Source organism: Acinetobacter sp. MYb10 (assembly GCF_002980175.2).
Lineage (GTDB): Bacteria > Pseudomonadota > Gammaproteobacteria > Pseudomonadales > Moraxellaceae > Acinetobacter > Acinetobacter guillouiae.
The window spans coordinates 1,556,156-1,671,498 of sequence record NZ_CP058272.1; the positions used below are offsets into that span (position 1 = coordinate 1,556,156).

General features: G+C 39.7%; 97 protein-coding genes, 1 other RNA gene and 4 pseudogenes (2 of these 102 running past the window's edge). 26 read left to right on the forward strand and 76 right to left on the reverse strand.

Translation table 11 applies throughout. The features are described 5' to 3' along the window. From CQZ96_RS07255 to CQZ96_RS07270, 4 genes are all read left to right on the forward strand, one after another. Positions 1 to 439, forward strand: the final stretch of a protein-coding gene (locus tag CQZ96_RS07255; protein ID WP_105714530.1) for an MFS transporter. It extends 725 nt beyond the left edge of the window; 439 of the gene's 1,164 nt are visible here — the last part of the coding sequence; the start codon falls outside the window, past its left edge; its stop codon occupies positions 437 to 439. Between the two features lie 187 nt (positions 440 to 626). Further along, positions 627 to 2,414 carry an amidohydrolase gene (locus tag CQZ96_RS07260; protein ID WP_105714531.1) on the forward strand — a complete coding sequence of 596 codons (1,788 nt, stop codon included), beginning with the start codon at positions 627 to 629 and terminating at the stop codon, positions 2,412 to 2,414. A gap of 28 nt (positions 2,415 to 2,442) precedes the next feature. Beyond that, a complete protein-coding gene (locus tag CQZ96_RS07265) occupies positions 2,443 to 3,213 on the forward strand; it encodes a DUF4850 domain-containing protein (protein WP_105714532.1) in 771 nt (256 codons plus the stop codon). Positions 3,214 to 3,330: 117 nt separating this feature from the next. Beyond that, positions 3,331 to 3,777, forward strand: coding sequence for a DUF962 domain-containing protein (locus CQZ96_RS07270; protein ID WP_105714533.1), 447 nt, complete (start codon positions 3,331 to 3,333; stop codon positions 3,775 to 3,777). Between the two features lie 50 nt (positions 3,778 to 3,827). Here CQZ96_RS07270 and CQZ96_RS07275 read toward each other — a convergent pair whose 3' ends face one another. From CQZ96_RS07275 to rpsB, 6 genes are all read right to left on the reverse strand, one after another. Further along, a complete protein-coding gene (locus CQZ96_RS07275; RefSeq protein WP_056516140.1) occupies positions 3,828 to 4,142 on the reverse strand; it encodes an AzlD domain-containing protein in 315 nt (104 codons plus the stop codon). Further along, entirely contained in the window at positions 4,139 to 4,885 is a 747-nt protein-coding gene (locus CQZ96_RS07280; protein ID WP_105714534.1) for an AzlC family ABC transporter permease, read from the reverse strand. The genes CQZ96_RS07275 and CQZ96_RS07280 overlap by 4 nt, the downstream gene beginning before the upstream one ends. Positions 4,886 to 5,006: 121 nt before the next feature. Beyond that, entirely contained in the window at positions 5,007 to 5,828 is an 822-nt protein-coding gene (locus CQZ96_RS07285) for an AraC family transcriptional regulator (RefSeq protein ID WP_004722023.1), read from the reverse strand. Positions 5,829 to 5,957: 129 nt separating this feature from the next. After that, positions 5,958 to 6,518 (reverse strand): DUF3465 domain-containing protein, encoded by a 561-nt coding sequence (locus tag CQZ96_RS07290; protein WP_105714535.1) that lies wholly within the window; start codon positions 6,516 to 6,518, stop codon positions 5,958 to 5,960. A gap of 158 nt (positions 6,519 to 6,676) precedes the next feature. Next, positions 6,677 to 7,552, reverse strand: a complete 876-nt coding sequence (tsf, locus tag CQZ96_RS07295) for a translation elongation factor Ts (RefSeq protein WP_004722025.1) — start codon at positions 7,550 to 7,552, stop codon at positions 6,677 to 6,679. Positions 7,553 to 7,691: 139 nt separating this feature from the next. After that, a complete protein-coding gene (gene rpsB / locus CQZ96_RS07300; protein WP_004722027.1) occupies positions 7,692 to 8,444 on the reverse strand; it encodes a 30S ribosomal protein S2 in 753 nt (250 codons plus the stop codon). Between the two features lie 219 nt (positions 8,445 to 8,663). Between rpsB and map the strand changes: the two genes are divergently transcribed. The 3 genes from map (at position 8,664) to CQZ96_RS07315 (ending at position 12,226) form a co-directional block, all read left to right on the forward strand. After that, the gene (gene map / locus CQZ96_RS07305; RefSeq protein ID WP_004722029.1) at positions 8,664 to 9,491 is read left to right on the forward strand and encodes a type I methionyl aminopeptidase; all 828 of its coding nucleotides are present in this window, start codon (positions 8,664 to 8,666) and stop codon (positions 9,489 to 9,491) included. Positions 9,492 to 9,820: 329 nt separating this feature from the next. Continuing rightward, on the forward strand, positions 9,821 to 10,870 hold the full coding sequence (locus CQZ96_RS07310) for an OmpW family outer membrane protein (RefSeq protein WP_004722031.1): 1,050 nt from the start codon (positions 9,821 to 9,823) through the stop codon (positions 10,868 to 10,870). A 129-nt stretch (positions 10,871 to 10,999) separates the two neighbouring features. Next, on the forward strand, positions 11,000 to 12,226 hold the full coding sequence (locus CQZ96_RS07315) for an MFS transporter (RefSeq protein WP_105714536.1): 1,227 nt from the start codon (positions 11,000 to 11,002) through the stop codon (positions 12,224 to 12,226). Positions 12,227 to 12,558: 332 nt separating this feature from the next. Here CQZ96_RS07315 and CQZ96_RS07320 read toward each other — a convergent pair whose 3' ends face one another. From CQZ96_RS07320 to CQZ96_RS07345, 6 genes are all read right to left on the reverse strand, one after another. After that, positions 12,559 to 13,803: an NADH:flavin oxidoreductase/NADH oxidase family protein gene (locus CQZ96_RS07320; RefSeq protein ID WP_034614284.1), complete on the reverse strand. Its 1,245-nt coding sequence runs from the start codon at positions 13,801 to 13,803 to the stop codon at positions 12,559 to 12,561. A gap of 132 nt (positions 13,804 to 13,935) precedes the next feature. Next, positions 13,936 to 15,531, reverse strand: a complete 1,596-nt coding sequence (locus CQZ96_RS07325; protein ID WP_105714537.1) for a dipeptide ABC transporter ATP-binding protein — start codon at positions 15,529 to 15,531, stop codon at positions 13,936 to 13,938. Next, positions 15,503 to 16,519 carry an ABC transporter permease gene (locus CQZ96_RS07330; RefSeq protein WP_105714538.1) on the reverse strand — a complete coding sequence of 339 codons (1,017 nt, stop codon included), beginning with the start codon at positions 16,517 to 16,519 and terminating at the stop codon, positions 15,503 to 15,505. Before CQZ96_RS07330 ends, CQZ96_RS07325 begins: the two co-directional genes overlap by 29 nt. Then, the gene (locus tag CQZ96_RS07335) at positions 16,519 to 17,589 is read right to left on the reverse strand and encodes a microcin C ABC transporter permease YejB (protein ID WP_105714539.1); all 1,071 of its coding nucleotides are present in this window, start codon (positions 17,587 to 17,589) and stop codon (positions 16,519 to 16,521) included. The genes CQZ96_RS07330 and CQZ96_RS07335 overlap by 1 nt, the downstream gene beginning before the upstream one ends. Before the next feature lie 105 nt (positions 17,590 to 17,694). Beyond that, the gene (locus CQZ96_RS07340) at positions 17,695 to 19,545 is read right to left on the reverse strand and encodes an extracellular solute-binding protein (protein ID WP_105714540.1); all 1,851 of its coding nucleotides are present in this window, start codon (positions 19,543 to 19,545) and stop codon (positions 17,695 to 17,697) included. A 72-nt stretch (positions 19,546 to 19,617) separates the two neighbouring features. Continuing rightward, the gene (locus tag CQZ96_RS07345; RefSeq protein WP_105714541.1) at positions 19,618 to 22,896 is read right to left on the reverse strand and encodes a LysM peptidoglycan-binding domain-containing protein; all 3,279 of its coding nucleotides are present in this window, start codon (positions 22,894 to 22,896) and stop codon (positions 19,618 to 19,620) included. Positions 22,897 to 23,111: 215 nt separating this feature from the next. Here CQZ96_RS07345 and dnaQ point away from each other — a divergent pair, with 215 nt between their 5' ends. From dnaQ to nudC, 3 genes are all read left to right on the forward strand, one after another. Further along, complete coding sequence (gene dnaQ / locus CQZ96_RS07350) at positions 23,112 to 24,533, forward strand: DNA polymerase III subunit epsilon (RefSeq protein WP_105714542.1); 1,422 nt, start codon at positions 23,112 to 23,114, stop codon at positions 24,531 to 24,533. Between the two features lie 127 nt (positions 24,534 to 24,660). Beyond that, positions 24,661 to 26,304 carry a chemotaxis protein gene (locus tag CQZ96_RS07355; protein WP_105714543.1) on the forward strand — a complete coding sequence of 548 codons (1,644 nt, stop codon included), beginning with the start codon at positions 24,661 to 24,663 and terminating at the stop codon, positions 26,302 to 26,304. Continuing rightward, entirely contained in the window at positions 26,304 to 27,062 is a 759-nt protein-coding gene (gene nudC, locus CQZ96_RS07360) for an NAD(+) diphosphatase (protein ID WP_105714544.1), read from the forward strand. Before CQZ96_RS07355 ends, nudC begins: the two co-directional genes overlap by 1 nt. A 42-nt stretch (positions 27,063 to 27,104) precedes the next feature. Here nudC and CQZ96_RS07365 read toward each other — a convergent pair whose 3' ends face one another. From CQZ96_RS07365 to CQZ96_RS07380, 4 genes are all read right to left on the reverse strand, one after another. Then, positions 27,105 to 28,007: an alpha/beta hydrolase gene (locus tag CQZ96_RS07365; RefSeq protein ID WP_004722054.1), complete on the reverse strand. Its 903-nt coding sequence runs from the start codon at positions 28,005 to 28,007 to the stop codon at positions 27,105 to 27,107. Beyond that, positions 27,991 to 28,698, reverse strand: a complete 708-nt coding sequence (locus CQZ96_RS07370; protein ID WP_004722055.1) for a BON domain-containing protein — start codon at positions 28,696 to 28,698, stop codon at positions 27,991 to 27,993. Before CQZ96_RS07370 ends, CQZ96_RS07365 begins: the two co-directional genes overlap by 17 nt. 105 nt (positions 28,699 to 28,803) lie before the next feature. Continuing rightward, positions 28,804 to 29,220, reverse strand: a complete 417-nt coding sequence (locus CQZ96_RS07375; RefSeq protein ID WP_004722057.1) for a YraN family protein — start codon at positions 29,218 to 29,220, stop codon at positions 28,804 to 28,806. Between the two features lie 13 nt (positions 29,221 to 29,233). Further along, positions 29,234 to 30,184 carry a penicillin-binding protein activator gene (locus tag CQZ96_RS07380; RefSeq protein WP_105714545.1) on the reverse strand — a complete coding sequence of 317 codons (951 nt, stop codon included), beginning with the start codon at positions 30,182 to 30,184 and terminating at the stop codon, positions 29,234 to 29,236. 10 nt (positions 30,185 to 30,194) lie between these two features. Here CQZ96_RS07380 and rsmI point away from each other — a divergent pair, with 10 nt between their 5' ends. Beyond that, positions 30,195 to 31,040 carry a 16S rRNA (cytidine(1402)-2'-O)-methyltransferase gene (rsmI, locus tag CQZ96_RS07385; RefSeq protein ID WP_004722064.1) on the forward strand — a complete coding sequence of 282 codons (846 nt, stop codon included), beginning with the start codon at positions 30,195 to 30,197 and terminating at the stop codon, positions 31,038 to 31,040. A gap of 379 nt (positions 31,041 to 31,419) precedes the next feature. Here the strand turns inward: rsmI and CQZ96_RS07390 are convergent, their stop codons facing one another. From CQZ96_RS07390 to CQZ96_RS07415, 6 genes and pseudogenes are all read right to left on the reverse strand, one after another. Then, positions 31,420 to 31,671, reverse strand: a complete 252-nt coding sequence (locus tag CQZ96_RS07390) for a hypothetical protein (RefSeq protein ID WP_004722066.1) — start codon at positions 31,669 to 31,671, stop codon at positions 31,420 to 31,422. A 175-nt stretch (positions 31,672 to 31,846) separates the two neighbouring features. After that, entirely contained in the window at positions 31,847 to 33,085 is a 1,239-nt protein-coding gene (locus tag CQZ96_RS07395) for an FAD-dependent monooxygenase (RefSeq protein WP_004722068.1), read from the reverse strand. After that, complete coding sequence (ubiH, locus tag CQZ96_RS07400; RefSeq protein ID WP_105714546.1) at positions 33,082 to 34,293, reverse strand: 2-octaprenyl-6-methoxyphenyl hydroxylase; 1,212 nt, start codon at positions 34,291 to 34,293, stop codon at positions 33,082 to 33,084. Before ubiH ends, CQZ96_RS07395 begins: the two co-directional genes overlap by 4 nt. Before the next feature lie 307 nt (positions 34,294 to 34,600). After that, positions 34,601 to 35,154: pseudogene (locus CQZ96_RS21895) on the reverse strand (GNAT family N-acetyltransferase). A gap of 26 nt (positions 35,155 to 35,180) precedes the next feature. Further along, a complete protein-coding gene (gene pepP / locus CQZ96_RS07410; protein WP_105714547.1) occupies positions 35,181 to 36,503 on the reverse strand; it encodes a Xaa-Pro aminopeptidase in 1,323 nt (440 codons plus the stop codon). Between the two features lie 320 nt (positions 36,504 to 36,823). Further along, positions 36,824 to 37,456, reverse strand: a complete 633-nt coding sequence (locus CQZ96_RS07415) for a UPF0149 family protein (RefSeq protein WP_004722079.1) — start codon at positions 37,454 to 37,456, stop codon at positions 36,824 to 36,826. A 64-nt stretch (positions 37,457 to 37,520) separates the two neighbouring features. On the opposite strand from CQZ96_RS07415, the gene CQZ96_RS07420 reads away from it, so the two are divergent. The 3 genes from CQZ96_RS07420 (at position 37,521) to ssrS (ending at position 38,641) form a co-directional block, all read left to right on the forward strand. Beyond that, positions 37,521 to 38,072 (forward strand): hypothetical protein, encoded by a 552-nt coding sequence (locus tag CQZ96_RS07420; protein ID WP_004722081.1) that lies wholly within the window; start codon positions 37,521 to 37,523, stop codon positions 38,070 to 38,072. Positions 38,073 to 38,074: 2 nt separating this feature from the next. After that, complete coding sequence (locus CQZ96_RS07425) at positions 38,075 to 38,359, forward strand: cell division protein ZapA (protein ID WP_105714548.1); 285 nt, start codon at positions 38,075 to 38,077, stop codon at positions 38,357 to 38,359. A 100-nt stretch (positions 38,360 to 38,459) separates the two neighbouring features. Further along, a non-coding RNA gene (gene ssrS / locus CQZ96_RS07430) (6S RNA) lies at positions 38,460 to 38,641 on the forward strand. Positions 38,642 to 38,776: 135 nt separating this feature from the next. Here the strand turns inward: ssrS and CQZ96_RS07435 are convergent. From CQZ96_RS07435 to CQZ96_RS07450, 4 genes are all read right to left on the reverse strand, one after another. After that, complete coding sequence (locus CQZ96_RS07435; protein WP_105714549.1) at positions 38,777 to 39,103, reverse strand: hypothetical protein; 327 nt, start codon at positions 39,101 to 39,103, stop codon at positions 38,777 to 38,779. A gap of 602 nt (positions 39,104 to 39,705) precedes the next feature. After that, positions 39,706 to 40,170, reverse strand: coding sequence for a hypothetical protein (locus CQZ96_RS07440; protein ID WP_228722781.1), 465 nt, complete (start codon positions 40,168 to 40,170; stop codon positions 39,706 to 39,708). Positions 40,171 to 40,401: 231 nt separating this feature from the next. Then, positions 40,402 to 40,617 carry a hypothetical protein gene (locus tag CQZ96_RS07445; RefSeq protein WP_105714551.1) on the reverse strand — a complete coding sequence of 72 codons (216 nt, stop codon included), beginning with the start codon at positions 40,615 to 40,617 and terminating at the stop codon, positions 40,402 to 40,404. Between the two features lie 331 nt (positions 40,618 to 40,948). After that, a complete protein-coding gene (locus tag CQZ96_RS07450; RefSeq protein WP_105714552.1) occupies positions 40,949 to 41,857 on the reverse strand; it encodes a LysR family transcriptional regulator in 909 nt (302 codons plus the stop codon). A 97-nt stretch (positions 41,858 to 41,954) separates the two neighbouring features. On the opposite strand from CQZ96_RS07450, the gene CQZ96_RS07455 reads away from it, so the two are divergent. Then, entirely contained in the window at positions 41,955 to 42,932 is a 978-nt protein-coding gene (locus tag CQZ96_RS07455) for an alpha/beta hydrolase (RefSeq protein WP_105714553.1), read from the forward strand. A gap of 266 nt (positions 42,933 to 43,198) precedes the next feature. Here CQZ96_RS07455 and CQZ96_RS07460 read toward each other — a convergent pair whose 3' ends face one another. Then, complete coding sequence (locus tag CQZ96_RS07460) at positions 43,199 to 43,351, reverse strand: hypothetical protein (RefSeq protein ID WP_004722095.1); 153 nt, start codon at positions 43,349 to 43,351, stop codon at positions 43,199 to 43,201. A gap of 367 nt (positions 43,352 to 43,718) precedes the next feature. Continuing rightward, positions 43,719 to 43,940, reverse strand: a complete 222-nt coding sequence (locus tag CQZ96_RS07465; protein ID WP_004722098.1) for a hypothetical protein — start codon at positions 43,938 to 43,940, stop codon at positions 43,719 to 43,721. Positions 43,941 to 44,446: 506 nt separating this feature from the next. On the opposite strand from CQZ96_RS07465, the gene CQZ96_RS07470 reads away from it, so the two are divergent. Next, positions 44,447 to 44,617: a hypothetical protein gene (locus CQZ96_RS07470; RefSeq protein WP_004722100.1), complete on the forward strand. Its 171-nt coding sequence runs from the start codon at positions 44,447 to 44,449 to the stop codon at positions 44,615 to 44,617. A 638-nt stretch (positions 44,618 to 45,255) separates the two neighbouring features. On the opposite strand, the gene CQZ96_RS07475 is transcribed toward CQZ96_RS07470, so the two are convergent. The 5 genes from CQZ96_RS07475 to kdpA form a co-directional block, all read right to left on the reverse strand. Next, a complete protein-coding gene (locus tag CQZ96_RS07475; protein ID WP_004722101.1) occupies positions 45,256 to 45,963 on the reverse strand; it encodes a response regulator in 708 nt (235 codons plus the stop codon). 27 nt (positions 45,964 to 45,990) lie between these two features. Continuing rightward, on the reverse strand, positions 45,991 to 48,633 hold the full coding sequence (locus CQZ96_RS07480; RefSeq protein WP_105714554.1) for a sensor histidine kinase: 2,643 nt from the start codon (positions 48,631 to 48,633) through the stop codon (positions 45,991 to 45,993). Between the two features lie 235 nt (positions 48,634 to 48,868). After that, the gene (gene kdpC / locus CQZ96_RS07485) at positions 48,869 to 49,474 is read right to left on the reverse strand and encodes a potassium-transporting ATPase subunit KdpC (RefSeq protein WP_105714555.1); all 606 of its coding nucleotides are present in this window, start codon (positions 49,472 to 49,474) and stop codon (positions 48,869 to 48,871) included. A gap of 20 nt (positions 49,475 to 49,494) precedes the next feature. Then, positions 49,495 to 51,525 carry a potassium-transporting ATPase subunit KdpB gene (gene kdpB, locus CQZ96_RS07490; protein WP_105714556.1) on the reverse strand — a complete coding sequence of 677 codons (2,031 nt, stop codon included), beginning with the start codon at positions 51,523 to 51,525 and terminating at the stop codon, positions 49,495 to 49,497. A gap of 10 nt (positions 51,526 to 51,535) precedes the next feature. After that, complete coding sequence (gene kdpA, locus CQZ96_RS07495; protein WP_105714557.1) at positions 51,536 to 53,260, reverse strand: potassium-transporting ATPase subunit KdpA; 1,725 nt, start codon at positions 53,258 to 53,260, stop codon at positions 51,536 to 51,538. Between the two features lie 306 nt (positions 53,261 to 53,566). Between kdpA and CQZ96_RS07500 the strand changes: the two genes are divergently transcribed. Beyond that, the gene (locus tag CQZ96_RS07500; RefSeq protein ID WP_105714558.1) at positions 53,567 to 54,367 is read left to right on the forward strand and encodes an undecaprenyl-diphosphate phosphatase; all 801 of its coding nucleotides are present in this window, start codon (positions 53,567 to 53,569) and stop codon (positions 54,365 to 54,367) included. A 693-nt stretch (positions 54,368 to 55,060) separates the two neighbouring features. On the opposite strand, the gene hfq is transcribed toward CQZ96_RS07500, so the two are convergent. Both hfq and CQZ96_RS07510 read right to left on the reverse strand, forming a co-directional pair. Next, complete coding sequence (hfq, locus tag CQZ96_RS07505) at positions 55,061 to 55,438, reverse strand: RNA chaperone Hfq (RefSeq protein ID WP_004819926.1); 378 nt, start codon at positions 55,436 to 55,438, stop codon at positions 55,061 to 55,063. Between the two features lie 160 nt (positions 55,439 to 55,598). Next, the gene (locus tag CQZ96_RS07510) at positions 55,599 to 55,922 is read right to left on the reverse strand and encodes a hypothetical protein (protein ID WP_105714560.1); all 324 of its coding nucleotides are present in this window, start codon (positions 55,920 to 55,922) and stop codon (positions 55,599 to 55,601) included. 149 nt (positions 55,923 to 56,071) lie between these two features. Between CQZ96_RS07510 and CQZ96_RS07515 the strand changes: the two genes are divergently transcribed. From CQZ96_RS07515 to cueR, 6 genes are all read left to right on the forward strand, one after another. After that, positions 56,072 to 56,755, forward strand: coding sequence for a heavy metal response regulator transcription factor (locus CQZ96_RS07515; RefSeq protein ID WP_004722117.1), 684 nt, complete (start codon positions 56,072 to 56,074; stop codon positions 56,753 to 56,755). Further along, complete coding sequence (locus tag CQZ96_RS07520; protein WP_105714561.1) at positions 56,745 to 58,136, forward strand: heavy metal sensor histidine kinase; 1,392 nt, start codon at positions 56,745 to 56,747, stop codon at positions 58,134 to 58,136. Before CQZ96_RS07515 ends, CQZ96_RS07520 begins: the two co-directional genes overlap by 11 nt. 265 nt (positions 58,137 to 58,401) lie before the next feature. Continuing rightward, complete coding sequence (locus CQZ96_RS07525; RefSeq protein WP_105714562.1) at positions 58,402 to 58,773, forward strand: copper resistance CopC family protein; 372 nt, start codon at positions 58,402 to 58,404, stop codon at positions 58,771 to 58,773. A gap of 142 nt (positions 58,774 to 58,915) precedes the next feature. Continuing rightward, positions 58,916 to 59,794, forward strand: coding sequence for a CopD family protein (locus CQZ96_RS07530; RefSeq protein WP_105714563.1), 879 nt, complete (start codon positions 58,916 to 58,918; stop codon positions 59,792 to 59,794). A gap of 403 nt (positions 59,795 to 60,197) precedes the next feature. Then, positions 60,198 to 62,681, forward strand: a complete 2,484-nt coding sequence (locus tag CQZ96_RS07535) for a heavy metal translocating P-type ATPase (protein ID WP_105714564.1) — start codon at positions 60,198 to 60,200, stop codon at positions 62,679 to 62,681. Positions 62,682 to 62,702: 21 nt separating this feature from the next. Continuing rightward, a complete protein-coding gene (gene cueR / locus CQZ96_RS07540; RefSeq protein WP_004722127.1) occupies positions 62,703 to 63,167 on the forward strand; it encodes a Cu(I)-responsive transcriptional regulator in 465 nt (154 codons plus the stop codon). A 1,115-nt stretch (positions 63,168 to 64,282) separates the two neighbouring features. Here the strand turns inward: cueR and CQZ96_RS07545 are convergent. The 13 genes from CQZ96_RS07545 to CQZ96_RS07605 all read right to left on the reverse strand — a co-directional run bounded on the left by CQZ96_RS07545 (position 64,283) and on the right by CQZ96_RS07605 (position 78,724). Next, positions 64,283 to 66,706 (reverse strand): glucose/quinate/shikimate family membrane-bound PQQ-dependent dehydrogenase, encoded by a 2,424-nt coding sequence (locus CQZ96_RS07545; protein WP_105714565.1) that lies wholly within the window; start codon positions 66,704 to 66,706, stop codon positions 64,283 to 64,285. Positions 66,707 to 66,722: 16 nt separating this feature from the next. Beyond that, the gene (locus tag CQZ96_RS07550; protein WP_105714566.1) at positions 66,723 to 68,048 is read right to left on the reverse strand and encodes a carbohydrate porin; all 1,326 of its coding nucleotides are present in this window, start codon (positions 68,046 to 68,048) and stop codon (positions 66,723 to 66,725) included. 17 nt (positions 68,049 to 68,065) lie between these two features. Continuing rightward, positions 68,066 to 69,526: a right-handed parallel beta-helix repeat-containing protein gene (locus CQZ96_RS07555; protein ID WP_105714567.1), complete on the reverse strand. Its 1,461-nt coding sequence runs from the start codon at positions 69,524 to 69,526 to the stop codon at positions 68,066 to 68,068. Between the two features lie 20 nt (positions 69,527 to 69,546). Further along, entirely contained in the window at positions 69,547 to 70,386 is an 840-nt protein-coding gene (aroD, locus tag CQZ96_RS07560) for a type I 3-dehydroquinate dehydratase (protein ID WP_105714568.1), read from the reverse strand. Positions 70,387 to 70,663: 277 nt separating this feature from the next. Beyond that, positions 70,664 to 71,293 carry a protocatechuate 3,4-dioxygenase subunit alpha gene (pcaG, locus tag CQZ96_RS07565; RefSeq protein WP_034617756.1) on the reverse strand — a complete coding sequence of 210 codons (630 nt, stop codon included), beginning with the start codon at positions 71,291 to 71,293 and terminating at the stop codon, positions 70,664 to 70,666. A 12-nt stretch (positions 71,294 to 71,305) separates the two neighbouring features. Continuing rightward, entirely contained in the window at positions 71,306 to 72,031 is a 726-nt protein-coding gene (pcaH, locus tag CQZ96_RS07570; RefSeq protein ID WP_004722139.1) for a protocatechuate 3,4-dioxygenase subunit beta, read from the reverse strand. Between the two features lie 10 nt (positions 72,032 to 72,041). After that, positions 72,042 to 72,455, reverse strand: coding sequence for a 4-carboxymuconolactone decarboxylase (gene pcaC / locus CQZ96_RS07575; protein ID WP_004722141.1), 414 nt, complete (start codon positions 72,453 to 72,455; stop codon positions 72,042 to 72,044). A 44-nt stretch (positions 72,456 to 72,499) separates the two neighbouring features. Further along, positions 72,500 to 73,852: an MFS transporter gene (locus CQZ96_RS07580; protein WP_105714569.1), complete on the reverse strand. Its 1,353-nt coding sequence runs from the start codon at positions 73,850 to 73,852 to the stop codon at positions 72,500 to 72,502. 42 nt (positions 73,853 to 73,894) lie between these two features. After that, positions 73,895 to 74,680, reverse strand: coding sequence for a 3-oxoadipate enol-lactonase (gene pcaD / locus CQZ96_RS07585; protein WP_105714573.1), 786 nt, complete (start codon positions 74,678 to 74,680; stop codon positions 73,895 to 73,897). 5 nt (positions 74,681 to 74,685) lie between these two features. Further along, on the reverse strand, positions 74,686 to 76,041 hold the full coding sequence (pcaB, locus tag CQZ96_RS07590) for a 3-carboxy-cis,cis-muconate cycloisomerase (protein ID WP_105714570.1): 1,356 nt from the start codon (positions 76,039 to 76,041) through the stop codon (positions 74,686 to 74,688). A gap of 8 nt (positions 76,042 to 76,049) precedes the next feature. Beyond that, entirely contained in the window at positions 76,050 to 77,258 is a 1,209-nt protein-coding gene (pcaF, locus tag CQZ96_RS07595; RefSeq protein WP_105714571.1) for a 3-oxoadipyl-CoA thiolase, read from the reverse strand. A 123-nt stretch (positions 77,259 to 77,381) separates the two neighbouring features. Beyond that, positions 77,382 to 78,038 (reverse strand): 3-oxoacid CoA-transferase subunit B, encoded by a 657-nt coding sequence (locus CQZ96_RS07600; protein ID WP_178283369.1) that lies wholly within the window; start codon positions 78,036 to 78,038, stop codon positions 77,382 to 77,384. 2 nt (positions 78,039 to 78,040) lie between these two features. After that, positions 78,041 to 78,724, reverse strand: a complete 684-nt coding sequence (locus CQZ96_RS07605) for a 3-oxoacid CoA-transferase subunit A (protein ID WP_178283371.1) — start codon at positions 78,722 to 78,724, stop codon at positions 78,041 to 78,043. A gap of 251 nt (positions 78,725 to 78,975) precedes the next feature. Here CQZ96_RS07605 and pcaU point away from each other — a divergent pair, with 251 nt between their 5' ends. Continuing rightward, entirely contained in the window at positions 78,976 to 79,800 is an 825-nt protein-coding gene (gene pcaU / locus CQZ96_RS07610) for an IclR family transcriptional regulator PcaU (RefSeq protein ID WP_056516298.1), read from the forward strand. A gap of 131 nt (positions 79,801 to 79,931) precedes the next feature. Here pcaU and CQZ96_RS07615 read toward each other — a convergent pair whose 3' ends face one another. The 10 genes and pseudogenes from CQZ96_RS07615 to CQZ96_RS07660 form a co-directional block, all read right to left on the reverse strand. Further along, positions 79,932 to 80,990, reverse strand: coding sequence for a carboxymuconolactone decarboxylase family protein (locus CQZ96_RS07615; protein WP_228722782.1), 1,059 nt, complete (start codon positions 80,988 to 80,990; stop codon positions 79,932 to 79,934). A 641-nt stretch (positions 80,991 to 81,631) separates the two neighbouring features. Further along, entirely contained in the window at positions 81,632 to 82,555 is a 924-nt protein-coding gene (gene moaCB / locus CQZ96_RS07620) for a bifunctional molybdenum cofactor biosynthesis protein MoaC/MoaB (protein ID WP_105713024.1), read from the reverse strand. 388 nt (positions 82,556 to 82,943) lie between these two features. Then, positions 82,944 to 83,397, reverse strand: a pseudogene (locus CQZ96_RS21640) (molybdenum cofactor biosynthesis protein MoaE); the annotation flags it as partial. Position 83,398: 1 nt separating this feature from the next. Next, complete coding sequence (locus CQZ96_RS07630; protein WP_166783592.1) at positions 83,399 to 83,641, reverse strand: MoaD/ThiS family protein; 243 nt, start codon at positions 83,639 to 83,641, stop codon at positions 83,399 to 83,401. Positions 83,642 to 83,720: 79 nt separating this feature from the next. After that, a complete protein-coding gene (moaA, locus tag CQZ96_RS07635) occupies positions 83,721 to 84,830 on the reverse strand; it encodes a GTP 3',8-cyclase MoaA (RefSeq protein WP_105713027.1) in 1,110 nt (369 codons plus the stop codon). 184 nt (positions 84,831 to 85,014) lie between these two features. Next, positions 85,015 to 85,650: a molybdenum cofactor guanylyltransferase gene (mobA, locus tag CQZ96_RS07640; RefSeq protein ID WP_105713028.1), complete on the reverse strand. Its 636-nt coding sequence runs from the start codon at positions 85,648 to 85,650 to the stop codon at positions 85,015 to 85,017. Further along, positions 85,647 to 88,442: a nitrate reductase gene (locus CQZ96_RS07645; protein WP_105713029.1), complete on the reverse strand. Its 2,796-nt coding sequence runs from the start codon at positions 88,440 to 88,442 to the stop codon at positions 85,647 to 85,649. The genes mobA and CQZ96_RS07645 overlap by 4 nt, the downstream gene beginning before the upstream one ends. A gap of 97 nt (positions 88,443 to 88,539) precedes the next feature. Further along, positions 88,540 to 90,165 carry a nitrite reductase small subunit NirD gene (gene nirD, locus CQZ96_RS07650; protein ID WP_105713030.1) on the reverse strand — a complete coding sequence of 542 codons (1,626 nt, stop codon included), beginning with the start codon at positions 90,163 to 90,165 and terminating at the stop codon, positions 88,540 to 88,542. A 91-nt stretch (positions 90,166 to 90,256) separates the two neighbouring features. After that, positions 90,257 to 92,803 carry a nitrite reductase large subunit NirB gene (gene nirB / locus CQZ96_RS07655; RefSeq protein WP_105713031.1) on the reverse strand — a complete coding sequence of 849 codons (2,547 nt, stop codon included), beginning with the start codon at positions 92,801 to 92,803 and terminating at the stop codon, positions 90,257 to 90,259. A 38-nt stretch (positions 92,804 to 92,841) separates the two neighbouring features. Further along, positions 92,842 to 94,218: an MFS transporter gene (locus CQZ96_RS07660; protein ID WP_105713032.1), complete on the reverse strand. Its 1,377-nt coding sequence runs from the start codon at positions 94,216 to 94,218 to the stop codon at positions 92,842 to 92,844. A gap of 431 nt (positions 94,219 to 94,649) precedes the next feature. Between CQZ96_RS07660 and CQZ96_RS07665 the strand changes: the two genes are divergently transcribed. Together CQZ96_RS07665 and CQZ96_RS07670 are read left to right on the forward strand one after the other, a co-directional pair. Beyond that, positions 94,650 to 95,237, forward strand: a complete 588-nt coding sequence (locus CQZ96_RS07665; RefSeq protein ID WP_004722169.1) for an ANTAR domain-containing response regulator — start codon at positions 94,650 to 94,652, stop codon at positions 95,235 to 95,237. A 3-nt stretch (positions 95,238 to 95,240) separates the two neighbouring features. Beyond that, positions 95,241 to 96,233 (forward strand): ABC transporter substrate-binding protein, encoded by a 993-nt coding sequence (locus tag CQZ96_RS07670; protein ID WP_105713033.1) that lies wholly within the window; start codon positions 95,241 to 95,243, stop codon positions 96,231 to 96,233. Positions 96,234 to 96,418: 185 nt separating this feature from the next. On the opposite strand, the pseudogene CQZ96_RS21900 reads toward CQZ96_RS07670, so the two are convergent. From CQZ96_RS21900 to CQZ96_RS07750, 18 genes and pseudogenes are all read right to left on the reverse strand, one after another. Beyond that, positions 96,419 to 96,572 (reverse strand): annotated as a pseudogene (locus CQZ96_RS21900) (transposase); the annotation flags it as partial. A gap of 320 nt (positions 96,573 to 96,892) precedes the next feature. Next, positions 96,893 to 98,152 (reverse strand): DUF2931 family protein, encoded by a 1,260-nt coding sequence (locus CQZ96_RS07675; protein ID WP_228722783.1) that lies wholly within the window; start codon positions 98,150 to 98,152, stop codon positions 96,893 to 96,895. Between the two features lie 85 nt (positions 98,153 to 98,237). Continuing rightward, positions 98,238 to 99,638 carry a phospholipase effector Tle1 domain-containing protein gene (locus tag CQZ96_RS07680; protein WP_105713035.1) on the reverse strand — a complete coding sequence of 467 codons (1,401 nt, stop codon included), beginning with the start codon at positions 99,636 to 99,638 and terminating at the stop codon, positions 98,238 to 98,240. A gap of 25 nt (positions 99,639 to 99,663) precedes the next feature. Then, positions 99,664 to 102,276 carry a type VI secretion system Vgr family protein gene (locus CQZ96_RS07685; RefSeq protein WP_267313593.1) on the reverse strand — a complete coding sequence of 871 codons (2,613 nt, stop codon included), beginning with the start codon at positions 102,274 to 102,276 and terminating at the stop codon, positions 99,664 to 99,666. Positions 102,277 to 102,549: 273 nt separating this feature from the next. Beyond that, a pseudogene (locus CQZ96_RS21645) lies at positions 102,550 to 102,670 on the reverse strand (transposase); the annotation flags it as partial. A 293-nt stretch (positions 102,671 to 102,963) separates the two neighbouring features. Continuing rightward, positions 102,964 to 103,398, reverse strand: a complete 435-nt coding sequence (locus CQZ96_RS07690; RefSeq protein ID WP_105713037.1) for an excinuclease — start codon at positions 103,396 to 103,398, stop codon at positions 102,964 to 102,966. 15 nt (positions 103,399 to 103,413) lie between these two features. Next, entirely contained in the window at positions 103,414 to 104,634 is a 1,221-nt protein-coding gene (locus CQZ96_RS07695) for a beta-ketoacyl-ACP synthase (RefSeq protein ID WP_105713038.1), read from the reverse strand. Next, positions 104,634 to 105,359, reverse strand: a complete 726-nt coding sequence (locus CQZ96_RS07700; RefSeq protein WP_004722179.1) for a 3-ketoacyl-ACP reductase FabG2 — start codon at positions 105,357 to 105,359, stop codon at positions 104,634 to 104,636. The genes CQZ96_RS07695 and CQZ96_RS07700 overlap by 1 nt, the downstream gene beginning before the upstream one ends. A 13-nt stretch (positions 105,360 to 105,372) precedes the next feature. Continuing rightward, positions 105,373 to 105,798 (reverse strand): 3-hydroxylacyl-ACP dehydratase, encoded by a 426-nt coding sequence (locus tag CQZ96_RS07705; RefSeq protein ID WP_105713039.1) that lies wholly within the window; start codon positions 105,796 to 105,798, stop codon positions 105,373 to 105,375. Then, a complete protein-coding gene (locus CQZ96_RS07710; protein WP_105713040.1) occupies positions 105,795 to 107,009 on the reverse strand; it encodes a beta-ketoacyl-[acyl-carrier-protein] synthase family protein in 1,215 nt (404 codons plus the stop codon). Before CQZ96_RS07710 ends, CQZ96_RS07705 begins: the two co-directional genes overlap by 4 nt. After that, on the reverse strand, positions 106,993 to 107,589 hold the full coding sequence (locus CQZ96_RS07715; protein WP_105713041.1) for a DUF3261 domain-containing protein: 597 nt from the start codon (positions 107,587 to 107,589) through the stop codon (positions 106,993 to 106,995). Before CQZ96_RS07715 ends, CQZ96_RS07710 begins: the two co-directional genes overlap by 17 nt. After that, positions 107,589 to 108,893, reverse strand: a complete 1,305-nt coding sequence (locus CQZ96_RS07720) for an NAD(P)/FAD-dependent oxidoreductase (RefSeq protein ID WP_056516350.1) — start codon at positions 108,891 to 108,893, stop codon at positions 107,589 to 107,591. Before CQZ96_RS07720 ends, CQZ96_RS07715 begins: the two co-directional genes overlap by 1 nt. A 9-nt stretch (positions 108,894 to 108,902) precedes the next feature. Then, positions 108,903 to 111,233, reverse strand: a complete 2,331-nt coding sequence (locus tag CQZ96_RS07725) for an MMPL family transporter (RefSeq protein ID WP_171287890.1) — start codon at positions 111,231 to 111,233, stop codon at positions 108,903 to 108,905. Beyond that, positions 111,208 to 111,807, reverse strand: coding sequence for a LolA family protein (locus CQZ96_RS07730; protein ID WP_228722807.1), 600 nt, complete (start codon positions 111,805 to 111,807; stop codon positions 111,208 to 111,210). Before CQZ96_RS07730 ends, CQZ96_RS07725 begins: the two co-directional genes overlap by 26 nt. A 57-nt stretch (positions 111,808 to 111,864) precedes the next feature. After that, positions 111,865 to 112,284, reverse strand: coding sequence for an acyl-CoA thioesterase (locus CQZ96_RS07735; RefSeq protein ID WP_105713043.1), 420 nt, complete (start codon positions 112,282 to 112,284; stop codon positions 111,865 to 111,867). Beyond that, a complete protein-coding gene (locus CQZ96_RS07740; RefSeq protein ID WP_105713044.1) occupies positions 112,274 to 113,833 on the reverse strand; it encodes an HAL/PAL/TAL family ammonia-lyase in 1,560 nt (519 codons plus the stop codon). The genes CQZ96_RS07735 and CQZ96_RS07740 overlap by 11 nt, the downstream gene beginning before the upstream one ends. 2 nt (positions 113,834 to 113,835) lie before the next feature. Next, positions 113,836 to 114,762, reverse strand: a complete 927-nt coding sequence (locus CQZ96_RS07745; RefSeq protein WP_105713045.1) for an acyltransferase — start codon at positions 114,760 to 114,762, stop codon at positions 113,836 to 113,838. Beyond that, positions 114,755 to 115,343, reverse strand: partial view of a glycosyltransferase family 2 protein gene (locus tag CQZ96_RS07750; RefSeq protein ID WP_105713046.1) — the 3' portion only. The gene runs 167 nt beyond the window's last position; the window shows 589 of its 756 coding nt (coding positions 168–756); its start codon lies beyond the right edge, outside the window; the stop codon is at positions 114,755 to 114,757. Before CQZ96_RS07750 ends, CQZ96_RS07745 begins: the two co-directional genes overlap by 8 nt.

Sequence of the window (115,343 nt, forward strand, 5' to 3'; positions counted from 1 at the left end):
TTTAGCAAGCTCAGCCACAGTCGCACCATTGGGTTATGCCGCTTACCAAATGGGTATTTTACTCACACGTTTAAGTCTAGATTATCTTTTAAAATTTAAAAGCGCTGCATGGGTTGCATTCATCACAACGCTGATTGGTGCAACAGGCTGTGCCATAGCTGGCTTAGGGCATTCATTGGCGATTGTCATTGCTGGTTTTGCACTGGCTGGTGTTGCGGTAGGCGCATTAGTCCCGCTGACATTTTCAGCAGCAGGTCGTCTAGATGAAAATCGACGCGATGAAATTATCGCACGGGTGAATATTTTTAATTATGGTGGGGCTGTAGCAGGAGCTGTGATTGTTGGCTTACTTGCTGCTCCTATCGGTTATGGTCCCTCATTTATTGGTTTAGCACTGGCACTGTTATCTGTGATTTATTTTAGAAAAAGATTTATTTAGGCTGTATATAAATAAAAAATCGTTTAGGATGAATCAAGATCATTGCTCAAATGCAAAAACACTTATCATTTTTTAAACACATATCAAACCTATACGCAGATCAAAATCTTTGCTAGGTTGAATAAAATAAACAATTCAATTCATCTGTTTTGAGCAATATTTAATAAAACAAAATTGGGGATTATTCATGTTTCAAATCAGTAGCCCATCAAAACTTGTCCGTGCAATTGTACCCATCATTTGCGTAATTGGTATCGGCTCGCTTACTGGCTGTACCACAGTATCTCCAACAAACACGAATACCCCTGCTGATCTTGCAACATTGACACAAACAAATACGCTATTTTACGGTGGCTCAATTTTAACCATGCAAGGCATGTCACCTCATTATGTCGAAGCGCTAGTGGTCAAGGATGGAAGAATTGTCTTTGCAGGTGATTTAAAACAAGCGCAAAAATTAAAACAAAAAAATACCCAAGAGGTTAACTTAAACAGTCATACCCTGCTGCCTGGTTTTATTGATGCACATAGCCATTTAAATAGTGTAGGTCTACAGCAAACTGTGGCAAATCTCTACCCTACGCCCGATGGTAATGTTTCAGATATTGCATCATTGATTCATGAACTTTCACTATGGCAACAAAACAATCCAGACTTTATCAAAGCAACCTCAGGCTGGATTATTGGAAATGGTTATGATGACGCCCAAATTAAAGAAAAACGACATCCTACAGCAGATGATTTAGATTTGGTTTCCACCAATCACCCAATTATTGTTTTACATCAGTCAGGACACTTAGCCTCTGTAAATCATAAGGCTCTTGAACTTTTAAACATCAATAAAAATACCCCAAATCCAACTGGCGGTATTATTCGCCGTAAAGCAAATTCTCAAGAGCCAAATGGTGTACTTGAAGAAGCTGCTGTTTTTTCAGCAATGGCAACTGCATTTAGTAAAGTTCCACCTGAAATCATGCAAAATATGGCAAAAACAGCACTGAATACCTATATCAAAAATGGCTATACCACTGTACAAGAAGGTCGTGCTGATCATGGTACAGCTGAATTATGGCGAAGTTTTGCGGCCATCAATCAATTGAATATTGATGTCGTGGTTTATCCAGATATCATCAATGAAAAAGAATACATGCTGAAAAATGGCAGTAGTCTCAATTATCAAAATCATTTTAGAATTGGTGGCGTTAAAATCAGTCTAGATGGCTCCCCACAAGGCAAAACCGCATGGCTAACGCAGCCTTACTTCATCCCACCAGAGGGAAAACCTAAAGACTATCGTGGTTATCCAGCCTACCCAGATACAAAAATGGTTCAAGATGCAATTAATCTGGCTTATAAGAACCATTGGCAAATTCTTGCACATGCCAATGGTGATGCTGCAATTGACCAATATCTCGCAACTATTGAAACAGCCAATGCACAATATGGCCAAGCAGATCGCCGCAATGTGATTATTCATGCGCAAACCATGCGTGAGGATCAATTAGATCAAGCCAAGAAATTAGGGCTTATTCCTTCGTTCTTCTCATTACATACTTATTACTGGGGCGATTGGCATAAACACGAAACACTCGGTGCAGAACGTGCCAACCGAATTTCTCCAACAGGTTCAGCATTAAGAAAAAATATGATTTTTACTGAACACCATGATGCTCCAGTCATCCCTCCTAAAAATATGATGGTGATTGATGCAACCGTCAATCGTACCACCCGTTCTGGAGATGTATTAGGTGAGGATCAAAAAGTCAGTCCTTATATTGCATTAAAATCAGTCACAGATTGGGCTGCATACCAATACTTTGAAGAAAAAGACAAAGGCACCTTAGAAAAAGGCAAATTAGCGGATCTTGTGGTGATAGATCAAGACCCATTAAAAGTGCCCACTCAAAAGATTAAAGACATCAAAATATTGGCAACTTATAAAGAAGGTCAATTGATTTATCAAAGTCCCCAATAAGGATCAGTAAGGGATGTAGAGATAGAACATGCTCAATTCGAAATTTTTAATCATACTATTGGGCCTAAGTGGTTTTGCTTATGGAGATATCGCTATTTTCAAAGCCACTTTTCCTGATCTAAAAACCAACCAAGCACCTCACCCACAACACCAACTTGAAAAACTTCCCGCAGCTACACTCATCAATAATGTAACAGTGGATACCTATATTGCTGCAATTCCCAATCCTTTTAACGATACAGGATTCTACAAAGATGATGCCGTCTGTAAGATCAACAATACCCAGCAAGTGAAATGTCAGTTCAGTTATACATTATCTGCGACTCAAGCAAAAAACTTTAAAATCATCTTACTGCCGGGTATTGGTCCTGTACTTGTCCCCCTATCATGGCAAGTGATCAGCACGGATATGGGACCTTCTGGCGTTGCGTATGCTGTGCTGGCAAGCCGTAAAAAAGATGAAGTCATCACCATTTATAATTCTTCCGCTTGTGTTGGCTGTGCCACGCATAACGCAAGTTTATATTTCCCCAATGTCAAAAAACTCAGTTTAGACAATGAATTTGGTGCCATTGAAGATAAAAATCGTCTGCTAAAGATCGTCAAAGCCAATAAAAATAAAGTGTATTTTAGCTATCAAATTCCCAACTATCCCAACAAAACACATGGGATCGCCTATTATGCCGATGAAAGTGATGGCAACGATGTCACCAATTTTCAGGAAATCAAAGTTACAGTTAAACAAGAACACCAAAGCTGGGCACGTGATATTTTAAATTTCTATCAGGCCACACATTGAAATCCCCCTGACCAGCACTGGGTTTTATTTAAAGCCGGTATTTTGACCAAAACATTATTCTGATTTATATTGTTTTCAGCAAAATAAATATAGCCAACCACATGCATGGAGCGCCAAATGAAAACAATCACCGAATGGTTTGATGAATATAGCGAAAGTCATCAAAACAAAACCAATAAAGCCATCCATTGGGCTTGTGTTCCCGCGATTTTATTTGCCATCATTGGGATTCTTGCACATTTTAGTGCTTTGCTTACCGCACTACTTCTGGTTCTTACCTTGGTTTTCTATGCCCGTTTGGATATTGTTCTTGCTGTAGCAATGAGCGCATTAATTGCAGTCATGGCATGGATCATTTACTTACTTCCTGTTGGTGTTGGTTTCTATATTGGGGTGTTTATTTTGGCTTGGATTGGTCAATTTTATGGTCACAAAGTCGAGGGTAAAAAGCCTTCTTTCTTTAAAGACCTTCAATTCCTCCTCATTGGCCCTGTATGGTGTATGGATGCCTATCTTGGTAAAGTACTACCCAAATGGAAAACACGCCAGAAACTGGCTTTTTAGCGCAAATAAAACAGAGGGAAAATCCAATTCGGCTTTTTCCTCCATTTTTTTCAATTTAACAGATAAAATAACCCGTAAAAGCACAATAAACTTAAAGCTAAATTGACTAGAATTTTCTTAGAAATAAGTGCTAAAACAACACAGATCATTGCTGTCAAAAAATAGGCATCCAAAGGCAATGCACGGAATTGGTCTCCATTAAAAAATACAATTGGTGCACAAATTGCAGTCAGCAAACATGGTGCTGAATACTGCAACATATTTCCAATCACACGAGGTAATTTCAGGGCGATTTTAGGTTCCAAGAAAAAGTAACGGTTAATCAATACAATGCCTGCCAAAGTTAACAATAAAGTCCATGTCATTTTGCTACGCCTATATTTTTTACTCCGACGATCTTTGCCGTACACATCGCACTAAACATCCCCAAAATCCCGGATAGCACAATGTCCCCTTCAAATTGAAAATATTTAAAAATACAGGCAGATAGTAAGGTACACATAACGCCTACCAAAGTTGCGCTATTTTTCACCATCGGCACAATAATCAAAATAAATACCGCAACAATTGAAAAATCTAAATGTAAGCTTTCTAAATTTGGAATTGATTTAGCCAGTACAATACCCAACACACTAAATAGGCACCAAGCCAAATAAAAACACAGCCCAGCACCAAACAAATAAGCAAAGCTGCGCTGTTTATCTTTGCCAATGCCGACAGCAAACAGTTCATCTGTCAGCAAGAAGCCAATTAATATACGTTGCTTAAACGGAAAACGACTGACATCTTGACGAAAATTAAGCGCATAAATTAAATGCTGACTGGTTAAGAAAAATACCGTAATCATAATCGTCAAGGCAGATGCATGTGACATGACTAAACCTAAACTTACCAACTGTGCTGCACCTGCAAATACAACAGCGGACATTGAGAATGCTTGTGCAAAGCTTAATCCAGCATTGATTGCCATTGAGCCAGCCAGAATACCCCAAGGCAGTACGGCGATAGATAAAGGTAAAATATCGACCACACCTTGGAAAAAAGCCTTTTTATTTTGCTTAGACTTCGGCGCAATCTCAGCAGTATAAGATTCAAATTGATCACTCATTTGCAAAATCCAAATCTAAGAATTTAATCAGTATCTTATAAATGCTCAGTGATCGCTTGGATGAAATTGCTATTTAGTGAGGGGTTGTGAGCGTTTAAATGGTTATTTCCGAATACATTTATTAAATATTTAAGGTACTTAAATATTGAGAAGGCGTAACCCCGACTGCTTTTTTAAAATGTCGATTAAAATGACTTTGATCTGAAAAACCACTATTTTGGGCAGTCATTGCAATACTCTGACCTTGTTTTAATAATTGGCGCGCTTTCTGTAAACGGACCTGAACCAACCAACTATGCGGTGGTAAGCCCGTATATTTTTTAAATTCACGTAAAAAATGCCAAGGGCTTAATCCTACATATGTCGCCAAATCAGTGAGCGAATAATCATGCTCAGGGAAGCTGCTTAATAAATCTTTAACTATTTCAACTTTCCGTTGTGCTTCTGGTAATTCAGCAGGTGTTAATTTGGCACGACCATAGCGACTGATTAAGCGAGCTAAAGTGGATAAATACATACTCTCTTTCAGTAAAGTATTTTCTTTTTGTTCTAATAAATCAAAAAGTAAACAGAGTTGCTGTGCCAATCCAACATCTTGCACAACTGCTTGTGGGAACCACGGTACGCTATTTTTAACACTAAAAAAATCTTGCCCTGCATCTAACAACATTTCTGGCGTTGGATAAATTGCACGATATTTCCAGCCTGACTCGACAGCAGATGAACCTGTATGAATTTCATCAGCATTGACTAATATAATGTCACCCTTCGGTGCTGTATGTAACTGCCCAGTCCGATAAAAACTCTGTGCACCATCTTCAATCACACCAATACAATAACCTTCATGCACATGCTTTGAAAATTGCTTATGGTGATACTGTGCTTTTAACAATTCTAATCCACCCAATTCTTTTAGGTGAAAGTAGCTTGCCCACTCCTGCATTTTTTCTATTCAGACTTTTGATAATAATTTAAAAATAGCATGTTTATAAAAAGCGTATAGAACAAAATTGCTATCTATACGTTTAAACAAGACCTAATCTTTTGTGCACCTAAGAAAATAACCAATAGATTACTGATAGGTTTTTCCATTATGTTTTAGCCAACCATCTTGATGACGACGGTTTGGATCATGGTGTGTCCAATGCATTACACCACCTTGATTACTATATTCATACTCGCCAAAAAATTCGACAGTATCACCTTTACGTAAATTATCTATGCGTGGTGCTAAATCAATATTATGCGCAACCAGTACAGTTAAGCCATTATCCAGTGCAAGAATAAATTTTTGATGACGTGAACCTTCATTATCATCACGCAACACAGCTTTTACTCGACCTATGGACTGTACTTGAACATTACTGAGTTTTGCATCATAGGCTTTTCGAATAACCTCAAGACCATTTTGATTTTGACTATTGGCAGACGGCTTATCGTTAAATTGGTTATCTTTACTTTGCTCATTCACATGCTGTGTATTGTCTTGTGAATGATTGTTTTGCTGATCGATCGATTCAACTTTAGAGGATTCAGTTGCTTGATTTTTTTGTTGATTAAGATCAACACCTAGATAAGCTGCGACGATCACTGCGATTACAGCACCAATACCAAGTTGAGTTTTATTTGCCATAAAGTTTGAGTCTAATCAATGTTCATTGTGGAATTATAAAAGAATAATCTTTTAGATATGTATGAATTAATTCTTCTGAATCTACTTCAATTAAATTACAGACAAAAAAAAACCCCTCTAAGGAGGGGTTTTCAATAATTATACTCAGTGAGTAAAAATTATTTAGCAGCCGCTTGAGCAGCCGCAACTTCTTCTGCAAAGCTCATTTCAGCTTTCTTCTCAATACCTTCACCCACTTCGAAGCGAACGAATTGAGCTACAGTTGTTGCAGTCGCTTTCAATACTTCAGCAACTTTTTTGTCGTTGTCGATTACGTATTGTTGACGCTCAAGAACAACTTCGTTCAAGTATTTTTCAACTGAACCAGTCACCATTTTTTCAACGATGTTTGCTGGCTTACCAGATTCAATCGCTTTAGCTTCAGCAATTTCTTTCTCTTTCGCGATAAGATCAGCAGAAACATCTTCAGCAGTTACAGCAACTGGGTTGAACGCAGCAACGTGCATTGCAATACCTTTACCAGTTTCAGCAGAACCTGTGTAAGAAACAACAACACCGATTTTTAAACCGTGTTTGTAAACTGCAAGGTTTTCACCTTCAACAATTGCAGCACGACGAACTTGGATGTTTTCACCGATTTTTTGAACAAGCGCAATACGAGCTTCTTCAACAGTTGAACCATCTTCAAGTTTCAATTCAGCAATTTGAGCAGCATCAGTTACACCAGCAGCAAGTGCAGCAGCAGCAACTTTCGCAGAGAAACCAGCAAAGTTTTCGTCTTTCGCAACGAAGTCAGTTTGACAGTTTACTTCTAAAAGAATTGCTTTATTACCTTCTTGAGCAATTGTGATCGCGCCATCAGCAGCAATGTTACCAGCTTTTTTAGCTGCTTTTGCTTGACCTGATTTACGAAGATTATCAATCGCTAATTCGATGTCACCGTCTGCTTCTGTTAATGCTTTTTTGCATTCCATCATTGCAAGACCAGTACGGTCACGTAATTCTTTTACCATGCTCGCAGTAACTGCAGTCATGTTGTTCTCCTAAATACGGTAGAATATGAATCTGTTCAACAAAAACGGCCCAAAGGTTCCTCTGGGCCGCTTTGCTTTCTCGACGCTCAATTTGTCATCATTTTAAATCACAAAAATGACAAGCTTGCGTCAAAACGCATTAAGCCTCAGGAGCTTCTTTCGCAGCTTCTTCGCCTTTAGCTTGAGCATTCGCTTGAGTTTGAGCGTATTCTTTACCAGCAAGAATTGCATCAGCCATTGCAGAAGCATAAAGTGTAACAGCACGGATCGCATCGTCATTACCAGGAATAACGAAATCTACGTTATCTGGGTTAGAGTTTGTATCAACGATACCGATTACTGGAATACCAAGGTTTTTAGCTTCTTTAATCGCGATTGCTTCGTGATCAACGTCGATGATGAACAATGCGTCAGGTAAACCACCCATGTTCTTAACACCGCCTAAAGAGCGTTCAAGTTTTTCCATTTCACGAGCGCGTTCTAATGCTTCACGTTTAGTAAGTTTAGCAAAAGTACCATCTTGTGATTGAGTTTGAAGATCTTTCAAACGGTTGATTGACTGACGAAGAGTTTTCCAGTTAGTCAACATACCACCCAACCAACGGTGATCAACATAAGGCTGACCAGCGCGTTGAGCTTGTTCACGAATGATGTTAGAAGCAGCACGTTTTGTACCAACGAACAATACTTTGTTCTTTTTGCTTGCTAGATTGTTAACAAAATTCAAAGCATCATTTAACGCAGGAACAGTATGTTCAAGGTTGATGATGTGAATACGGTTACGCGCACCAAAAATGTATTGACGCATTTTTGGGTTCCAGAAGCGAGTTTGGTGACCAAAGTGCGCGCCAGCTTGAAGAAGGTCGCGCATGCTTACGTTGTAATCTGCCATTTTCTTTACCTTAAAAGTTTGGGTTAGGCCTCCATATGTCCGCATTCTCCACCCTTTCAGGCACCCAGAGTAATGTGACGACATATGTGCGGATTTTTAAATTACCCTTATCAATATTTCCATAAACCATTCACAAAGAAAGTCACAGAAAGCATTTGATAAATTGGGCGGCTATTTATACCATAGTCACATACAAATTTCCAAAAGTTTTTAAAGATCATGAACAGTACTTACGAAGCACCACGTCGATTAATCAAAACCGCAGATGAAATTGAAAAGATGCGTGTTGCAGGTCGATTGGCTGCAGAAGTTTTGGATATGATCAAACCGCATATCAAACCAGGTGTTAGTACACTTGAATTGGATACGATTTGTCATGACTATATTGTCAACAAACAAGACGCTATACCTGCATGTTTAGGTTATGGTGCTGCGCCTGGTCGCCCTGCATTCCAACATGTGATTTGTACTTCTGTAAATCATGTGGTATGTCACGGCATTCCATCTGCGAGTAAAATTTTAAAGAAAGGCGATATTCTCAATATTGATGTCACTGTGATTAAAGATGGTTATCACGGCGATACCAATATGATGTATGTGGTTGGTGGTGAAACATCGATTATTGCTGAACGTTTATGTAAAGTTGCTCAAGAAGCAATGTACCGTGGTATGGAAACGGTGAAACCGGGCTCAACCATTGGTGATATCGGCGCAGCGATTCAAAAATATGTTGAATCAGAACGCTTTAGTGTAGTGCGTGAATACTGTGGTCATGGTATTGGTACGGTATTCCATGATGAGCCTCAAGTCCTTCACTATGGTCAACCTAATTCAGGCATGGTTTTGGAAGAAGGCATGACCTTTACCATTGAGCCGATGGTCAACGCTGGTGTTTGGCAAACACGTTTAATGGGTGATAAATGGACGGTGGTGACCAAAGACCATAGTCTTTCAGCTCAATATGAACATACCCTGCTGGTGACCAAAGACGGTGTAGAAGTTTTAACCGCACGCCCTGAAGAAGATCTATCTCGTTTTCAAAAATAACGAAAGTCATTGACTAAAATGACTTATGCTGCTTAACAAAAGGTCATATTTATATGGCCTTTTTTTATGGCTTGAGTTTTCCCTTGTCTGCCAAGTCAATGTTTTATCATTATTTTTAACCGAGACCATGACCTATTTTTAGCATGTAATATCATGACAACATGATTACAGTTGTATTACATTTATAAACTTATGATAAATAAAACATTAAAAAAAGAACATTCACTTAAAAAAAGCCTTTGTAAAGACTACATTAATTAACAGCAAAAACTTCTAATAATAAAAACGCATAAAAATTAGTATCAATTACGGACATGGAGTCCAAACCTATGAAAAAATCATTACTTTGCATCATGACCTCATGCATGACTTTACCCATGATGGCGCATGCAGATTCACCTTATTTTAGTCTGAAAGATGGTGATGGATTTAAACGCTTTTCTGTTTCAGCAGGTTGGCTACATGCAATGCCACAGGGTAACGCTAATCCTATCAAAGTGAATACTGCCGTTGCAGAAGGAACACAATCTAAAGTAGGTGATATTTCTAAAAAAGCAGTTTTAGACGCAGCAGTTAAAGAATCCAATCCTTTTCTTTATGGCGCAATCGGCCTTTTGGGTGACACGATTCCTGGCGCTTTAACGGGCACAGCCACAGTCAATGGTCTATCCAGTTGGACCTCTGAAGGCACTGGTCTAACAGCAAAAGATGTTGATACTTTTGGTCTGATGGGAAATTACTACTTCACTGATAATCTTTCATTAGAGTTTAAAGCAGGTGTTCCGCCTAAAGTTGAGATAGAAGGCAAAGGCCAAATCTATGCACCATTGACCGGTAAAGATTCTACACCACTTGGCAGTATTGACTTGAAAAAAGATATTGCAATTACTGATTTAACAAAACATTCAAAAGCAGCATCTGCAACTGCTTGGTTGCCAGCGGCAGAACTACATTATCAATTTGGTAAATCTGGTGTAAATAAACTTCGGCCTTATGTTGGTGTAGGTGTCATGTATGCACATTTTACTCACCTAAAAGTCGATAATGGCGTAAAAGACGATCTGATTGCAGCAGGTCACATGATCCAGAACGTATTAGATGGACAGGCTGGAGCAGCACTAGATGGCAAAAAATCATCTGCAAATCCTGTAGTTAAAGTAGAAGCAGATGATGCTTGGGCACCAATGGCAACACTGGGTGCAACCTATGATTTTAATGATCGCTGGTTTGGAGTAGGCTCTGTCACTTATGCACCAATGAGTAGTGATGCGACCATTACCATTTCAGACTCAAATACCAACAAACAACTTGTCACAGCCAAAACCAAAATTGATATTGATCCTCTGATTACTTATGTTGGTGTGGGTTATCGCTTCTAAAAGCTAAATTTATTTTCATTAAATTGTGCTGACTGATCACTAAAATTTATCGATTGATAAATTTTTATTCTATCGCTAAGTCCCATTGAATCATCTACAATTCTCATATGATGATTCAATGGATAGCTTATGTCAGTACAACAGGACGACACGCGTTTCTCTAAACCACTCATTTATATGCTTATTGGAAGTGCTTTTATTCTGGCACTCTCTTTAGGTGTACGTCACGGTTTTGGGCTTTATCTTGTACCCATGAGCCATGAGTTTGGTTGGAGTCATCAGGTTTTTAGTTTAGCCATTGCCATACAAAATCTATTCTGGGGCGCAGTACAACCTTTTACTGGTGCGCTTGCAGATAGGTATGGAAGTAAGAAGATTGTTGCGATAGGCGGGGTGCTCTACACCATTGGCCTATTGTTAATGTCTATCAGTTCAAATGTGCTGTTACTGGATATCAGTGTTGGCTTAATTATCGGCTTAGCTCTCTCTGCAACATCATTCTCGGTATTACTTTCAGCCGTAGGACGAGCAGCGCATCCAAGCAAGCGTAGTATGGCAATGGGTATTGCCAGTGCAGCAGGTTCATTTGGGCAATTCATTATGTTGCCAACCACCCTGCTTCTCATTAAAAACTTCGGCTGGTCATCTGCGCTGGTCATTACAGCAATCCTCATCGTGTTGATTGTTCCATTGGCATGGATGCTTAAAGCTCCTATGTATGTACCGCCAAATGCAATTAAACAAGCGATAAAACCCAATTTAAGCTTTAAACAGATTCTTAAAATTGCCTTTCAGCATAAACCCTTTTTATGGTTGGCCTTTGGTTTCTCAGTGTGTGGGTTCCAAGTGGTTTTTTTAGGCATTCACCTGCCGGGTTATTTGATTGATCATGGTTTTGATGCCTCCACAGGAACGATCTTTCTCGCATTGGTTGGTCTATTTAATATTATCGGAACCTATACCGCTGGTTGGCTTGGTGGTAAGTATTCCAAACCGCATCTGCTTATGGGTTTATATGGTTTACGTGGCATTGCGATTGTTGCCTTTCTCATGCTGCCTTTAAGTATTTGGACTGTTTACGCCTTTGGTATCGTTATGGGGATCTTATGGCTTTCGACTGTACCCCTAACCAATGGTATTGTGGCCAATATGTTTGGTGTGAAATACTTAACCATGCTAAGCGGTCTGGTGTTTTTCACTCACCAAATCGGTTCTTTTTTTGGTGGATGGCTAGGCGGTTTAAATCATGATATAACGGGTAACTACAACATCATTTGGGGATGCTCAATTGCCTTGTGTATAGTCGGTGTTATTGTGCATTTCTTTGTTAATGAAGAGGCTGTGGTTAATGACTAACTCATTCTCGTGGTTCAAGCTCAGTATCTGGTTGGTTATTGTTATTCTGTTCGGGCTGTCAAGTATGCTGTGGTTGAACACGCCTGAATTATTTGAATATTTTAATATGGCTTTTTGTGCGCATTAATTTGAACTGAATTTCACGACCTAAACGTTTGAGCTGATTCTCAGTGCTATTGATTCAAAAACGGTCAATAAAAGCTGTCAGACAATCGTGCTTATGGCAGCTTTTTAAAATTCACTATTCAGTCTTTATCTTTTTAAATAAAAAAGTTCACACATTAAAAAGACCATTTCACAATGGTCTTTTTAATGATCAATACTCGATGACCTTAAGCTGATTTGCGTGAGTTCACTCGTCCTTGAATCACCGCTTTGATATTATTTTTTGCATAATTAAAGAAAACCTTGAGTGGAGAAAGCTTAGGATTTGGCTTCTTCCCTTCACCAATTGCTTTAAACTGAGCGGCATACCACAGGATTTCCATGATCGCCATTTTATCAACAAAAGGAATACCCGTTTTGATCTGCTCTACTGCATATCGAACGTCCTGACCTGCAATCAAGTTGTTGCTGACTTCAGGTTCTACCGCAAGAGGACGTGCAATCCCAATAAATTCACACGCACCACTGTCTAAAGCCGCATTCATACCTTGTGCTGTACGGAAACCACCTGTCACCATAAGATGACATTTGACTTCTTTACGAATTTTTTCTGCAAAATCTAAGAAATATGCTTCACGTGCAATCGTACTTTGCTTACGTTTATCCGCTTTTGCGCCTGCCATTGCTGGTGCTTCATAGGTACCACCAGAAATTTCGATCAAATCGATCCCTGCTGTATCAATGGCTTTAAATACTTGAACCACTTCTTCTTCTGTGATTCCACCACGCTGGAAATCTGCAGAGTTCAGTTTGACTGAAATAATAAAGTTTTCTGAGGTTTTAGCACGCACTGCAGCATAAATTTCTAATAAGAAACGCATACGGTTTTCAATTGAACCGCCCCATTGATCTTGACGTTTATTGGTCAATGGTGAAAGAAATTGACTGATTAAATAACCATGTGCACCATGTAACTGTACACCTTCAAAACCTGCTTTTTCACAGATCCGTGCAGCTTCAGCAAATCGTTGAATAATATCTAAAATTTCTGCTTCATTAAGTGCACGTGGCGTACCAAATGTCGTTGCCAACATTGGACTAAAAGGCACTGCTGAAGGCGCGACAGTTTCTTTATTGAGTCCTTTTGGACACTGGCGACCTGGATGTGATAACTGAATCAATTGTACCATCCCGTGCTTTTTACCCACATTTGCCCATTCAGTCAGTTTGGCAAGATCACGTTCAGTTTCAACTACAACAACACCTGGCTCATTCTTCGCACGGAAATCAACCATCACATTCCCCGTAATGGCACAACCCAAGCCGCCTTTCCCCCAAGCATCATATAAACCTAAATGCAATTGGTTCGGTTGCCCTGCATGGTTGGCCAATGCTTCACTCATCGCACCTTTAATGATTCGGTTTTTAAATCGCGTGTTTTTTATTTCTAATGCTTGTGCAAGATGGCTCATGGTCAAATCTCTTTAGTGATTAGAGCTTTTACTCTAATTTAAATTTATAATAGTTCAAGCGTAAATCTGACAATGCATTTTGTCAACTTTGTTAATGTGAATATTTTTTGAACCAGAGTCATCAATACAGCGTTAATACTGACTCGCTGCAATTAATCGCTTGGTATAGTCATTTAAAGGTTTATCAAATAAGGCTTGAGTGTCTTGAAACTCGATAACTTTAGCATCTTTTAATACCAAAACTTTCTGACAAAGTGCTTTTACAACCTGCAAATCATGACTAATAAACAAATAACTCATTTGATAATCCTGTTGCAACTGACGCAGTAATTTTACAATCGCACGTTGTGTGGTCCGGTCAAGTGCTGAGGTTGGTTCATCGAGAATCAGTAATTTAGGGCGTAATACCACAGCACGTGCTAAAGCCACACGTTGCCGTTGACCGCCAGACAATTCATGCGGATAACGCTGTTTAACTGTTATCGGGAGATCTACTTTGTCTAAAATTTCATTGATACGAATCAACATTTCAGCTTCTTTTAGGTGTTTTAGTGCCAAGCCCTCTCGAATAATCTGATCTACAGTCATACGTGGATTTAAACTGCTTAACGGATCTTGAAATACAATTTGAAAATTGGATCGCAGTGGGCGTAATTTACGCTGGCTTAATCGGTTCAAGTCCTGATTGAGTAGGAAAACATTGCCTGAGCACTGTATAAGTCGTGCGATTGCCAGTGCCAAAGAAGTTTTACCAGAACCGCTTTCTCCAACAATCCCGATGGACTCAGCGCGATCTAAACGTAAATTGATCGGTTGAACAGCAACAAAATAATCTTTAACTCGATTAAATATGCCCTTTCTTATTGGAAATTTCACCCCAACACGATGTAGAGATAAAACTAAATTACGTTTATGCGGTAAAGCATTGGCTTCACCAAAATCATGATCCAATAAATATTGGGTATAGCTGGCTTTAGGGTTTTGAAAAATATTTCGAACTGTGCCTTTTTCTTCAACCTGCCCCTGATTCATCACAATCACTTGATTGGCATATTTACGCACCAAATTCAAGTCATGACTAACCAAAATCATGGCCATTTTATGGTTTAGAATAAGCAGTTGTAATAAGTTTAAAACTTGCGATTGTAATGTGACATCTAAGGCTGTTGTCGGCTCATCCGCGATAATAATTTCAGGCTTTTGTGCCAAAACTGATGCAATCAAAACACGTTGTCGTTGACCACCTGATAACTCATGTGGATAACGATTCAACTTATCCTCAGGTTCGTCCATTCCGACATCACACAATAAGTCATAGACACGTTTTCTGACTTTTTCCTTAGACATTCCATCTAAAAGTAAAGTCTCACCAATAATCCGCTCAACCTTGTGTAACGGGTTGAGTGCAGTCATCGGTTCTTGAAAAATCATGGCAATTTTTTTACCACGGATCGCCAAATGCGCATTTTGATTAAGAGACAATAGGTTTTGCTCATCATATAACGCTTGTCCAGTCACAGTTAAATTTTCAGGAAGTAAGCCAAGTAGTGCCAAACCACTGATTGATTTGCCTGAACCACTCTCCCCGACAATCGCAACAGTTTCCCCGACATGTAGGTCAAAGTTAAGATTATTGACCAGCACCTCTTTACGCTGATTTTCAATATGCAGATGTTGGACAGACAACAACAAAGATGGATCATTTTTGACGTCTTGGATCGAATGCATCGCGTGTCGCCTCCCCAATATAAATCAATAAAGATAGCACCAAGGCCAAAGTAAAAAATCCAGATAAAGCCAGCCACGGCGCATTTAAATTATTTTTACCTTGTAATAACAATTCACCGAGGGAGGCTGCATCTGGTGGTAGCCCATAACCTAAAAAATCCAATGCAGTAAGTGCAGTGATATTTGCAGTCAGCATAAATGGTAGTTGAGATAAACTTGAACTGATCACATTGGGCAAGATATGCCTGAACATAATCACCAAATCACTCACCCCTAAGGCACGTGCTGCTTGAACATAATCTAAATAACGGGCGCGAAGAAATTCAGCACGGACTATACCGACCAACTCTGTCCAGCCAAAAATCAACATAATCAAAAATAGCCAATAGACACTCGGGGTAAATATACTGACCAAGATGATCACCATAAATAACGTCGGTAAACCACCCCAAACTTCAAGCAGACGTTGCCCAATTAAATCCACCCATCCACCATAATAACCCTGTATCGCCCCAACAATAATTCCAATAAATGCAGCAAATAGTGTCAATGCCAAACCAAACAACAGTGATATGCGTAGACCATAAAGAATACGGGCAAATACATCACGCCCTTGATCATCTGTACCTAACCAGTTTTGTGCGGTGGGTGGTGAAGGAACAGGAACGGCTAAATCTAAATTGGGTGTTTGGTAGGAATAACGAACCAGTGGCCAAATCGACCAACCTTTTTCATCAATCAACTGCTGAACCACAGGATCACGATAATCGGCTTCTGTTTCAAAGACCCCACCAAAATGTGTTTCAGGATAAGCCTTTAAAACTGGCAGGTAATAATGCTGATCGTATTTGACCAATAAGGGCTTATCATTGGCAATAAATTCGGCAGAAATTGAAAGAATAAATAAAACAATAAATACGATGAAACAGACAAAACCCAAGCGATTTTTCTTAAATTTCTGTATTCGTGCTTGCATGATCGGTGACATTATTTTGCACCTCTCGATTCAAAATCAATTCGCGGATCAATCACACGATAAACCACATCACAGATTAAACGTAAAATCAGCCCAAATAAGGTCAGAAAGAACAAAGCACCAAAAATCACCGGATAATCACGTTGTTGCACGGCTTCAAAACCTAGCAAGCCGAGTCCATCCAAATTAAAAATAATTTCAATCAGTAGATTTCCAACAAAGAACACCCCAACCAATACTTCAGGCAAGCCGGCAACAATCACCAACAATGCATTGCGAAATACGTGTTTATATAACACATCATTTTCAGTTAAGCCTTTTGCTCGTGCTGCCAGCACATACTGCTTATTGAGCTCTTCCATAAATGAATATTTTGTCAGATAGGTTAAACTTGCAAATCCACCCAACACCATGGCCAGCAAAGGTAAAGCCATGTGCCAAAAATAATCTGCTATTTTTTCAAATAGATTGAGACTGTGAAAGTTGTCTGAAACAAAGCCTTGTAACGGAAACCATTGTAAATAAGAACCACCAGCAAAAAACACGATCAACAATATTGCAAATACAAAAGCGGGAACGGCATAGCCCACAGCCAAAAGTAATGAAGTTGATTTATCAAAAAATAAGCCATGCTGCTTGGCTTTTTTAATCCCTAAAGGAATTGAGATTAAATAAATCAAGAAAGTGCTCCATGCACCCAAGGAAATGGTGACTGGCATTTTTTCCCATAACAGCTCAGTCACCGGCTTATCTTTAAAAAAACTCGTGCCAAAATCTAAAGCTAAATAGTTTTTTAACATCAACCAGAATCGTTCATGTGCAGGTCGATCAAAGCCATATTGCTGTTTGATTTTATTGACCATATCTTCGCTTAAGCCCTGTGCACCACGATACTCATGGTTATTGACCGAAGAGGATAGCCCCCCAGCAGTCATGTTGACCCCTTGGAAGTTTTCCGCTTGTTGAATGGCTTGTTCAACAGGCCCGCCAGGTGCAATTTGAACCACAACAAAATTGATCAAGAGAACAAAGAACAATGTCGGGATGATCAGTAATAGCCTTTTGAGTATATATGTGCCCATTGAAACGATGTTCCTTATGACCTCATGAGGGTAGATATGTCAATTTAAACATCACTCACGTTGAGCCACTGATGTTTTAACCATGAAGATTTGAAATTATGCTTTTTAAAATGCTCGATTTTTTAAATATTGCTCTACTTTTTTCGCTTGATCTGCATCTGCCCACCAATACTCTAAACCGAGGGATAATTTTGGTTTAACTTTGGGTTGCTGATACATATTCCAATAAGCATACCAGTTTTTATCATTGCCATAAGTCAGAATTTGATAATAGCCTGCACGTAATACCCGATCCAGTGCTCGGGTACGAAGCACCAATTGTTCACGGTTCGGTGCATAAATAATCTGTTGAATCAGCTGATCGACTACTGGGCTTTTAACACCTGCATAATTGTAATTGCCCACTTCGTCGGCAGCCTTACTGCCCCACATCTGTGCCTGTTCAGCGCCCGGTGTTAATGATTGCGGCATATCAATAGCGGTCATCTGAAAATCTAAACGGCGCATACGCTCTGTATATTGCGGTAAATCGACTTGACGAATATTTGCCTGAATCCCAAGTTTTTTTAAGTTACGAATATATGGCAGCAAAGTCCGTAGCACGCCATCTTGATGAATCAGAAATTCAATTTGAATGGGACGACCTTGTCTATCCACCAATTGTCCATTGTGAAAACGATAACCCGCCTTTAATAGCATCGAACGTGCAATCAATAAATTCTGTCGGTTAAAACCACTGGCATCTGAAACTGGGTATTTCCAATCTGCCAATACACCTTGGCGTTGTAATGCGGGCAATTGCTTTAAATAAGGCGTTAAAATTGCAAGTTCTTTCGCGCTTGGTTTTCCAGTCGCAGCAAGCTCACTGTTTTGAAAGTGGCTTTGCAAGCGAATATTTTGACCATATAACAATGCTTTATTGATCCATTCAAAATCATAAGCATAGGTTAATGCTTGGCGAAAATTGAGATCATTGAATGGCGCCTTTCGGGTATTAAAAACCAAACTTTGCGTGAGCGCTGGTGTTTCAATCTTAGAAATATACTTTTTCACCAAACCTTGTTTTACCGCAGGAAAATTATATTCAGTGACCCAGTTACGGGCATTTTTTTCTTGATAAAAGCGATATTGTCCAGATTTAAACCCTTCAAAAGCGATTTCAGGGCTTCGATAATAAACATATTTCATGTGATCAAAGTTATAACGACCACGATTGATGGCTAAGTCCTTTGCCCAATAATTTGGATTGCGCTTATAGCTAATACTGCGCCCAGAATCAATACGTTCAATCAGATAAGGCCCCGATCCTAAAATCGGCTGCAAGGTCACTTTGCTATAGTCTTTATTTTTCCAATCTGCTTTTGAATAAATCGCAATTTTTGCCAAAATAAAGGGCATGTCTGCATTGTGGTCTGATTTAAATGTCATTTTCACTTGGTATTTAGACAATACCTCAGTCTTGGCTAAATCAGACAGATACATTTGAAAGCCTAAATTGGCTTTGCTCTGAATGGTATCAAAACTAAATTTAACATCCTCAGCCGTGACGGGTGAACCATCACTAAAACGAGCTTTAGGATTTAAATGGAAAATAACAAATTTGGTTTTAACAGGATCATAAGTGACTTTTTCAGCGAGAAGCGGATATAACACACCCGGCTCATCCAGTGAGCTATCCATTAAACTATCAAATAGATAATTAATCCCTTCAGTTGAACTGCCTTTGCCATTCATACTGTTGAGATTATCAAAGGTGCCTATACTCGCTGTACTGATATAGCCACCTTTGGGTGCATTGCTATTGGCATAAGGCATCGCCTGAGCTTTGTCATACTGTGGAGAATTATGTACAGCAATATAAGCTGTTGTCTGTAGAGCAGCATCAACATTTAAACTTGCAACACATAACCCCAATGCCAGCCCGATCGGGCTGACATATGCAAAACTTAGGCGCATTCCCCTATTTTCCTTTATTCAAAAAAGTTTTTGAAATGTTATGCTTTAAACGTTGCTCCAATAAAATAGCGCTTAAAGATTCGGAACTTTAATAATGCTGCCAATGCGTAATGACGCGTTTGGTTTTATTTCATTCATCTCAGCAAGTGCACTGGTATCAATCCCAAACTTGCTGGCTAAACGAATCAATGAATCACCGCTTTTCACTTTGTATTCAGTCACTGTTTTAGGAATACGAATAGATTGTCCACGTTGTAAACCCGCACGTGGGCTCAGATCATTCAATTCAGCCAGTTCTTGAACTGACATGCCAACACGATTTGCAATCGCATTTAACGACTCACCAGACTTCACCGCATAGCTTTCAGTATTCTTACTCGAAGCTTTAGCTGTTGCTTTCGCAGTCGCCTTTAGGTCTTCTTTTTCTTTAGATAGCGTGGATTTACTGGGTAATTCCCCATCAAGCTTTAAGCGTTGTCCAATATCCAAAGCCTGATTACGCGATAAACCATTTAATTCACTTAAATAAGACAATTGCAGTTTATATTTTTTTGCAACGCTTGCCAGTGTTTCACCTGATTTGACCACATGGATATCTTTACTAGCGCCTTCTGATTTCGACTCATTTCTCGCTTGTGCTTGCTCTTTACTGCTAGTTTCAGGCGTGCCAGTCAACTTCAATTTCTGCCCAACAAACAAACCAGATGTACTTTTTAAACCATTTAAATCGGCAATTTGGTTAACTTGCAAATTATACTTATTTGCCAGCGCAATTAGGCTATCCCCAGATTGCACAGTATAGGTTTCTGGTGTTGTTGTTCCAGCAGGGATCTTAATGATTTGACCCACAAGCAAGTTTTTAGATGTCGAAATTTTGTTTAACTCAGCTAATTCTGCCAAACTTAATTTAGACTGAACCGCAATACTGGATAAACTATCGCCACTTTGAACTTTATAGTTCTCAGTTTTATAGGTTGTTTCAGCTTTTACATTCTTAAACTTACTTTGATCAATCACTTTAGAGTCAAGTTTAGCTTCTGGCTCATTGACTTCACTGAGTGGCACATTGATCTTTTGCCCCACAAATAAGCTACTTGAGGTATCTAGACCTGGAGTCAAATCAGCGAGTTCATGTACAGATAAAGCATAACGATCGGCAATCACTTTAAGATATTCGCCACGTTTAACTGCATAAGCCTTGGTCTTGATTTTTGCAACAGGCTTAGAGGTATCCGCACGAACCACTGCTTTATTGATTTCAGATAATTTATCATCTGAAGCATCTTTAAGCTTTAATTTCTGACCGACAAATAAATTACTGTTGGTATTCAGATTATTATAATTTGCCAATTGTGAAACAGATAAATCAAACTGATTTGCCACACTGGTTAAACTGTCATTTGGTTTAACCACATAATTGGCTGGAGCTGAATCCGTGGTTTTGCGAGAAACCACAGGGGTATCAATTTGTGGTTTGGCATCATATAAATACAAAGTCGCCCCAACAAATAAAGTTCCGTTTGGATCAACTTGGTTCCATTTGGCAATATCGCGCCAATTTACGCCATTCTTTAAAGCAATCGTTGCTAAAGTATCCCCTGCCAAAACGGTATAAGTACTGCGTTTACCTCTTGGTGGTTCAACCACAACTTCAGTTTCGGTTTTCTTAAAGTTCTTATCCTGATTCAGTTTGGCTTCTTCCGAGTTTGCAGGTGTGGTATCTGCTAAACCTTTAGGATATGAGAATCCAACCGTATTTTCTTTACCTTGAACTTCTGCAACAGATTGACTGGTTTGAATTGCAGTCAGCTTAATTTTACCATCATACGGGTCAAGCACTTCTGTCCCTTGTGGTGCAATCGCCTTAATCTCTTTAACCACTTCTTCTTTTTCAGCTTGAGTGGCTTGAGGTTCTAAAACTTGTTTAACCGTTTCCTTTTCGCCTTCAGCTTTTACTGCGGCAAGAATTTGTGCTTTTTCACGTGCAGAAATTGGCGGCTCTGCGGCAACAGGTTTCACATTGGCTGCATTGGTCACAGCAACAGGAATACGTGGCGCACTTGGAATATCAGCATTAGCAGCAAATTGCGCTAATGCATCTGAGCCTTGTGGTGTATTTCTGAGCGTACTCAATGAACCTGTGGTTGTCGTGGTGGTTTTTGCTGTTGTTAAAGCAGGTGGCGTCGCTTTACTTGGAGTAATCGATTGAGTCACTGTCGAGGTGACCGCTGTAGGCGTTAAAGTCCGTGTAGCTGTGGTTGGCGCAGTATTGCTTGCCCATAAACCGCTATCAGAACCCGGTTTTAACGCTCTTAATTTTGCATCGATGGTCGGACTAAGATCCGCAGGAATCAAAATACGTAAAGTACTCGAAGGGTCAACAAATTCACCACGATGACCAGGGTTTAAAGCATATAATTCAGCACGACTTAAATTGGTAATTGAAGCAATTTGATTGAGTTGTACGCCCGGTGGAACTGCAACTTCTCTAAAGTGCGGACGATTGGCAATCGGCGGTAAACTCACCCCATATTTAGATGGGCTTTTAATAATCTGTGCCACGGCTAAAAAGCGTGGTACATAGTTCATGGTTTCTTGCGGTAAACGCAATGACCAATAGTCTGTTGGTAAGCCCGCAGCTTGGTTACGGTTAATTGCTTGCTGAATACGCCCTGGGCCTGCGTTATAGGCAGCCAAAGCCAACTCCCAAGAACCGAATTGATTATATAAACTACCTAAAAACTCATAAGCGGCACGTGTTGATTCAACCACATCACGACGCCCGTCGTATAAACTGGTTTGTCTTAAACCATAAATTTTCCCTGTACTTGGGATAAATTGCCACATCCCAGCTGCGGCGGCACTACTGGTTGCTGCTGGGTCATAAGAACTTTCAATAATCGGCAACAGTGCTAATTCAGTAGGTAAACCACGACGTTCAGCTTCTTTCACGGTATGGTAAAGATAGCGTGATGCACGAGCACTTAGACGGTCAATATAAGGTTGGCGTGAAACAAACCAGCTCCGTTGCGCATCAATACGAGGATCCCAATGGTTTTCATCCATTTTAAAACCGACTGACATCCGCTTCCATACGTCACCATGTTTTAAAATCAATAGGCGATCGCCCTCTACCGCGCGTATATCAGTTGCAGAAAGTAGATCTTCTAGAGAATCCAGACTGCTGGCATCTAACATGCCTGCTGACTTTGATGTTTGAACTTTTGATGTTGTCGACGTCGAAGAACACCCTGCAGTCAACCCTAATGCTGCGAATGCAGATGTTAATAAGGATAATTTAAAGAAAACAGTCGCAGTAGGTTGCCACAGCATTGTGGTAGGTTTAAACATAAGAGTTCCGAACAACATTTAGTAAATTATTTTATCATTGCCATTTTAGTAGAGCTAAACGCGCTTACAAGGCAAATTTTGAATGCGAATTGCATACAAATGTTACAAGAAATTAAAAAAATCTCAGTTCATGCGTAGAAAACGCCGATTTGCGTATACAATAAATTCTTAAACCACGATGTTCAACTCTTAATTCACTTTCATTGGTTATTACTATGTCACAAACAATCACACTTTATGTCGATGGTGCTTGTAAAGGCAACCCAGGTCCTGGTGGCTGGGGCGCTTATATCATCACTGAAACAGAAGAACATAAGTTGTGTGGTGGTGAACTGGATACAACCAATAACCGCATGGAACTTACCGCAGCCATTGAAGGGATCGCATTTTGCCCAACCGCAGCAAAATTAGTGCTTTGGACCGATTCCAACTATGTAAAACGTGGCATTACCGAATGGATTGAAGGGTGGAAAAAGAAAAACTGGAAAGATGTAAAAAACCCAGATCTTTGGAAAAAACTCGATCAAACCTGCCAAGGTCGCGAAATTGAATGGAACTGGATTAAAGGTCATGCTGGACATGCAGGCAATGAAATGGCAGATCAATTGGCGAATTTAGGTACTCAGCAAATACTCGACGCAAAAAAAAACACCACTGCGCCAACCAAATTGACTGAACCCTTGGCAGTGGCTGATGATAAAAAAAAACATGAAAAAGACTGGCTGCTTGACGATCCCTTTGGATTTGACCTGATTGAATCAGATGAAATGATAGAATCAGAAATTAGCCCTCAGCAGGATGTCATGCCAGCTCATGAAATTGAGATGGAAGAACCATCTAACCAAGATATCAATGAAAATGATGAGCCAGCAATGAGCCAACCCGCAATGCGAGATATTCATCCACAAATTGTGATTACACCTGCGACGGTCCAGTTACATGGCCCTAAACAGTTTATTCTGGATACCGAGACCACTGGTTTCTATTATCAGGACAGTGACCGAATTGTTGAAGTTGGCGCAATTGAAATGGTCAATCGTAAACTGACTGGCAGTTCGATTCATATCTATATTAATCCAGAAAAACCAGTTGGCGATTCAGAAGCCATCCATGGTATTACCGATGAGTTTTTAAAAGATAAGCCAAAATATAACGAAATTGCGCAAGTTTTATTTGACTACTTAAAAGGCAGTGAAATTATTGCGCATAATGCAAGCTTCGATATGAACTTCTTAGATATGGAGTTCAAGCGCAGTGGTCTACAGGCACTCTCAGAAGTATGTGAAGTAACTGATACTTTGGCAATGGCGAAAAGCAAACATCCTGGGCAAAAGAACTCTTTGGATGCCTTAGTTCGCCGTTATGAAATTCCGCAACGAGATCGTACTTTCCATGGTGCCTTACTCGATGCTGAAATTTTATCTGACGTTTATCTCGCCATGACAGGCGGTCAAGTATCCTTTGACATGGATGCTCTTTCTGCACATACTGATCAGGCGCAAAGAAATACAACTCGGAAAAAAATTGAAATCAATGCCCCAATCATTTTACCTTCAGATGAAGAATTAGAAGCGCATGAGAACTGGGTCAAACAATTTCAAGAAAAACATGGGGAAGCCTGCATTTTTGCAAAATAAAATTTGAAATTGATGGCTATTTTTTCTGTAAAGATGGTCTTCTTCGGCTATATTAAAACTTAGAAAATTAGCCTCATTTTGAGGCTATGAAATAAAACATTCAGATACCCAGGATAGGTGCAGATCAATGTCTTACCAAACCTCTATACATTTTGATCCGACAGCATTACTTATTATTAAAAAAGAAGTCGATAATTCAATTTTACAGGTAGAATCTGCTGTCAGTAGTTTAGTTGAAGACCAAACTTTACCCTTCGGTATTGATGATGCTTTGCTTCAATTTGAACAATGTGTAAATGTGCTGATGCTCATCGATATGCCGCATGTTGCTAAAATTGCGCAACTCTCTGCGGCGGTGATGCGTAAAGTGATGCAAAACCCGCGTGAGATCAATACCCAAGAAGTGATCGCTTTGAGTGAAGGCACCACCATGCTCAAACGCTATATTGAGTTTATTTGCCTTCGTGAAGTCAGAGCGCCACAATTCTTACATGACACCTTAAATCGCTTAGAACTTTCTTTAGGTCTAGAGCTGACACCAGAAGGCCAAGCAATTATTCCTCTGCTTGACTGTGTAACACCGAATTTTAACTTGCCACAATCACCTGAGTTAGAGCATTCAGTGTATGTACATAAACTTTATAAATTATGCCTACATAAACTGCTCAAACAGCAAGAAACAGATTTAGATTTACAAGGTATCAAGCTGGTTGGGTCTTATTTGGCAAATGCAGCCAAAGGCCAAGCAAGTGAACAATATTGGGCTTTGGCTGCAGTTGCTTTAAATCACATTGAAAACATCATTCTCAATGACACACGCCTCAGAACGTTAATCAGTATTGAAACCAATATGTCTTTATTCTTTAAAGATCTAAGCGGATTCAAGCCATCTTTATTAGATACTGCCAATATCCTAAGTATTTGTATCAGCCAAGAAGATGAAATATCACAACACATCCGTGAACAGATCAATGTTGGCGAAGATATTCTGACTGACACGCAATTACAAATATTTAGCCGCCATTTATATGGCCCTGATTTTGAAACCATTCATAGTGTGAGCCAACTGATTACGGATGAAATGTCGCAAATCCGTAATGATATTGAGTTTAACTACAAAAATATGAGTGATGAAAAAACGCAAGAATTGAAAAGCAAACTGACTGATCTTGCGCATGTATTTAAAGTCTTGAATCTCAATGAAGCCTATAGCGGACTGAAACAACAGGCTGATCTACTGTCTCAAGACAACATGCTCAAAGATGAAAATTACGCACAACAGTTGATGAACAGTATTTTATCAGCGATGAATTCGATTGGTATCTTAGAGCGTAATTACACATCGAGTCGTTTACAGTTAAAAGTGAATAACTTGCAGATTTCATTAGATCGTCTAGATGAAGCACATGCAGCATTATTGACTGAGACCAAAGCGCTGGTTGATTTAAGCTCACAAACATTGGTGCAATATTTACAAGATCCTCCAAGCACAAGTTTAGACCAACTTCCATCACAATTAAGTGAAATTGGTGGTGCACTGTTGTTCCTTGCGGCAAAAGATGGTCAAAAAGCATTGTTACTCTCTGCGGAGTTTATTCAAACGGGTCTTAACAAAGAGCACGTGTTTAACCTTGCACAAGTCAATAAACTGCTTGATGTTTTAGCCAGTGCAGACATGATGATTGAAAATCTACAAAACAAACAACCTGTTTTACAAGCCATGTTTGATGTAGCATTAACAAGTAGTCAAAATTTAAAATCGGTAGCCTAATGTCAGAATTATCACTTGCATATATCTTTCACCATCAACAACTTTTAGTGGATGAAAATTTACAACTACCTAAAGTTGAAAAGTTAGCAAGTGATATCAGCTTTAACTCGGGTGATCAGATTATTGCCCGAGATCTTTTTATCGAAGATCAAATTCCAGAGGGATATCAACTGATCCCGATTCGTCAATTGATTTCACAATGGACCAAATCTGAGTTTGAACAAGCCAGTCGTGCAGTACAGTTGCTAGAGTGGCGAAGAAACCATAAGTTTTGTAGCCACTGTGGTCACGAAACCGAGGTTCATCCCACTGAATATGCTATGGTCTGCCCTAGCTGTCGTTATCACCAATACCCGCGTGTACAACCGTGTATTATCACCGTGATTACTCGTGGCGATAACGAAATTCTATTGGCAAAAAATGCCAAGAATAAAAGCAAGATGTATGGCCTTATTGCGGGTTTTGTTGAAGTCGGTGAAACACTGGAAGAAGCAGTCAAAAGAGAAACGTTGGAAGAAGTTGGCCTACATGTCAAAAATGTCCAATATTTATCCAGCCAACCTTGGCCTTTTCCAAGTAATCTTATGCTGGCCTTTAAGGCAGAATATGAATCTGGTGAAATCGTCTTGCAAGAAGAAGAAATTAGTGAGGCTCAGTTCTTTAAGTTTGATCAGTTACCCGAAACGCCTTTTAGTGGCAGTATCGCCCATGCCATGATTGAACATGTAATTCACAATAAACCGATGCATAAAGACTGATCTTGATTAAAACATGTTCAAATCAAAAATGCCTAGCGATTGCTAGGCATTTTTCATTGCTTCATTTAAAACCTTAATAATTTCAGGCCGGGTTTTATAGAATCGACTAAATAAACTTGAAACACTGCCCATAATTGAAATATGACCAGTTTTAGGTATCGTGTAAATTTCACAATGATTGCCTTGTTCAAGTAATTGCTGTTTAAAATCTAAAGAGTTTTTAGCTTTAACGATTTGATCATTTTCTGCCAAGAACAAATAATGCTTTACCTCATTTTTTTCAACAAAATAATACGGCATTACTTGTTGATAAGGAATGCTTTGATCAAACGCATTCTCGGCTAAAGCATCGCCTTTATAATCGAAATGATAAGGTCCAGCGATTCCAATCAAAGCTTTGATATTTTGTTTGATGGCCAGTTGGTAGTGCTTTGGATGATAAAGCAAAGACGCAATATTAAATGCGCCTGCTGAATGCCCCATCAAGGCAATTTTATCCATTGAAATACCAAAACGTGCTTGTTGTTGCTCCAAATAATTCAATGCAACAGCAAGATCATCAATATAGCTTGGAAATTTATGCTCAGGTGCCAAATGATAGTTCAGCACTGCCACGTTATAGCCAAAACGGCTAAACGCCTCGCCTACAAATTTATAAGCACTTTTATCCCCATGACTCCATGCCCCACCATGAACAAAAAGAATCAACGCATTCTGTTGCTTTTTATTAGAAATATATAAATCTAAACGTTGTCTCGCCTTTAAGCCATAGGCAATATTATGCTGAATGGAATAGCCCTTTTTAGGGGTCAAGCCATTAATGGTAATACTGCCTAAATCGTATAAACGAAAATCTTGATAGTGCGATTTAAATTGAGATTTTAGTTGTTCAAACTGCTTTCCAAATCTAACTTTTAAAAACTTTAACCTATTGTTGAATAACATTATTGTTTGGCTCTGTAGCATTAGGATCAATCGCAACAGGTGTCTGTACATCAGGTTGTTGTTGTACATTATTTACCACAGGTGCTGTGAAAGATGAAGGTTGGACTGAATTATTCGCTTGTTCGACATTATCAATCAAGGTCACAATTTTAGTCACATTTCCAACTTTTTGTAAAACATCATTTAAATCTGCAATTTCAGCATTGTTTAAACGACCTAAAACATACAACACTCCGTCTTCTGTATGAATCAAGACTTTATTGTCTGAAACCACAGGCGCTTTCATCACTAAACCACGGGTATTCACAGTGACCGATGCATCTTGCATGATAGTACTATAACCGATTTGATTGCCTACAGTCAGGTAATTATGGACTGCTTTTACATCGCTCATCGCTCGTAGATTATCTTCTGCCAACTGCTTTAAATGCGCATCTGGCACTTGCCCTGTCAATAAGACATTGCTGTGAAAACTGTTAATATTGACACGAGATTGCTTAAATCGAGCGTCCAGCTTGTACAAGTTGATTTTCGCAGTCCGCTCAATAGAAGAATCAATAAACACTTGCCCTAAAGATCGAACACCACTATCTGTTCCCACTGGTGAAGAACCAGTACCACCTGAGATAAAACTCGCGCAACCAGACAAACTTGCTACACACATCATGGTGATGACAATACGTTTTAACACTCAGCAAGACTCCTATTAATTTTAGCCTGCTAAACAACCCATTTAAACGTCGTTAACATGCTGGAAAATATATTTATTTTTGAAATAACCGTACATAAATTTCAGTCACAGATTAATCAAGTCTGCATCTAAAGTAAATGCATTTTCAATCCAAGATTGATCATAAGAGATTTTACTGAGGTCTTGCTGTACGTTTTTTGCAATTTTATGATGTAAATCAAAACCAATCACATCGAAACGGCAATAATATTGTTCATATTGTGGATATTCTTGTAAAAACTTAAACGCTGTTTTAATCATTTTTTGTTGTTTTGATTGATTTACAGCTTCAAAAGCATGCCCCATCTGTGTCGGTGTTCTTGCTTTCACCTCAACAAAAATTAACTCTTGTTTAGACTGCGCAATAATATCTATTTCACCAAAGCGCGAGAAATAATTCAATTTTATGATGTCATAGCCATGTTGAAGCAGTAATTTCACTGCTTCTTGCTCAGCCCATTGTCCTAAATTATTTTTTGCCATCAGAAACCTATCATCACAAAGGCACTAAATTATTTTTTGAGCGTTCAAAACATTGCGGAATACGCTCAACACGATTTCCATCAATTTTAATTTTTCCCGTGCGACCATTAAAGGTTAAGCTTTTTACATTCGGATCCAAAACAAATTGTTCAGCAATATGCCAAGCATCTCCACCAAAGGCATATAAACGCTGATACGGTAACGAGGTCGGTTTATCTTTATAAGCTTTGACGACATCATCCCATTCGGCAATGTATAAGGCTGGAACATCACAGAATTTCATCCCTTTAGGCAAGGCCTTTTTTTCATCGACAGCAATGGCTTGGGTATAAATTTTTTTCTTCTGCAATTTGGGAAAACTGGTCAACCATTGGTTTGAACCTAACAGCAAAATACCTTCTCGATCTGTAATCGATTTTGGCATGACCTCTACAGGATCGACTTCTCCCATATAATTGGCAAATAATGCATTTAAAAAGCTAATAGATTCCGCTTCCGTTCCTTTTTCACGCACCACATAGAGTTTGCTGACTTTATCATGCTGGATATAATCAAGCAGCGCCAATGCATCGTCATTTTTAGAAAGGCTATATTGCCAAACACTTTTATCGCTAGGATAAACTTCATTGAGTGCCAACACAGGTACTTTAGGCTTCAAATTAATTAAAGCCTCAACATCAGGACGAGCCAAAGGCCCAATAATCATTTTAGTCTTTTTATTGACGTGCTGTTTTAACAGGGCTTTGATGGTCTTTTGATCTGAATCGACAAATTTTAATGGTATTTCATTCTTTGAGGCCTGCGCGGCACTTAATATTCCTTGTTTAATACTCAAACCCGCTCGCGACATAGGGCCTGTTTCAGGTAATATAACCAGAATTTCTGCGTGAACTTGGATTGTAAATCCAACCATTCCCAACACAACCACTCTTTTAATACTGTTCAACACTAACTTATTCTTCATGGAGACCTTTATGAGTGCTCAATTATTCGTCGTAGCGACCCCAATTGGGCACTTAGATGATATGACTTTTCGTTCTATTGAAGTTTTAAAGTCTGTTTCTGTTATTGCGGCAGAAGATACACGTCAATCTGCTCAATTATTAAAGCACTATAATATCTCAACTCCGCTCACAGCGTGTCATGATCACAATGAAAGTAACAAAATTGATATACTTATCGAAAAATTAAAAAGCGGTCAGAATATTGCTCTGGTCAGTGATGCTGGTACGCCATTAATTAGTGACCCTGGTTTTAAATTAGTACGTGCCGCTCAGGAAAATGGTATCCGCGTCATTCCTGTACCGGGTGCATGTGCTGCTATTGCTGCGCTAAGTGCGGTGGGTTTACCAAGTGATCGTTTTAGCTTTGAAGGCTTTTTATCGTCAAAACAATCGCAACGATTGATTCAATTAGAAAAATTAAAACATGAATCACAAACCATGATTATCTATGAAGCGCCTCATCGTATTTTAGATAGTGTCAAAGATATGGCTGATGTTTTTGGCGCAGATCGCCCTGTTGGTTTTGCACGTGAAATTACCAAAACATTTGAAACGATTAAAAAAATGACTTTGAGCGAGTTGGTGACATTTATTGAAAATGATCGCAATCAGCAAAAAGGTGAAATTGTTTTAGTTATTGGTGGTGCACCAGATGCCAAAGATCAAGATGTTGAACAAGAGAAGTTAGATCAACTTTTAAATCGCTTATTACAAGATTTATCGGTTAAAGCAGCATCACAACTGGCTGCGGATCTAACAGGCATCAAAAAGAAAATCGCTTATCAACGTGCTTTAGAGCTGACTAATCAACAATAATTTTATTTCTTGAGTTGAGAAATGCCTGTATAAGCTTTTCTCAACCTGCTTTTCTACAAGTGATTGGTTGCTCTGGTCGCTTTTACCACCAAGCCTTAATCTCTATACAATAAATTTTAATCCCTCACTGATCAATCTGGCACTTATAAAAGCTGATGCAGAAAAAACAATCAAAAGCACAACATTACTGATGATTTACTCCGCCATGCTTTTAAAGTGATTGACAAAAATCAATAAAAATAAAATGATTATTTGATTCAAAATTCAAGAGAAAAATCACAAATAATGATCAATTCAAAATTTAGATTTAATCATCTAAAAGAGAAAATAGACATCATCCCAACTCAATTTAAAAAAGCACCTTTCGGTGCTTTTAAAATCAATCTTTAGCAGATTCATCTGGTGGAACTTCGGTAATTCTCCCACCACGCGCTAAAAATGCAGCGACTTCATCTTCCAACGCTTCACGCTGTCTTTTTTTCGCTGTCACAGTGAGTGTTTCAGCTTCAGCTAAATCTGTATCTGAAACTGTCGAATCACTTGCCGCAGCACCTTTTTCAGCCGCTTTAGCTTCATCATCGTCTACTGCATGATCTTCTGAATTATCATCATAATCATTTGTATCTGTCATCTTTAACTCCCCATCAATGACGTCAATGTACCATCCGAAAAATGGTGATGTTTTACAGAGAAATGTATCAAGCTCTTCGCCATTCGACTAGTATCTAGATACACAAAATCGTGTTTTTTTTCATCAAATTCGTAATGTTGTTTAAATGATTGGTTAAAAAATATCAGAAATCCAATTAAATGGCATATTGCGTGCTTTTTAAAGTTGCCAGCCCATTGGCTTGTGCCATAAATTGATCTTTTAAAAATGGCATATTTTCAACTTGTTTTAAGCCAAAGTTACGCGCCCAAACCAATGGAAATATTTCCGCAGTTTCTACAAAACCAATCATCGACATGCTATGCATCATGGCATCATTTTGCCCTTTACGTTGGTGTTCATAACGCTTTAAGGTTTGTTCATGTGCCCATACGCCACGCTGTTTATCTTTAAGTAATACATCACACAGAATAGCAGCATCTAAACACCCGATGTTTACGCCTTGCCCAGCTAAAGGATGAATTACATGCGCTGCATCGCCAATCAAGGCGAGCCCATCTTTTACATAACGTTGTGCCGCACGCGCCTTAAGTGGAAATTGAGCCCGTGGTGTCGCTTCAACGATCTTGCCCAACATATGATGACTTTCACGTGTCAGTAATTCACAAAAATCAACATCATCTAAGCGCGAATATTCTTCTGCATAATCATCAGGTAAGGTCCAAACGATTGAAATCCAGTGTTCAGCTTGTTCTGGCTTTAAACTCGCCATCGGTAAAAATGCCAATGGGCCTGTCGGATGGAAAATTTGACGAGCCACATATTGGTGTGGTTGTGTGGTACGAATCGCACAGGTCAAACCGGCTTGTTGATAATCTAAAACATCAAGATCGATAAATGCTTGATCACGAACAAATGAATTTGCACCATCTGCACCAATCACTAACTTGGTCTTTAGCTCAGTCCCATCTGCAAGTTTAATGATCCAGCAGCCTACCCCCTGCTCTACTCGCACAACTTTAACTTGAGTACGATAATCTTGCAGTTGCTCCAACATTTGCTGTTGGATGGCAAGGTTTAATAAACTTGGTTCAACCATTGAACCTAAGCTTTGCTCAGCTGTGGGAAAGTTTTCTGAGGCTTGCCCAAAATTAATTTCGCCATAGCCATTTTTATTCCAGACTTGCATGCCTGTATAAGGCATTTGGCGAGCGATTTTTTCCCACACATTCACCGTTTTTAACAAGTGAATCGTGGCTTGACTCAGCGCTAAAACCCGTGGATTAGCAACAGCTAAAGTCTTTTCAGCATCTAAAATAGGGGCTGCATCTAAAACTGTGGCTTGCACACCGCCCTGTGCTAAAAGTAATGCGGTTAAGCCACCCACCAGACCACCACCAACAATCACCACATCTAACATATCTTGCTGTGTCATGCTTTTAATCCCATCGCATAATTGGCAACTAAAGGTTTAATCCCCGGAATCACATCAAAAGCCACCAAGCCAGTATTACGCAATAATTTTAAAACTGGATTTTGATTACTAAATCCACGTACTACAGAATCACAGAATTTAATCACACGTTGCTGATCAGTTAAGCGAGATTGTTCATAGGCCTTTAACATCTCAGGTTGACCAATATCATCAGATTGCGCAATTTGCGTTGTAATATAACGCATTAGGACATCTGCGTCACGCATACACAAGTTAAAACCTTGTCCAGCAACAGGATGAATCGTATGTGCAGCATTGCCCATCAAAATCACCCGACCCACCGCTTGTTTTTCAGCAAGCACTTGTGCCAATGGGAAGCTAAAACGTTTGCCTGTTTTTTGGAATTTTCCTGCACGATCACCATAAGTTTGCTGTAAAGCATCAAGGAAATGTTGGTCATTTTCATCACCTAACCATTCATCTTCTGTGCCTTTTTTCACTGGCCAAACCACTGAACGACGACATTCCCCAGGCAGTGGAAGCAATGCCAATGGACCTAAATGGCTAAAGCGTTCAAAGCCCACTTGATGATGTGGTTTAGAGGTTTGTACTGTTGTGACAATTGCCACCTGATCATAATCATGTACATCCACCCCAACACCTAAAGCTTGGCGACAGAAAGAATCACGACCGTCTGCAGCAATCAACAGTTTGGCTTTAAGTGAATGGGTATATTCTTCACCACGATTGGCTTCAACATATACATAGTCACCCTCTTGTTTTAGTGAGGTGACTTGTACACCATCAATCAATTCAATTAAAGCTTGCTGGCGAACTTGAGTCAGTAGTACACGGCCTAGCCATGCATTTTCAATCACTTGCCCAAAACTTTCGACTTTTTCTTGATCTGCGACTAAGCGTGCTTTACCAAAACTGCCTTGTTCAGTGATATGCACTTCGAGGATAGGAGTTGCATGTTCTTGCAAGGCCTCCCAAAGACCAAGTTTTTGATAAATTTGTACGGTACGACGTGATAGCGCGGTATTCCGTGCATCAAAACTGGAATGATAGGGTGCAAGATTGGCATCATCATAATTTGGATATTTCACAGCCTCTAAAAGCTTTACCGCAATATTGGCTTTTGCCAACATTAGAGCCAAGCTCAGCCCAACCATTCCACCGCCGACGATGATGACTTCTTGTTGCATGCTTTTATCCTTTCTATATGTGATTCAGCGTACTGAATACTTATAATCTTGATTGATTTCATATTACATCAAGCAAAGTCATTTTTATATTGAAATAGGAAATTGTTGGCTGTATTTGTACTGAATCAATACGCTATTTTTAACATAAGTATGAAAATTAAAAATTCTAGCCAAGAATTAAGCATGTTATTTAGCTCGACCGATATGGCACTTTAAAGGTATTGTTTAAATATGCAACATCAATAAAAGTGCTGAATCATTACTTGAGTATTGTTATTTATGAACTTACTTGACTAACATCTATTTTTTAATTTATTTCAATCATAAAACCTAGACAATCTCTCTTATTATCTCCCAAAGCTGGAAATATAGCCCAATGCTTTAACAAGGTTGTTTCAGTAAATCCTGTTTCAATCAGAACGTTTCGTGATTTCACATTTTCTGCATCACAAAAAGTCTCAATTCTTTTAAGCCTACTGTTAGTTTTTAAATAGACAATGACAGCAGTGATTGCCTCTCTCATAAAGCCTTGCCCTTGAAATTTACTTCCAAGCCCAAAATGAATTTCACCGTGATCTCTTTGTGAATAAACATCACAAGCCCCATGGCTAAATTAGTTTTGCGCTCGCCAATAATCCAAGCAAAATCTTTATCATTATTTTCCCATTTTGTACCACTCCAATTTTCAAACATACACTTGGTTTGCTCAATATTGGCATGTGGTCGCCTTTGTAAGTATTTCGAAGACTCCCTGTCTCCGCAATACTCATGAAAAAGTGAAATTTCATCACCTTCAACAAACTTGCGTAGAATCAAACGATTTGTTTCTACTGGCTTAGCTAAAACGGTGTAAGTATCCATACATACTCACCTTTCAAATTAAAAACTTATACTGACTTTGCCATCAACGCTTCAATATCTTCAATCGATTTCACCACATTTTTGGTCAAGACCAATGGCCCCTGTTCAGTAGCAACCACATCATCTTCAATCCGAATACCGATACCACGCCATTTTGCATCCACTGTCTCATCATCAGGTGCAATATATAAACCTGGTTCTACGGTAACAACCATACCCTGCTCATAGCTACGCCATTGACCATTTTCATCTTTATATGCGCCAACATCATGCACATCCATACCAAGCCAATGCCCTGTACCATGCATATAAAACTGACGATAGCGTTCAGATTCAATAATTTGCTCAACATCACCTTGCATAATGCCAAGGTTGACCAAACCTTCTACCATAATCCGTACTGCAACATTATGCGGTTCTTTATAAGAATGACCGATTTGAATTGCATCTATCGCAGCAATTTGTGCATCTAAAATAATTTGATATAGCGCTTTTTGTTCAGGGCTAAACTTACCATTTACAGGAAAAGTACGGGTGATGTCTGAGGCATAGCATTCATACTCAGCAGCCGCATCGATCAACACCAAATCACCATCTTTTAAGGGTTGGTTGTTCTCAACATAATGTAAAATACAGCCATTTTTCCCACCACCCACAATACTGTTATAGGCAGGTACACAACCATTCTGACCAAAGATATAATTCAGCTCAGCTTCTAAAGCATATTCCATCATGTCTGGATGAACTTTTTTCATGGCACGCGTATGAGCATCTGCACTGATATTTGAGGCGATTTGCATCAATTCAATTTCTTGAACCGACTTATGCAAACGCATTTCATCTAAGATTTGATCAAGTTGAATCAACTGCGCTGGAACGCCAAAACCACGTCCAGATTCATTGGCTTTGGTAATCCAAGTACTGACCTTGGCATCAAAATCTGCACGTTGACCAATACGATAGAATAATTTTTCTTTATTTAAAATTTTAGCAATAATTTCTTCGTCAAGCAGATCAATCGCATAAGCTTCATCTGCTTCATAATCATCAACCGCACCATCAATTCCGGCACGGTAACCATTCCAGATTTCCATCTCACGATTACGTTCACGACAGAACAAGCTATAGATATATTCCTCACCAGTTTCATCTGTCTCTATGACTGCAACTGCTTGTGGCTCTGCGAAACCGGTTAAATAGAAAAAGCTACTGTCCGCACGAAACTTATAATCAGCATCTCGGTTACGCATGACTTCTGGACTGGTTGAGATAATTGCAATGCTATTGGGACCCATTTGTTCAGCGAGGCGGTCACGACGTTCCTGAAAATCTGCTTGAGTTAATTTCATTCTCTATTCAGCTTGTATTTCAGATGATTAATTTGGAAGAAGCTTTAACTTACAATTACGCTTAGATGAATGCAAATACTGATGACTCAATATTTGCATATTTTAAAATAATTTTATTATTTCTCTTGTTCTACGCTAAATCACGACAATAGAACAAGCAAATCATTCCAAACTAAAAATTTAACCATTTACATCACTACTTTATTCAACTTCGATGTTTTCAAAGCGAATAAAAAGCACGGTAAAGGGAGCTGTAAAACCGACTACTCATCAAACATAGATGTTCTAAAGTTTAAGTTTCTTAGCTTTTTTTCTTAGTTTTAGCTTGGGCGATGTGGAGTAAACATCTCTACAACATTGTTACTTTCGGAAGCATCAATTGCCTGTTTCATTTTGCTATGAAAATTTTGCAATAGAGGGCTTTCTGACACTGGAACCTTTTTTCGTCCCATTGATAATGACACAGGGATCAAGCGTACAAATTCATACAATTCAAGATAGCTTGCTTCACCTTCATCATCGTCATCTGATTCATCAAACTCAACAGATGCGACATCTTGTAAACTTTCAATGAGCTCTTGCTCATCTGCGCGAATATGACCAGAAGCCAATCCAAAGCCAAGCACAACCCCTGCACACCAATCTGCCAGTGATTGTACACGCTCAGCCAATGTATGCTCGTCATCTGGGAGCATTGGAAGATAGTCTAAATCATCATCTGAAAGTGCATGTGATACATCCTCTGCTTCCTCTGACAATAGCGCAAGCGCTTCATCGTCTAATTTTGGAACATCAAGCGTAGATAAAATTTGTAACCATTCATCTCGAGTCGGAACTTCAGTAACACAAACTATACCTGTCAGTAAGCCATGTAACTCACTCGGGCTTGAAATTTCCTCAATCCCCTCAAAATTTTGATTCCAATCTGACCAACCTGAAATATCGTCTTGCATTCGTTTATCCAATCTCTATACTTCTGTATATATTACCTTTGATTGCAAATCTGTGCGACCCGTTATGTTAGAACAATTACAGCGTCTACAGACGCATATTGGTGTTTTAAAAACACGAATTGAAACTGTTGAGAAAGAAAATGCATCGCTGTTAAAAGAAAAGGATAACAGCGAAGAGCAATCTCATGCTCAAATTAGCCATAAAAATAGCATTATCACCCAAAAACAAGATGAAATTGATACGCTCACTGAGCAACTCTCTCAGTTACAAAATCAGTTTCAACAGCTCAATACAGATGCCACATCTTTAGCAGAGCGTTATGGGCGTTTGGAAAAAAGCTGTACCGATTTAAAAAATCGTTTTCAGGAAATTTTGGCTGAACGTAATGAATTACGTGTGGTTAAAGAAAAAATGGCAAATGAACAACGCCATCACTTACAAGACATCAAAGGTCTTCAAGATGAGCGTGAACGTTTAATTCAAAAAAATGAACATGCCAAAACAAAAGTGGAAGCCATTATTCAACGTCTTTCGATTTTAGGAACTGAACAAGATCACCATGCGCAAGAAATTCAACAGCTTGCTCATCCATCAGAGTCTAATGAGGAAGTATGAGTATGTCTGAACATGTGACTGTAGAATTACGCTTAATCGAACAAAGTTTCCGTTTAGGCACCACAACAGATAAGCAACCAGAACTCGAACGTGCTGGTCGACTTTTAAATGAAAAGTTTCAAGAATTCCGTCGTAAAGCACCCAATGTTGAACATAATAAATTGGTGATCATGGTGGCTTTAGAACTGATGCAAGAAGTTTTAGCCATGAATAAATCGTTACAAGAATATGCACAATGCGAACGTTTATTAGAGACCATGTTAGAAGATGTTGAAAAAGCGGGATAAACCGCTTTTTTTTCGTGCAATTGATTGGTTTTTTTGCGCTGTATTTATAAATTATGAGCATTGGTGATTTGCCACAATCCCCAAATTATGTATACTTAATACAACTCTAGGGTGTTCGCCAGTACGTCTATTCCCCTGCCGATACTTAAACTTATGGATGTGTTCTGTATATTTTGAGTGTATGCCCACCTTGAGTGGGAAACCCATTAAGTGTACGTCACGTCCACCTTGAACTCATCGGGTTCAGGGTAACGACCATGCAGCGGCATCTCTGGAGTGTTTTATTTTTAAATCCTTATAAAATAAAAATTATAAATATATATTGTAATATACCTTTAATTCCATTTCCAAAAATATACCCCTGATAGATCATCGTGAAACAACAATCTATTCTCTTTGACCCACTCTATAAGCTGATCAAGTCGGATCTACAGCATCATTCAAAAACTCAACTGACTCCAAACATAACTTTTCCCATTCACCTGAAAATTCATCTTCCGCTTTTTGTTTACCTAAATTTGTAGCATATACAGGTTTTGATTCTGCATCAGCAATGATGACTTCTAAATTTTTTGCATTATTACTTAGTTCGCCTTTTAAATTAAATGCTGTATTCAAATCAACACCAAACTGTCTTAACTGCATGATCATTCCAGCGCTTTCTGCAATAAGTTTGCAATGATCTACTTGATTTGCATCAACTACTTGGCTAAACAATAAAAGGAATAAAATTCTCAATTTCATTTTTATAATCCTTAGAATTTTCTAATCACATTGATTATATGCATAGATATCGTCTAGAGCCATGCTTTCAAGAGATCTACTAAAATCTCGAACATCATCGTTTATGCACGATATAAATTAGATATTTATTTTTAGATAGTATGCTTATCCATATTGATCATTTCATTCTATATGGATTTATTTTTATTGATGAGCATAATTTCTTTTCATTATTTCACTCAAATGCATAAATCTACATCACCAGCATTTCCCGTTCACTAGAGCTAAAATATATAGCTATGCCCTATACAAGATACAAGCTCGATACTTTAAACTTATGTTACTACCTCTAAATTGCTATAAGTCATCTAAGCTTAAGAAAAATATAGAAACAACACAAATCCAAGAATGATCAAAGATATGATTAGCCATACATTTATACAATTAAAACTTTTAATGAAATCCCACATTTTGCTATCCCTTAGAAATGGCTAAGGAATTCTACTTATTGGGGTTTAATTTAAAAATTATAAATTAGTCTGAGTTCCCAAAAAGACTACTAAAAAACAACCATTTAAGCACATAGAAATTAAACTAAAATATTGATATTAAAATTATAAAATCTACAAGCATTCTTTATAGTTCATTGTAAAACTTTTCAAAAACTCACCTTTAGCATTATTTAATTGATAAACAATATTGCCTCGAGTTGTTTTTTTAAATACTTCAGACTCAAGTAAATCACTTTTACTACAGATGTTGTTTTTGGTCAGATTTTTATATTTGTTTTCATCAAATTTCTCGCTTAGATCTTCTGTAGACACAATCCCCTTTAAATCTGATACAAGCAACAATCCATTGCTAGTTAACCTAATTCTAGAAATGTTTGTTAAATCATCTGATTGATTGGGCTTAATGTTCGAAAAATTGTGATTAATCACTTTGACTAAGCCATTGTACAGTTCGAGATTAATGATATTGAATTGATCATCAACTGCACCAACTTGCAAAAAAGGTTCGTCTAATGGGCTCTGCGCTTTCAATTCAGCACACAGTAAAAAACTAAGTATAAACAATAAATATCGCAACTTGGTTCTCCTCATCAACAATCCAGTCATTAAAGTAAAACACTGCAAATACAAGTTTAAGCGAGTGCATAACGATAACTAGACTCGCTATACAACCACAAAGTTGTCGGTACTTACTGTCTATATCCCTCCTTTATTCATTAAAAGAAAAAGTGAGATAACTGCATAGGTTCAAAATTAATCCGTTCATACACTAAAAAGCCCACCTTTCGATGAGCTTAGATTTAAAAATTATGAATTGTTCCACTCACTAGATTGAACCCCCAACTCATCATCACCAGTGATCAGAACTGCTGTTAAAATTGGAACTGCTAAAATAACTGGGAAAAGCACAATCCATAGATCAATGGATAGCTGATTCGAAAAAACAAAATGAATCATGATTGCGATTAAAGCCAGTATTCCAAACAAAATACTTGCGAATCGAGTGGCAAATTTTAAAAGCATTTTTTATTCCCCTAGTAATTAAAAATTTTTACTCTATTTACTCTCATAGTTATGTCCTATTTTTAGAAATTAAGCAAAGCCCTTTGAGATAAAATAACCTCTCTTTTGAGGTATATTTACAAAAACCATAAAAAATATATGGATTTCTATAAAACTTAGCACTTTTCGTAGTTTTTATTTTTTCCTTATGTCTGTTGTGAATGAAAAGTCCACTTTTATATGATTAGATTTTTCTCCTTAGATAGCTTGATATAGGCAAATAAGTTGAATTCTAAAATAAACCCTTTTTAGCCAAGCTTTTTGCGACTTATCGAAATGGACATTATGAAAATCAATAGCTTGATGAATCACGGATCATATTGATTAACGCCTTAAGTGTAGTGGATACATGACGATAGCCTGGATAATAAAGGCTAAGACCACGATACACTGGGCTAAACTTTTCCAAAACGATACTCAATTGCTGATTTTCCACAGCATTTTTTACCAAATGATCAGGTACAAATGCGATACCAATACCATCTATTGCAGCATCAACCATTAATGTTTGATCTGTAAGTGTTAATGGCCCTTTGACATCTATCTTTTCAATAATGCCATTCATATCAAATTCCCAGCGAAAAATTAAGCCACTATCAAAACGGAAACGAATGCAATCATGTTCATAAAGATCATGCGGAACAAGTGGTGTAGAATTTTTTAATAAATAGTCTGGGGATGCGACAGCAACAAAGCGTGCGGTTTCAGTCAAACGGATTGCAACCATTTCTTTAGGTATATCGTCTGCAAGGCGTATGCCTGCATCAAAATTTTCCTCAACAATATTGGTTAATTTACCATCACAAACAATATCTAAATGAACCAATGGATAACGTTGTAAGAACTTTTTAAGAATAGGTTTTAAAACCAACCTGACTGCCCCTTCACTGGCATTGATTCTAAGTACACCACTCGGCTGATCTCTAAAATCATCTAAATGATTTAGCGCATTTGAAATATTTTCCATGGATGGTCGAAGTGAATGAACCAATTGGATTCCGGCATCAGTCAAAGAAACACTGCGTGTGGTTCGATTAAAAAGCCGAACATTTAAGCGGCTTTCCAAACCTTTTATGGCATGACTAATTGCTGAAGGTGTGACGTTTAACTCAACCGAAGCTGCACGGAAGTTTCGATGAGAGGCCACAGATAAAAAAATTGTTAAAGCAAAGAGTTCACCGCTTTTCAATTGATGAGCCATTTTCACTATTCTATAAAGTTTTATGAGATTGTTCTCAATAATATATTTATATAGGCTGAATGGATACTCAAAATTAATGACGATAAGGAAAATTACAATGCCCAAACATGGTAACTATGCTGTAGAAAAAATAACATTTGATTCACATGGTGATGCAGTGGTTGGCGATTTATATAAGCCAAATACCGATGGAAAACTCCCCGCTGTTATTATTCTTGGGCCATATTCTTTTCAAAAAGAACAGGCACCCACTCAGTATGCGACACGTTTAGCAGATGAAGGCTTTATCACCCTCGCATTTGATCCAAGAACTGTTGGTGAGAGCCAAGGCATGCCACGTCGCCTTGAAAATCCCAAAATGAAAAACGAAGATGTCATTGCTGCAATTGATTACATCTTTACCCGTAACGATGTCGATACCGATAAAATATTTCTATTAGGGGTTTGCCAAGGTGGACCTGAAATGCTGGATATCGCGTCTTATGAAGCACGTGTCAAAGCCGTTGTTTCTGTTACTGGATATTATCGAGATAGAGAAACTGATTTATTTATGCTTGCAGCAGGTGTTACAGAAAATCCATTTGATATTGAATCAGCACCAACGATCGAAGAATTAGAAGCCTTATTAGCGATCCGTTTAAAGAAAGCACAGGATGCCAAAGTTCTTTACGAAACAACGGGGGAAGTTATCTACCAGCCACTCGTATCGCCAGACCTCGGTGATCGCGTCAAAGGCTCGAATGCTGGTTTACCTGGTCCAATTATATGGAGCTGGTATGGAGCATGGACGCTAAAAAACTGGGAGAATCGCTACGCAATTATGAGTGATCTTGATCATTTTTCTTATTCAACTGTAGCTGGCGTTGCAAAACTAAAGAAACCCGCGCTTATCATTCATTCGGATACCTGTATGAATCCAGCAGCGGCTCGACGTCATTTTGATTCAATTCCAACATCAGATAAAAAGCTTATCTGGGAAAATGGAACCAATCATTTCCAGTATTACGAGCAACCCGATATTGTAGATAGAACAGTTGCACATGCGGCAGATTGGTTTTATCAACATCAAAATTAAGATCAAATCCCTTTAGTCGGATATGAAAGATAATCCTTTTAATGCTGCATCGACAATCAACTAAGCGTGATTAAGTTTTGTATGGACAACTCCCTCCTTTCACAAAGGTGAGAAGTCGTCACTTTGCAAAGGGCAAGGATTTAAAAATTCTTTATCATTTCCTTGCCGGCCTAGACAGCATCTTTTCAGTGTCCGTTTCTACCTTAAGTTTTACGATTGCCGTATCCATATTAAAAAACCACCGAATCGGTGGTTTTTCATTAAAATTAATGTACTGCTTCTGCTGAAGACTCTTTATGATCATCATCTTTGGTTTTGGCTAAACTTTTACCCTTGGTTTTTTGAGGATTATTTTTATGTGACTGATAGTAGCAAGCAATTGCAATTCCAGTCCCTAATAATGCTACGGTCTTTAACATGATATACCTCATACTGAATTGAATAACGTCTATTAGGAATAACATTAAATTTCTAATAAAGTATTTCGATATGTGAGTTATGCAAGTTTATGTGAAGCTTTATTACATTTGATTTCAAAGATTCAGATAAATCATCTAAATTTCAGTGTTATGGCTGATTTAAAGTATTTCGGTATTTAACCAAACAGTCACATGGTAAGTTTTTATTATGAGATTTTAATTCCAGCTTAATCATTCTAAAACCATCTAATATTCATCAATCAACACTGATCAAAAATCCTTCCTTAATTTTCAATATCTTTTATATTCGTTCAGCCATATAAAAAGCCCATCTTACGATGAGCTTTTCTAAAACATTGATTACGATTTATATTGCAATACGATAAAGTTGATTTTGATTAAGATAGAAAGATGAACCATCAATATTAAATTGACGATCGTCACCAGATTCTAATTCAATCTTTTTCCCTACTTCGACCCAACTCATACCAGTACGGTTGCTTTGTTGTCTTTTTAAAGGAACGATCTTTACGCGAATTTCATCGCCATTTACTGCAGAGGCTATTGTCCAGCCATTTAAAATATTCATTTTTTCACTCAATTGTTTTGAGCTTTTGCAAACAGAGAAGTATTTAACTATTAAGACCAACAGATATATTTTTGGAACTAACGATAAGAAGGCATCTAACCTTAATTTAAACTTTTGATATTTACATCAGCTTGATATTGCAGAAGTCAGAGTTGAAGCCAACCTTCAAGTCTTGCTTATATATTAAGCACATCTGCTTTAGTATTTTTCATAGTACGCTAATTTAACAGATTATGCAACTTAAATAACATTTGATTATTTTAAATTAAAAGTTCCTATTTATAAAATCGATTTGTGATGTTTATGTACAGGCCTATATTTAGAGATTATTTATATCACCATTTAAAACAAGACAATACAAATATTTGATATTTTTATAAATATATTTTGTCGATATAAACTCAGTTTAGCCAACATATCTCCACATATGGCTCTCACAACTACCTTAGTGTAAGTGGATTAAAAGACTATTATCCAGACTCACTTAACAATTTGAGAAGATTATAATGTCATTTAAAAGTTTTTCACAAAATTCAGCTCAAGCAAATTCAGATACTAAAAACGTTGAGCAAACTCCGCCTAAAGATGCGCCACAAGCAACTCCTGGTGCTACACCGCCTAATCCAAATCAGGACAATAAAGAGGTTAAGCAACCTGATACAAATAAGCCTAAATAACACAAGGGTCTTTTGAAATTTCATAAATGGCTTACGTTGTAGGCTAAGAATGAACAGACCTTAAAGCTTAATCTATAAAAACTTACCGATGTTTGGTAAGTTTTTTCGTTGTTGGTTATATAAATTCAGACTGTATCAGCTCAAAATATTCAGCTTTCTCCATGATGTAAAAAAAGCCCACAATAGTGCGGGCTTTTTAGATCGGCATGCTGCGATCTCATGCTCAGCGTTAACTGCTTAGGTTTTAAATCTATTTAGAGGGAATACGCAATTCCTGTAACAACCTAAACACTTCCGTTTCGCTTACGGATTCGATCAAAGCTAAGTTAACACAGATCAGCAGATGAAAGCGGATAAAATATATTTGATTACGCTTTATTTAATAAAGTTTCGCCACACTCAATTCAAATCGTGAGTTTGTATAAATATAAAGCCAAAGTTCTCAGTAAAACTTATAATACCATCACTCTTTCAAATCCAATAAATTATTTAATTAATTGATTTTAAATAACAATAAATTAATATTACCAACATTTACCCCCCTACTCTGCACTTTACAAAGAATCGTTTATTTTAATTTTAACCATCTACTGTAAAACCATCAAAAAACCAATGATCTCAAAGAAGATCAGCCATGCTTAGCCTACAAAGCGTAAGCCCACACCAGGTTCAGTCACAATATATTTGGGTTGTACCGCATTATCATTCAGTTTTCCACGCAATTTGGCCACCAGAATTCTTAGGTAGTGAGTATCTTCCTGATGAGTTGGTCCCCATAAATCACTGAGAATTTGTGGTTGAGTAATCAACTGCCCCTTATGTTGCGCCAATAAAGTCAGCAATTGATATTCCTTACGTGTCAGTGAAATCAGTTGTTGGTTAAGAAATACCTGTCTTTGGGCAAAATCAATTTTTAAAAAACCATCATCAAAAAAAGCGGATTCCACAGCAACGTTTTGAAATTGTCTGAGTAATACGCGGATCCGCGCCATAAGCTCCTGAACACTAAAAGGTTTCGTCACATAATCATTGGCGCCAGCATCCAGTAATTTGACCTTTTCCTCTTCATTGGAACGTACAGACAAAACAATCACAGGGACATGCGACCAAGCTCGCAACTCAGATAAAACTTCTAAACCATCTAAATCAGGCAGTCCTAAATCTAAAATAATTAAATCAGCGCCTTGCAAAGCCAAAAGCTCTAAGCCCTTTTGACCATTTTCAGCCAGTAGCGTTTTATAGCCCTGTGCTCTAAGTGCAATATCGAGAAACTTACGAATTTGAGTTTCATCATCAATAATCAATACATTGGTCATGGAACTTGTCGATACATTGTGTTCTGGCATGCTATTTCCTAAAATCAATATGTGCACTTATCCAATCTGCTGAATCGGCAATTGCATACGGATGCAGGTGCCTTGATTATTCTTGGCTGAAGATGCCGAAATTTTACCCATATGTGCACCAATAATGGCTTTAACAATGGTTAAGCCCAACCCCGTACCATACTGTCCGCGATCGCCACGTTCCATAGTATAGAACATATCAAAAATTCGCTCTCGTTCATCTTCTGGGATACCCAAACCTTGATCGCTAATCGAAATTTCAATTTCGTTTTCATTGAGTTGTAAGACTTTAATCGTTACCGCTTTATTCTCTGGGGAAAACTTGGCTGCATTTTCCAATACATTAAAAATCGCTTGTTCGATCAAAGCAGCATGAACAAATAGGCTCAATGTTTGCTCTGGTAAATCAACCTCAACAAGACTATGCGGCATATAGCGTTTTAAACGGCGTACCGCTGAACCAATTAACTCATCGACACCAATCCAATCTCGTTTAAGACTTAAACCTTCATGCCCTAGCCGTGTCATATCCAATAAATTCTGAATATAACGATCCAGTCGTTCGCCTTCCAAATGAATGGCTTCCAATAAGCTGTCTTGATCTTGTTCATCCATCGAATGCCGATAATTACTCAAAGTATCAGCTGCACCAATCATAGAGGCTAAAGGTGAACGTAAATCATGAGAGACGGAGGATAACAAGGCCGAACGTAATCTCTCGGTTTCTGAACTGACATTGGCGATTTCCAATGCTTTAGTGAGTTGGGTTCGAGAAATTGCTTGAGCAATATATTCAACCATGGTTTCAGTCAGTTGCTTCTGTTCAGTATTTAAAACCGATACATTTTTAAGAAACTTAACCCCGACCACACCAAAACACTGTTTGGAAGCCAATAATGGTAAAAACCACCAATCATTTTCAGTTAATGTTTGGGTAAACCGTCCCGATGGTTGATGGTTCTTAAATGTCCAATCTGCTGAAATTTTTTCTTTATTGTTAATGACCTCAAGTGATGATATTGATGATTCTGGGAAATAAAACCAGATTTCGGCATTTAAATTTTTACTTAAACTGTTTTCTGCAATCTCCTGCACTTGCTTTAAATCGATCGCGGTAGACAGCTTTTGACCTAAATCCTGCATAATGCTGTTATAACTATTTGCAGTCTTTAAAGCCGTTACCTGTTCTCTCAGTCTCGATGCCAAACGGCTTGAAATCAGTGCAGCGCCAAGGAAAGCAACCACGGTAATCACACCCTGATGTGCAGAAATTTGTAAAGTAAATTTGGGTGAAATAAAGAAAAAGTTATAAGCAAAAAAGAACAACAGTGCTGAAAGCACAGCGGCCAGCATTCGTGTTTTAGATGCCACAAAAACCACAGCGGTGATAAAAATCACCGAAAGCTCTTCAATCCCTAAATACTTTTCACCTAAACTGGCAATCACAATACTGATCACAGTGGTGGATAACACATAAAACATTTCTCTTAAACTTAGAAATGAATGCGTATCTTGAAAAAATGATTGCTGACGATGTTCTGCAAGAGTTGGGACGATACTCAATTCAAAACTTGGCTGATATTTAAGTAATTGATCAACAAAATTTACGACACCCAATGCAAAGGTCTTACGATGCGATTGTGCCAATACCAAGGTTGAAATCCCTCGATCCATCACATAATCAAACAGCGTTTTTGCATGTTGCTGACCATAAAGGATTTCAGTCATCCCACCCAATTGACGGGTGAGGTTTAAAGCGCGTTCAATTTCTCGACTGGATAAACTATCTTGTTTTTCGCTTATTTTTGAATCTTTAGAAAAGACCACCACCGTCCAATTTGCCTGACGATTTTCTGCAATACGACAACCAGCACGAACCAACGCCTCAGCCTGCCCATTGCCCTCAATCATAATTAAAATATGATTTTTTAGAGGAATTGGCACAAGCCCTTGTATAGCAAAATTTTCTCGAACATCGGTATCGACATGACTGGCAACCGTCTGCATTGCCAATTCACGCAATGCGGTCAGATTTGAACTGTTGAAGAATCTTTGCAAAGCTTGTTCAGCTTGCTCAGGTACATAGACTTTGCCCTGATTTAAACGCTCAAGTAATTCATTGACAGGTAAATCAATTAACCGAATATCACGGATCCGTTCAAAGACCCGATCAGGTACAGTCTCAGTCACCCGAATGCCCGTAATTTGATAGACCACATCATTTAAACTTTCTAGATGCTGAATATTCATCGTGGTAAATACATCAATACCCGCATCCAGTAATTCATTGATGTCTTGCCAACGTTTTTCATGACGACTATTTGGCATATTGCTATGCGCGAATTCATCTACTAAAACAATACTGGGTTTGCTTGCCAGCACAGCATCAAGATCCATTTCTTCAAGAGAATGTCCTTGATACTCAATTGCCTTTCTTGGAATGATCACCAAACCTGAGATGAGGTTTTCAGTTTCAATGCGACCATGGGTTTCAACATAGCCGATCACAATGTTGATCCCTTGCAAAGCCAGTTCGTGCGCACGCACTAACATTGCAAAAGTCTTCCCCACACCGGGTGCAGCACCTAAAAATATAGTGAGGCGCCCAGATTGATAACGCTGAGTGTGTTGCAGTAAAACATCTGCTTTATTGTTTCTATAATCGCTCATCGCCGTCTGCTTGTTTAAAAATTACATCACTGTGCTGTTTCTTTGCGACCATTCAATACAGCAAAGAAACACAGAAAAACCGTCTTTTGATTAAGCTTGAATCATTTACAATCTAAAAGAGGGAATATTGTAAATTTATACGAAAATAAAATCCCAATAATGCCCGCTTTTCAACAATCATAGAGAATCAATTACATCAACACTGATTCATTTCGCGTTGATGATTGCAACCCATTTATTGAGTTCCAATTTGATCCAAAGCCAAATTTAATTCAAGTACATTGACTCTGGCTTGCCCTAAAATTCCAAATGTCGGTTGTATGCTATTGTCTAGCAGCAACCTTAGCACATCCTGTTCTGGCAAATGTCTTGCTTTGGCAATGCGTTTTACTTGAATCATTGCAGATTGCACAGTGATTTCAGGATCAATTCCACTGCCTGAAGCCGTGACCAAATCCGCAGGAATAGCGCTTTTTTCAACGTGATCCTGTATCGCAATTTTGTTTAAACGTTCCTCTACTGCTTTGTGTAAATCAGGATTGGTCCGTGCCATATTACTTCCCGCCATTGCCATTGGGTCATAATTGGCAGCAGAAGGTCGTGGATGAAAATATTGTGCTTGTACAAAAGGCTGTGCAACCAGTTTAGAACCGACAGCGCGGTCATTTTCAACGATCAAACTGCCATTGGCTTGTTGATCAAAAAGAACTTGTCCCAACCCTGTTGCCGTAGCACTGTAGACAAAACCACATAAACCCAACGCGACAATGGTTAATCCAAGCGATGCGCGTACTAGTCCAGCGAATGATGACTCAAGCAATCGATTATTTTCAGTATTCATTTTTATCATCCTCAAAGTTTCTAAAGCGCCAATAGGGGGCTGATCATCAGATCAATCAGCTTAATCGCGATAAATGGCAACACCACACCACCTACACCATAGATCAGCATATTTCGACGTAATAATTGCGTTGATGTTGAAGGCTTAAACTTCACTCCACGTAAAGCAATTGGAATCAATAATGGAATAATGATGGCATTGAAAATCAGTGCAGAGAGAATTGCACTTTCTGAACTTCCCAAGCGCATCACATTTAAGGTTTGCATTTGAGGAATGGCTGCGACAAATAAAGCCGGTAAAATTGCAAAGTATTTGGAAACGTCATTGGCCAATGAAAAGGTGGTCAATGCACCACGCGTAATCAACTGCTGTTTACCAATCTCAACAACCGACAATAATTTGGTTGGATCTGAATCCAAGTCCACCATATTGCCCGCTTCTTTTGCAGCCTGTGTCCCTGAGTTCATCGCCAAACCAATATCCGCTTGTGCCAAAGCAGGTGCATCATTGGTACCATCGCCAACCATAGCGACCAAATGACCTTTATTCTGTTCATGACGAATACAATTTAACTTATCTTCAGGTTTCGCTTCAGCGATGTAGTCATCGACACCTGCTTCCGCTGCAATAGCAGCAGCTGTTAAAGGGTTATCCCCTGTGACCATGACTGTTTTTATACCCATTTCACGTAAGCGAGCAAATTTTTCCTTGATGCCTTGTTTAATCACATCTGAAAGTTCAATCACCCCCAGAATATTTTGATCCTTTGCCACCACTAATGGCGTTGCACCTTTTGATGCAACCTGTTCTACCCGCGTTTTAAGCTCACTATGATGTTCAAGATTCTGTGAAGCAAATTTAATAATCGCATCTACTGCCCCTTTACGGATTTGCTGTCCATTTGATAAATTTATACCAGAGATTCGCGTTGCGGCATTGAAGGCAATAAACTCTACCTGTTCAGGTTCAACAATATGCTCCCCTTGCTCTTTTGCCAAAACCACAATGGATTTACCCTCTGGTGTTGGGTCAGCAAGTGAGGTCAATATCGCAGCCTGACGAAGTTCTGACTCAGTCACCCCAGTCAGTGGGAAAAATGCTGTTGCCTGACGGTCACCATAGGTGATGGTTCCTGTTTTATCGAGTAACAATACATCCACATCACCCGCCACTTCGACAGCTTTACCTGATTTGGCAATCACATTGGCTTTTAACGCCCGATTCATCCCCGCAATACCGATTGCAGGCAACAAGCCACCAATGGTGGTTGGAATTAAACACACCAACAAAGCCACCAAGAGAATCGGGTTAATTTCAATTTTTAAGAAATGCCCAATAAAAGGTAAACTCACCACCACTGCGATAAAGGTCACAGTCATCACAGTCAGTAAAATACCCAGAGCGATCTCGTTTGGTGTTTTTTGACGATTGGAACCCTCTACCAAAGCAATCATTCGGTCAAGAAAGCTATTACCCGCTTCAGCCGTCACTTGCACCACGATACGATCGGTTAAAACCTTAGTTCCCCCAATTACACCCGACTTATCGGTACCTGCTTCACGTAAAACGGGTGCTGACTCACCTGTTACCGCAGCCTCATTAATAGTCGCAAAACCATGAATAATTTCACCATCCGCAGGAACCAGTTCCCCTGCACGGACTTCAATCAGATCATTCATTTTTAATAAGGTTGCAGCGACTTGCACACCCTCTAGATCATCCTTAGAACTGAGTCGACGTGCGGTTAAATTTTGACGTGCTTGTCTTAAGGAAGAGGCTTGACCTCGACCTTTGGCTTCGGCAATCGCTTCGGCATAATTGGCAAATAATACGGTGATAAATAAAATCAACGTCACCGCTAAACCAAATATGGTATCGGCTTGACCCGTTAAAGTACTAACCAGTGTGATGAGGGTGCCTAGCCATACAATCGCCATCACTGGATTTTTAATCGCATGTTGCGGTAACAATTTAATCAAGGCATTTTTCCAAGCTTCACCTTGGAATAAAGTTGATGATTTATTTTGAGTAGATTGTTTTGAATGATTCATGTTATTCACCCTAGCCTTGTACCAATAACAGCTGATCAGCGATCGGTCCTAAAACAAGGACTGGCATAAATTGTAATAAGGTCAACATCACCACAATAGCAATCAGAGTGAAAGCAAAGGTTGGCGTTTCCACTTTTAAACTACCACTGCTTTCAGGAGCTTGACGCTTTGCAGCTAAACGCGCAGCAATCATTAAAGGAATGATCAATGTTGGAAAACGTCCAAGCAGTAAAGCAATCATACAGCTCACGTTCCACCACACGGTATTGTCCGCTAAACCTTCAAAACCAGAACCATTATTGGCAAAGGCCGAAACATACTCATACAACACTTGTGAAATGGCATGATATTGCGGATTGCTATTGCCTGTAAGTTCAGGGAAAAACAAAGCAACTGAGCTTAAACCGAGAATCGTAATCGGCTGAATCAAAATCACCACAGCAAGTAATTTGATTTCCCCTGCTTCAATTTTGCGGCCAAATAATTCAGGTGTACGACCTGTCATCAAACCTGCAATAAATACAGCCAAAAACAGATAGATCATAAATTGCTGTAAGCCACAGCCGATCCCGCCCCAAATCGCATTAATCAGCATATTCGCCAGCGCCACTAAACCTGTTAATGGCGATGCAGAGTCATGCATCATATTGACGGAACCATTGTTGACCTGTGTGGTTATGGCGGCCCACAATGCGGAAGATGCTTCACCAAAACGCACTTCCTTTCCTTCCATGGCATAAATTTGCATCGCGGTAGATGACAGGCTTTCAGACCAAATTGCCGCCGTGGCTGAAACAACCGACATCAGCAACATTGAGCCAAAAACAAAGCCAGCAAATTTTGCGCGTTTGGTTAAAAAACCCAACATAAAAATCACTGCGACAGGGATAAGTAGAATCGCGATCATTTCTAAGAAATTTGAAAATGGGGTTGGATTTTCCAATGGCACACTACTGTTAGGTCCATACCAACCCCCACCATTACTACCCAATTGCTTAATCGCAACCATGGGTGCAACAGGACCCAGTGGAATTTTTTGAGTTTTTAATTCAGTCGATTGGTCAATGACTTGAACTTCTGGGCCACCTTGAAAGGTTGATGGCACACCTTGGCTATTGAGTAATAATGACCAAATCATGCATAACGGAATTAAAAACCGAAAGGTTGGACGAATCACATCGGCCCAATAATTACCGACATTGATTTTTTCAACTTTATTTTGAAAGCTTAGGTTTTGATCTGCTTCAGACAAAGCATTGGATTGCGGATAAAATAAGGCACGTACGGTTGCGACCACCATTGCCAATCCCATCATTGGCGTAATGATTTGCAATCCAACAATACCAACCATCTGTGATAAATATGACAGTTGCGCTTGACCTGAATAGTGTTGTTGGTTGGTATTGGTCAGAAATGAAATCATGGTGTGTAATGCTAAATCCCATGACATATCCGGTGCATTATTTGGATTGAGTGGCAAGCTTGCTTGACACATAAACAACAGCCAAGTCACCAATCCAATGACGATACAGCTCGCCACAAAGCTAAGTGAATAGGTCTTCGCATTCATCCCTTGATCATGATGTGTACCCAAAACACGATAAATCGGTTTTTCAATCCAGTTAAAAATTGGATCAATTTTCATCTCTCGGTTTTGCATAATACAGGCAAGATATTTCCCTAAAGGAAAAGCCAAAAGCACCACAATCACCAAGACTAAGATAAACTCTAACATGACATTCCCCCCCAACTTGATTGGCTCAAATTAAAAATGTCGATATTGCAATGATTTATATGTTTTTGAAGTACGCATAATTTTGGATGCTGTACTTGTTGATGCGCTATATATTTAGCACTCATCTTTTTCATCCTAAACGCTGGGATATTCCACAACTCAGTATCCGAAAATACTCCGTAAACTCTCTATTTACAGTCAGATCAGCCGCGTAAAAATTTCGTAAAATTTTGTCTTTTTTGATTTATAAACAGCGTTAAATACATTACAAAGGTTCAAATTTTAGAACGCTTGTTTATTTTATTTATGGAAAATTTTGAACTGCTTAAAGCATTGTTTTTGGGGTTAATCGAAGGTTTAACTGAATTTTTACCGATTTCAAGCACAGGACATCTGATCTTATTTGGTCATCTCATTGATTTTCACTCAGATTCGGGACGCGTGTTTGAAGTGGTGATCCAATTGGGTGCAATCTTGGCCGTATGTTGGCTGTATCGACAAAAAATCATCGAATTAATTCGCGGCTTTTTCTCAGGCGATATTGCAGCTAGACGTTTTGCGATTAATGTCTTAGTTGCTTTTATTCCTGCTGTGGTGATTGGGGTCTTAGCAGTAGATTTTATTAAACAAGTGCTGTTTAGTCCTTTGGTTGTGGCTTTTGCTTTAATCATTGGGGGCTTCATTATTTTTGCTGTAGAAGCCAGAAAGTTTGAACCTAAAACCATTGAAGCCACTGACATTACCTTAAAACAGGCAATTTTGGTTGGATTTGCCCAATGTCTTGCCATGATTCCGGGAACATCACGTTCAGGCGCCACCATTATTGGTGGGATGTTGTCTGGTTTATCACGTAAAGCGGCAACCGAATTTTCTTTTTTCCTTGCAATGCCAACCATGTTAGGTGCTGCAACCTATGATTTAATTCGAAATGCAGATGTTTTAACCTCAGATAACCTGATTAATATTTCAGTGGGGTTTGTGGCTGCATTTATTGCTGCGCTTTTGGTGGTCAAAGCTTTGGTCAAATTTGTTGAAAAACATACGTTGAGAGTGTTTGCTTGGTACCGTGTGGTATTGGGTATTATTTTATTGTTTATGTTTTTATAATCATGTGAATTGATGGCAGATAAATTTTAAGTTTGCTCTTTGTTATTTTTATCGTATTGACCCACTTACCTTGTGGGTCTTTTTTATCTCTTAAATATAGTCAACCTATCAAAAAACTCAAAAACAAGAATATAATTTCTCTTAATCAATATTTTTCAATTAAATTAATTACATAGAAAATTAAATTATTTGATTATAAAAAAGCTTGCAATGCCACACATTACGTTCAAAGTTTAAATAACTTTGCGTAGGCGATGCCTCACTTTTCAGAGATGAAAAGTGACAAAAATCTTCTGTTAGGCGAGGGGTACGTCCTGTACCCCCGCCTAACGGCGACATCCCTGTCGCCCCACGATAGGATAACCATCTAGGATTCAAAAGTACAAAAACCGAATGAATAATCAATAGTTTCTAAGAATTCATACAAAAACATGAGCTTCATTTATGATCAGTGATTTGATATAAATCACTTGTATGAATAATTAAGTGGTTTGACTATAAGATGAGGGCGATTTCATCTTGCTCTATGGATTTTAAAAGGCCTTATATAAAGAAGCCTAATATTTAACAGGGAATGTTAAAGACTGAAAAACTCAGACTAAAATCCTCATACGGTCTATATAGACAAAGGATCACTTAGATAAAGCCACTCAGTTCTTTATATATTTGATCAAGCCTTTAATGATCTAATTTTCAAGTATTTTCATCTTCAGAAATATCTTCAAAGTGTTTTTCATCATTAAAACCATTTTCATAACCAAAGTCATTTTGGCTATTAAATGAATATTCACGATCATTTTCAAAGGTATTGTAACTATGTTGATGATCAAATTTTGCAAGAGAGGCTTTGATATTTGAACGTGGATGGCGTGTAGGCAGAACCGTAGAAATTGAATGTTTATAGATAATTTGCATTTGCCCTACACTGTTTCTCAATAACACAACGTATGAATCAAAAGATTCAATATGCCCCTGTAATTTAATCCCATTGGTCAGAAAAATAAAAACTGGAATATGTTTTTTTCGGAGAGAATTTAACAGTGGATCTTGTAAAGTTTGAATTTTAGACATATTACGCTCCCAAAACTTTTAAATACTTAAAAAATATCGTTTTTAAATAAAATTTATAATTAGACGCATCCTGCGAATTTTACTTTTCTTCCAAAATAGATGAATCAACGCTACCATCTACCCCCTAATCTTTGAATTTCAACGTGAATATTTATATAGATTACTTAATCGGTGTAGCAGGCATCAGCATTTTTGAATGATCCATCTTCATCATCACATGTGCCATATCGACCCCACTCGATTGTGCGTTTTGCGCCATATCTGATGAATGTACATGCTGTTGTTCTGCATGATCATTATTGGGCTTTTGGGCTTCATTCTGTGCATTACAAGGCTTTAGAGAACATTGCATTTGCATTTTTACTGCTGCTTGAGGATCAGTTTCATTTGGTGTTTTAGAAGCATCTGCCCAAGATTGAGTTGCAATCATTAGTGTACCCATACAGAACACTTTTATTAAACTTCGACGTAAAATCACTCGCATTTGTACCTCTCCAAGCTTGAGATTCTTACTCGTACAATAAAGCGCGCTATTGAACATTCAGATGACTTGAAAGTGACATTTATGTAATCTATATCTTTCTTAAGTTTTATCACGCTATTATATTTTAAAGAGTATTCTAGGAATCGAACATGAGAATATTATTAGTCGAAGATGAGCAAAAAACGGGTGACTACCTTAAACAAGGTTTATCTGAAGCAGGTTATATTACTGACTGGGTTACAGATGGACTCACAGGTAAACAATACGCACTTTCTGAAGATTATGATGTGATCATATTAGACGTCATGTTACCGGGGGTAGATGGCTGGCATATCATAGAAGCCGTTCGTAAGAACGGAAAAACTATGCCTATTTTATTCTTAACAGCGCGAGATCAAATTGAAGACCGCGTAAAAGGCTTAGAGTTGGGTGCAGATGATTATCTGGTAAAGCCTTTCGCTTTTGCTGAACTTCTCGCAAGAATAAAAAGTTTACTGCGTCGAGGACAGCAAAGAGAAGACAGTAACTTAATTAGTATTGCCAATCTTGAACTTGATATCAGAAAACGACGTGTAACGCGTGAAGGACAACGTATCGACCTGACTGCGAAAGAGTTTGCATTGATGGAACTATTTATGCGGAGACGTGGAGAAATTTTGCCTAGAGCACTGATTGCCTCTCAAGTCTGGGATATGAACTTTGACAGTGACACCAATGTTGTCGAAGTTGCGATTAAACGCTTAAGAAATAAAATTGACAGTAACTTTACGCCTAAACTGATTCAGAATATTCGAGGAATGGGGTATGTGCTAGAGGTAGAAGATGAGGCGTAAGCTGTTCAATGCGATCAGTTTTCGAATCGCGATTCTTTTTTCCCTCTCCACAGTAACGATTTTAATCCTCATGGGCTTTGTGATACAGCTAGGGGTTTCGCAGCACTTTGAAGATGAAGATCGGGTATTACTTGAGGGAAAAATTCAGCTGATACAAAATCTCTTAAAACAAAATCCAACCAATACGCCTGAGCTTAATGTAGCATTAAAAGATTCACTGATTGGACATGATAATTTGATTGTGCAAGTTGAACGTCCGCTGAATCAAATTGTATTTAATTCCGCACAAATAGCCATCGCGCCACAAGTCATTGCGAATCCAGATCTGAATCAATGGATTAAATGGAAATTACAAGATAAAAGTTATCGTGGACTGGTCTATCAAAATATTTTTGAAGAAGATGAAGAAGCACAATCTACCCAAATTGTTGTTGCGATTGATACTTCAGAACACATGCTCTTTTTAAATGAATTTAAACATCAGCTATTTTATATTTGTTTAATTGGTGCACTATGTTTAATGTTTTTAGGATGGTTTGCTGTTTGGCGAGGATTGCGTCCGATAAAAAAAATAGCCGAAGTTGTAGAAGGTATTTCAGCGCAAAATTTGTCTGAGCGTTTAGAAGTTGAGCATACTCCAACAGAATTAAAATCATTGACGATCGCCTTTAATGAAATGCTTGATCGTTTAGAGTCAGCTTTAGAAAAACTTTCAGACTTTTCATCGGATCTTGCACATGAAATTCGCACACCGATCAACAACTTAATGACGCAAACGCAAGTGTGTTTATCCCGCAGTCGAGATATAGATGCCTATAAAGAAGTCTTATTTTCGAACTTAGAAGAGTTTGAACATCTGGCAAGAATCGTTTCAGATATGTTGTTTTTGGCCAAAGCAGAAAATGGTCTTAACCTTAAAAACGTACAAACCATTCATTTATACGAAGAATTCAACACTTTGTTTGAGTTTTATGATGCTTTAGCAGCAGAAAAACATATGACATTTCATCTGGTCGGTACTGGAAAAGTCAATGCAAATATTGCGATGCTACGCCGTGCGCTGAGTAATTTAATCTCCAATGCAATTAAATATGGCAAGTCGAACTCTGTTATTCAAATTAAATGTCAACAAACAGCAGAGCACACCAGTTTTTCAGTTGAAAATGAAGGCCCTACCTTATCCCCTGAACAATTATCTCGACTGTTTGACCGTTTCTATCGAACAGATGCCTCTCGCCAACGTGTTGAAGATGGTACAGGTTTAGGACTTGCGATCACCAAGTCTATATTGGCCTTACATGGTGCAACCATCCAAGCAGAATCACGAGATGGTTTAGTGATCTTCACGGTGATTTTTAAAAATGAATATCTTCCAACATGATATACAGAGCAAAAAGTATCTTAAATAAAATCACATCTTCAAGCAGCTGTTGAAAATACAGCTGTAAAAAGTTGAACTACAGCTCAATTATTAATAAAAAATAAACTTTTCCGACTAATGCGTGTTTAATTTGCCTTAAAAATCTTTTAATATTTCTTATTGTTTAATTTTCCTAAATAACAAAAGTGTAATTTTAAAGTCATTCTGATGTATATCGCCCTCTTTAATAATCAAGGTCTAAACACAACAGTAAAAGGAACATTCAATGAAATTCTCACAAAATAACATGACCAAACTGCGTAATGCCTTGTTTGGTGCAGTGATACTCATTACCGCGACCAATGCTATGGCTCATGTTGATTTAACCAGCAGTACACCTGCAATGAATGCATCCATTACGACTGCACCTAAAAGTTTAGTGCTTAATTTTAGTGGAGAAGTCATGTTAATGAATATCAAGTTATTAGATGCGCAAAGAACCAATATTCCACTTAACTATAAAGTGAATCATGATCTAAAAAAAATATTTAATGTTCCTGTTCCCGCACTTAAAAAAGGCAAATATTTTGTTGTTTGGACAACAATGGGCAAAGATGGACATAACATGAACAATGAATATAGCTTCACAATTAAATAAAACCAAAGAAATTGAAGATTGACGAACAACATTTCAGCAAGCGACTGAACTGTTGTTCGGGTGTGTTGGCATTTTATCAATGGTCTGAGTTGTCGCAAACTGAGACAAATTGTCAACAGACTCGAATAAAGGAAAAAAAATAATGTTCGAATTCTGGATCTGGTCAACTTGGCTAACAAAAATTACCTTATATCTCAGTACTGCTTTTATGATTGGTGGTGCTTTTTGTTATTTTTTACTTTGGCGTTATACCAGCATAAAAGTGACACTACTCAAGTATATGCATTTAGGTGCGACATTAGGTCTGGTTGGAAGTACTTTAGGCTTTTTTATTTTGGTAGGTAGCTTTGCCAACGCGGGGCTTTCTGGCATTTTTGATCAAACCTATCTCAATATTCTTTTAAATACAGACACTGGGCAAATACACATTGTCAGAATTATCAGTTTTGCCTTAATTTTTCTGCTTTTAACGATCAAATTGGGCAAAAAAACTACCCATATTGCCACTTTTGAAAAAATACTATTTGCGGTATTGCTTATCCCTATTCTTTATAGCTATTCCCAAATCGGGCATGTCACCAACTTACCATTTTTTGCTCAAATTCTACTCAGCATTCATGTGTTTTTCATGTCGTTATGGATGGGCTCACTCTATCCGTTATGGAAAATGAGCCATAAAATCAGTGGCCGATCGTTAAGAAAACTCATGGAGGCATTTGGGCGAATTGCAGCTTATGTTGTCGGAATATTAATTCTCTGTGGTATCACAATTGCATTATTTTTATTTAAAGATTTGAATACTTTAATCTATACCTCCTATGGTCATGGTTTTGTTCTTAAACTGGCATTTGTGGGGAGTATTTTATTACTTGCTGCTTTCAATAAATGGTTCCTTACTCCACGCCTTGAAGAACCTTTATTTGCACAATATTTAAGTTGCGCCATTTTATTTGAAATGTATCTGGGTTTATTGATTCTACTCACCACCAGCTACATCACCACAGTGGTTGGGATTGATTAAAAAATACGGATATGAATCATTGAATTGAGAGCATTATCTTGCGCTATAAACAAAACAATGTATTGTTCTTTCCCAGATAAAAAATGATCATGTTGAATAAATTATCTGGGTATTGAAAGTCCCTTCTCCCTCTGGGAGAAGGCTTGGATGAGGGCGCTTTTATGTTGATTGATGCTTTAAAATGATTGATAAAAGAAGCCTTATATAAGCAATAATGAACTATGATTAAAACAAAGAGTATCAGCAAAACATCGTTTAAGAAAATATATTTTTAGGGGCTGTTCATAAACTAAATTTATATTGACAACAAGGTGTTATAAAAACTTGAATTGTTTTACTTGACCTTACCATTATGTCAAAGTTTAGGATTTAGATCATGGAATAAGACTTATAGGTATGACTTATGGAAAATAGATCACATGATCGTGTTTCTGATTTGAAAAGCAGTTTACAAATCAAAGGTATGAGCTGTGCAAGTTGTGTTGGTCGAATAGAAACAGCGCTTAAAAAAGTCGATGGCGTAACTCAAGCATCTGTGAATTTAGCCGCTGAACGTGCAGAAATTACATCTAACACTCCCATTGACCGAGAGGCATTGATCAAAGCTGTTGAACATGCTGGATATGAAGTTGCTGATGCAGCCACTGAATTATCAATTGATGGAATGACCTGTGCCTCATGTGTCAGCCGTGTTGAAAAAGCGCTAAAAGCCGTTCCCGGTGTTAAAGAGGCAAATGTAAATCTCGCAACTGAACGTGCAACAATCACTGGTACTGCCAATGTTGCGGCTTTAATCGCAGCGATTGATAAGGCGGGTTATGATGCCAAAGAAATTCAAACCGCTATCCCAGATCAAACAGAACACCTAGAGAAAAAAGATCAAGAACGCGCTGAACTAAAACGAGACCTTATACTTGCCACTATTTTTGCGTTACCTGTTTTTATTCTAGAAATGGGTTCGCACCTTATTCCAGGCATGCACCACCTGATTGCTCAGACCATCGGGATACAAAATAGCTGGTATTTACAGTTTATTCTGACCACACTAGTTTTGGTGATTCCGGGTCGAAGATTCTATATCCACGGCTTACCCGCTTTATTGCGTTTAGCGCCAGATATGAACTCGCTAGTTGCTGTAGGTACCTTGGCAGCTTATCTATTTTCCATCGTCGCGACATTTATACCCAGCATCCTACCTGCTGGAACAGTCAATGTTTACTATGAGGCAGCTGCGGTTATCGTTGCCTTAATTTTACTCGGTCGTTTTCTTGAGGCAAAAGCCAAAGGAAGAACCTCAGAGGCAATTCAGCGCTTAGTCAGTCTACAAGCCAAAGTGGCACATGTTTCTCGTAACAATCAAATCGTAGATATTCCAATCGATCAAGTTGTCGTAGGTGACTTTATCATTGTCAAACCAGGTGAACGTGTTCCTGTTGATGGAAAAGTCATTGAAGGCAAAAGCTTTGTAGATGAGTCAATGATTACCGGTGAACCGATCCCTGTCGAGAAAAAAATAGACAGTGAAGTGGTCGGTGGCACTATCAATCAAAATGGCACATTAAGCTTTAAAGCTGTCGCTGTAGGCGGCGAAACTATGCTTGCACAAATCATTCGTTTGGTTGAGCAGGCACAAGGCTCGAAAATGCCCATTCAAGCTGTAGTTGATAAAATCACCTTATGGTTTGTACCAGCTGTAATGGCTGCTGCTGTACTGACTTTCTTGATTTGGTTGATTTTCGGCCCTTCCCCTGCTTTAACATTCGCATTAGTCAATGCTGTTGCTGTGCTGATTATTGCCTGCCCTTGTGCAATGGGTTTAGCAACGCCAACCTCAATTATGGTCGGAACAGGTCGTGGTGCTGAACTCGGTGTACTGTTCCGTAAAGGCGAAGCATTACAACTACTGAAAGATGCCAAAGTTGTTGCTGTAGATAAAACAGGTACATTAACCGAAGGCCATCCTGTACTAACAGATTTTGAAGTCACTGAATTTTTTCAACGTGATCATGTCTTAAGTATGGTGGCAGCCGTTGAATCTCGTTCTGAGCATCCGATTGCTAAAGCCATCGTAGATGCTGCAATCAAAGAAAATCTGACCTTACCCAAAGTGAATCAATTTGATTCTGTGACCGGTATGGGGGTCTATGCAGCTATAGATGAAAATGGAGACATTCATATTGGTGCAGATCGTTATATGCTGCAACTTAATATTGATATTTCACCTTTTGCAAGTGCAGCGCAACGTTTAGGTGACGAAGGTAAATCACCGCTTTATGTAGCAATTAATGGCAAGTTGGTAGGGATAATTGCAGTTGCAGATCCAATTAAATCAACCACGCCAAGTGCCATTAAAGCCTTACATCAACTCGGTCTTAAAGTTGCGATGGTGACAGGTGATAACGCCCGTACAGCACAAGCCATTGCTCGCCAGCTCGGTATTGACGAAGTGATTGCGGAAGTTCTACCTGAAGGAAAAGTCAAAGCGGTACAAAGCCTAAAAGCAAAATATGGCAATATTGCATTTGTTGGTGATGGGATCAATGATGCGCCCGCTTTGGCTGAAGCCGATGTCGGTCTTGCGATTGGTACAGGTACGGATGTTGCGATAGAGTCGGCAGATGTTGTATTAATGTCAGGTAACTTGCAAGGTGTTGCCAATGCCATTGCACTATCAAAAGCCACTATCGGTAATATTCATCAGAATTTATTCTGGGCATTTGCTTACAATACCATGCTGATTCCAGTTGCGGCTGGGCTACTCTATCCTGCTTATGGCATCCTGCTTTCGCCAATATTTGCAGCAGGTGCAATGGCTTTATCCAGTGTATTCGTGTTGGCCAATGCCTTACGTTTACGTCGTTTTCAACCCGCTTCTACTTTCGAGTAGAAGCTTGTAGAGAGAATCACCATGAATATTGGAAAACTGTCTCAAACTGTTGGAATATCTGCAAAAATGATTCGTTATTATGAACAGATTGGTCTGATTCCAGCCGTGGGTCGAAGTAATGCTGGTTATCGCTCCTATTCTGACCAAGATGCTGAACGGCTCAAGTTTATTCGAAGTTCAAGATCGCTTGGATTTTCTGTTGCAGAGATCGCTGATCTTTTAGATTTGTGGAATAATAAAAATCGACACAGTGCAGATGTAAAGCAACTCGCGCTCTCGCATATCGAAAAATTGGAAATCCGTATTACTGAACTACAGAAGATGACCAATACCTTGCAAAATTTAATCAATTGTTGTGCTGGTGATCATCGGCCGAATTGTCCAATTCTTGAGGGTTTGCAAAAGCAAGATATTGAACTTCAAGAAAGCTACCATCAAAATGATTCTCTCTCTGTTTCACCACTTGCACAGCAAAAAGCTAAATAAGATTTAAATCCTCCCCCTTGCGAAGTAATACTTCTCACCTTTGAAAAAGGAGGGAGCTTTTCATTACTTAAATGAATTGACTTTCATGCAGTTCTCTTCTTTTTCAGTGCAAAGGGGCTTGCACTGCCTCATATTACAGTGAAAGGTTTAATTTAACTTGCGTAGGCGATATCTTACTTTTGAAAGATCAAAAGTAACAAAAATCTTTCGTCTGGCGAGGGGTACATCCTTATACCCCCGCCCAACGGCGACATCCTTGTCGCCATGCGGTAGAAACACCGTGTAGGATTCAATGATGAAAAGGTACTTGTACAGCTTTAACTTAAATTGAGAAGTTTTAATTATTTTATGTAAGTTCTAGATCTTACATAAATCAAAAAATGATCTTAAAGCGTAAATTATATTGATATTGGAAGTTCCTTCTCCCGCTGGGAGAAGGCTAGGATGAGGGGCTTTTATATTGAATTTTGAGTTAGCACCGCCCCATCTTACAGTGAAAAGTTTAAATTTAATTTGTGCAGGTAATGCCTTGCTTTTGAAAGATCAAAAGTAACAAAAATCTTTTTTGGGTGAGGGGTACGTCCTGTACCCCCGCCAAACGGCGACATCCTTGTCGCCATGCGGTAGAAACACCGTGTAGGATTCAATGATGAAAAGGTACTTGCACAGCTTTAACTTAAATTGAGAAGTTTTAATTATTTTATGTAAGTTCTAGATCTTACATAAATCAAAAAATGATATTAAAGCGTAAATTGTATTGATATTGGAAGTTCCTTCTCCCGCTGGGAGAAGGCTAGGATGAGGGGCTTTTATATTGAATTTTGGGTTAGCACTGCCCCATCTTACGGTGAAAAGTTTATATTTAATTTGCGTAGGCAATACCTTACTTTTCAGAGATGAAAAGTAACAAAAATCTTTCGTCTGGCGAGGGGTACATCCTTATACCCCCGCCAAACGGCGACATCCTTGTCGCCATGCGGTAGCTAGACCCCGTGTGATTCAATGATGTAAAAAGCAAAGCGACTTAATTTATACTCCTCTATTTAAATTTTAAACCCATAAAAAAAACTGCAATCGATTAACGATTGCAGTTCCATTTTTTAAACAGTTCTAGCTTATTTCAGACTATAGGCAATCACATAGTCACCATGATCAGGAGATTGTCGAGCACCGCCCGCAGTCACCATCACATATTGCTTACCTGTTTTAGGTGAAACATAGCTGATTGGCGTTCCTTGGCTACCGACAGGTAAGCGTGATTTCCACAACTCTTTACCTGAAGATGAATCCAAGGCACGTAAATAGTAATCTTGCGTTGCTGCAAAGAAGACTAAGCCACCTTGTGTTGCCATTGGTCCACCAATGGTAGGCATACCAATCGGTGCTTTTAATCCCATTTTTATGCCCATAGGTCCAGTGTCTTCGACTGTTCCCATCGGTACTTGCCAAGCGATCTGGCGAGTTTTCATATCAATCGCAGTCATGGTGCCATAAGGCGGTTTTTGACATGGAATATTCAACTTCGACCAGAAGCGATCTTTATTGACTTTATAGGGTGTACCTTTCATCGGTACAGCGCCCATACCTGTATTGACCTTTTCACCACCATTTGCCTGAATTGCCAAATCTTCAGGTGTTTGTTCGATCAACTGAATCCATAAACCTAAACGCATGTCGTTGACAAACATATATTGATGGCTTGGATCAAAGGCAATACTGCCCCAGTTCATGCCACCCAAAGAGCCTGGGAAACTTAAAGATTTATCTTTACCCGGTGCAGTATATAAGCCTTCATAACGCATAGATTTAAAGCCGATACGACACATAAGCTGGTCAAATGGTGTTGCACCCCACATATCCGATTCAGTCAAAGTTTGATTACCAATTTGTGGCATTTCAACAGAACGTGGTTGAGTTGGGCTATATTGTTCACCCGGAATATCCGCAGCTTTCACGGGCTGTTCAATTACCTTGGTTAATGGTTTACCTGTTAAGCGATCCAATACAAAGAATTGTCCAGATTTGGTTCCAATCACCACAGCAGGTTGATTCTTACCCTCTTGCATTGGGAAATCAACCAAGCTTGGTTGCATCGGTAAATCAAAATCCCATAGGTCATTATGAACAGTTTGATAGACCCATTTTTCTTTACCTGTGGTTGCATCTAAAGCCAATACGGATGAATTGTATTTATGATCCAAAGGTTGACGGTTGCCTCCCCAAACATCCACAGATGAGCTACCCATTGGTAAAAATACTGTGTTCATTTTTGGGTCATACGACATTGCTGCCCAAGAGTTTGCAGAACTGCGTTTATAGGTTTCACCTTCTTTTAACACATAGTTTGGATCAGGATTACGTGGATCAAATGCCCAGCGCAATTGACCTGTGATCACATCATAAGCACGAATCACCCCACCCGGCATATCTGCGGCAAGGTTGTCTGCAATACGACTACCCACCACAATCACTGTGCCCGCAATAGTCGGTGCAGAAGTCACTTCAAAACGTGGTGCAGTAGTTCCTTCACCCAAACCTTTGAGTAAATCAATCGTTCCATCAATACCAAAATCTTTACAACGTTCACCGGTATCAGCATTGACCGCAATTAAACGACCATCTGGTGTGTTGGTATAAACACGGCGTAGACAAGCGGTATTATTAGCGACAGCTTGAACAGGGGTTGCACCAGCCAAAGTCGGTTGGGTTAGTGCTTGGGTTGAATCGAAGTAAGCCACACCACGACAACGTTCCCATGCATCCGATTTAGAGTTTACTTCGGCTTTCCAAAGCTGTTTACCTGAGTCAGCCTCTAAAGCAAAAATATTGTTATGTGGTGTACATAAGAAAATCTTGTTGCCCACCTGTAAAGGGGTCATTTGATCTTCTGCACCATTGCCTGAACCCGTGGTGAAATCACCTGTACGAAAACGCCATGCTTCTTTGAGTTGATGGACATTATCACGAGTAATTTGATCAAGTGCAGCAAAGCGACTGCCGCCTGCATCCTGACCATAATTCTGCCAATTGCTTTGTTTCATGTCCGCTTGAACAGGAACCAATGGCAATGCCTGACCTGTTGCTGCAACCGTTGGATGTGGTTGAAACATTTGATAAAGCCCAATCAACATGCCTAAAACTGTGAGTGCACCTAAGCCATAAGCTGGCAAACTCGCACTCGGTTGAAACTGGTAACGGCGAATCGCGGGCAAAGTAAACATCAATGCAGCAAATAAACCTGCTGGAAACATCAGTCTTGAAAATAAAGGCCAAAATTCCCAACCTGCATCTAGCAATGACCAAATAATTGTGCCCACAAAAACCAAACTAAATAACCAGACACCGAGCGTTTTTTTCTTAAATATAAATATCGCTGATGCCAGTGTGAATACACCAGAAATCACGAAATACCATGATCCTCCAAGTGTTACCAGCTTAGCACCACCAACGGTAAAGAATAGCCCTGTCACAAGTAAAGCCAAAGCTAATATAAAACACCATATTTTTAATACGGTATGTGTCCTTGTAGACTCAGTCATAGGTCATACTCCTAGATTAGAAATTCACACGCATGCTCAACCCAGCAACCCAAGCATCATCCACTTCTTTTACACCCGCAGGCTGATGGATATATTGTAGGTTGGGTCGTAGCATGACCGCAGGTGACCATTGGTAGGTATAGTTCAGTTCAACATTGAGCTCATCACGTTGCACTGGCACATAATCTGTTGCGAACCTATCGTATTGGTCATAGCCACGGCTGTTGTTGGTTGCAATTTGGCGATCTTTATAACGATCATTAACCATATAATTTGCAATACCAAATCCGATTGAATCATTTGGGCGACTGTCAAAAGGCCCTTTGTACCAGAAAGCAAGTTGTTGGGTACTTTGTACTGCCGTCGTGGCTTTATCATTGACCACAGCATTAAAGCTTACGAACAAACCACGTTTAGGATCTTGGCCTTTTTGGCTCAGTTGTTGTTGTGCATTGAGCCAAAAACTATGTTTGCTATCATGCACCTTGCCTGCAATCGCAATATCATTGGCTTCTGCTGTCGAGTACAACGCACCGACTTTATACTCGCCTGCTAAACCATCAAATGCTGCTAGTTTTGGACGCCATGCCAGTTCTACTGGAATAGTGGCACCTTTAACATTTCGCATATCCAAGTTAAAACCATCGTTTTTACCAGTTTTAATGTTGTCAGGATTGACTTCATAAACACCGACACCCAGTGTCCACTCAGGTGCAAATTGGTACTTCACATTGGTTCCCCATAAACCTACAGGTAAGTTGTACCAAATTGAACCAATGGATTTGCCCAGTTGTCCGCCACAAAGTAACAGATTTTGGAATTCACATTGTGAACCATTAAAGTCATCCGACATGCCCATACGACCAATCTTGAATTGAACTGTATTGTCAGCAAAGCCCTTTTTGACCCATGCTTGGGTCAGGCGCCAGATTTTGCCTCGTCCATAAATTTCTTGTGAATTGCCCAAAGCACCAGAACGTGGGTCTTTAATGCTTTCTAAAGTTAAAGCATTACCATCACGCTTGGTGATTAAGATATTGGCTGTGGTATCTTTCCAGCCCGCGATTTTATTTAAATCAAAGTTTGCACCCAACGCCAATTGCGCTGCATTTTCAAAGCTGTTGTTGTCGTGATAGCCACCGTCTAAATTGGTTGCAGCTTGGCTCATGATAGATGCAGTAAATTTATAGCCGTCTTTTTCCAGTTGTTGGCGTTGTCCATTCCAATCGCCCAATAACCATTGACGATCTTGTGACCAAGCTTGCTCAGCAAAACTACTCTGAGCCATACACACTGCAACTGCCAAACAACTCAGTTTGATCGATAATCCATTTGAACTCATATTAAGCATCCTTACTTTTATTTAAGTTTTACCGCTGAGCTAAGTTCAGATGTTGCACCTAGACGATCTGTGATATTTGCTGTAACAGATGCAACTTTCATTGTCGGTTTCCAAGTCACGCTTGCTGTGCCTTGGGCATTGGTTGCAACAGTGCTTGAGCCTAAGTAAAACTCGGCTTCATTTGCGCTTGCTTGTGAGTTTCCAAAAAATTCAACTTGATAACGTTGATTTGGTTGTCCTTTTACTTCTACCGCAATTTGACCTTTTGCTAGGGTCAATTTAGGTGCTTGAATATTTTGATTTGGTTGTGGATTACAGCCTTGTTCATTGGGTTGCTGGCAGGTCTTTTGTAAGTTTGCTGGATCAATTTTTACACCATGACCACGTGAACCGACAAAGTGCGCATGTTCTAATCCCGGAATATCAAAAATGATTGCACCTAAACGTTGATTCGGCACACAGCTTCCACCCGCTTCACAGCGTTTGATGTCTTTGCCATTATTCCAAATTTGATTTTTGGTTAATGTGATACGCGCATTGGCATCTTTTTCTGAACGAATGGCAACACCGACTCGGTTACCATGGACTTTATTGCTGTCAAAAATATTGCCATCACCGGTGAGGTTAAAACCGTTGGAGTTATTGGTGAGTTCGTTATAGGCAATATAATTGCGTTTGCCCCAGTTGATCTGTAAACCATCTGAATAGTTTTCAAACTTGTTACCAATCACCGCATTGTCATTGCCCCATAGAATTTCAATGCCTTGTGATGGCTCTGGGTTTGCAGCAGTTGAAATAAAGTGGTTATTGGCAACCAAGTTAAATGCAGCACCACGGGTTAACTCAAGCCCATCACCATTGTCTTGGAAATAGTTATTCAGCACTTTGTTGTTATTGGTGGTGGTCGCAGTCGGATTCCCTTTACCATCATCCCCTGTCAACATCACCCCTGCACCGCCATAGTTGTGCATAATACGGTTATTTTGGATCAGGTTATTGCTGGCACGGTTCATCAAGATCCCAATACAAAAACGACGAATCTCTAGTCCTTGAATGCTGACCCCGTTGATGTCACGTAACACAATCCCCGGTAAAGTTGTAGTACGAACATTGGTTCCGAACTGCCCTTCAACAGCTCCCGGACAAGCTTCAACCCCTGTGCCTTTAATATAATTTGAGCCATCAATCGCGATAAACTCACCTGTTTTTGCCCACTGCGTACCGATGATTTTTACGGGTGCTTTAATTTCTGGCAGTGGGCTGTTGACCTTAATGGCATAAGGCGCTTGCCCAACCGCTTGAATCAAAATCTCACTGGCTTCACTTGGCTTGCTATTGGCTTGCTCAATCGCCCAGCGCAGTGAACCTTTTTCACTATCATCCTGATAGCGATCCACCACATAGCTTTCCGCCATTGCCAAACCAGAAACCGCTAAGCCAAGTGCCAACGTTGTTAAACGTAATGAAATCATTTTCATGTCTAAAAATTCCTTTTAATTTATGGTGTAGGTTGAACGGTTTTTAATAACTGTTTCAGTTGGGTCACATCAATTTGACCGGGCGCAGAAGCTTCACCAATCATGCCAAAACTAAAGCTGCCGCCCATATTGGCTGTGGCAATTCGAGAAATAGTCCCGAGTTTACCCATCGACATGGTGAGTAATGGTTTTTTAGATTGTTGGCTGACTTTTAAGGTCGCATTCATCAAAGTAAACACATCTTGTTTGCTTTGTGGCATCACTGCGATTTTAAGAATATCTGCGCCAAGCTGATCTTGTTTAAGCAAGCGTTGAACGATTTCTGCTTCATCAGGGGTCTTTTTAAAATCGTGATTGGACATCACAATCAATACTCTTTTCTCATGTGCCAATTTAACTGTGCTTTTCACCACTTGCGGATCTCGGAACATTTCAACATCCAACATGTCCATAAAGGGTTGGCGTAAATAAGCTTGATAGGTTTTGCCATAATCTGCATCGCTGATGGTCAGTTGCCCGCCTTCGTTATGGGTACGAATGGTGGCAATCACGGGTTTAGCCCCTAAAATCTGTTTAAGCTCATGTCCTAAAGCGATGACTTGCTTAGTGTCACTGGCAAAATTGAGCAGATCTATGCGGAACTCGGCTAAATCTGCATCTGGATTGCTGGCAATGATTTTTGCTTGTGCTAAGGCTTGTTCTTTGGTTTTTGCTGTAATTGGGACGATGGTCTTTACTGGGAGTTTTGCCAGTTCTGCAAGTTCAACTGGGCTTGGTGAAACTGGTTGCGCCTGTGTCATTTGAAGGGGCAATATGGGGCTAAGTGCAAGCATCAATGCTGCAAGTTTTTGTAGTTTCATTTTTCATCTTCCTGAATAAATTATCCGTTTGTATATCGCGTTTTCGCTTGATTACGATTTCATTTAGGTGCTTTCCGTCTATCTAAATCCCTCCTCATCCCTCCCTTGCGGAACTTCAATCGTTCCTCACCCTTTTTAAAAGGGAGGGGTATCGCGAATCTCAAGACTTCAATAACTTCATATCATGTCCACCTTTTAAAAAAGGAGGCGTGTCACAAATCTCAAGGCTTCAATAAGTTCGTGACAAGCCCCCTTTAAAAAGAGATTTAGGCGATTCCTAGATATCAAAAAATACGGTTTCGTCTTCACCTTGAATGCGAATATCAAAGCGATACACGATTTCACCGTCTACTTCACTGCGTTTTGCAATCAGGGTTTGGCGGCGGACTGCCCACTCAATACTGTTGAGTACCGGATCATTGGCGTTTGCTTCAACTTCATCGTCAAAATAAATACGGGTATGCAAACCAATGTTGATTCCACGAGCAAATAGCGCGACGGCAATATGTGGTGCTTGGGTTGAGCCTTTACGCCCTGCTACAGCCCCCGGTTTAATGGTGTCAAAACTCCAAAAACCAGTTTCAAAATTTGCGCCTGTACGCCCCCAACCCTGAAAATGAGCATCGGCTGTTTTGCCTTGGGTATCGGCCTGACTTGGATAAACCCCATTGGCATCGGCTTGCCAGATTTCCAATAAGACATCTCGTAATGGCAAACCCAGCCCATCAAACACTTGACCTTCAATACGGATGCGTTGGCCTTGAGTATGTTGCTTCACCAATTGGTTATCGAAGCTATGTTCAAATACTTCAATATTGGCTTGTTGTGGCAATAAACCGATATGTACATAAGGACCACCTGTTTGTGATGGGGTTTCCTTAATTTCCTGAAAATTCCATGCATTCATTGTGTGAGTTCCTTAAGTCAAATCATTTTCAAAATAAGTCGCACGACGACCACGCAGGTGAATATCAAAGCGGTAACAACGACTATCTGATTCTATGAAATTGTTTTTATCTTCTAATGCGATCAAGGCACGACGCTGATCTTCAGATGGAATGGTTTTTAAAATCGGGCAAGTATCTATCAGGGTATCGCCCTCAAAATAGAACTGCGAAATCAAACGTTGTGCCCAACCATCGGCAATCAATGAAAAATGGATATGCGCTGGACGCCATTCATTGATTCGGTTACGCCACGGATATGGTCCCGGTTTAATGGTACGGAAAATATAAAAACCATTTTCATCGGTTAAGGTACGACCACAACCACCAAAGTTAGGATCCATTGCGCCAATAAATTTGTCATTTGGATGGCGATAACGACCCGATGCGTTGGCTTGCCAAACTTCCAATAAGGCATTTTTTACAGGGCGACCAAACTGGTCACGTACATAACCATGCACAATAATTCGCTCACCGACTGGGAGCCCTTCTTTGGCATAGTTCAAAATCAAATCATTGTCTTTTGCACCAAAAATTTCAGGTGAAAAATGCGGTGAAGTGACTTCAGTTAATGTTTCATTAATCGAGATCAATGCATTTTTGGGCGAGCGTAATACACTGGTTTTATAGCCTGGTGTATATGCTGGCGGGTGATCTTCTGTATTCCGTTGCGGATATGCACCCAATGTATGACTTAACATGCCTATCTCCTTAATCCTGTTGTTGTGCAGCGACAGGTTGCACTTCTATTCCGAGTTCTTTAAAAACATCTTCAGCCATGTGCATTGCTGCATTTGCGGCTGGTAGTCCTGCATACAGTGAGCTGTGTAAAATCAGTTCTTTGAGTTCGTCCTTGGTAACACCATTGTTAAAGCAAGCACGTAGATGCATTCTGAGTTCATCTTCTCGTCCCAATGCCAATAAGATGGCAATGGTGACTAAACTGCGGGTATGCCGTGGTAAACCTTCACGTGACCACACCTCACCCCAAGCGAAACGACTAATAAAGTTTTGAAAATCTTGGTTAAAGTCATTCAAGTTTTCTAAAGAACGACCGACATGTTTTTCACCCAATACTTCGGTGCGGACCTGTAGTCCTTGTTGGTAACGTTGTTCATCATTCATGGAAATTGTCCCTCTTTATGATCTTATTTCTGATCTTGAGAAAGTTAGCTTGCATCGGTATGCGCCACTAAGGATTTAACAAAAATTGCCACAGCCGCAGCGGTTGCAGGAATCATCAATAAGCTTAAAATTGCGGTAAATGACCAATCATTACCCAGCAAAACAGCACCAATCCAAGCCCCAAACACTGCGCCAAAACGGCCGATCCCTGTCATCCATGCCACACCTGTTGCACGACATTGAGTTGGGTAAAAACGGGCACTTAACGCTGGCATTGCAGATTGCGCACCATTGATTGCAACCCCTGCACATAACACCAAAATGGCCAATAATGTTGGGTTGCTGAGGCTTTGACCTACGGCAACAGCAAACAAGCCTGCGATAAAATAGAATGCTGAAATAATGCGGTTTGGGTTAAAACGATCCATTGCCCAACCAATAAATAACGCACTCAACACACCACCAAACTGGAATAGACCGCCAATAAATGCCGCGCGTTCCATGGTTGCGCCGGTTTCACGCATCAAGGTTGGTAACCAACTGGTCAGCAGATAAATCACCACCAAACCCATAAAATAGGTTGACCATAACAACACTGTGCCTTTGGCAAATTTTTGGGAAAATAACATGCCAAATACATTTTTCTTTTGTGCCACTGCATACTGTTCTTCTGGGATATAAAAGCTGTCAGCAAGCTGTACTTTTTCAGGCGCAATATGGCTCAGGATTTTGCGAACTTTTGCAGCATCTCGACCTTTAACAATCAAGAAACGATATGACTCAGGTAACAGCACAATCACCAATACCATCAGGATCAACGGTGAAATACCACCGAGCAAAAATAAGCTGTGCCAACCAAAGGCTGGAATCAACCAACTACTGACAAAACCACCTGTGGCCATACCCAAGTTATAACCACAAAACATACAGGTCACGAGCAGTGAACGAACACGGTTCGGGCAGTATTCTGAAAACAATGTGGTGGCGTTTGGCATTGCTGCGCCTAGACCAATACCAGTTAAAAAGCGCAGTACAACCAAACTGTCTAAGTTTGGCGCATATGCGGATGCCAAGGTAAAGCCACCAAAGATCAACATTGAAATGGTTAATACAATCTTGCGTCCAAAACGATCCGCAGTAGGTCCTGAAACCAATGCACCAATGATCATTCCACCCAGTGCTGCACTCATCACAGGTCCAAGTTGAGAGCGATCAATCCCCCAATCTTGTGCCAAAGCAGGTGCAATAAAGCCCATCGCAGCCGTATCAATTCCATCAACAAATACAATGAGAAAACAAATAATTGCAATCATCCATTGATACTTGCTGATCGGTGCATCATTAATGAGTGCCTGAGCATCCATACTATTTTTTGGGGCAGCAAATTCCTGTGCCATAGTTGCCTCCTTGTAGGCGAATTCCTTTCTAACCCTAGACGGTTATATGTTCTGAATAAACTTGGACAATGCCTGATTGAACACTTGTGGTTGTTCAATATTGGACAAATGAGAAGCTGCCAAGATTTCAAGTTGACTGGTTGGAATGGATTGATGCATAAATTCTGCATCCTGAACCGTCGTTACAGGGTCATATTGACCTGCGATAATTAAAGTCGGGATTTGAATTTGATTGAGCTGATCTCGAACATCGGCATCCGCCAATGCTCGACACGCATTGGCATAGCCTTGTGCAGGCGTCACAGCTAAACTTTGAATGGTTTTTTGAGCAAGCACATCATGTGCATAATCAAAATGCTCACTAAACCAACGTGTATGTGTGGTTTTGACAATTTCAGCCAGTCCGTGTTGCTCAACGCTATCGGCACGGGTAGTCCATGCTTCAGCTGTACCAATTTTGGCGGCTGAGTTTGCAACGGTGATGCTATAAAAACGCTCAGGGTATTCAATTGCCAATGTGAGTGCAGTAATACCACCCATTGAAATTCCACAAAAATGTGCTTTTTCAATATGCCATGTATCTAAGATATCAATCACATCGTCTGCAAAGTTTTGCAGTGTACTGTTGGCAATCACATCACTCGCACCATGCCCGCGGGTATCATAAGTGATGATCTGATAGTGTTGCGCCAAAGCATCTACTTGCGCTTGCCACATACCATGATCCGTTCCGAGTGAGTTAGAAAATATAATCACTGGTGCATCTTTTACGCCTTGGATTTGAACCGCAAGTTGCTGTCCTTGACGATTGTTAATTTTCATACTGATTTTCATCATTTAGACACTCCTTGTGCTGCTTGTAGTACGGCATCAATTTGTGCCTGAATATTGCCCAAGTAAGCGGCTGGTTTGAAAATCTCATCTAATGCCTGTGCACTTAGATAGACATTCACCTCAGTCATTGCTGACAATACCGTTTTTAAATGTTGCTGTTGCGCGATGGCTTGCTGACAAGCTTGCTCAACCAAATGATGCGCATTTAAACGCCCAATTTTGGGTGCCAGTGCCATCATTGCCGCTTCTGCCATGATCAAGCCTTGAGTACACTCAAGGTTGCGCTGCATGGCTTGTGCATCGACTTGCATATGTTCAAGCACATCTGTCGTGCGTTCTAAAGCACCTGCGCATAACTGGAAAATTTCAGGAATCACTAACCATTCTGCATGCCATGTGCCTAAAGCACGTTCATGTTCTTGCAGCATATTTTGGTAGACACTTGCCATTAATGCAGGAACACGGTTGGCTGCTGCAAGTACGCAAGCGGCTGCAACTGGATTACGTTTGTGTGGCATAGTGGATGAGCCACCACGGCCTTTTGCAGTGGGTTCAAAGACTTCAGCAATTTCAGTTTGCATCAACAAAGACCAGTCTTTTGCCATCTTGCCAACATTACCGACGATCAGGGCAAGTACACTGGCAATTTCAACGATACGGTCACGCTCACCGTGCCATGTACACTCAGGTGAGGTTAAATTCAACGCCGCAGCATAGGCTTTAACCACAGCTGAGCCTTGATCTTGTAATGATGCCAATGAACCTACAGCCCCACCGAGTTGAGCAGTAAGAACGCGGCTTTTCATCTCGTCTAGACGATCAAGATCACGTTTAAATGCTGCAGCCCAACGTGCAAATTTATGCCCTAAAGTAATTGGTAAGGCTTGTTGCAACCATGTGCGACCGATCATGACTTGGGCACGATACTGTTGTGCTTGGTCTAATGAAACTTGATAAGCCTGTTGTAATTGTTTTTCGATCAACCCTAATGCATCACGGCATTGCAGAATCGTCGCTGTATCAATAATATCTTGGCTGGTTGCGCCCCAATGCACATAACGCGCTGTGTCTTCATCGTGTTGTTTTACAATCGCAGTAAATTGCTTTACCAAAGGAATCGCAATATTTCCCGCAAGTGCTGTGGCCGTTGCCAATGCTTCAAAATCAATTTTTGCTATGGCCTGTTGTCCAACTTGTTCAATGATGCTGGCAGCGGATGGTGGAATCACACCCACTTGTGCCTGTGCTTTTGCCAAAGCCACTTCTGCTTGGATCATATAACCCAATAAGGCATGATCGCTAAAAATTGCTGTGACATCAGGCTGATAAAATAAGCTGGCGTATAACTGGCTCATCAGATACCTCACTCAACACGTTGAATAATTAATGCAATACCTTGCCCTACCCCAATACACATTGAACATAAGGCATATTCACCTTTGATCTGTTCAAGTTGATTTAAGGCAGTGGTCACCAGTCTGGCACCTGATGCACCCAAAGGATGACCTAAGGCAATCGCCCCACCATTAGGATTGACACGTGCATCATCATCTGCCAAACCTAAATCACGGGTTACCGCCAAAGCTTGGGCAGCAAAGGCTTCATTCAGTTCAATCACATCCATTTGCGCTAAACTAAGATCAGCTTGTTTAAGCAGTTTCTTGATCGCAGGCGCTGGTGCAAAGCCCATAATTCTTGGTTCAACACCTACCGTGGTTGCTGCAATAATTTTGCCACGTGGTTTTAATTGGTATTTTTCTACAGCTTCATCTGAGGCGATCAATAACGCCGCTGCACCATCATTAATTCCAGATGCATTACCCGCCGTAACCGTACCATCAGCTTTTACCACACCTTTGAGTTTTGTCAGTGCAGCTAAAGTGGTTGATGCACGTGGATGTTCATCGGTATCCACAAGCACAGCATCGCCTTTACGCTGTGGAATGGTGACAGGCACAATCTCATTTTTGAAAAAGCCTTGAGCTTGTGCTGTCGCAGTGCGTTGTTGGCTGTTTAGCGCAAACTGATCTTGATCCGCACGGTTAATATTGAATTGCTTTGCCACGTTTTCAGCGGTTTGTGGCATGCTGTCCACACCATACAATTCTTTGAGTTTTGGATTGATAAAGCGCCAGCCCATGGTGGTGTCTTCAATCTTTTGACTACGTCCAAAAGCACTGTCCGACTTACCCATCACATAGGGCGCACGGCTCATGCTTTCTACACCACCGGCAATGATTAAATCTGCTTCATTGGCTTTGATGGCGCGAGCTGCCATGGCAATTGCATCCAGTGATGATCCACATAGACGGTTCACAGTGGTTGCTGGCACTTGGTAGGGCACACCTGCCAATAATGCTGACATACGCCCGACATTACGATTGTCTTCACCGGCCTGATTGGCACAGCCATAAATCACATCATCGACTTGCTGCCAATCTACCGTTGGATTACGTTGTATCAATGCTTGAATTGGAATAGCACCGAGGTCATCTGCGCGTACTGGCGCAAGACCACCGGCATAACGACCAAATGGGGTACGGATGGCATCTATGATGTAAGCGTTTTTCATGTGTCTTTCCTTTTAATCCTCCCCCCTTGCGAAGCAGTGCTTCTCACCTTTAAAAAAGGAGGGAGACTTCATCCAATTATTTATTTAGGTGAAGTCCCCCTTAACAAAGGGGGATTTCATCCATTAATTCTGTTGTGTCGCATCAATCAATTGAGCACCCGTCAAAGCCTGTAATTCTTCAAAGCTCAGACCTGCAACTTTTTCAAGCACTTTTAAGCCATCTGTAGTCACATCAATCACGCATAAGTCGGTATAAATACGATCAACACAATGTTTGCCTGTTACTGGATAGCTCAGTTCTTCAACAATCTTAGGCTCACCTTGCTTGGTCACATGATCGGTGGTGATAAAGACTTTCTTGGCCCCTACAGCCAAATCCATTGCACCACCCACCGCAGGAATCGCATCAGGCGCACCGGTATGCCAATTGGCAAGGTCGCCATTAGCCGCTACTTGGAATGCGCCCAATACAGCAATATCCAAATGTCCACCACGCATCATGGCAAAAGAATCACCGTGATGGAAAAACGAACCACCCGTTAGCATGGTGACATATTCCTTACCAGCATTAATCAGCTCAGGATCTTCTTCACCTTTGGCGGGTGGAGGACCAAAAGCCAATAAACCATTTTCAGAATGTAGAAATATATCTTTGTCTGTTGGCAGATATTTTGAAATCTTGGTCGGTAAACCAATGCCTAAATTGACATAAGCACCATCGGGAATATCTTGGGCAACACGTTCAGCAATTTGGTCACGGCTTAGTTTTTGGTAGCTCATTGTTATTCTCCATTACCATTGGTTGCATCAACTGCAACCACATGCTGAACAAAAATTCCTGGGGTAATAATGTGTTCAGGATCGAGTTGACCCAATTCAACCACCTCTGAAACCTGTGCAATGGTGACATCTGCAGCCATCGCCATGATTGGACCAAAGTTACGTGCTGATTTGTTATAAACCAAGTTGCCCCAACGGTCGCCTTGATGTGCTTTAATCAGTGCAAAGTCTGCTTTAATCGGATATTCAAGCACGTAGTCTTTTCCATCGATATGACGGGTTTCTTTGCCATCTGCCAATAATGTGCCAAAACCTGTTGGGGTAAACACTGCACCTAAACCCATCCCAGCAGCTTGAATACGACACGCGAGATTACCTTGAGGAACCAGTTCCAGTTCGATCTTGCCCGCATGATAGAGTTCGTCAAATACCCAAGAATCAGACTGACGTGGGAAAGAACAAATGATTTTACGGACTGCACCCGATTTAAGCAGTTTAGCCAGACCGTAATCGCCATTGCCTGCATTATTATTGACAATCACCAGATCTTTAACGCCAAGTTCAATCAGCCCATCGATCAGCTCTGCGGGTTGTCCTGCTGTTCCAAAGCCACCAATCATAATGGTTGCACCATCTTTGATTTGTGACAGAACCTCGGTCAATGAGGTGGCGTTTTTATCAATCATCTGACTACTTCCTGTACTATGAATCACTCATTTGTTTCATCCTAGAAACCGATGAAACATAAGTTGAGTGTTTTGTTCGGATTTCTTATCTTTATTCTTGATAAATTTTATATTTACTTCTAGGCTTAAAGACAGAATTTGTTCGATCATCATTTTTTATGTTCGATGATCGAACATTATCCCACTAAAACAGTCTGATTTTGATTGAGTATAATTTTAATGCAATTGGCTTTAAAATAAGGAGCTGCGTTATGGATGATGAACACAACAAAACCACCCGATTAATCCATCATGCTGAAAATAAAAAGATCATTCGCCATGAAGATTTTATTGCAGGGATTGCAAAAGGTTTGGCAATTTTGGAATGTTTTGGGCCTGAACGACACCGCTTGAATATCAGCACTGCGGCTGAAAAAACCGGAATGACCCGTGCAGCAGCGCGTCGCCAGTTACTCACATTAGAATACTTAGGCTATTTAGACTTTGACGGACATTACTATTATTTAACCCCGAAAATCCTTAAATTCTCTGGTGCTTATTTAGATGGTTCCCCTTTACCTAAAATTTGCCAACCCTTATTAAATTTATTGACCAATCAAACCTCACTGATTTATTCCGTCATGGTGCTAGATGGTTATGAAGCGATTACCATTGCACGTAGTGCTGCACACCAACAAACAGACCGTGTTAACCCGTATGGCTTGCATTTAGGTAATCGCCTGCCAGCACATGCAACCTCTGCGGGGAAAATTTTGTTGGCGCATTTAAATGTCGAAGAACAGAAGCAATGGCTTACCCAGTATCCATTAAAGCGTCTTACTAAATATACCTATACAGACAGTGAAGCCTTTATAGAATTACTGCATGAGATTAAAGAACAGGACTGGTGTTATTCCTGTGAAGAACATGAATTGGGGGTGCATGCTGTAGCCGTTCCAATTTATGACTCGAATGCGGTTGTTGTTGCCGCACTCAATATTGTCTCTCCTACCATACGTACAACCAAAGATTATTTAATTACGCATATTTTACCCTTACTGCAAGAAACAGCGCGGGATTTACGCCAAGTGATTTAATGGCTATTGAGATAACAAATTCGAAGGAGTTTCAGTGACGCTTCCCTGATCCATCTATAACGGCCGTGCATTTTAATAGGTCAATTCATCGGCATCAATGCAACTTGAAAATATCATAAATACTTATGGGTTTAATTGTTTTGATTTTTCATACGCTCTGCTAATACTTCTTTGAGTGCGTGAGTTCCATTTATGGCTGATGGGAAACCTGAATAGATGGTCATCAAAAGCATGATTTCTTTTATTTCAGTTTCGGTCAGTCCTATGTTTAGACCCGCATTAATATGAAATTTCAGTTGTGGTTGCGCTGTCCCCAACGCAGTTAATGCAGAAATCGTGGCGATTTGTCTGTATTTTTTGCTTAAACTATCTCTTGAAAAAATATCAGCATAACCATATTCAAGCGTGAATTTTACCAATTCAGGTGAAAAAGTATTATAAGCAGCTTTTAATCGTTCAACTTGAAGACTGTCCAAGTTAGATAATTCTTGTTCACCTAATTTTAATCGATTGGTTGGCTTGGCTTTGCTTGCTGTTTTTCCGATTTCATCGTTAATGCCGTGTTTTTCTCTTTCTAGCAAAACTTCTTTTAAAGCATTCATTGCATTGATGCTACTTGGAAAACCTGAATAAACAGACATTTGTAAAATCACTTCTTTGACTTCGTTAATCGAACTCCCAGTATTTAATGCCCCGTTTATATGAACTTTTAACTGTGGTTGCGCATTTCCCATGGCTGTCAATGCGGACACAACCGCAATTTCTTTGGATTTCAAGTCAAGCCCATCTCTTGAATAGACATCGCCGAAAGCATATTCGATGATATATATTCCTAAATCAGGCGAAATATCTTTTAGGCTATTAATAACTTTTTCGCCTGCTTCTCCATCAATTTCTTTGAGTTTATCCCAACCTCGTTTATATCTGTTTGGCTGTATTTCATCTTCAGTAGGCTTTGCAAAACTATTGGTTTTTTGATTGCTCACACGCTCTACTCCTAAAATTTGACCACCTGATTTAGTCCCATCAAGATAAAATTTTGCTGACTCAGCCAAGAGCCCATCAATAACAGCTTGATCTACAGCTACTTTAGAATCGATAGGATGAACAGCATCCATAGCCTGTGCAGATACGATTGCTCCAAAATATAAAAAAGATAAAACAAAAGTGAATCGTTTGAATAACATCATTTTTTCCTCTTTTTAATATGGTTTAAAATAATGAAGCGATAGTCCCTCTGAGAATAAAATGATTGCTCATCATCGTTTTGTATGGATCTATTGTTGTTCTTGCCCAATATCGACCAAATCACCAAATATTGGACAATTTCATTCAAATTTAAATGTGGATAAGCTGTTGTCGTTACATCATTGTTATAATCAGCCGAGCTTGGATAGTATCACATGCATCAATGTAATATTTATAATTACTACTCAATAGCCTGATCTATGTTTATAAAATATGGATATTATTTTTGATTTAATTCATATAATCACATGCTTTTAATGAAAAATATATAATTTCTTTTATCCAAATCCAAGTTTAATAATTTTTTATTATGTAGAATAATTAAAAATTTAATCATACTAGACAGTGTTAATAATGACAAAAGTGATTTATGGCTGAAAGTGTTTTCAATGTCGAGATAACAAATTCGAGGGAGTTTCAAGGATGCTTCCCTGATCCATATACATTACCTGTGTATAGAGTACTAAGGTGAATGGAATAGTTTCAGCACCTAGATTTTGAGTGTGAATTAGTCACTGCAAGGCTTGATCAACTGAGATCAAGCCTTTGTCTACCCCTCAATCATAAACGATCACAACCTGATTTATTGATAGCCTCCAACATGTGGAATGTTTTTTTGCACATCAAACAGATGGACCAAGGCTGGTAGAATCGCAATCAATGACTCTTTAGCGCCTTGGCGACTGCCCGGCAAAGTAATCACCAAACTCGTGTCAATATAGCCTGCAATGCCTCGACTAAGTGCCGCATAAGGGGTACGTCTCTGACCAAAACTACGCGAAGCTTCCATTAAGCCGGGGATTTCGCGTTGGAGTAAAGGTTGAATGGTCTCCACAGTTAAGTCTTTTGGGCCTAGTCCTGTTCCACCAACCGTCAAAATCAGCGGATAATGATTTTTTTGTTGTTCAATTAACGCCAACAACTGTTCTGGAGAGTCAGCAATCACTTGATAGTTCACTTGACTAAAATTGGCTTGTTCAAGAATTTCTAAAACATTTTGCCCTGCTGTATCAGGTTTTTTTCCTGAAGCAACGGTATCTGATAAAACAATCACTGATGCAGATAAAGTCTGTTTGAGCGTTCGGGTAAAATGCGATTTACCGCCTTTTTTCAGTTGTAATTTACATTGGTCAAGGCATAAGTCTTCAGGTTCGCAGTGTGGTTTAAGCATATCATATAGAGTTAAGCCTGCTAAACTGACTGCGGTAAGCGCTTCCATTTCTACGCCCGTAGGAGCAATGGTTTCAACCGTTGCAATAATTTCAACATGTTGTTCATGTAATTCATATTCGACATCTGCACGATATATCGGTAAAGGGTGACACAAAGGAATCAGTTCATCTGTGCGTTTTGCTGCCAAGATTCCAGCAATACGTGCCGTTTTTAGTGCATCACCCTTTTCAGTATTTCCTGTACGTAACAGTTCTATGCAATGTGCAGGCGCATATAAAATTCCTGTTGCTACTGCTGTCCGATAGCTATCTGCTTTCATCCCTACATTTTTCATTGCCTGTTCCTGATATGGCGGTATTTTTTACATGACAAAACATACTTTGTGAAGAACACACTTTGTGAAGTTTGCTCGATATGTTTTTACATATGCCATTGATAAATTGTCTGTTCACACTGTTTGCTTAACAACACTTGCTGTTCAGCTTCATGATCCTTTTGTTGACTACTGTATTCTGAATGCGTGTGCCCTAAATGTGTAGATTTGGAATGATGTGCAAAAGAATGATTGTGCTCAGAATGTCGATGCGCTGATTGCTGCGCTTGAGAATGATGATGCTGAGGTTGATTGTGCTGAGATAAATGGTCATCAGAAGCGCCATGATCATGCTCACAGTCATGGTGGTGAAATGAATCTTTTTGTACTGAATGATCTTGTTCCACATCATCTTTTCGAATACAACAACCCGCAACATATTGGCTCGTGCCATCCAGATAAAATTCTTCTTTCCATACGGGAACCTCATGTTTTACCCGTTCTACTGCTTCTTCACAGGCTGCAAATGCTTCACGGCGATGCGCTGCATAAGCAATGGCAATAATGGCTTTTTCACCGATGTTTAAAGCACCAATACGATGAATGACTCGTACATAAGCCACCGCAAATTTTTGTTGAATCTCTTGCTCAATTTGACGAATCATTTTTTCTGAAACAGGCGCATAGGCGGTATATTTCAGCGCTTTGACCGCTTTGCCTTCATGATGATTGCGGACTGTTCCAATAAAGATGCCAATGCCACCGCATTCAGGAAAGTCTTGAATCGGGTCAAAACTGTCTTGGGTTAAAGGGGTATCCTGAATTCTGTTGAATTGTTTAAGCGTTTGTTCAAATGTATGCATATCAACCTCCCGCAACAGGTGACAGTAAAACCACAGTACTATCCGCTGTTAATAAGGTCTGACGTGGGATAATCTCTTCGCCTATTGCACATGCACAACGCTCAAGCATGTTTCCTGCATGTGGATAAGCGCGTACCACATAATCCAAAACATCCGAAATCCTCATTTCAGACTCACATTGCAGAGTTAAATCGGTCGGCAGTAAACGTTCAATTGCACCAAAGCATTCAATTTTTACGGTCATGTGCTGCTGGATATCTTTGAATTGATTGGCAATGTTTGCCGAGTCTGGTGTATTTGGAATAGTAAATTGATCTGACATATTAACCTCCAATCATATACATACTGATTTTTCGAGATGATGAATGTTTTGATTTTGGCTGTTGATAAATCTCATCAAAGCCTTGTTTTTTCTGCCAAATATAATCAGACAAAGTATCTTGTAATTGCCTATGCTGTGGCGAATCTAATGTTATTGGCGAATATACAACTGCATTTGGTGAACTGGTTTGCGCTAATCGGAGAGGCTCTAAAACAGGTGAATCTTGATTCAGTGCCTTAATTTGTGCTTTTAGGCTGATCCCCTTTGGCGCAAATAGACAATTATAAAAATCACCTTGTGCGGTTAAACGCACACGGTCACATGTGCCACAAAATGAATTGGTAATGGTCGAAATGATGCCAATCGGATAACCATCAATAAAATACTGCCGTGCAGGCTCGGAAGACTGTCCTTGCTGTAAAGTGACAACAAAGTCCTGCTGTAATTGAGCTAAAATTTCTTGCTCAGTGACAATATCGGCTTGCGTCCAAAGTCCCTCTCCATCTAAAGGCATAAATTCAATAAAACGCACTGTTAAATGCTGCTGAATTGACCAATGTGCTAAGGGTAAAACCTGATTCTCATTGACCCCTTTAATCAATACAGCATTGATCTTGATTTTAAAACCTGCCTGCTGTGCAGCAGCAATGCCCTCTAATACGGGTTGTAACTCTTTTTGAGTCAAGGCCTTAAATTGTGCTTGATCTAAACTGTCCAGACTAATATTCAAGTCATCTAAACCAGCTTGTTTTAACTGACTTGCGTATTGTTTAAGATAGTGTGCATTGCTGGTCATTGAAATCCGCTTTAGCCCGAGCTTTTTTAATTTTTGCAGTTGACCAATAAAGTGCACCACACCTTGACGCATTAACGGTTCACCACCTGTGATCCGAATCTGTTCAATGCCATGGCGCACCATAAATTCGCAAAATATATACAGTTCTTCAAAACTGAGTAAATCATGTTTTTTGATCCATTCTGGATGTTCAGGCATACAATAAACACACTTAAAATTACAGCGATCTGTCACTGAAATTCGGAGTTTTCGCTTGTTACGACCATATTGATCGACAAAAGCCGTACCCTCTTCGTATTGTGTCATTGCATTCATTTACACATCCCAAGCACGATTTAAATTCAAGATTGTTTAAAACTTAAAATCTGCGCTATTTTATTGATCTTGAAATTGCAAAAAGTGTTCCAACTTTGATCATTCACCAATGTGTTTAAGCTAAAACCTGCTCGAATTCTCTCAAAAATAGAGATTTGCAAAAAACGAGTCCAAACCAAGCCAATCAATGTAAAAACTTGAGCTGTTGATATTGCTGTAATTCATCCAAAGAATTGATGCTGTGAAAAAACAGTGCATGATTTTCAAATAACGCTTCCTGAGCGTGCAAATCAGAAAAACATGCCTTTAAACTGCGTTGTCCTTGTTCAAGATGAGTGCAGATTTGATTTAAAGCACTGCACTTTAACAAACAAAATGGATATAAGGCTTTGCCATTGATATTGACATAAGCCACTTGTGCTAAGGGATGACCCGCTAAAGCCATATGTAATCTTTCAATAACCTCAGGTGGAATAAATGTCACATCACAGGGCACAAAAAGTACATAGTCAGATGTCACATAAGACCATGCACTTTTTATTCCCATCAGCGGACCATAAAAGCCTTTTTCATCATCCTGATAGCAATACAAACTGGGAATAAGTTTTTGATAAATTGAATAATCACGGTGGCTATTGACCCAAATCTGCGCGACTCGATTTTTTAATTGTTGATGAATCTTAATCAATTGGATTTGATCATCAAATTTCTGTAACAGTTTATTGATTCCATTCATACGCCTTGCCTGACCACCCGCAAGAATGACAAGATCAGTTTGTGGATATTGCTTGGCTTTCTTGGGTTTTATAATTCTTTTCATTGTGTAAGCTCCGCTTGACAGGCTTTAATCAATCCGCGAATTTCAGGTAGACATGAACCACAATTACCGCCTGCTTTTAGACATGCAGTCACTTGTTTTTCATGATTGATATTGTTTTCTTTAATGGTTTGAATAATTCGATTTTTGCCTACCTTAAAGCAACTACATACCAATGGCCCTTCACTATTGCCCATCGACATGGCTTGTCCAGCAAGTAAGGCTTTACGATGCATCGCACTTAAACGATCACGTTTAAATAAACTGGCAACCCAATCACGATCAGGCAACAAGGCTTTGGGTGCAATATATAAACTTGCAATAAGGCGACCTTCTTTTAACACCACACTATGGCTAATGTGTGCAGTTTGATCTTCCAAGTTCAACCACTCAAAACTCTCATCTTCAAAGGGTAAGAGTTGTTTGAGATGTTGGGTAGTTTGGGTAAAACGACGACGATCCGCCAATTCATAGCGTACTGCTTTGGCGGTCTGAATTTTTGTCCACCACACCGTATTTTCGATGCTATTTTTAACAATGTGCTCATACCCTTCACGGACATAAAATACCCCTTGCCACTGGGTATAAAATGGCTGAATCAGCACAGGGGTATGTTTGAATTCCGGCTCGCCTGAAATTGCATCCACCACAGGATTGACCACTTTGCCAATACGGGCATCCGAAGCAAATTGATCATTCCAATGAATCGGGGCGAAAATTTGTCCACGGCGGATATTGTCACTGAGTACAGCACGCAAGACACAATTGCCCCAAGCCGATTTGATTTCGACCAATTCGCCTTCTTTCAAGCCATATTTCAATGCATCATTGGGGTGAATTTCACAAAAGGGTTCTGCTTTATGGGTGCTTAAATTGGCAGATAAACCTGTGCGGGTCATGGTGTGCCACTGATCTCGAATCCGTCCTGTATTGAGAATTAAAGGATATTCAGTATTGCTTTGATGGACTGGATCTATCGCCATCGTGGCAATAAATTTAGCTTTGCCATCTGTATGACTAAATTGCCCCTGTGAAAACAATTGTGCGAATGCATGCTCAGTCTGATTGCGCGTAATCACAGGCCATTGAATTGGTGCCAATTGCTCATATTCATGCAATGAAAGATCAGTTAAACCGTGTAAATTGAAGTAGCGAAAGCTTTGTGTATTTGATCGTGCATTAATCTCTGCATTTTGATAAGCAGATAATTGTGCATGTTCTTTAAAGATCTCGTGGCTATTTGCAAAATCAAAGCCACTAAATCCGAGCTTTTTAGCCACTTGTGCTACAGCCCACCAATCCGCTTTAGCTTGCTCAGGCGGGTCTAAAAAAGCACGCTGTCTTGAAATACGACGTTCTGAATTGGTGACCGTACCATCCTTTTCGCCCCATCCCAATGCAGGTAAGAGCACATCTGCAAACTGAGTGGTGTCAGTATCTTTACAAATATCGGAGACCACAACAAACTCACAACTGTTTAAAGCACGCTTAACTTGATCGGCATTGGGTAAGCTGACCACGGGATTGGTTGCCATAATCCAAATGGCTTTAATCTTACCCTTTTCCACAGCGTCAAAAAGATCAACCGCTTTTAATCCAACGTGCTTAGCAATAGTTGGACTGTTCCAAAAACTTTGTACAATTTGCTGATGTTGTTGATTATCTAAGTCCATATGTGCTGCCAGCATATTGGCAAGCCCACCCACTTCACGCCCACCCATTGCATTGGGTTGTCCTGTCATAGAGAATGGTGCTGCGCCCAACTTTCCAATTTTTCCAGTCAACAAATGACAATTAATGATGCTATTGGCTTTGTCCACGCCACGTGAAGACTGGTTTACCCCCATTGAAAATAGGGTCATGACTTTTTTAGTCTGGGCAAATTTTTCAAAAAATAGTTGGAGTTTTTCTAAAGAAATTCCTGTTTTCACTGCAACATCTTGGAGATCTGTTTCGGCTTGCGAACTTTTTAGTGCCGTTTCTAACCCTTGGGTATGTGCCTCAACAAATGCGCTATCGGCATAACCCTGTTGATATAAATATTGTAATAGCCCATTAAACAAGGAAACATCTTGGCCAATCAGAATAGGCAAATGTAAATCGGCTGCTTCACATGTGGCAGTAAAGCGTGGATCAATCACCACCACAAATAAATCACTTTGCTTTTGTTGTCTTAATTCTTTGGCTTTCATGATGCGTTGATACATCACGGGATGACACCATGCTGTATTTGAGCCTACTAAAACCACCATGTCAGTATATTCAAAATCGTCATAACTTGCAGGTACCAAATCCTCACCAAAAGCACGCTTATGTGCGGCAACTGCCGAAGACATACACAATCTTGAATTGGTATCGATATTGGCTGTGCCCAAATAGCCTTTAACGAATTTATTCACCACATAATAGTCTTCCGTCAACAACTGACCTGAAACATAAAATGCGATACTGTCACGACCATATTGCTCAATATAGTGTTGGAATTTATTGGCAATTAAATCTGTTGCACTATCCCAATCTGTGACCTGCTGATGAGGATGACGTCCAAGCATCGGATGTAAAACACGTGTGCCCAGCCCCAGCGTATCAGCTAAATTACTGCCTTTAATACACAGTTTTCCGTAATTCGAGGGATGATTGACATCGCCAAGCACAGACACTTTTTGTCCTAGCGTAGTGTCTTGCACTGTTGCTGTGACACCACAGCCTACACCACAGTAGGGACAAGTGGTTTGTGTGCTTGTGATCTTATGTTCTGTGGAGCTAGGCAGTTCCATTACCGGGATACTATTCATTGCTGCTGTGCTCCTCAATGCTATACATTTACTTGAAAATGGCTTTTATTTTTTTAATCTCCCTCCTTTTGAAATGAAGGGAGTTAAGCGATATAAATCAGCCTGCTTTTTTTAATGCAAAATCCCGACCAAACAGCAATTTATTGCGAATCGAAGAAATCGGGGTTTGATCAGCAATCAATTCAGCATACCAAGTGCCATCCTCTGTATCACCAAACAGTACCGCACCAACGACTTTATCCTTTTGAATAATAATGCGTTTGTAGATTTGACGTTTTTCATCATTTAAAATAATGTCTTCGAAATCTTCTAATGGCTGAGTGTTTTCTAAATCGATTCGGCCCGCTGAAAACACATCACAACCACTAACTTTTAACTGGGTTGGAACAGTCGGTGCTTTAAAGGTCAAACTGCCGTGTTCGGCCAAATGCGAGGCACAGATAAAGGCTTGCCCCCACAATGGTTCAACCAAGCCAAATGTTTGGTTCCGATGCTCAATGCATTCACCCACTGCATAAATACTTGGATCATAAGTTTGCATAGTGTCATTGACTAACACACCGCGGTTACAGCGTAAACCCGCACTTTGTGCCAACGCCATATTGGGGCGAATACCCACGGCAAAAACCACCAGATCTGCATCTAAAAGCCTGCCATCTTTCAACCGAACCTGCGTGACATGACCATTTTCACCAATTAATTCTTCTGTATTGGCTTCGGTAATAATCGGAATTCCCTTTTGTTCAATTGCTGTTTTCAACATTTGGCTGGCTTTGGCATCAAGCTGGCGATCCATTATGCGATCCATCAAATGTAAAACTGTCACATTCATACCACGTTGCTTTAAGCCATATGCGGCTTCTAGCCCCAATAGACCACCACCAATCACCACTGCATTTTTTTTAGATTTACAGTAGTCGAGCATATTATTTACATCATAAATATCACGGAAGCTTAATACCCCATCCAAATCTGAACCTTTGACTGGTGGAATAAATGGTTTTGAACCCGTTGCTAAAATCAAACGGTCATAACTCACCACCACACCTTTTTCGGTATAGACCTGCTTGCGGGGACGGTCAATTCGTACCGCAGCATCACCTGCAATAAAGCGAATGTTTTTATCGATATACCATGCATGAGGATGTAGCATAATATCGTCAATGGTTTTATCCCCTGACAACACAGGCGACAGCATGATTCGGTTATAGTTACCCCAAGGCTCCTCACCAATCACCGTTACGTCATAACGATCAGGTGCCATATCCAACAAGTCTTCTAAGCAACGCATTCCCGCCAATCCGTTACCGACCAAGACTAAATTGATTTTTTCCTGAGCCGTGCCATTATTGGTGATATAGGTTTTTTGTGGCGTTGGACTGACCCAAACCCGACCATTTTCAATTTTGCTTGGAAAAACCAATAATTTTTGATCTTTGTCTTCTAAACAACGACCTGTTGCTAAACTAAAATGTTGCTTATAAATCGGTGATGCAACTACACGTTCACCTTGTAAATCACCAATTATCCCACGCGACATGACAAAGGCTTTGCTAAATGGGTCTTGGTTGCTCAGCGCATATACACGCTTTTCACTGCCTACCCGAAAAATAGCCACTTGTTGTTGCCCCAGTAATGCGCCTACACCTGTATTGGGCGTAATGTCTTGCAATGCACAAATATCGAGCCAGTCGAGTTCATTCATATCTTTTAAAATGGTCATTGTATTTATCCTTTTAACAACGTTGATCAGATCTTCCACAAGACTTGTTTTAAGCTATGGAATAAGTCCAATAAAGCAAGTGTTCATATGCTTATGCTTCAACTACAGGAATACGGCTCTGATCACGTTCTGATTCAGTTTTTGGGCGAATTTGCCCACGTACTTTGGCAAACTGAATATGTGGATCTTGCTGTTGCTCAGCTTTGGCATTAATAAAGGTCACAAAACGTTTACGTACTTCAGGATCTTCCACCGCAGTACGCCATTCGTCTTGATAAGTGCCCACCACATGGCTCATTCGGCGTTCTAGTTCAGCAGCAACTCCTAAAGAATCATGCACAACAACCTCTTTGAGATAATCCAAACCCCCTTCCATATTGTCACGCCATACTGAAGTCCGTTGTAAACGATCCGCTGTTTGGATATAGAACATAAAGAAGCGATCGATATATTGAATTAAAGTTTGCGTATCTAGGTCAGAAGCTAAAAGTTCTGCATGACGAGGCTTCATTCCACCATTGCCGCAGACATATAAGTTCCAGCCTTTTTCAGTGGCAATTACCCCTACATCTTTACTTTGTGCTTCGGCACATTCGCGAGTACAGCCAGAAACTGCCATTTTTAATTTATGTGGAGAACGCAAACCTTTGTAGCGGTTTTCAAGGAAGATGGCTAAACCAACCGAGTCATCTACGCCATAACGACACCAAGTACTTCCGACACAGGACTTAACCGTACGTAATGACTTGCCATAAGCATGCCCAGACTCAAACCCCGCATTGATTAACTTTTCCCAAATTTCAGGCAATTGATGGACTTGTGCCCCAAATAAATCTACTCGTTGCCCACCAGTTAGCTTGGTATATAAGCCATATTCTTTGGCAATCTGCCCCACTGCAATCAAACCATCTGGGGTCACTTCACCACCTGCCATACGCGGTACAACAGAATAAGAACCATCTTTTTGAATATTGCCTAGATAGTAGTCATTACTGTCTTGCAGCCCAGCATGATTTGAGGTGAGAACAAAGTCATTCCAGCAAGATGCCAAGATATTGGCCACAGTCGGTTTGCAAATATCACAACCTAAACCATGCCCGTGTTGTTGAATCAAATCATCAAAAGTTTTAATTTCATTGACTCGTACCAAGTGATATAACTCTTGGCGTGAGTAAGCAAAGTGTTCACAAAGATGATTATTGACCGTTACCCCTTGGCGTTGTAATTCAGATTTTAAAACTTGGGTCACTAAGGGTGCACATCCACCACATGCGGTTGCGGCTTTGGTACATTTTTTTAAAGCACCTAATGAGGTCGAACCCTCTGCAATTGCACTACAAATATCTGCTTTAGAAACGTTATTACATGAACAAATCGTGGCACTGTCTGGCAATAAATCTACACCACTACCTCCCGCTTTTGCTGAAGATTGTGCATAGCCCGGCATGATTAAACTTTCTGGATTTTCAGGTACAGCCAATCCATTGAGCATCATTTGCAATAAGTCGTTATATTCTTTGGCGCAACCGACCAGTACCGCACCTAGTAATTGGGTTTTCTCTGCATTGACCACGATCTTTTTATAGACCATTGCATCCTCATCGGCATAGAAATAGCTCAATGCATTTGCAGTCATGGCATGAGCATCGCCTACCGATGCCACATCGACACCCATCAGTTTTAGCTTGGTGCTCATGTCTGCGCCAGCAAATGTAGGGCAACTTTGTTGCATCACATGCTTTGCCGCAATCCTTGCCATGTCATAACCGGGCGCCACTAAACCATAAATTTTATTGTTCCATAAGGCACATTCACCAATTGCATAAATGTCTGCATCTGAGGTTTGGCAGTAATCGTTGATCACGACACCACCACGCTCACCTAAAGCTAAACCACTTTGGCGCGCCAATTCATCACGTGGGCGAATCCCTGCTGAAAATAGAATAATATCTGTTTCAAGCTCTGAACCATCTGCAAACTTCATCACATGGGTGCTATTCACACCGTCTTCTATAGATGAAGTGGCCTTTTGGGTATGGACTTTCACGCCTAAATTTTCAATCTTGGCGCGTAAAACTTTTCCGCCCAAATCATCAATTTGTACTGCCATTAAACGGGGTGCAAATTCAACAACATGGGTTTCCAAGTCTAAATCACGAAGCGCTTTGGCAGCTTCCAAACCCAACAAACCACCGCCAATGACCACACCAGATTTTGCCGATAAACTCGCTGCCCGAATCGCATCCAAGTCATCAATGGTACGGTAAACAAAACAGTTGTTACGGTCGTGACCTGAAATTGGTGGAACAAAAGCATAGGAACCCGTCGCAAGCACCAATTTGTCATAGCTAATCACATCGCCATGATTGGTGGTGATGGATTTATTGCAGGTATCTATATCAGTAGCTTTGGTGTTTAAGCGCAGGTCGATACCATAAGCATCGGCAAAGTCAGCACGACAGAGGGTTAAATCTTTTGCAGACTTCCCTGTAAAATATTCAGTCAAATGTACACGGTCATAAGCTAAACGGGGTTCTTCTGCCAAAATCGTGATTTCAACCTCATCACCTGCATGTTCCAGCACAGATTCAATAAATTTGTGCCCAACCATTCCATGACCAATCATCACTAATTTCATATCGATTCTCCTCGATTGTTTTTGCTCTTGTTATTCAATTAAGTCGCACTGTTTTGTTTAAGACTTACAGCATTTTGTTCCATGCTATTTCGCTCAAGTACCGCAGCTTCAAATAACTTTTGCTCTTTCTCTTTATGTTCAACCGAAAAACGGATCATCAATACACAACTTGCAGCAATCACCACCAAACCACCTAAAACCATCAGCGTCGTTTGAATATCCAACATGTCTTTTAATAAGAAACCAGCAGCAACAGCACCGACATTACCGCCTGCACCGATAATGCCAGCCACACCACCCAAAGCATCGCGATCAATAAATGGAACCAGTGCATAGGTCGCACCGCAAGCCATATGGGTAAATAAAGCAAATACTGTCATGACCAAAATCGCCAGAATTGCGGTATTCATTTGAGAAAAGACAATCAGAAATACGCCTTCTAACAAGATCATGGCAAACAATACTTTAGTACGACCATCGAGACCTTTTTTAGTCGCCACCTTGTCTGAAACAATACCGCCAAGTGCACGGGCAAACAGTGCCAGTAAACCAAAAATCCCTGCGGCCATACCCGCTTCTTTTAAACCAAATTTGAAATGATCCACGTAGTACATTGCGACAATGTTGTGAATAAAAATTTCGATACCAAAACAAGCAGCATAAGCACCAAATAGAATCCAGACACGGTAGTTTTTTGCAGCATGTATTAAAATCGCCATACCACCTTTTTTATCACTGCCTACATGCAGACCTTGTGCACGAAGTTCTTTAAAATCACCTTGTGGACAATCTTGAGTAAACTTCCAATACATTGCACCGACGATTAACATCAGCACACCAGGTACAATCAGCGCAATTCTCCATCCCATGGCTTGTTCAACACCAAACATCACCAGTGCAGCAAGCATCAATGGCATCAATGCTTGAGTTGCGCCACCACCCGCATTGCCCCAACCTGCGGTGGTTGCATTTGCAGTTCCCACCACATTTGGCGCAAACATAATACTGGTGTGATATTGCGTGATGACAAAGCTGGCACCAATTGCACCAATCAATAGACGGAAAAATAAAAAGGATTCATAACTATTGGCAGATGCCACACCAAATACAGGGATACTGCCGATAATCAGTAATGCGGTATAGGTTTTACGAGGACCGTATTTATCGCACAAGGGACCGACAATCAGACGTACTAAAATCGTGATGGCAACCGCGGCAATATTGATATTGGCAATTTGATCTTTAGTCAGATGGAATTCACCTGCAATAACAGGCATTAACGGCGCACAGGCAAACCATGCAAAGAAACAGACAAAAAAGGCGAGCCAACTCATATGGAAGGCCCGCATTGCTGCGCTGCTAAAATTGAAAAGATGAATTTTTGTCGCTTTTTTCGCATCTAAATTTGAAGACATAGCTTCGATCTCCTGAACTGAACGCATATAAGTTGCTGTTATGCACGAGGCATATCAGTAACGATCAGAACGGACGTCGTTGGCCGTCTTACAAATTTTGAAAGTCTTCTTTGACTTGGATTAAATCAATGCATAGTTCATGCCAGTTTTATATTTTGGCTATATATTTTTTTATTTTGCTTGAATACTCAGTACTTATGATTTAATGGTCGTGCATAAATAGCGCAATCAACCATCATGTTTTCTGTCTGTGCGGATAAAATGTAAATCATAAAACTGCATGTTTAGGAGGCAAATTGCGTCAATAAAGTGCATCACTTTTCTTTAACATCCTGCAACTATGATTTTAAACAGCAAATTTAATCCGAGATATTGGCATCTAAATTGCTTATATGCTGAAAGTTCATGTCAGGACAGATCTGAGTAGCGACATGCCAAAATTAAGAATTGCCCTGATCGATGATGATATAGAGCGGGCATCTTTTATCAAATCATCTTTGATCGAACATGGTTTCGAGGTGGTCGCATGCCTGATGATTGACCATTTAAACAGTACAGATCTTCAACACTTACATGCCGATGTGATTTTGCTGGATATGGACCATCCACATCGAGATATTATTGAAAGCTGCGTAAGTCAGTTTGATTTGCCCACTGTGCTTTTCACTAAAAACTCGCAAAAAGACACCATCAAAAGTGCCATTGAAGCAGGTGTAACTGCCTATATTGTCGATGGTATTGATCCTGAAAAACTGGAAAGTATTTTAGAAATTTCGATTGAGCAATTTAAAAAACATAAAAAACTCTTGAAAGATCTCAATGAAACCAAATGCAAACTAGCAGACCGAAAAGATATTGAAAAAGCCAAAGTGATGCTGATGCAGATGCATCAAATTGAAGAAGAACAAGCCTTCAGTTTGTTACGAAAAAATGCCATGAGTCACCGTATCACCATGGGGGAAATGGCAAGAAAGTTAATCGATGCTCAAGCCTTGCTACAAGCTAATTTCAAGGAATAAACAATGAACACACTTGAAACCACGGACATTCAATTAGGCTATATTCCTTTGCTGGATTGCACTGCAATACTTTGGGCACAACATCAAGGCTATTTTACTGAGCAAGGCCTCAATGTTACGTTGGTGAAAGAACCTTCATGGGCCAGTTTACGTGACCGTTTAGCTTTTGGTATTTTAGATGCCGCACATTGCCTTTCTGCCATGCTTCCTGCTGCTGCGACAGGCAATGATCAACTGGGTATTCCCTTACAAACCTCATTGGTGTTGAGTACCAATCGTGCATTTATCAGCTTGAGCCAAAAATTGTGTTATGAATTAAAAATTCACATGCAAGATAGCGCGCAAGAGTCAGCAGCAAAAGTGGTTCAAGCATTAAAACAAGGCGATAAAATACAACTGGCCCATGTGTTTAAACAGTCCATCCACCATTATTGTTTAAGAGAATGGTTGGCTTTGGCAGATCAAGAGCTAGCCAAAAAATATCAACCATCCACACTGCCCCCTTCGTATATGGTGGATGCGATTTCATCACAACTCATTGATGGATTCTGCGTCGGTGAACCTTGGAATATCCAAGCGCAGATTGAAGGTTATAGTTATGTGATTGCCGAGAGTAAACAGATTATTCCTGAAGTCGCGGATAAAGTTTTGGCGACCACCCATGAATGGGCAAACAAGCATCCGAATACCTTAAATGCATTGCAGACAGCAATTCAGCAAGCACAGCATGATTTAAGCACCTTGCAACCACTACAACCCATATGGCACATGTTAGAAGACAGCGAGATTATCCGATTCAACTGTTCACATTTGGTGCATACCTATGCGTTTCATAAAATACAAAATATTATTCGCTCTTTTGGGACACAGGACCGACCTAAACCAGATGATTTTGAATGGATTATTCAACAAATGTGTAAATGGGATAACTTAGAACTCGATACGACACAAATCAAAAATATTTCGACTCAATGCACAGGACATTTAATTGAATAGGCTGCTGATTTAAATAAACTTAACTAAAATCAATATTTATTTAATCGGTTTGTTAATTGAGTATCAAACGAATGAATTTTTTAATCGTAAACTATTATTTTTAGAATAATTTCAAGAATAGGCTTGCTTCATATGTTCTTTTTAAAATCATAGATCAAAATATTCTCGCTGTATTCATCAGGTTATACACATGTCATGCTTGTAATTAAGAGTCGTCTAATATCGTTTGCGGGGGAGTATTTGTAGTCATGACTCAATGTCATGACCCGCCTGTTTTAACAGCTTAAAATAGTTTTCTATTTTCCAACACTAGCCATACCAAGTTGTCAATTCTATACTGCTTGGGTTGTAACAACGCTAGATTTTTAGGTAGAGGCAATATCTTTAAGCGCTGACGCTAATGAAGCAAGTGGATTCATATTAAGTTTTACAAGACTCCCGTAGCGTTTAACTAATCGGTGATCTAAGTATGGAATGGTAAATTGGAAAGCATGCCCTCCAATTTAACTTAAATATATTTAATTGTGTAGATACCTATGCCTTGAGATTTCACTTCTGAGTCCGAGACAGATGGTTCACTCTTACTATTGTCGCCAGCAAACGGTTATAGACTTATTCGAATTTCATATTCAACATCTTATCTCTTCAGCCTCGCTACTTTAATCACGATCTGTAAAAACAGGATCTGTTAAATCCTCCAGTTTTGGCTGTGTTAAAAAATATTCATGTCCTTCTTCTGGAAAATAGTTCCCGCGTCTTATGTCTGTCGGTGCCAAATAATACTCATACGCACCATCAAGCGAACGTTTTTCTTTACCTTTTTGCAAGTAAATTTCTTTGATTTTAAAATCAGCATCCAGCTCAATTTTTAAATTTGAAAACTCATAAGGATATACTGGCTGATCATTGGTCGCTAATGAGCGTTGAGGATAGAGTGCCTGAAAGTTTTTAAAATACGCATTTAAATTGGGGTCTTGATAATAAGGAATATAATCATCAATTAACCATTTCGGAATCGGAAATAAATTGATTGAAATGTAGTAACGCACTCCCGTCGGCTTATAGGTCACCCATGTCACTAAAGTAACTGGTGCTGCTTTAAGTCGTAATTTATCTGCCTCTACTCGATCGTCAAGGATAGCAAAACGTTCCGTATTGACATATTCGGCATAATATTCACCAGACCATTCACCATTAGGCGCCGTCACCTCAAGGTTCCATGGATATCGAGTTTGTAGCATTTTGTACCAGTCCGCACTGACTTTAAAACTGCCATCCATCCAACGTTTATACAGTTCGGCATTACGCTTTTTAAATTCATCAAATGCTGTTTTAACATCACGCGTTCGAATATCGTTGGCCCTTAAATACTCCATATCCGACGTACGTGTTAAACCAACTACTGTTGCATAGTCACCATCTATTTTCTTGGCTTGCCATGAACCAATTTCTTCTCGAATCCCTGGACCCACAGCAAATAAAATAATCCAGCCTTTCGGGGCAAAACCAATATCAAAAGTATCATACACTTTAGGTGGGCTATCCTCTTCCTCATCCCCCATTCCTTTATGCACGGTGGTAAATAGACGTTGAATTTTATCTTTAGGTAAGGGCTGGATCAATTGATAAAACTGGTTATCGATACTGTCAAAAAAAGTCAGATGTAATACTTCTGGTAAGGGTTGCTTAAAGGAATTTCCGCCGAGTGGTGTGCCTCCACGCCCCCATGCACCACTAGAACCATCCAATGTCCTTAACCAAGTGCCATCTGCCAAATAAAAGGCGGTTCGCATATTTTCATCCACGGGAGATTTCACGATATGCGAGTCTACATAAATGTCTTTGTTACTGTCTTTATAACGACCAAATACTGCGGATGAAGTCATAACACCCCATTCTATTTCTTTTGGTTTATTCATAATGTGAACTCGATAAAAATAAGTCGCTAATGCCAGTAAAACGACAATAAATAGGCTGGCAAATAAAAAGTATAAGTTTTTTGTTTTAACCATTATGGATTTTCCGATATGGCAGACCATTTTTAAGTCGAATACTATAACCTAAATCTTCAGTCATTCCGCCATCGTAAGTCTTTTTAGCTGACCAGTGTAAGTATTGATTTCGTAAGCTTCGAACTTGCCCTTGATCTTTAAGACGTAAATCTACAACGCTCCCCCATGCCGCAGTCTTAACCACACTGGCTGGATGACTAGCCATTAAATTTTTAACAATACCCTTTAAATTCTCATTTTCATAAGTAACAATATTAGCGTTAAATTGAATCTGTCCATATTGTTGCGTCATCAAACGCATAGTTCTTAGAGCAATTTTATGATAATCATTGGGGATATTTTTTCGAACTGCATTATATTCATTTTTCCCTACACTCTGAATCTGTTGTGCGGTATAGAAACCTTTGTCTATAAACCACTTCTTTAACGCTTCAGTGGTAATATGGTAGCTGTCATTTAAACCACTTGGATAACTGCCACCAATATCTGAATGTGCTCCATCCATGACCACCTCATATCCATATTTATCTCGCATCGCCCCCATGATGTTGGTCAGTGAAAAATATTCACGATATTCATCCCCCGCAGCGATATGAAAAACTTTAGTGATCTTTTTATCATCGGCGTCAAAATCTGTAAAATTCAAAGTCAGTTCTTTAACATCATTATCAAAATTAGGTTTTACTGCTGTTGAACCAGCACCAATGATCGGCCCCAATAAAATCACTTTTCCTGCTGCCATTGCATCAATGGTTTGAAACGATGAAACCGTGTCAAAAATTCCCACAAAACGAAATCGTACTTGTTTAGATGAAAATCCCCAACCTTTAAATAGCTTTGGTTTAGATTTTGCTAAATGAACAAAATGTCGTGCTGTAGCAGCACCTCGACTAAAACCAAATACATTAATCATTATACTACTTGGTTTAGGGGCATTTTTTTCTCCATTTAATTTATTATAAGCTTTTTTAATTTCAGCAAATGCAGATTCCGCACGAGTCTTTACCCCAGTATCCCCACTACCATAGGCAAAACCAGCCTTGCTATCTTCTTCATCTTTGGTTGAACCCATTCCCTGAATATAAATCCAAATATTATCCTTACTTTCACCATAACGTTGACTAAATAAATGCGCCACATTGGAGTAAGCATTGGTATAACTTTCATAGGCATCTTTATCTTTTGCTATTTGTTTTGCATACTTCGCTTTATTATCAATATTATACAAATTGTTTTTTGTTCCATCAAAAAACACATTAACCACCACAGGTTTAACCACAACAGTTATAGAAGAGTTTTCAGGTTTATTGGTTTGTGCCGTTTTAAGTGGTAATGCCTTATTTTTCGATGTGCTATTTTCTAAATTCGATACTTTACGAGTTGGAAGTCCCATAATATGATTCCTTTATTCTTGGTTTCTATTCTTCTTCGCCATCATCAGCAGAAATCTCAAGTTGTGTGACATCATAACCAGAGCTTAAACGTATGGTTTCACCCTTTTCATTACTGACTCCTCTGAATACTTTGCCATCACCTGTCACAATCTTATAAGCAAAACCAGAAACTGGTAGGCCTTTAGGATCTTTGAGTACAAACATTTCATTAAAAGGATCTTGCGGAAGGGTAAAATCAATCGACTTCGGCCCCAGTATCGAATGTTTTGATGTAAAGACTTTCGACTCGCCCTTGGTCCCTTGCTCAATTCCTTCTGCTGTAATTTTAATATAATTACCTTTAACATTGAGTACAATTTCTTCAGCGGCACTGATTTCAATGGTCTTTTTCTTACTAATGATTTTCATTGTTTTATCTGCCACAAGATCCATTTCTCCTGTCTGAGCCTGTATGTCTACTTTCCCAAACGCTGCAATCAAACGCATGCCTTGTTTAACCGCAAACAAACTTACTTTTTCAATCGCATGGACAATAAAATTCTTTTGTGTACTAATATTTACACTACTACTGGCAATTTGATTGATATCAGCATCAGCAGATAAATGAATATCACCCGTTGTGGTTAAGCCTATTCCCTGTGGTGAAGACAATAACAGTACTGCATTATTAAATTTTGCAATATCTTGTTGAATGTTCTCAGCAAAGGCTTTTAACTGTTCTACAGACTCAATAACATCTGTTTCGTGTTGCTTTGCAACATCATTCAATGATTTACTATGAGCTTGACTTTCATTCAGCTGTTTTTTTGCTTCTTCTGCTTCCATATGGTCACCTGAAGCAGCAGCTTGTTTATAGCTGGTTAACAGTAATCCACTCCCGCCACGCACAGCACCATAATCATCTGTACGTATCTCAAAACCTATGCCACGATCTTGACTCGTTTCTGTGTCTTTCGGGTGACTCAACTGACCTAGATTCAGTTGGCTTGCAGAATAACTACTTTGAAGTTGAGCACTTACTTGACCTTGCGTATCATCGAAGCGTAATTGATTAAATCCTGTTGCATCTATTTCACTACTTCGAATGCCACTTAAACGACGGGTATCTGGTAAAGTGCCCTTGATATCAAATTTGGTTGGACTTCTTTCTGCTTCATGGATTCGTCCCATAACAAATGGACGATCTACATCGCCATTGAAAAAATAAACCACAACCAATTCGCCGATACGCGGTAAAAAGCGTGAACCAAAGCCTTCACCAGCCCATGAGTTCAGAACCTCTACAAATGCTGAATCTGTATCATTGTCATTTGATCCACTCCCACCATCATGGTTATTATCTTCTGATCTGGAAAACAAGAATCGAAGCTTAATCCGTCCCCACTCATCGACATAGATCGTTTCACCTTGTGGTCCAACCACACGAGCATGCTGAGGATAAGCAGCAGGTTTGTGCAGCCTTGGATGATACTCTGGAACAACAGGAATATGACGACGAACCAAAGTAAGTTGACAACCTTGTTTTTCTTCCCCTACATCTATACCCCATTGATTGATCTGAAGTAGTTTATGGATTGTTTCACTAAAATCTTTTGGCAAGTTATTTTGATGGAAGCTTTTCTTTTTTAAGATCAAAAACTGTTTGTCGCTGGAATTGTGCTGATCGATTTCAAAATGTCCATTAAATTCAAACCAATATCCAACTTGTACATCACGAACGGTTCCTTGAGCAATAAATTTTTTTGCTTGTAAGTCATGATATCGAGCTAAGTTTAAATTCAACTTCTCTAATTGCGCATTACTCGACTTTGTTGCACCATCCTCCCCCTTTAAGTCACTAATCCATGCTGGCGTTATATGCCAAGATTGTTCTAAACTTAAGTTTTGATTGTCGTAATATGCACTATGACAATGGTTTGAAAGTGAAGAGCCTGGCCAATCTGTTTGTTCTAAATAATCAGCTTGCCAACGCTGTATATGTACAGCAGTCGGTTGTAATGTTCTTTTGGCAATAAAGCTTGTTATCGTATCAGCCAATTCGACACTGCTGCTTCGATGGTAACGAATTTCTTGCCGATCCAGTTGACTAAATTGGCTGCTATCATCAATAAGTTTAAACTTTTGCGCTTGTATAGAGTCATCATATGATGAAACGATAAGTTGTGCCTCATCTATACACCAGCACACGCCTTCTGAGCGAAGTAATCTGGTCACTAGACTGTAATCACTTTCGTCCACCTGCATGGTAAATGGTCGTATATCATATGTTGCTTTTAGACCACTCAAATCCAATGTCAAACTCTTGGCAAATAGAGGTGATCGTTGCTGCCATTCTTCAAATATAATTTTTACGATATCAATTATGGACTTATTCATAAAAATACGATTATTACGGTTATATCGCCATAATGATGTCGCATCTTCTAAAGTTATTTTATACAGTGTTAACGCACCATCAGACTGCCCTAATTCAGCACCAGTAATAATACCAGATGTCCTAAATAATTGATTTTTATCCGTCCGAACATCAACGGAAACTTGGCAGCCAATTAGTTTTTTCAATGGAATCAAACTATTTGCAGCGACACAAATTAACTCTGCTTTAAGTCCTTGGTTAATTTCATGATTAACACTCAAATGGTTTAAAAATAATTGATGATTGAGTTCAGCATTTGAAAAATTTGCAGTTATTGTACGATTAGTCCAATTTTTTCCAAAAGATCATATATATTTATATTTAGCATAGTTAATTTATTTTAATCAAATTTATAAGTCATTATAACCAATTTTCATATATTAACAATATTGTCAACTGGCATTTTTGAACACATAATAAAAAACACCCTCAAGCTTTTAATCTCCCTCAAAATCAATAATAGATATGAGTTTCTGTTCTATTGCTAAGAACTCAATATATTCAAGCACAGGTTTTTTAATAGGCTGATTGAGTTGTTGAAATGAAACGTTTTCGTTATTTAAAAAACACCAAACTGCTTGGGTTGTAGCAAAGCTAGTTTTGGGTAGAGGCAATATCTTTAAACGCTGGGCTAAGGAAGTGAGTAAATTTATATTAAGTTTTACAAGACTCCAGTAACGTTTAACTAATCGGTCATCTAAGTATGGAATGTTAAATTGGAGAGCATGCTCTCCAATTTAACTTAAATATATTTAATGGTGTAGATACCTATGCCCAAGGGGAGAAAGGACTTTGAAGAGCAATATGATCACTCAACAGGGTCATTTTTTAATTTATGCAAGAGATCTCATATAAGCCAATATCCAAACATTGTTCTTAAATTTTGGACATTGGCACATGTTTACAGCTTAGAATTTAACAATATCGCCTTTTAAAGCCACACTCGCAAGTGCTGTACCTTTATAACATTGGTATGTGGTGGTGTTTTTTGATTCATTTGCTTTGAAATAGCTCACAATATTGGTCACTGCATTAGCACCTTTATCTTTTGCTGCACTTTGCAACTGGATTAATGCTGAACGTAATACATGATCACAAGCCTTTTCCGCAGACTTTCCAAAACCATTGGTTTTTTTATTGCTGACAACCGCTTTTTCTAAAACTTGACCGCCAGATTTAGTCCCAGCAAGATAAAATTTTACCGATCCATCTAAAAATCCATCAGCCACAGCTCGATCTACAGCTTCTTTAAAATTGAGATTATGAACAGTGTCCGCAGCTTGTGCAGAGACGATTCCACCAAAGCATAAAGTTGAAACAACAACCAAGTGTTTAAATGACATCGTTTTTTTCCTCTTTTAAGTATGTTTTAAAATAATGGAGGTGTTGATCCCTCCGAATGCAAAATTATTGGTCATGATGGTTTTTGCATTCATATCTCGTGGCTCTCGCACGATATAATCCAAATCACCACATAATGGGTCAATTTCATCCAAATTTAAAGTATGGATAAACTGTTGGCGTTGCAGCATTTCTATACTCAGCCAAGCTTCGATTGCACCACATGCACCAAGAGTATGTCCAAAATAACTTTTTAATGAGCTGATCGGTTTTTTACCAAATATACGTGCAGTGGCTTGAGTTTCTGCAACATCGCCTTGATCTGTCGAAGTCCCATGTGCGTTAATATAATCAATCTCTTGCGCAGAAATTGCGGCATCTTTAAGTGCCATGCGCATACATCTTTCCATCATTTCTGAATTTGGACGAGTGACATGCTCACCATCCGTATTGCTGGCATAACCGATGACTTCTGCATAGATTGTTGCACCACGTGCCAGTGCATGTTCATATTCTTCTAGCACTAAACAGCCAGCACCTTCACCAATTACCAAACCATCACGATTTTTATCAAATGGACGTGGTGTTTTTTCAGGTGTATCGTTCATCCCACTGGTGGCTAACAACACATCAAATACTGCTGAACCTGTCGCGCTGAGTTCCTCAGCACCACCCGCAAGCATCAGCTTTTGTTTACCTAATTTAATCGCTTCAAATGCCTGTCCGATGGCCATTGAACCTGAAGTACAGGCACTTGATGTGGGTAAGGTTAAACCTTTTAAACCAAAATAAACCGTCATATTCACAGCGCTGGTATGTGACATCATTCGGATATACGTGGTCGCGTTTAACTGACTCATGTCGTTGTCTATGAGCATTTTCCCAAACTCTTTGACTGCATCGACACTCCCCGCAGAGGAGCCAAAAGCAACCCCAGCATCGCCACTTTTCAAAATAGGATGATCGATCAAGCCTGCATCTGCCAATGCTTTTTCAGCACAAATCACCGACATCAATGCAACTCGTCCCATACCTCGTGTCACTTTACGATTAAAATGTTTAGGGATCTCAAAGTGCGCTACTGGGCCTGCAATTTTGCAACGTAGATCGGTATAAATATCCCAATCAGGCATCACACGAATGCCATTTTTTGACGCTTGGAATTGGGCAAAAACTTCATCTGCCGTTTCACCCAGTGAAGTGATTCCCGACATTCCCGTCACAACAACACGTTTCATTAAATCAGTCCCCCATTCACCGAAATCACTTGCCGAGTAATATAGCTTGCGTGATCAGAACAGAGAAAGTTCACCGTATGCGCCACTTCATCGACCTGTCCCATACGTTGTAATGGAATCATTTTTAAAGCATGTTCTTTTACTTCTTCTGTGACCATTTCCGTTTCAATCAATCCCGGTGCAACGCAATTCACCGTAATTTTTCTTTTTGCCAGTTCTAAAGCCAAAGCTTTGGTCGCACCAATCAATCCCGCTTTTGCCGCACTATAATTGACTTGACCACGATTCCCCATAATGCCAGAAACAGAAGAAAGCGTCACAATACGCCCGCCTTGTTTTAGGCGAATCATCGGCATCACTAAAGGTTTTAATACATTATAAAAACCATCCAATGAGGTTGAAATTACTTCATCCCAGTCATTGTCGGTTAAAGCTGGAAATGCGCCATCATGGGTTAAACCTGCATTTAGCACCACACCATAAAATGCACCATAAAGCTCGATATCTTGTTCCAGTATCTGTCGGGTGTTTTCACGTTGTGTGACATCAAAAAGTAGCGCATAACTGTTTTGCCCCAAAGCTTGGATTTCAGCGACCACTTGCTCAGCATCAGCACGTCTAGAACGTGCATGCACCACCACATCAAATCCAGATTTTGCTAAAGCTAAAGCAATTGCTTTGCCAATTCCTCGACTAGATCCCGTCACTAATATTCTTCTCGACACACTTAATTCCTACTTATTGCTCAGCTTTCACAGGTGGTTCATAAACACTTAAAATTGCGCTAATTTCATGTTCTTCATAGCTTATTTCACAAGAGAATTGTGCCAAGCCTTCATGTAAATATTGTTGTTCAGCTCGAATGGTCAATGTTTTACCAAATTCAAAATAAGCCAAAGGTAAATTTAATTTGCGTGTTCCGAGCAAATAACCAATTTGTGGCGTTTGCCCCATTTTTTGTCCTTTTGCTCCAGCAAAGGCACTAATGGTTTGTGCCATGAGTTCAATAGTACTCCAAGTCGGCAAACCATGTTCATCACTAAACATCAATTCAGGTGTAATGGTTAGGTTGGCAAGTGCAAAATTCTCACCTAACTCAAGCAGTTGATCAACAAAAACCATCGGTTTTTCATGCGGAATAAATTGAATAGCATCTAAACTCATCTGATTTCAGTTCCAAAAATAAGGCTGACATTACTACCGCCAAAGGCAAATGAATTACTCATCACAAAACGCACAGGATCAGATTGAGCAGTTTGAGTTAAATCATCCTGTTCAACGTAATGCTGATCATCCAATTCAGGGGCAATCATGCCATTTTGATGAAGGGGTAACCAGTTTTGATCTTTAAGCACTTGCGTACAAATATAGGCTTCCAATGCACCCGCAGCACCCAAGCAATGTCCGGTTTTATGCTTAGTGCTACTTAATGGAACAGCATAGTCCTGAAAGACCTGTCGAACTGCTTTAATTTCCATATCATCATTGTGCGTGGTTGCGGTGCCATGCAAATTAAGGTATTGAATATCTGAAGCTTTTAACTGTGCCTGATCCAGTGCTTTTTGCATTGCAGTTGCAGCACCTTTGCCTTCTGGATGCGGTGCAGAAATATGCCATGCGTCCATAGACTCCCCCGCAGAAATCAACATGACCGGTGCTCGTTCTTTACTGAGTAAAAACAAGCTTGCGGCCTCACCAATATTGATCCCATCACGCTGATATCCACATGGGCTACAGATACCTGCACTCAAATTTTCCAAGCTATTAAAACCATTTAAGGTCAGTTTAGCGAGGGTATCTACGCCACCCACCAATACAGCATCGGCAAGGTCTGCATTAAGCAAACGTTGCCCACTGGCAAAAGCTTTGGCACTTGAAGAACAGGCCGTAGAAATCGTATACGCAAGACCATCCCAGCCCAAATAGATTTGCAAAGCTTTGGCGAGATTACCCATTTCCTGTTTTTGCTGTTGAATCACGGTCTCAGTTTGGCCTTGAAAGTAGGCTTTTAATAAGGGTTCATTGTCCGAAATACCTGACGTTGAGGTCCCAACAATGATTGCAAGCCGCTTTTTATCAAACTTAGCCACATAGTCACGTAACTGAGATTCACATTGTGCAAGCGCAGTTAAGGCAAAACGAAAATTACGCGAGTCATAGTTTTGCAGCGCAACTGGAATATCGCTACATAACGGATGTGCATAAGCACCCACCCATACAGGCTGATCAAAAATCAAAGATTTATTCAGTGTTAAACTGTTTTCCAATGAGGTCAATTGTGCCTTGACCTGTTCAGGATGATCACCTAAAGCAGATAAACTGGCTGAACAATGAATGCCTACAGCGGGATAATTTAAATCAATCTTTTTTGTCATTTTTTTGCAGATCTTCCACTTCACTTTGCTCTAATGAATTGTCTTTCAAAGTATTTTCCACAGGACTAAAGATCATTTGATAAGGAACTTGCAGATTATCCAACTCAATATGATCAGCACGCGTTTTTATCGTTAAAACATTTTTTTGATCGATCTCAATTTCAGTCTGATCAACGCCCTGTTTCACTTTAACATTTTCTAAATGATTTTTTGCAAAATCAGGATAAGTTGCAAACAGAATATCTCGAACCACAAAATCAAAGGGTAACAAACGCATCGGTTTTATCCTTTCATGCACCTGCACTTTTTGACCATCGAAATCCAGTCTAAACAGTTGCTGTCCAGTTAAGCTTAATGCAAACATTTGCAAGTTTTTTGCCTGTTGTTCTTGGTAGAGTAAAAAGCTAAAACTTTGATTTTTCCAGACGACTTCAACTTGATCTTGACGCTGATAATGCGCCAAGGCTGGATCAGCAGACCAAACCACAGGAACCAGACCTTGTGGCTGTGGATACATATTTTGACAGGCACCAAGCACTAACAACAGACTGATGCTCATTGCTTTTAACCAAATTTGCATTATTCGCTCTCAAGTATTTTGCTCTGTTCCAGATCCTGACGACAATACTCAGCCAAGGTATTTAAGCGTTGTCGTGCATTGCGATAGATTGGATTAGTTTCATCCCAAGCATAACCCGCCAATAATGACGCAATCATACGACGGATTTTTTCATTTTGATTTTTTGAAAATACCACATCTTGAAACTCACCGTCGTACCATGCTTCTACATACGCGCGAAATACTTTGATTCCTTTACGCAAAGGTTTTTCATATTCTTGCATCCAGTCCACTTGCCCACCTTGTAAGACTTGATCGACTAAAGGTACCGCCAAACTTGAAGACTTGAGTGCAATGGTCACCCCAGATGAAAATACAGGATCTAAAAATTCACCCGCATTGCCCAGCAAAGCAAAATTGCGCTGTGCTAAGGTTTTAACATTTGCTGAATAGCCCACCAAAGTACGGATTGGCGTATCAAACTTCATATTACGCAGAACATGCGACAAACTCGGTTCATCTGCAAGAATATCTTTAAATAAAGCCAATAATGCTTCAGGCTCATCAGAGATATAACCATAATGATCAAAGAAATCCTGTTCAGCAACAATCCCAAATGAACAGCGACCATCCGCAAACGGAATTAACCAATACCATCCACGATGATCTTTTTCATGTACCGTAATCAGGATTTTATTTCGGTCGAATTCAGGATCATCCAAGATCCCATCTTCAATATGACTAAACACCGCACGGCGTACTGGGAAATTTGAAGGGCTTTCCAGATCTAGAAGTTTCGGCAAAATACGACCGAATCCACTGGCATCCAGTAAAAATTTAGCCTGAATTTGATAGATATTTTCCTGCTCATCTTTAACCGTTAATACAGGATGATCAAGCTCTACATCAACTGCAACAACCTCATGTCCAAAACGAATTTCAGCCCCATATTGTTCAGCTTGCTGTGCTAAAAGATGGTCGAAATTGGCACGTCTAATCTGCCATGTCGTTCCAGGACCTTCACTAAATTTTTGAGTAAAATCGTAGTAGCTGCGTTGATGACCACGTAAAAATGCTGCCCCATTTTTAAATTGAAATGCATATTCTTCAACATGTTCACGTACTGTTTCTAATAAGCCCGCCTCTTCTAAAAACACCATACATTGTGGCAAAAGTGATTCACCGATCGAAAAGCGAGGAAAATGCTGCTTTTCAATGATCACCACTTGATAACCTTTGTGTCGAAGCAGTGCTGCTGCGGAACTTCCCGATGGTCCTGCCCCGATGATCACCACATCTGTTTGTTGTAAATCTAAACCCTTCATGTATTCACCTTAATGTTCAGTTCTTTGACTGATTAATTGATTTTGATTTAATTTTGAGTCTGCCGGCGTAAACAGCGTGGCATAGATAAACGAAAAAATTACCCCAAAAAGGACCGTTAACCCAAAACAATGTATTGCATAGGTATGGCTTAACGCCAATAAACCGAATCCCAACAACGTCGACATCATACAGAGAAATAATGCCATCCCGACCACATGCGGATGATCGTGCCCTTGACGGTAGAAAATGGCGTAATCCACACCAATCCCTAAGATGAGAAAAACCCCCATTACACTAAATAGATTAATCTCAACGCCCATCCATGCCTGTAATGCAAAAGTGCTCATCAACGCCAAAGTCACAGGCACCATCAAAGCGAACACCGATTTAATCCCATAGATCAGCATTAAACCGATCGCTAAGGCAATTAATGCATAGACAAAAAGATATTCAGCTTGGATACGATGGTCTTGAAATAAGCTCGATAAATTATGTACAGGACGAACCAGCTTATTCTGCTGATCTTGCAAAGCCTCTACGGCTGTTACATCTTTTATGCCTTGAATCAAAATCAATCTTTGCTGCGGATTAACCTGTAAAAATGCCAAAGGGTGGGCAGCAAACTGATCTAAATTTAGCAATGTTTGTTGAGACAATCTTGCTTGCCAACTCAGGACATCTTTCGGATCAAGTTGCATCGCGCTTGCATATTCCACCAGTACTGATTTTGGAATTTTCTGTAGCGCTTCAACATTCTGCTGTTGCTGTTCCAGCGAAGGAATCGTTTGCCCGATTGCTTGAAACCCGTCAATTTTGCCCTGTTGTTTTAACTGAGAAAGCGCATGGATTAAGTGTTGTTCTTGCCTTGCAAGATCCTTTGCTGAATTTGCATAAATTGCAAAATAATCACTGCCCTGCGCTTGCCCAAAACGCGAACGGATATATTGATCTTCCTGCTTTAAATGTTGATCCATGCTTTGCAAATTACGCACATCATCATTACTTTTGATCAGCAGCAAACTTGATCCTGAAACCACAAAGATCACAAAAATCAACAGATAACGCTTTGTTGCGTGCGCTAAAAAATAATTACGCCATGTGCCAATAAAGCTTAATCTGCGTATTGCGGGTTCAGCATTTAAGGCAGGTAAACGCGGTAGTAATAATAGACTGGTGATCCCTGCAGCAGTTAAGCCCACCATTGAAAATACGGCAATCTGCTTAAAGCCCGGAAAAGGTGTAAAACTTAAAAATAAATAAGCCAGCAATGTGGTTGAAAGCCCGATCAACAAACTGGGTAAAATCGGCTTTAATACGGCAAATCCATTGAGATGTCGTTGCTGTGATTGCATCGCCATAAAGTAAAAGGAAAAATCGACACATACCCCAATCAGACTTGCACCAAAAACCAAAGTCATCAGATGTATTTCGGAAAATATCCAGTGGGTTACCGCAAAAGCCACCATTGACCCTGTGGCAACTGCAATAAACTCGGTCAACATCGGGCGAATAGAGCGGAAACCAAACCAGACCAAAAGCAAGACACCGATACTCGAACCCACGCCGATTGTAGAAATTTCATTCTTTGCAGATTGGGTACCAAAATGCGAAAAAACAATTGTTCCAGTCCAGTGCGGTTTCACCCCGATCTTGCTCAATTGCTGATTAACATTAGTCATCCATTGGGCAGTTTGTTCTTGATACTCAATATCATAAGGACTTTTTAAAAGTTCTAAATTAAATAGTCGAGAATAGCCTTGCTCATCAGAAATTGTGGCAAAACCATCTTGTATTTCGATATTTGAATGCTGTTGCAGGCTTGCAAGCCCCATGGCATAACGTGGAAATAATAACAATGGATCTTGTTGAAGCAAGCTTTCAGTGATTGGCATGCCCGGACTCATGATTTGCATCAAACTTTGTTCAGTCAGTGCCGCATAATCTTGTTGTTTTAAGATTGCTTGATCTTGCGAACTAATTAAGCCTGCATGATGTGCATATAAAGTCTTGGCAAAATCTTCAGTATCAACTTGCGCTTTTAATGGCTTAAACAAATTCGACTGTTGGACACCAGCCCTTAATATCTGTGTTGCTTGCTCAATTTGTTCAGATGATTTTGCATCAATCACCAAGAACACTTTATTGTTCAATTGCTCACTGACATAGTGTTCGGTTTGCTCAAGCTGTTTGTCCTGCTTTACTTTTGGCAGTAAAGCAAAAATATTGGTCTGGATGTGAATGCCTTTTTGCATCCATGTAAATCCCAGCCCGATCGCAATGATGACTAAAAATATCAACCAAATTGCAGTGAGTTTATTTTGCCAATTGGAAAAGTGCATTCTCAGACGCCGATAAAGTTTGAGGTTGAGCCGTCTGCTGACTAAAATTAATAATCGTCATATTATTGGCTTGTTCAGTAATCACAATACGATTGACATAACGTCCACCTTGCGCATTCACTTTGACAAACAATTTTTTAAACAACGCGCTTTTCGGGGTCAATGTGACATCCCAAGCTGATGTTGTGTAATTGGCTGCAACCACATTAAAATTTTTGGCTAAGGCAGTTTCATTACCTGCCATTAACTGTAAAAACATAGTCGCCACTGAACCATATTGACTATTATCAATCTCAAGTTGACTCATTGTTCGCTGGGTTTTTTGTAGCAACTTCTTTGGGGTAACAATCAAATCTGCTTGAACAGGTTTTTGAATCTGCCAGATCACCCCTTGGCTTTTGGAAAATAAAACCTGCCCATTTGAGCTAAAAGTTTTATTTAACGAGGTAAGCTTTTTTTGCTGCTCAAAATGGGCGCGAACTACAGGTGTTTGGGAAAGCTGTTGAAAAATTTGCCCAACTTTAGAACTTTCCGCATAACTTGCCAATGGAAGTGCCGTCACAACCATAAACATCATACTGGTGATGATCAGTTTGATTTTATTTTTAAAATTCAACATTTTTCATGCCCCCTATTGGGTCTTAAATTCAGACCATGCATACAGGCGGTCTAAAAATATTTGTGGTGACTGAAAGCACATTTCTCGAGTTTCTATCTCAACTGCCACCTGACTGGTAAAACCTCTGGTGAGGCGTTTACCTGATTCTGCATCAAAAATCTGGTACTCGATTTTCAAACGGTTTTCCCATTCTTTTAAAGTCGCACGTACTCGGATATGCTGCCCAAAAATAATACCTTGCGCATAACGGACATAACTTTCAATCACTGGCCACGCATAACCTGAATCTTTCATTTGATTATAGTTATAGTCAAATTGATCCAGCAATTTGCAACGTGCAATTTCAAAATATTTGAGATAATGCCCATGCCAAACCACATTCATGATATCGACATCATGAAATGGAACATCAATAATGACATCAGCATACATCAGCGTTCTCCTGCTTGTGCTGCAACAGATTGCAGTTTAACAGGCTGAGATTTTCAAGATGATCGACAATCGCTTGCAGTTCTTTTTGCAATGGACGATCTTCTTCAACAAAATGAAATTCTTTCAGTACCCATTGTCTAAATAGACCCAACACTGGGCTTAATTGCTGTGCCAAACCTCTCAGTTCAATTGCTTGAACCGCAGCACAGCTCAATGCAGCAATCACTTGTTCAGTCAATAAAATCACCCGACTAGCATCACGTGCGGCAATCGTGCCCATACTGACTTTATCTTGATTATGGCATTCGGTTGAACGTGAAAAAATTGAAGCAGCAAGTGTTTGCTTAAGTGCTTCGGCAGTCCAAGCTGACACCCCTATCTGTACGGCTTTAAAGCCATGATTGAGTGGTAAGCGATCGGTTTTAGCACCAGTCAAATTACGTGGTAACCCATGATTCATTTTATGATCGACCAACTGTGCAAGCTGACGATCCATCAAATCAGCAATATTGGCAATCATAATTTTTAAGCTATCCATAGCCTGTGCAATATGTCCACCATAGAAATGTCCACCATGTAACACGCGTAAATTGATCGGATCAATTAAGGGATTATCATTACTTGAGTTCAATTCATTTTCAATAAATTGTCTAAGCCAAGTTTTAGAATCTTCAAATATTCCAATAATATGTGGTGCACAACGCAGCGAATAACGATCTTGCAAACGTGGACTTTGATGCTCTGTTTGTACTTTATCGTTTAACCATTCACGCAGTTGCTTGGCAATCTCCTGCTGACCTGCATGTGGTTTCTGAGCAAATAACACCTCATCAAAATGGCTTGGATTGCCCTCTAATGCCAACACATTTAATGCTGTAATTAAAGTACTTGCCAAACTAATCTGCTCAGCTTTTTTATAATTTAAACAGGCCATTGCGGTCATTACCGCAGTACCATTCATAATGGCAAGTCCCTCTTTGGGTCTGAGTGCCAAAGGCTGTATCGCATATTCAGCATAAACATCCGCAACTGCAACGATATTACCTTGATAGTAAACATCCCGTTCACCGACCAATGCCCCTGCAATATAGGACAATGGGGTTAAATCACCACTGGCGCCGACTGAACCTTCTGAAGGAATCACTGGAATAATATTTTCATTGAGCATCCAAACCAAACGCTCAAGTAAAGCATGTGATACCCCTGAATAGCCACGTGCCAAAGAGCATAATCGAGTTACCATCACAGCACGAGCAGTGATCAAGTCCAGATTTTGCCCTAAACCACAACCGTGAAAACGAGATAAATGCAAAGGCAACTCATTGACCTGATGTGCAGGCACTTCAACCAAACAAGAATCGCCATAACCTGTGGTTACCCCATAGATGACGCCTTCTTCTTGTAATAATTGATCGAGAAAATCAGCACCTCGTTGAATCAATGCCTGCCAACTTTCAGACTTAGGCAGCGCCACTTTGAGCTGTTGATTTGCGACAGCAACAACCTCTTCAATTGAAAGTGGTTTTTCTCCGATGACAAGTGTCTGCATTTTTATTTGTTCCAAAAATTATAAAAATTAAACCATTGATAAGGTGCATCTACGCAATGCTGTTCGACCAGTTGAACATAGCGTTGTATGACTTCAGCTATGGCTTGGTTGCGGGTTTGTCGCGGAAAATTAAGTTTTTGAGCGATTGAATGGATATGCACATGAAAGTTGTCTTGCTTGCGATAACAGAAAACCGCCAATATCGGAACTTTCAGTAAACTCGCTAAAATCCAAGGTCCTTGCGGCCAAGCGGACTCATCAGCTAAAAATTTAAGATTTTCGACACGTTGCGATTGAACTGGAACGCGATCTGCTGCCACGATGATCCACTCACCCTGATCCAGTTTCTCCTGCAAAAGAATCGCAGTATCAACGCCAAGTTCATCAACCGAAATCAGATGCACATCGGCTTTTTGATTGAGCTTTTTAAGAAATTCATTAAATTTACTGGCATGCTTTTGATAAACCAATACATTGATTTTTTGCTGATGATCAGATTTGATCGCACGTAGCAGTTCGATATTGCCAAAATGCGATACCACAATGATCGCACCTTTTTTATAATTTTCCCGAAAATGCGCATGCCCATGCAAAATCAGCTTTTCTTCTGCGACTTTTCCCAGCCAGCCTTCAATTTTATCCAAAATGCACTCACCAAATGTCATCAAATGAATATACGAATGACTCATATTCGGCTGATATGAAAATGGTGACTTTTCTTGAGCAAAATGATGCAACTTTTGTAAATAAAGTAATGAAGCCTGACGCGCTGTACGAGAAAAGATCCAGTACCACATGATGATGAAATACAGCACCAGCTTACACAAAAAACGCCCACCAAAACGATAAAAGCAAAGCATTAACATCAAAGGTAACATTCCACCCTTTTCTTTAAGCTCACTCCATCGTTTTGTATGTGATTCAGTCATGTGCTGAACCTTTGGTTTTTTGTGCCAACAGTTTAGGTAAGCGAATCAACATGCCTGCAAAAAGTCGCGCATGTGCTTTACTGAGTCCTAAATTATCTTTCCACAAATTAAAATGTGAAATACCTTGTTCTGGATAAATCACAGCAGTAGGTACGTTGATAAACTGAACTTGTTCCCACTTTAGACGCACTAAAATTTCACTGTCAAAACCCATGCGTGGTTGGAATTTTGCTTGATTGAGGACTTGAATGGTTTGATCAAGTGGATAAATACGAAAACCGCACATACTATCTTTGATTTCAAGTGACAAGCTATTAATCCAAACCCAGACATGGGTGACATAACGACCATACAAACGCTTTTTCGGCACCGTTTCATCAAAGATCGGCTGTCCCAAAATCATTGCTTGAGGATGTTGTGCTGAGATGGTGATAAATTTTTCAATATCCTGCCAATCGTGCTGCCCATCTGCATCAATTTGTAAAACATGTGTCCAGCCGAGATCTTGTGCTTGATATAAACCTGTCATCACGGCCTGACCTTTGCCCTGATTGGTCGCATGCTCAACCAGATATACATTT

What these genes read in the sequence shown, in the direction of transcription:
- CQZ96_RS07260 (WP_105714531.1), top strand. Translation starts at nt 627, where the DNA reads ATGTTTCAAATCAGTAGCCCATCAAAACTTGTCCGTGCAATTGTACCC.
- CQZ96_RS07265 (WP_105714532.1), top strand. Translation starts at nt 2,443, where the DNA reads ATGCTCAATTCGAAATTTTTAATCATACTATTGGGCCTAAGTGGTTTT.
- CQZ96_RS07270 (WP_105714533.1), top strand. Translation starts at nt 3,331, where the DNA reads ATGAAAACAATCACCGAATGGTTTGATGAATATAGCGAAAGTCATCAA.
- CQZ96_RS07275 (WP_056516140.1), bottom strand. Translation starts at nt 4,142, where the DNA reads ATGACATGGACTTTATTGTTAACTTTGGCAGGCATTGTATTGATTAAC.
- CQZ96_RS07280 (WP_105714534.1), bottom strand. Translation starts at nt 4,885, where the DNA reads ATGAGTGATCAATTTGAATCTTATACTGCTGAGATTGCGCCGAAGTCT.
- CQZ96_RS07285 (WP_004722023.1), bottom strand. Translation starts at nt 5,828, where the DNA reads ATGCAGGAGTGGGCAAGCTACTTTCACCTAAAAGAATTGGGTGGATTA.
- CQZ96_RS07290 (WP_105714535.1), bottom strand. Translation starts at nt 6,518, where the DNA reads ATGGCAAATAAAACTCAACTTGGTATTGGTGCTGTAATCGCAGTGATC.
- tsf (WP_004722025.1), bottom strand. Translation starts at nt 7,552, where the DNA reads ATGACTGCAGTTACTGCGAGCATGGTAAAAGAATTACGTGACCGTACT.
- rpsB (WP_004722027.1), bottom strand. Translation starts at nt 8,444, where the DNA reads ATGGCAGATTACAACGTAAGCATGCGCGACCTTCTTCAAGCTGGCGCG.
- map (WP_004722029.1), top strand. Translation starts at nt 8,664, where the DNA reads ATGAACAGTACTTACGAAGCACCACGTCGATTAATCAAAACCGCAGAT.
- CQZ96_RS07310 (WP_004722031.1), top strand. Translation starts at nt 9,821, where the DNA reads ATGAAAAAATCATTACTTTGCATCATGACCTCATGCATGACTTTACCC.
- CQZ96_RS07315 (WP_105714536.1), top strand. Translation starts at nt 11,000, where the DNA reads ATGTCAGTACAACAGGACGACACGCGTTTCTCTAAACCACTCATTTAT.
- CQZ96_RS07320 (WP_034614284.1), bottom strand. Translation starts at nt 13,803, where the DNA reads ATGAGCCATCTTGCACAAGCATTAGAAATAAAAAACACGCGATTTAAA.
- CQZ96_RS07325 (WP_105714537.1), bottom strand. Translation starts at nt 15,531, where the DNA reads ATGCATTCGATCCAAGACGTCAAAAATGATCCATCTTTGTTGTTGTCT.
- CQZ96_RS07330 (WP_105714538.1), bottom strand. Translation starts at nt 16,519, where the DNA reads ATGTCACCGATCATGCAAGCACGAATACAGAAATTTAAGAAAAATCGC.
- CQZ96_RS07335 (WP_105714539.1), bottom strand. Translation starts at nt 17,589, where the DNA reads ATGGGCACATATATACTCAAAAGGCTATTACTGATCATCCCGACATTG.
- CQZ96_RS07340 (WP_105714540.1), bottom strand. Translation starts at nt 19,545, where the DNA reads ATGCGCCTAAGTTTTGCATATGTCAGCCCGATCGGGCTGGCATTGGGG.
- CQZ96_RS07345 (WP_105714541.1), bottom strand. Translation starts at nt 22,896, where the DNA reads ATGTTTAAACCTACCACAATGCTGTGGCAACCTACTGCGACTGTTTTC.
- dnaQ (WP_105714542.1), top strand. Translation starts at nt 23,112, where the DNA reads ATGTCACAAACAATCACACTTTATGTCGATGGTGCTTGTAAAGGCAAC.
- CQZ96_RS07355 (WP_105714543.1), top strand. Translation starts at nt 24,661, where the DNA reads ATGTCTTACCAAACCTCTATACATTTTGATCCGACAGCATTACTTATT.
- nudC (WP_105714544.1), top strand. Translation starts at nt 26,304, where the DNA reads ATGTCAGAATTATCACTTGCATATATCTTTCACCATCAACAACTTTTA.
- CQZ96_RS07365 (WP_004722054.1), bottom strand. Translation starts at nt 28,007, where the DNA reads ATGTTATTCAACAATAGGTTAAAGTTTTTAAAAGTTAGATTTGGAAAG.
- CQZ96_RS07375 (WP_004722057.1), bottom strand. Translation starts at nt 29,220, where the DNA reads ATGGCAAAAAATAATTTAGGACAATGGGCTGAGCAAGAAGCAGTGAAA.
- CQZ96_RS07380 (WP_105714545.1), bottom strand. Translation starts at nt 30,184, where the DNA reads ATGAAGAATAAGTTAGTGTTGAACAGTATTAAAAGAGTGGTTGTGTTG.
- rsmI (WP_004722064.1), top strand. Translation starts at nt 30,195, where the DNA reads ATGAGTGCTCAATTATTCGTCGTAGCGACCCCAATTGGGCACTTAGAT.
- CQZ96_RS07390 (WP_004722066.1), bottom strand. Translation starts at nt 31,671, where the DNA reads ATGACAGATACAAATGATTATGATGATAATTCAGAAGATCATGCAGTA.
- CQZ96_RS07395 (WP_004722068.1), bottom strand. Translation starts at nt 33,085, where the DNA reads ATGACACAGCAAGATATGTTAGATGTGGTGATTGTTGGTGGTGGTCTG.
- ubiH (WP_105714546.1), bottom strand. Translation starts at nt 34,293, where the DNA reads ATGCAACAAGAAGTCATCATCGTCGGCGGTGGAATGGTTGGGCTGAGC.
- pepP (WP_105714547.1), bottom strand. Translation starts at nt 36,503, where the DNA reads ATGAAATTAACTCAAGCAGATTTTCAGGAACGTCGTGACCGCCTCGCT.
- CQZ96_RS07415 (WP_004722079.1), bottom strand. Translation starts at nt 37,456, where the DNA reads ATGCAAGACGATATTTCAGGTTGGTCAGATTGGAATCAAAATTTTGAG.
- CQZ96_RS07420 (WP_004722081.1), top strand. Translation starts at nt 37,521, where the DNA reads ATGTTAGAACAATTACAGCGTCTACAGACGCATATTGGTGTTTTAAAA.
- CQZ96_RS07425 (WP_105714548.1), top strand. Translation starts at nt 38,075, where the DNA reads ATGTCTGAACATGTGACTGTAGAATTACGCTTAATCGAACAAAGTTTC.
- CQZ96_RS07435 (WP_105714549.1), bottom strand. Translation starts at nt 39,103, where the DNA reads ATGAAATTGAGAATTTTATTCCTTTTATTGTTTAGCCAAGTAGTTGAT.
- CQZ96_RS07445 (WP_105714551.1), bottom strand. Translation starts at nt 40,617, where the DNA reads ATGCTTTTAAAATTTGCCACTCGATTCGCAAGTATTTTGTTTGGAATA.
- CQZ96_RS07450 (WP_105714552.1), bottom strand. Translation starts at nt 41,857, where the DNA reads ATGGCTCATCAATTGAAAAGCGGTGAACTCTTTGCTTTAACAATTTTT.
- CQZ96_RS07455 (WP_105714553.1), top strand. Translation starts at nt 41,955, where the DNA reads ATGCCCAAACATGGTAACTATGCTGTAGAAAAAATAACATTTGATTCA.
- CQZ96_RS07460 (WP_004722095.1), bottom strand. Translation starts at nt 43,351, where the DNA reads ATGTTAAAGACCGTAGCATTATTAGGGACTGGAATTGCAATTGCTTGC.
- CQZ96_RS07465 (WP_004722098.1), bottom strand. Translation starts at nt 43,940, where the DNA reads ATGAATATTTTAAATGGCTGGACAATAGCCTCTGCAGTAAATGGCGAT.
- CQZ96_RS07470 (WP_004722100.1), top strand. Translation starts at nt 44,447, where the DNA reads ATGTCATTTAAAAGTTTTTCACAAAATTCAGCTCAAGCAAATTCAGAT.
- CQZ96_RS07475 (WP_004722101.1), bottom strand. Translation starts at nt 45,963, where the DNA reads ATGCCAGAACACAATGTATCGACAAGTTCCATGACCAATGTATTGATT.
- CQZ96_RS07480 (WP_105714554.1), bottom strand. Translation starts at nt 48,633, where the DNA reads ATGAGCGATTATAGAAACAATAAAGCAGATGTTTTACTGCAACACACT.
- kdpC (WP_105714555.1), bottom strand. Translation starts at nt 49,474, where the DNA reads ATGAATACTGAAAATAATCGATTGCTTGAGTCATCATTCGCTGGACTA.
- kdpB (WP_105714556.1), bottom strand. Translation starts at nt 51,525, where the DNA reads ATGAATCATTCAAAACAATCTACTCAAAATAAATCATCAACTTTATTC.
- kdpA (WP_105714557.1), bottom strand. Translation starts at nt 53,260, where the DNA reads ATGTTAGAGTTTATCTTAGTCTTGGTGATTGTGGTGCTTTTGGCTTTT.
- CQZ96_RS07500 (WP_105714558.1), top strand. Translation starts at nt 53,567, where the DNA reads ATGGAAAATTTTGAACTGCTTAAAGCATTGTTTTTGGGGTTAATCGAA.
- hfq (WP_004819926.1), bottom strand. Translation starts at nt 55,438, where the DNA reads ATGTCTAAAATTCAAACTTTACAAGATCCACTGTTAAATTCTCTCCGA.
- CQZ96_RS07510 (WP_105714560.1), bottom strand. Translation starts at nt 55,922, where the DNA reads ATGCGAGTGATTTTACGTCGAAGTTTAATAAAAGTGTTCTGTATGGGT.
- CQZ96_RS07515 (WP_004722117.1), top strand. Translation starts at nt 56,072, where the DNA reads ATGAGAATATTATTAGTCGAAGATGAGCAAAAAACGGGTGACTACCTT.
- CQZ96_RS07520 (WP_105714561.1), top strand. Translation starts at nt 56,745, where the DNA reads ATGAGGCGTAAGCTGTTCAATGCGATCAGTTTTCGAATCGCGATTCTT.
- CQZ96_RS07525 (WP_105714562.1), top strand. Translation starts at nt 58,402, where the DNA reads ATGAAATTCTCACAAAATAACATGACCAAACTGCGTAATGCCTTGTTT.
- CQZ96_RS07530 (WP_105714563.1), top strand. Translation starts at nt 58,916, where the DNA reads ATGTTCGAATTCTGGATCTGGTCAACTTGGCTAACAAAAATTACCTTA.
- CQZ96_RS07535 (WP_105714564.1), top strand. Translation starts at nt 60,198, where the DNA reads ATGGAAAATAGATCACATGATCGTGTTTCTGATTTGAAAAGCAGTTTA.
- cueR (WP_004722127.1), top strand. Translation starts at nt 62,703, where the DNA reads ATGAATATTGGAAAACTGTCTCAAACTGTTGGAATATCTGCAAAAATG.
- CQZ96_RS07545 (WP_105714565.1), bottom strand. Translation starts at nt 66,706, where the DNA reads ATGACTGAGTCTACAAGGACACATACCGTATTAAAAATATGGTGTTTT.
- CQZ96_RS07550 (WP_105714566.1), bottom strand. Translation starts at nt 68,048, where the DNA reads ATGAGTTCAAATGGATTATCGATCAAACTGAGTTGTTTGGCAGTTGCA.
- CQZ96_RS07555 (WP_105714567.1), bottom strand. Translation starts at nt 69,526, where the DNA reads ATGAAAATGATTTCATTACGTTTAACAACGTTGGCACTTGGCTTAGCG.
- aroD (WP_105714568.1), bottom strand. Translation starts at nt 70,386, where the DNA reads ATGAAACTACAAAAACTTGCAGCATTGATGCTTGCACTTAGCCCCATA.
- pcaG (WP_034617756.1), bottom strand. Translation starts at nt 71,293, where the DNA reads ATGAATGCATGGAATTTTCAGGAAATTAAGGAAACCCCATCACAAACA.
- pcaH (WP_004722139.1), bottom strand. Translation starts at nt 72,031, where the DNA reads ATGTTAAGTCATACATTGGGTGCATATCCGCAACGGAATACAGAAGAT.
- pcaC (WP_004722141.1), bottom strand. Translation starts at nt 72,455, where the DNA reads ATGAATGATGAACAACGTTACCAACAAGGACTACAGGTCCGCACCGAA.
- CQZ96_RS07580 (WP_105714569.1), bottom strand. Translation starts at nt 73,852, where the DNA reads ATGGCACAGGAATTTGCTGCCCCAAAAAATAGTATGGATGCTCAGGCA.
- pcaB (WP_105714570.1), bottom strand. Translation starts at nt 76,041, where the DNA reads ATGAGCCAGTTATACGCCAGCTTATTTTATCAGCCTGATGTCACAGCA.
- pcaF (WP_105714571.1), bottom strand. Translation starts at nt 77,258, where the DNA reads ATGAAAAACGCTTACATCATAGATGCCATCCGTACCCCATTTGGTCGT.
- CQZ96_RS07600 (WP_178283369.1), bottom strand. Translation starts at nt 78,038, where the DNA reads ATGAGCTACCAAAAACTAAGCCGTGACCAAATTGCTGAACGTGTTGCC.
- CQZ96_RS07605 (WP_178283371.1), bottom strand. Translation starts at nt 78,724, where the DNA reads ATGATTGATAAAAACGCCACCTCATTGACCGAGGTTCTGTCACAAATC.
- pcaU (WP_056516298.1), top strand. Translation starts at nt 78,976, where the DNA reads ATGGATGATGAACACAACAAAACCACCCGATTAATCCATCATGCTGAA.
- CQZ96_RS07615 (WP_228722782.1), bottom strand. Translation starts at nt 80,990, where the DNA reads ATGATGTTATTCAAACGATTCACTTTTGTTTTATCTTTTTTATATTTT.
- moaCB (WP_105713024.1), bottom strand. Translation starts at nt 82,555, where the DNA reads ATGAAAAATGTAGGGATGAAAGCAGATAGCTATCGGACAGCAGTAGCA.
- CQZ96_RS07630 (WP_166783592.1), bottom strand. Translation starts at nt 83,641, where the DNA reads ATGACCGTAAAAATTGAATGCTTTGGTGCAATTGAACGTTTACTGCCG.
- moaA (WP_105713027.1), bottom strand. Translation starts at nt 84,830, where the DNA reads ATGAATGCAATGACACAATACGAAGAGGGTACGGCTTTTGTCGATCAA.
- mobA (WP_105713028.1), bottom strand. Translation starts at nt 85,650, where the DNA reads ATGAAAAGAATTATAAAACCCAAGAAAGCCAAGCAATATCCACAAACT.
- CQZ96_RS07645 (WP_105713029.1), bottom strand. Translation starts at nt 88,442, where the DNA reads ATGAATAGTATCCCGGTAATGGAACTGCCTAGCTCCACAGAACATAAG.
- nirD (WP_105713030.1), bottom strand. Translation starts at nt 90,165, where the DNA reads ATGACCATTTTAAAAGATATGAATGAACTCGACTGGCTCGATATTTGT.
- nirB (WP_105713031.1), bottom strand. Translation starts at nt 92,803, where the DNA reads ATGAAATTAGTGATGATTGGTCATGGAATGGTTGGGCACAAATTTATT.
- CQZ96_RS07660 (WP_105713032.1), bottom strand. Translation starts at nt 94,218, where the DNA reads ATGTCTTCAAATTTAGATGCGAAAAAAGCGACAAAAATTCATCTTTTC.
- CQZ96_RS07665 (WP_004722169.1), top strand. Translation starts at nt 94,650, where the DNA reads ATGCCAAAATTAAGAATTGCCCTGATCGATGATGATATAGAGCGGGCA.
- CQZ96_RS07670 (WP_105713033.1), top strand. Translation starts at nt 95,241, where the DNA reads ATGAACACACTTGAAACCACGGACATTCAATTAGGCTATATTCCTTTG.
- CQZ96_RS07675 (WP_228722783.1), bottom strand. Translation starts at nt 98,152, where the DNA reads ATGAATAAACCAAAAGAAATAGAATGGGGTGTTATGACTTCATCCGCA.
- CQZ96_RS07680 (WP_105713035.1), bottom strand. Translation starts at nt 99,638, where the DNA reads ATGGGACTTCCAACTCGTAAAGTATCGAATTTAGAAAATAGCACATCG.
- CQZ96_RS07690 (WP_105713037.1), bottom strand. Translation starts at nt 103,398, where the DNA reads ATGTCATTTAAACACTTGGTTGTTGTTTCAACTTTATGCTTTGGTGGA.
- CQZ96_RS07695 (WP_105713038.1), bottom strand. Translation starts at nt 104,634, where the DNA reads ATGAAACGTGTTGTTGTGACGGGAATGTCGGGAATCACTTCACTGGGT.
- CQZ96_RS07705 (WP_105713039.1), bottom strand. Translation starts at nt 105,798, where the DNA reads ATGAGTTTAGATGCTATTCAATTTATTCCGCATGAAAAACCGATGGTT.
- CQZ96_RS07710 (WP_105713040.1), bottom strand. Translation starts at nt 107,009, where the DNA reads ATGACAAAAAAGATTGATTTAAATTATCCCGCTGTAGGCATTCATTGT.
- CQZ96_RS07715 (WP_105713041.1), bottom strand. Translation starts at nt 107,589, where the DNA reads ATGCAAATTTGGTTAAAAGCAATGAGCATCAGTCTGTTGTTAGTGCTT.
- CQZ96_RS07720 (WP_056516350.1), bottom strand. Translation starts at nt 108,893, where the DNA reads ATGAAGGGTTTAGATTTACAACAAACAGATGTGGTGATCATCGGGGCA.
- CQZ96_RS07725 (WP_171287890.1), bottom strand. Translation starts at nt 111,233, where the DNA reads ATGCACTTTTCCAATTGGCAAAATAAACTCACTGCAATTTGGTTGATA.
- CQZ96_RS07730 (WP_228722807.1), bottom strand. Translation starts at nt 111,807, where the DNA reads ATGTTTATGGTTGTGACGGCACTTCCATTGGCAAGTTATGCGGAAAGT.
- CQZ96_RS07735 (WP_105713043.1), bottom strand. Translation starts at nt 112,284, where the DNA reads ATGTATGCTGATGTCATTATTGATGTTCCATTTCATGATGTCGATATC.
- CQZ96_RS07740 (WP_105713044.1), bottom strand. Translation starts at nt 113,833, where the DNA reads ATGCAGACACTTGTCATCGGAGAAAAACCACTTTCAATTGAAGAGGTT.
- CQZ96_RS07745 (WP_105713045.1), bottom strand. Translation starts at nt 114,762, where the DNA reads ATGACTGAATCACATACAAAACGATGGAGTGAGCTTAAAGAAAAGGGT.